Here is a 115,343-nt window from a genome sequence, read left to right on the forward strand (position 1 = left end):
TGGGGTAGCAAAACCTTTGTATCAACTTGGGTTATAGGAATGGAGATTGTATACGTTGGAATGAAAAATAAAAATTAGGTTAGCAGAAAAGTTAGCAACCCTGGATGGTGAATTTTATTAATTTCAGAAGGAGAGATTATCATGAAATAGAAAAAACACCTCCACATTGATTGGTTGATATTCAATACTACTTTTCAACGAAAGGGGTTTTTACTTTTCTCATTATTTAGGTCAGTGCAACTATAGAAAAAGGGGTTTTCTTTCTTTAGCTTTTGCATATTTAGTTAGTTTGCCGAAATAATATTATATACTGATGCTTGTTGAGATTATCATACTTTATTGTTCCAAGAGGTAATTACATAAATCAACTTGAAAATATTGATTTCTCAAGGATTTAATTAGATAAATAGGGTTCACATCAATATTTACATGTAACAATGCCTTTTCAAAGGTATCCATGGACACTGAAGGATTATCTCCTAATAATGATGCAATGACTGCTTCATATTTACCCTTTTGGTAAGTACCTTCCTTTTTATCTTCTAAAGCATGAAGTATATCGAAAATTACCTTTGAATCCTTTTCACTCAGATCATTATTCAAAATGAAATGAAAAAAAGTATATTGTTCAGGATTTTTATCCAAAGCAATTGTAAGTAATAACTTTTGATGATATTTCATCTTTTTAAATTCATCTATTAACTCATCCATTAAATTCAACTCCTACTATTATAATACCCAAAGTGCAATTGCAACTTCTCTGACTCTAATAATTTTCATTGTGGTCAAACTCCATGGGGTTAGGGTAAGTGTTTCCGCTCTTCTAACTTTATACTATTATATTTAGAAAATCCTCTCGTCCCAAAAGTGAAACGATATAATTTACATTTCTTAATTCCCTTATTTTTTAGCGATGCTGCCCTGGTAGAAATCGTGTATTCCCTATACCGGTTCAAGATTCGGTGATCATTTCCCTTAAAATGGGCAGATTTTAACCATGAACAAGCACTATTCGCGTGACAAAAACACTATATAACCATATTGGGAAATATCAACTTTTAACACCAAAAACAAAGGGTTCTGTACGTACGATTAAGATTGATGAAATGCTGTTAACATGTCATAGAAGCACCGAATAGTTGATACTAAGCTTAAACGGCTTCCGAAAAAAGCAGGAATGGAAAAGAACATTACTCCACGCTTATTTAGGCATACCAACACTTCACTATTGATTGAAGCTGTAGTAGGAATTAATAAAATCTAACAACGATTAGGTCATATAGAATTCAAATATAAAGAAAAGGCCTCCCACAGTAAACTGTGAGAGGCCTTCAACTTTAAAGATATTCACATGTTTGGTGAGCACTCATTAATGAATCCTCGTTAAACCCCTATATTAAGGGATTTAAGCGATGATTACATCATGCCGCCCATTCCGCCCATTCCGCCCATATCAGGCATGCCCATGCCGCCAGCGCCAGCAGGTTCTGGTTTGTCAGCAACAACAGCTTCTGTCGTTAAGAACATAGCTGCTACAGAACCAGCGTTTTGTAGAGCTGAACGAGTTACTTTAGTAGGATCGACGATACCGGATGCAATCATGTTGACCCATTCGCCAGTAGCTGCGTTAAAGCCAGTACCTACTGCTTCGCCTTTAAGGCGCTCTACGATTACAGAGCCTTCAAGTCCAGCGTTGTGTGCGATTTGACGTACAGGCTCTTCGATGGCACGAAGAACGATTTTCACGCCTGTTGCTACGTCGCCTTCCGCTTGAATTTCAGCGATTTTATTGTATACGTTAAGAAGTGCTGTACCACCACCGGCTACGATACCTTCTTCAACAGCGGCACGAGTGGAGTTCAATGCATCTTCAATACGAAGTTTACGTTCTTTTAATTCTGTTTCAGTAGCTGCACCGACTTTGATTACCGCTACACCACCAGCTAATTTAGCAAGGCGTTCTTGTAATTTTTCACGGTCGAATTCAGAAGTTGTTTCTTCTAATTGAACACGAATTTGGTTTACACGAGCTTGAATTTGAGCTGTATTTCCAGCACCTTCAACGATCGTTGTATTTTCTTTTGTAACAACCACTTTAGACGCACGGCCTAATGAATCGATTGTTGCAGATTTAAGGTCAAGACCGATTTCTTCAGTGATTACTTCGCCGCCTGTAAGAGCTGCGATGTCTTCAAGCATTGCTTTACGACGGTCACCGAATCCAGGAGCTTTAACCGCAACTGCGTTGAATGTTCCACGAAGTTTATTCACAACAAGAGTTGCAAGCGCTTCGCCTTCTACATCTTCAGCAATCAATAATAGCGGTTTCCCTTGTTGAACAACTTGCTCAAGTACAGGAAGGATTTCTTGGATATTCGTGATTTTTTTATCTGTGATCAAGATGTATGGATTTTCTAGGACAGCTTCCATTTTATCTGAATCAGTAACCATGTATGGAGATGCATATCCACGATCGAACTGCATACCTTCTACAACGTCCAATTCAGTAGTGAAACCTTTTGACTCTTCGATTGTGATGACGCCGTCGTTACCAACGCGCTCCATTGCTTCAGCAATCAGTTGGCCCACTTCTTCATCAGCTGAAGAGATGGCAGCAACTTGTGCAATCGATTCTTTGTTTTCAACAGGTTGGGAAATGGCTTTCAATTCTGCAATTGCAGTATTGACCGCTTTCTCGATTCCTTTACGGATACCCATTGGGTTAGCACCAGCTGTTACGTTTTTAAGACCTTCACGGATCATGGCTTGTGCAAGAACCGTTGCAGTAGTTGTACCGTCACCAGCTACGTCGTTTGTTTTGCTTGCTACTTCAGCAACCAATTTCGCACCCATGTTTTCGAATGCATCTTCGAGTTCGATTTCTTTAGCGATCGTCACACCGTCATTAGTGATAAGCGGTGAACCAAATTTTTTCTCAAGAACCACGTTACGACCTTTTGGTCCAAGCGTTACTTTAACTGCATCTGCAAGTGCGTCCACACCACGAAGCATGGAGCGGCGTGCTTCTTCACTAAATTTAATTTCTTTAGCCATTTATAAGTACCTCCCTAAAATTTAAGAAAATTTTCGTTCAGTTAAGTATGATGTATAATTAGCCGATTACAGCTAGAATGTCGCTTTCACGTAAAATTAAGTATTCAGTATCTTCGTATTTAACTTCAGTACCTGCATATTTTGAGAAGATAATTAGATCGCCTTGGGCAACCTCTAAAGCAACACGTTCGCCATTTTCAAGGACACGGCCAGTACCAACAGCTACTACCTTACCTTCTTGTGGCTTTTCTTTTGCAGTATCAGGAAGAACAATACCGCTTGCAGTTTTTTCTTCAGATTGAACTAGTTCAATAATAACGCGATCACCTAATGGTTTTAACAAGTGAAACAACCTCCTCATATTCTCTTGATAATTTGTTTCATGATTATTAGCACTCTTCATCATCGAGTGCTAACACATTTATAATATTAAATAAACCGAGCCTTTTTTGCAAGTATCTTATCGAAAATTTTTTATTAATTTCTGATAAATTACGGGTATACTACTTTAGCATAATGATTCTTTTAACAAAGTGACTGAAATGTTTGATTAGGGGTACCTTTAAGTGGTGTTATGCTTCAATATTTGATACCATTTTGAAGTATGCGTTTATTGATTGTCCCCATATTTGGAACGTTCTAAGCGAAATGGGTGACAAAATAAAAGGAGTTTTCATTTTTGAAAAAAGAATATTGGTTCGTCATCATCACTTACATTGCCATGCAATTATCCAGTATCGTTGGGGTACCCATTTTCATGTTGATCGGGTCTTCAATTGGAATGCCTGCTGATGAACTCCAAGTGAAGTCTGCAGCATACTGGATCGTATTCAGCTTTCTCGTTGCTCTATCCTTGATTCTTTTTTTAATAAGAAAAGATATGAGGGAAAAGGTGGGCACAAGGAATCAAGATTCTATTCCCATGTCCATATTATGGGCAATAGCAGGAGTGTTCATGGCTCTTTTTGCGCAAAGCATTGCCGGGAGCATTGAACAGATGCTTGGGGTGGAGCCTGAATCTGAAAATACGCAGCAGCTCATTTCACTCATTTACCAAGTCCCCATGGTCATTTTCGTCACTTCAGTAATTGGACCTATATTGGAAGAAATCATTTTCCGGAAAATCATTTTCGGATCACTTCATAAACGCTTTAACTTCTTTATTTCAGCTTTACTCAGTTCAGTTATTTTCGGCTTGGCGCATGGTGAATTGGAACATCTTCTTTTATATTCGGCAATGGGCTTCACCTTTGCTTTCCTTTATGCGAAAACGGGCCGCATCCTCGTGTCCATTAGCGCTCATGTTGCGATGAATACGCTTGTTATCATCCTTCAAGTGGTATATCGGAAAGATATTGAGAAGATGATAGATACTGCACAGGCATTCATCGGAGGTTTATTATGAAACGTCAATCACCATTATTCATGGGCATCATCTATGCAGGCTTAGGAGCTCTTTTTACCGCTATCGCGATTCAAACCGTCAGTTCTACAGGATGGGGAATCTTTGCCTACATACTTGTACTGATCGCGACCCTGGACTTTGGATCGGGATTACGCATGATCATGCTTCACTTTAAGATTAAAGCCGCCCAAAAAAATAAGAAAAAATAAAAAACGCTGCTATAATGCAGCGTTTTTTTCATTCCTCCAATGCAGCTTCTTCCATTACAGGATAATGTTTCAGAAAATAGATGAGCGACTGAAGCTCCACAGCCAGGTCAATGTGATGAACCCTTATGGATGGAGGTACTGTCAGCCGTGCAGGTGTGAAATTCAATATTCCTTTTATATCGGCTTTGACTAGACGATCGGTTATCGTCTGGGCTACCTGGGCAGGCACTGTCAAAATAGCCGCAGTAATATTATTTTCCTGCAATAGTGTATCGATCTGATCCATATGGTAGATTGGCACATCAGCTATTTGCTTGCCGACCTTATCTTCAGAGACTTCGAATGCCATTTCAATCTTCGTATTATTATTTTTCATGAAATTGTAATTTAAAAAAGCGGTCCCTAAATTTCCTACCCCGATTAAAGCGACTTTTGTCAATTCATCCTGATCTAGTGTTTTTCTAAAGAAGGATAATAAATAATTGACATTGTAGCCGTAGCCTTTTTTCCCAAGCGCGCCAAAGTAGGAAAAATCACGGCGAATGGTAGCAGAATCCACTTTTACGGCTTCGCTTAGCTCTGCCGAGGAAACTCTTTGTTTGCCTGAGGAATGTAAGTTTTTTAAAAATCGATAATACAATGGCAACCTTTTGGCTGTTGCCTGCGGTATCTTTGGGTCATGGTTCATCATTCTTCCCCGCCTTCACACATGCTTTTCAACTTAATCTCTATCTGTTTGTTTTACTTGTCTTTTATAATCGTTGCTAGAAACTCCGCCTGTTTTCTCCACTAAGAATGTAGGCCCGATTACCATTCCCTTATCAATGGCCTTACACATGTCATAAACAGTCAAGGCAGTCACGGATGCAGCTGTTAACGCTTCCATTTCCACACCTGTACTCCCTTTTGTCTTAGCTTCCGTTTCAATCCTAAGCCTATATCCTTGATCTTCCTTTTCCCAATCAAAGGCTATATTGACCCCTTGCAGAGCAATGGGGTGGCACATCGGAATTATATTGGATGTATTCTTGCTGGCCATTATTCCTGCAACTTGTGCAACAGCCAGTACATCACCCTTTTTCATTTTCTGGTTCGTGACCAATTCATATATTTCATCGTTCAATAAAATGCTCGATTGAGCTATAGCCGTCCGGGTTGTTTCAGGCTTAGCACTCACATCAACCATTTTGGCCCTGCCTTGCTCATTAAAATGCGTTAAGTCTCCCATTTAAGTAACCCCTCCTAAATCATACACTATTATTCCACTTTATGTAACAGCTTGTTTTAGCTTGGAACCAAGCTGTTGCCGATAATAACTAAAATAAGTTACACTAACAATAATCAATTGAGGTGAAATCTATGATTTTATTACAAATCAATCAACTATCGAAATATTATGGAGCTGAACTTATTTTATCAAATATGAAGCTCGAAGTTCAAAATAAAGATCGAATTGCACTTGTTGGCCGTAATGGCGCCGGGAAATCCACTCTGCTAAAAATCATAGCCGGGCAAATTTCCCATGATGGCGGTGAAATAATCAAACCAAAAGGCGTCACCATCGGCTATATGGCCCAGGATACGGGACTGGAATCCGAACTTACCATTTGGGATGAGATGCTGACAGTATTCAAGGACCTTATAGAGCAAGAAAAAGAACTGCGTCGCCTTGAGGCCGATATGGCCAGACCTGACATCTTTGAAAACGAAGTAATTTACCAAAAAGTGTTGAATGAATATGACACTTTGATGGTAGCATTCAAAGAGAAGGGCGGTTATCAATATGAAGCGGATATCCGTTCCGTATTGCATGGACTTCAGTTTGCTGACTTTGACTATTCTACCCCAATTTCCACTTTAAGCGGTGGGCAAAAAACTAGACTTGCTTTAGGGAAACTGCTTTTAAGGAAACCGGATATATTGATTCTGGATGAGCCAACGAACCATTTGGATATCGAAACCCTCTCTTGGCTTGAGCAATATTTACAAGGCTACCAAGGAGCTGTTCTTATTGTTTCCCATGACCGCTATTTTCTAGATAAAGTCGTAAACCAGGTATATGAAATTTCCCGGAACAACATGAAAAAATACTATGGTAATTATAGTTCTTACCTAGAGGGCAAAGCGGAAGATTATGAGCGGGACATGAAGCTTTTCGAGAAACAACAAGGGGAAATCGAAAAGCTTCGCGACTTTGTCCAACGCAATATCACAAGGGCTTCCACCACGAAAAGAGCACAAAGCAGACGCAAACAGCTCGAAAAGATGGATGTTTTGGACAAGCCGCAAGGTGATGAAAAATCCGCAAATTTTTCATTCCAGATTGAAAAGCAAAGCGGAAATGAAGTGCTTCACCTTCAGGACTTGGCTATCGGCTACGAAGGGGAAATGGTATCAAAAAATATAAATTCCCGGATGACAAAAGGAGAGAGCATAGCTCTTGTTGGCCCAAATGGCGTTGGAAAATCAACGTTATTGAAAACGATCATCTCTAGACTGCCTGCACTTTCCGGGGATTTCCGTTTCGGAACGAACGTCGAAGTCAGTTACTACGATCAGGAACAGGCTAACCTTGTTTCCAATAAACGCGTACTCAATGAATTATGGGATGACTATCCCCTTAAACCGGAAAAGGACATACGCACCGTACTCGGTAATTTCCTTTTTAGCGGGGACGATGTTTTAAAAACCGTTTCCACACTAAGCGGCGGCGAAAAGGCCCGGCTTGCTCTAGCCAAAATGATGATGGAAAAAGGGAACTTTTTAATTCTTGATGAACCAACGAACCATTTAGACCTCGATAGTAAATTGGTGCTTGAAAACGCATTGATCGATTATCCGGGAACTATTCTTTTCGTTTCACATGACCGTTATTTCATTAATCGGATAGCAACGAAAGTGATCGAGCTCTCCAAAGACGGCAACGAAGAATTCCTCGGTGATTATGATTACTATGTGGAGAAGAAACAGGAGCAAGCGGAAATCAAAGCACTTGAAGAGGAGAATCAAGCGAAAACCTTAGATGTATTCGTAGAAAAAACAAATTATAAAATCGATAAAGAAGCAAAAAAAGCTGAACGTCAGCGAAAACGGCGCATTGAGGATATCGAGGCTGCCATGGAGCTTCTTGAAACCGAAATAAACGAGTATAATGAACTACTTTGTGACCCAAATGTTTTCCAGGATCATGAGAAAGTAATGGAAGTCCAAACAAAGCTTGATAAAGCACAGGAAAAATTAGACCGGCTTCTCGAAGAATGGGCTGAGCTGGAAGAATGACAATTGACCGAGTCAAATGACTCGGTCTTTTCTTTTTCAGGTAAAATGTTTCGGAAAGTTATCCACAAACTTGTTAACAAATCACTTAGCGTTTACTAGGGATTAATTTGAGTTATACACATTATCCACAGAAACATATCCACTTATCCACAAAACCACCCGTTTATACACATCTAGTATGATTGTCAAAAAAACTTTATCCACAGAATATTCTATTTTTTTATTAAAGACGATAAAAAGGCAGGATGCCGAAGTTCGGGATCCTGCCTTCTCGTCAATCAAAATGATTCTATATCCAATCCAGGATTTCCGTTCAAATCCAATCCAGAGCGCTTTCCTTTTTCAAACATGACACTGCCAGCAGCACCGATCATGGCCGCATTGTCCGTACAAAGGTAGAGGGGCGGAATCGATATATCCATAGGTAAATCCTTAAAAGCTTCCGTTAACGCTTCCCTCAGGCCTTTATTTGCGGCAACTCCTCCCGCAAGCAGTACCTGCTTCACATTATATTCCTTTGCAGCCTTTACAGCTTTCATTACAAGCACTTCTATAACGCTTGCTTGGAAACTTGCCGCTAGATCTTTAGGTTCAATTTCTTCCCCGCGCTGTTCTGCATTATGCAAAGTGTTGATTACTGCTGATTTCAACCCACTGAAAGAAAAGTCATAGCTGCCATCCAACCATGCCCGGGGCAGTTTCAAAGTTGGTGAGCCTTCTTGCGCAAGCCTATCTATATGCGGTCCACCAGGATAAGGGAGCCCCAAAGTTCGAGCCACTTTATCATACGCCTCTCCTGCTGCATCATCCCGCGTCTCCCCTATCACCTTGAAAGAACCCGGTTCTTCTAAAAGCACCAATTCTGTATGACCACCCGAAACGACTAAAGAAAGGGCAGGATATTGGATTTCCTGAATAAGTCTATTTGCATAGATATGGCCCGCAATATGATGCGTACCAACAATCGGGATTCCATGTGCGAAAGCTACAGCCTTAGCTGCATTCACGCCTATTAATAGTGCCCCTACAAGTCCGGGGCCTTCTGTAACGGCAATGGCATCCAAATCTTCATATGTCACACCTGCCTGGAGCAGTGCCTCTTCAAGAACAATCGTAATTTGCTCTACATGGTGACGGGAAGCTATTTCGGGCACGACACCGCCAAAACGTTTATGGCTTTCTATTTGTGAAGCCACGACATTGCTCAGTATTTCTGTTCCATTTTTTATGACAGCTGCCGCAGTTTCGTCGCAGCTGGTTTCAATTCCTAATATAAGTTGATCTGTTTTCATGAAAAATTCACCCACATAACATAAGCATCTTCTTGATTATCTGTATAATAATTTTTCCGGATTCCACCCATTTGGAAACCTAGTTTTTCGTAAAGTGAGATGGCGACTGCATTACTGACACGGACCTCAAGCGTCATCCTCACGACACCCATCGCAATGGAGATTTCAATCATCTTCCTGAGCAAGGCTTCTCCAAGCTTTTGCCCTCGGTATTCAGGTAAAATAGCAATATTGGTAATGTGCGATTCATCAATGACGATCCACGCACCGCAATAACCGGCAATTTTCCCCTCATCCTCTATCACCATGTACACAGCATATTGATTATGATTCAATTCATTAAAAAAGGCTTCCCGGCTCCAAGGTAATGTAAAGGACTGCTTTTCCACGTTAAGCACTTGGTCGATATCTTCCGTTTTCATCTTTCGGAACGTCAATGTTTTACTCATAATAATCGGTCGCTTTCCTTTTTTATTTCCCCTGCTGTTCAAGCCACTTAGCTTCTGCTTCAGCCATACGAATATAATTCGGTACAAACTGGTGAACATCCACTTCGTCCTTCTCAAGACCAATGAAAGCAAGTTCGCTTGGTCTTGAGTTAAAGGACTGTACCGGGGCAAATACTGCTAAATTGCCCAATGCATCCGTAATAGCATCCCGATGGATATCCACATCTTGACCAACAAATAAAACGGGACGATTTAATTCCTTCAATCGAATCGCCCACTCAGAGGATAGAATATTACAATCTTCCATGACTGTTTTTAACAAATCGTTTTCCATTTCATATAATCCAGTATAAATCTGCCCTCTTCTTGCATCGAACAAGGGAGATATCAACCCGTTAAAATAACGTCCATTGGCTGCTAAAACTTCCAAACTGGATACACCTGATAACGGAATCTGAAGCGTCCATGCCAAGGTTTTCGCAATCGTCACACCAATCCTGACCCCTGTATAGGAGCCTGGACCTTGAGCGACCACTATCTTAGTCAATTCCTTAGGATTAGTATCACAATCACTTAGCAGCGTTTCAATTGCTGGCATTACCCGAACCGAATGATTTTTCTTTAGGTTCGTCGTATACTCACCAATTACTTGACTCCCGTTTACCAGTGCAATCCCTAATGTAAAATTCGATGTATCTATAGCTAAAACCTTCATCAAATACTCTCCTTACATAACGTTACATATCGTTCGCCTTTGGCCTCTAAGACAATACGCCTGCTTGTATCACTAAGACGATAAATATATATGGTCAAGATTTCATCCGGGAGATGATCCTTTATTAAATGGGCCCATTCAACGACAGTCACACCATCACCTTCAAAATATTCATCAAAGCCTAAATCTTCTTCTGATTCACTTACCCGATATACATCCATATGATATAAAGGCAGTCGCCCCATGTATTCCTTTATTATCGTAAAGGTAGGGCTATTTACTACTCTAGTTACACCTAATCCTTTAGCTAGCCCTTTTGTGAATGCCGTTTTTCCTGCACCCAGGTCACCTTCTAAAGCAAGTACATCACCACTCGAAAGTTTTTGTGCCAATTCATGCGCAAATTGCGCCGTTTCTTCTTCACCCTGAGAAATCCATTCAAAATGTTGCATGTATCAATCACCTTTATCGTTATTAGGAAAACGTCCTATATTTCATATCAAGAGAACCATAAACGCAGTATTATGGAACAATAACCATTCTATATGTAGTTTACCTTGTTTCAAAAGAAGAAACAAATAAGTTAGGGACATAATTATTCGAATTTCGGATAAAACAAAAAAACGAAACCTAAGTTTCGTTTTTTTCATGATTGCGGGGACAGGATTTGAACCTGCGACCTTCGGGTTATGAGCCCGACGAGCTACCGGACTGCTCCACCCCGCGACGGTATAAATGCTACTTTTATAAATTTAGTATTCCCATTTTCTCAAAAAGGATACGAAGATTATAGCTTGGCGGCGTCCTACTCTCACAGGGGGAAACCCCCAACTACCATTGGCGCTGAAGAGCTTAACTGCCGTGTTCGGAATGGGAACGGGTGTGACCTCTTCGCTATCGCCACCAAACATTTAATCTTTTTTCAGTACATTCATTATCATATCATGTATGAGATCAAAATGCAAGAAGAAATTTTCATTCCTTCAAAACTAGATAATAAGAAGGTATTTCATTTTTTAAAAAGCGTTGGTTAAGTCCTCGATCTATTAGTATCAGTCAGCTCCACATGTCGCCACGCTTCCACCTCTGACCTATCAACCTGATCATCTTTCAGGGATCTTACTAGCTTGCGCCATGGGAAATCTCATCTTGAGGGGGGCTTCATGCTTAGATGCTTTCAGCACTTATCCCGTCCGCACGTAGCTACCCAGCTATGCCTTTGGCAAGACAACTGGTACACCAGCGGTGCGTCCATCCCGGTCCTCTCGTACTAAGGACAGCTCCTCTCAAATTTCCTGCGCCCGCGACGGATAGGGACCGAACTGTCTCACGACGTTCTGAACCCAGCTCGCGTACCGCTTTAATGGGCGAACAGCCCAACCCTTGGGACCGACTACAGCCCCAGGATGCGATGAGCCGACATCGAGGTGCCAAACCTCCCCGTCGATGTGGACTCTTGGGGGAGATAAGCCTGTTATCCCCGGGGTAGCTTTTATCCGTTGAGCGATGGCCCTTCCATGCGGAACCACCGGATCACTAAGCCCGACTTTCGTCCCTGCTCGACTTGTAGGTCTCGCAGTCAAGCTCCCTTGTGCCTTTACACTCTACGAATGATTTCCAACCATTCTGAGGGAACCTTTGGGCGCCTCCGTTACTCTTTAGGAGGCGACCGCCCCAGTCAAACTGCCCACCTGACACTGTCTCCCACCCCGATAAGGGGCGCGGGTTAGAATTTCAATACAGCCAGGGTAGTATCCCACCAACGCCTCCACCGAAGCTAGCGCTCCGGCTTCTCAGGCTCCTACCTATCCTGTACAAGCTGTACCAAAATTCAATATCAGGCTGCAGTAAAGCTCCACGGGGTCTTTCCGTCCTGTCGCGGGTAACCTGCATCTTCACAGGTACTATAATTTCACCGAGTCTCTCGTTGAGACAGTGCCCAGATCGTTACACCTTTCGTGCGGGTCGGAACTTACCCGACAAGGAATTTCGCTACCTTAGGACCGTTATAGTTACGGCCGCCGTTTACTGGGGCTTCGGTTCAAAGCTTCGCTTGCGCTAACCTCTCCCCTTAACCTTCCAGCACCGGGCAGGTGTCAGCCCCTATACTTCGCCTTGCGGCTTCGCAGAGACCTGTGTTTTTGCTAAACAGTCGCCTGGGCCTATTCACTGCGGCTTTTCCGGGCTATTCACCCTAAAAAGCACCCCTTCTCCCGAAGTTACGGGGTCATTTTGCCGAGTTCCTTAACGAGAGTTCTCTCGCACACCTTAGGATTCTCTCCTCGCCTACCTGTGTCGGTTTGCGGTACGGGCACCTTACATCTCACTAGAGGCTTTTCTTGGCAGCGTGGAATCAGGAACTTCGGTACTATATTTCCCTCGCCATCACAGCTCCGCCTTAATGGAAACGGGATTTGCCTCGTTTCCGGCCTAACTGCTTGGACGCGCATATCCAACAGCGCGCTTACCCTATCCTTCTGCGTCCCCCCATCGTTCAAACGATGTATAGGTGGTACAGGAATATCAACCTGTTGTCCATCGCCTACGCCTTTCGGCCTCGGCTTAGGTCCCGACTAACCCTGAGCGGACGAGCCTTCCTCAGGAAACCTTAGGCATTCGGTGGAAGGGATTCTCACCCTTCTTTCGCTACTCATACCGGCATTCTCACTTCTAAGCGCTCCACCAGTCCTTCCGGTCTGACTTCAACGCCCTTAGAACGCTCTCCTACCATCGACACCTAATGGTGTCAATCCACAGCTTCGGTGATACGTTTAGCCCCGGTACATTTTCGGCGCGGAGTCACTCGACCAGTGAGCTATTACGCACTCTTTAAATGGTGGCTGCTTCTGAGCCAACATCCTGGTTGTCTAAGCAACTCCACATCCTTTTCCACTTAACGTATACTTTGGGACCTTAGCTGGTGGTCTGGGCTGTTTCCCTTTCGACTACGGATCTTATCACTCGCAGTCTGACTCCCAAGAATAAGTATTTGGCATTCGGAGTTTGACTGAATTCGGTAACCCGTTGGGGGCCCCTAGTCCAATCAGTGCTCTACCTCCAATACTCTCATCTTGAGGCTAGCCCTAAAGCTATTTCGGAGAGAACCAGCTATCTCCAGGTTCGATTGGAATTTCTCCGCTACCCACACCTCATCCCCGCACTTTTCAACGTGCGTGGGTTCGGGCCTCCATTCAGTGTTACCTGAACTTCACCCTGGACATGGGTAGATCACCTGGTTTCGGGTCTACGACCTCATACTCATTCGCCCTATTCAGACTCGCTTTCGCTGCGGCTCCGTCTTATCAACTTAACCTCGCATGAAATCGTAACTCGCCGGTTCATTCTACAAAAGGCACGCCATTACCCATTAACGGGCTTTGACTACTTGTAGGCACACGGTTTCAGGATCTATTTCACTCCCCTTCCGGGGTGCTTTTCACCTTTCCCTCACGGTACTGGTTCACTATCGGTCACTAGGGAGTATTTAGCCTTGGGAGATGGTCCTCCCTGCTTCCGACGGGATTTCTCGTGTCCCGCCGTACTCAGGATCCACTCAGGAGGGAACGAAGTTTCAACTACAGGGTTTTTACCTTCTTTGACGGACCTTTCCAGATCACTTCATTTACCCCGTTCCTTTGTAACTCCATGTTGAGTGTCCTACAACCCCAAGAGGCAAGCCTCTTGGTTTGGGCTAATTCCGTTTCGCTCGCCGCTACTCAGGAAATCGCATTTGCTTTCTCTTCCTCCGGGTACTTAGATGTTTCAGTTCCCCGGGTCTGCCTTCAGTACCCTATGTATTCAGGTAAAGATACTGTTCCATTACGAACAGTGGGTTTCCCCATTCGGAAATCTCCGGATCAAAGCTTACTTACAGCTCCCCGAAGCATATCGGTGTTAGTCCCGTCCTTCATCGGCTCCTAGTGCCAAGGCATCCACCGTGCGCCCTTTCTAACTTAACCGTTAAAAAGATCTTACAGATGCTTTGAAAAAAATTAATTGCCTTCTATCTATTATCTAGTTTTCAAGGAACAAAGCAGAAAGAATCCATCACATCGTGATGTTTTTCTTCCCTATCTGAATGAATTACTCATTCAAAACTGAACAAAACAAAAGCGCTCTCGTAATTATCCTTAGAAAGGAGGTGATCCAGCCGCACCTTCCGATACGGCTACCTTGTTACGACTTCACCCCAATCATCTGTCCCACCTTAGGCGGCTGGCTCCATAAAGGTTACCTCACCGACTTCGGGTGTTACAAACTCTCGTGGTGTGACGGGCGGTGTGTACAAGGCCCGGGAACGTATTCACCGCGGCATGCTGATCCGCGATTACTAGCGATTCCGGCTTCATGTAGGCGAGTTGCAGCCTACAATCCGAACTGAGAATGGCTTTATGGGATTCGCTTACCTTCGCAGGTTTGCAGCCCTTTGTACCATCCATTGTAGCACGTGTGTAGCCCAGGTCATAAGGGGCATGATGATTTGACGTCATCCCCACCTTCCTCCGGTTTGTCACCGGCAGTCACCTTAGAGTGCCCAACTGAATGCTGGCAACTAAGATCAAGGGTTGCGCTCGTTGCGGGACTTAACCCAACATCTCACGACACGAGCTGACGACAACCATGCACCACCTGTCACTCTGTCCCCCGAAGGGGAAAGCCCTATCTCTAGGGTTGTCAGAGGATGTCAAGACCTGGTAAGGTTCTTCGCGTTGCTTCGAATTAAACCACATGCTCCACCGCTTGTGCGGGCCCCCGTCAATTCCTTTGAGTTTCAGCCTTGCGGCCGTACTCCCCAGGCGGAGTGCTTAATGCGTTAGCTGCAGCACTAAAGGGCGGAAACCCTCTAACACTTAGCACTCATCGTTTACGGCGTGGACTACCAGGGTATCTAATCCTGTTTGCTCCCCACGCTTTCGCGCCTCAGTGTCAGTTACAGACCAGAAAGTCGCCTTCGCCACTGGTGTTCCTCCAAATCTCTACGCATTTCACCGCTACACTTGGAATTCCACTTTCCTCTTCTGCACTCAAGTTCCCCAGTTTCCAATGACCCTCCACGGTTGAGCCGTGGGCTTTCACATCAGACTTAAGGAACCACCTGCGCGCGCTTTACGCCCAATAATTCCGGACAACGCTTGCCACCTACGTATTACCGCGGCTGCTGGCACGTAGTTAGCCGTGGCTTTCTGGTTAGGTACCGTCAAGGTACCAGCAGTTACTCTGGTACTTGTTCTTCCCTAACAACAGAACTTTACGACCCGAAGGCCTTCTTCGTTCACGCGGCGTTGCTCCGTCAGACTTTCGTCCATTGCGGAAGATTCCCTACTGCTGCCTCCCGTAGGAGTCTGGGCCGTGTCTCAGTCCCAGTGTGGCCGATCACCCTCTCAGGTCGGCTACGCATCGTCGCCTTGGTGAGCCATTACCTCACCAACTAGCTAATGCGCCGCGGGCCCATCTATAAGTGACAGCCGAAACCGTCTTTCCATCTTCTCTCATGCGAGAAAAGAACGTATCCGGTATTAGCTCCGGTTTCCCGAAGTTATCCCAGTCTTATAGGCAGGTTGCCCACGTGTTACTCACCCGTCCGCCGCTAATCTCAGGGAGCAAGCTCCCATCGATTCGCTCGACTTGCATGTATTAGGCACGCCGCCAGCGTTCGTCCTGAGCCAGGATCAAACTCTCCGAAGAAATGTTTGACTTGCTCATTTTGCTTTTTTTGATAGTGTGTGCTCACTTAAAATTTAACGTTGGCGCTTTGTTTTGTTCAGTTTTCAAAGAGCAATAATAATATTGGAGCGGGTGAAGAGAATCGAACTCTCATCATCAGCTTGGAAGGCTGAGGTTTTACCACTAAACTACACCCGCATTTAATTTTTAAGATATTTTCAGAAAGAATGGTCGGGAAGACAGGATTCGAACCTGCGACCCCTTGGTCCCAAACCAAGTGCTCTACCAAGCTGAGCTACTTCCCGTAAAATATGGTGCGCCCGGCGGGAGTCGAACCTACAACCTTCTGATTCGTAGTCAGATGCTCTATCCAATTGAGCTACGGGCGCTAATTTCTATGATGTTATTGGTGCGGCCGAGAGGAGTCGAACCTCCACGGGGTTTCCCCCACTAGGCCCTCAACCTAGCGCGTCTGCCATTCCGCCACGACCGCGAAAGCGACTTTGTAAGTTTAACACCTTTTCAACTTGATGTCAAGAAGAAAATTATCAGTGCGGGTGAAGGGACTTGAACCCCCACGCCTTGCGGCGCCAGATCCTAAGTCTGGTGCGTCTGCCAATTCCGCCACACCCGCGAAAATAAATGGTGAGCCATGAAGGATTCGAACCTTCGACCCTCTGATTAAAAGTCAGATGCTCTACCAACTGAGCTAATGGCTCCAAATGAAAATGGCTGGGCTAGAAGGGATCGAACCTTCGCATGACGGAATCAAAATCCGTTGCCTTACCGCTTGGCTATAGCCCATTAATCAAATACTAATTAACAGCCAGGTTAATATTATATCACGATAATATTATTTTAGCAAGTATTTTTTAAAAAAATGGCGGTCCCGACGGGAATCGAACCCGCGATCTCCTGCGTGACAGGCAGGCATGTTAACCGCTACACCACGGGACCAGCATTATTAGAAAGTGACCCATACGGGATTCGAACCCGTGTTACCGCCGTGAAAGGGCGGTGTCTTAACCGCTTGACCAATGGGCCTTGATAAAATGTGTAACTGGCGGAGAAGGAGGGATTTGAACCCTCGCGCCGCTTACGCGACCTACACCCTTAGCAGGGGCGCCTCTTCAGCCTCTTGAGTACTTCCCCAAAAAAATGGCTCCGCAGGTAGGACTCGAACCTACGACCGTTCGGTTAACAGCCGAATGCTCTACCACTGAGCTACTGCGGAATAATGAAAATTGGGTTCCTTTTTCACGCTCAAGGACCTTAATGTTTGTCGTGAAGAACAAGTTGTTATCTTGTCGACTCTTATGATTATAAAGAGGTTGCAACCTAAAGTCAAGGGTTCTTTTGTGTTTTTTTATATTTTTGTTTTTTCTTCCTTGAACCCTTGGTAAATCAACGTTCCACGACATTTACCACAAACGAAACGGATAGTGTCGATTCGTTTTTTTCTTATATACACCTGCTGACAGTCTTCACATTTATATTGAATAGTATTCATCTTTCTCTTTACTTGGTTTGATGGGAGTGGCTCACAAAATCTCGGTGCCCCGACTTTTTTGAGTAATTGCTTAAAGTCCGCATCACGATGCTGATACCCTTTCTTCTCGATGTGCAGATGATAATGGCACAATTCATGTTTTATGATGCCAATCATTTCTTCCACACCGCGTTCATCAAGATACTTCTTATTGATTTCTATATTGTGTGAACGCAGCAAGTATCGTCCTCCTGTAGTTCGGAGACGCGGATTAAAAGTGGCTACGTGGTTAAAGGTCTTTTTAAAGTCTTTCAACGAAATTTCTTCGACTAGTTTTTGCAATTGCAGATTATCCATTTCCCCCTCCCTTTCCTTGGTAACATGACAACCCATTATAACATAGACTAATAATACAATAGGAAACTAAGGGAGGAAAAGCTATGCCTAATTGGTTCCAGAATCAAATACGTAAAGCCTTTTATGAAAAGGATTATTATCAAGTGAAGATGTTGAATCAATGTTGGTTTTTTTATCAAAAAAAAGAAAGTCTCCGGTTATAGATTCAACTGTGTTCGAAATATGACATACATTCGCTTCGCTAAAAAAACCCCTTCAAATTATAGAAGGAGCTTTCCATAGGCTAGATTTGATTCTTTGGCTCGAGCATAGTTAAAGATACCCTTTGCTTTTGAGAGTCGACCAGTTCTACCCAAACCGTCACAACATCCCCAACGGCAACTATATCCAATGGGTGTTTTACAAACCGGTTGCTTAGTTTGGAAATATGCACCAGTCCATCCTGTTTGACACCAATGTCCACAAACGCACCGAAATCCACAACATTCCTCACTGTGCCTTGTAATTCCATCCCAGTTTGTAGATCCTCCATTTTCAGTACATCTTGCTTAAGCAGTGGTTTTGATAATTCATCCCGAGGATCTCTTCCCGGTTTCATCAAATCATCAATGATATCTTGAATCGTAATTTCCCCAATTTCCAATTCATTGACTAACTCGGCCGGTTTTAGTTTACTTAACTCTTCATTAAGTGCATCACTGCCTAAATCCACAGATGTGAATCCCATTTTCTTCAACAATTTATTCACGGCACTGTAGTTCTCAGGATGTATCGCAGTTTGATCCAAAGGCTCATCTCCATTAATGATACGCAGGAACCCTATGCATTGTTCATATGTTTTGGCACCAAGGCGGGGAATCTTCTTTAATTCCTTCCTGCTTGAAAACTTCCCTTCCACTTCCCTTTTCTTCACAATATTTTGAGCAACCGATTTTGATAAACCAGCTACATATTGTAATAGTGACGATGAAGCGGTATTGACGTTCACGCCCACCTGGTTAACAGCTGTTTCTACTACAAAGGTGAGGGATTCCGTTAACTTTTTCTGGGACACGTCATGTTGATACTGTCCTACCCCCACGGATTGAGGATCGATTTTAACAAGTTCGGCAAGGGGATCTTGAAGCCTTCTGCCAATTGATACGGCGCTTCTCTGCTCCACTTGAAGATCCGGAAACTCTTCACGGGCAATATCCGAGGCTGAATACACACTGGCTCCCGCTTCATTAACAATAATATATGAAATATTCCCGTTCACTTCTTTTAGAATATCTGCGATGAATTGCTCTGATTCACGTGATGCGGTACCATTGCCGATTGCCACGATCTCAACCGAGAACCGCTGAAGTATTTCGATCGTTTTTTCACGGGCAGCATTAAGCTTCGCAACAGGAGGATGCGGATAGATTACACTGATATCGAGTACCTTTCCGGTTTCATCAATGACAGCCAACTTACAGCCAGTCCGATATGCCGGATCTAAGGCTAGGACCACTTTCCCTTTAAGCGGGGGCTGCAAGAGCAGGTTCCGGAGGTTTTCAGAGAAAATATGGATAGCTTGATCCTCAGCTTTTTCCGTCAGCTCTTTTCTGATTTCCCGTTCTACAGAAGGCATGATCAAACGCTTAAGTCCATCTTCAATTGCCGATTTAAGAACAACCTGGGCTTCAGATTTGTTATTTTTAATGATTTTCCGTTCCAGATGACCAATGATGATTTCCGTACGAGGCTGAATGGATATTCGTAAAACCTCTTCCTTTTCACCTCTATTTAGCGCCAACACCCGATGTGGTACGATTCTTTGAACCGGCTCCTCATATTCATAGTACATCTCAAAGATTTTTTTCTCGTCCTTCTCTTCGTTTTTCACAGTCGAAATTATTTTTCCAGCTTTGAAAATTTCAGCCCTTATCCACTTCCTTAATTCTGCATCATCGGAAATATGTTCTGCTATGATATCCTGCGCTCCTGCAATAGCCTCTTCAATAGAAGGAACTTCTTTTTCTGCCGATACGAATTCAGTGGCTTTTTCGCTTACTCGAGCATGGATTTGACATTCAAGAAGCCAAGTAGCCAGTGGTTCAAGACCCTTTTCTTTAGCGACCGTCGCTTTCGTTCTCCTTTTTTGCTTGAATGGCCTGTATAAATCTTCGACTTCCTGCAGTTTTGTCGCCTTCTCGATTTGCCTTGTTAATTCTTCTGTCAATTTCCCCTGTTCACCAATCGAACGCGTAACTTCCGCTTTCCTCTGGCCTAAGTTTTCCAGGTAGTTCCACCTCTCCATGATGGATCGAATCTGCACTTCATCAAGTGAACCTGTCATTTCTTTTCTATATCGGGCAATAAAGGGAACAGTATTCCCCTCTTGCAGCATCTGTATGACGTTTTGAACTTGATGATTTTTCAAAGTTAGCTCATTGGATATTTGTTTAATCAATTCTTTTAAGGTATCTTCTACAACGATCATTATGTTTACCCCCAACCTTTTGATCTTATATATATATAGTCTAGCAAATGAGAGATGAAGTTGCGAATTCAACACAAAAAAGCTCACTTCCGAATTACGAGGAAAGTAAGCTTCCTAAAATGAAAGTTGTATCATCTGCAGTTGTTGGACTGCTTTCTAAAATGCATTTGGCGTTCTTATCGATAGGGACCAGCCTTTTTAAAAAAGATTTAGCTCCCTTAAGTTCTAAACCATCGGAATGAAGAATGAATTTTGCATTTGGTTCAAATTTGTAGCTTTGCGTCCGGTATTTTTGTTTCCTGCCGGATAAATACCCTGTAACAGGTAAAGGGTAAACTAGTTTGTCGTCGCTTGGATTATACAGGAAAAAGCGGATGTTACCCACTGAACTGTATACAAATTCATTCTTGTCATAAAATATCTTCAAAATGGAAACGGCGGCCCCCCGCTTATCGATTAAAACTTGATTACACACTGCCATTAGTGATTCTACATCCAACTCATGATTACGTTTTACTTCCTCGATGACGGCATGGGAAGATTCGTAAGCGTTTTTCCCGCTACCTAGCCCATCAGCCAGTACACACACAAAGTATTCTTTCGTATGAAGAAAGAAGTAATCATCACCACAATAAACCATCCCGTTTTTAGAGGATTGAGAGACAACGACTTCAATTCTTTCTCCCCTCAGAATATCTTTGATCACTGAATTAACTCCGAGTTTTCAGCATTAATCGCTTCTTGAAGTTTCTTGATCGCGCGTCGCTGGAGTCTCGACACATGCATTTGAGAAATTCCAAGTTTATCGCCAGCTTCTTTTTGACTTAAATTTTCTAAATAAGTATGTTGAATGATCATCTTTTCACGGTCACTTAACACATGCAGCACCTTTTCGAGCACGAGGCGCTGATTGACCTTTTCAAAACCTTCATCTACATTACCGAATATATCAAGTAATGTGACAGTACCGCCATCAGAGTCCGCCTCAATAGAATGATCAACAGATAAAGCTTGATAGCTTTTTCCCATTTCCATCGCTTCTAAAACTTCTTCTTCAGTCACTCCTATACAATCGGCTATTTCATCTATTCTTGGTGAACGATGAAGTGTCGTTGTTAATTCCTCGACAGTCACCCTGATTTTTGGACCAAGTTCCTTTATTCTTCTTGGCACATGGACACTCCATGTTTTGTCACGCAAGAACCTTTTGATTTCCCCAATTATAGTAGGGACGGCAAATGCCTCAAAGCTCTTACCAAAGGATTCATCATATCGTCGGATGGCACCTAATAAACCAATCATGCCGACCTGGGAGATATCCTCCTGAAACGATTTTCCTTTCGCGTACTTACGGGAGATTGTTTCAACCAAACTTTTATAATGGATGACTAGATTGCTCTGTGCTTCATCATCTTGGTCTTGCTGATAAGCTCTAATCCATTCATTTACCTGTTCTCTTTGTGCCTGATTAGGTTGAGACTGTTTTTGCATCCATCTCCACCTGCTCTCCTTCTAAAAACTTAGTCATAAATACTGTAACCCCGTCATGCTGATGAATTTTCACATCATCCATCAGAGTTTCAATGAGGTAAAGACCCAAGCCTCCTTCTCTCAAGAGTTCAACTTTTTGTCCATTTTCGTATGGACCGAGCCCTTGGCGAACCTCTTCGAAATTACAGCTCTTACCGCTATCAGAAACCATGACCTCCAAACGGTCAGGATAAAGCCCGAAACTCACTTTCACTTCACCTTTTTCGGAATCCTTATATGCATGCTGTACTGCATTTGTACAAGCCTCACTGGTAGCTATTTTCAAATCCTCAATTTCATCATACGCAAACCCCATCCGGCTACCTATTCCAGAAAGCGTTAAACGAATGACACCGATGAATTCCGGTTTTGCAGGTATTTTCATTTCGATGTAATCATATACTTGACTCATTCTAACCCACCCTCTGTACCACTTTTTATATCAATGATATCTGCAAGACCAGTAATATCAAACAAACGTCGTAACCTTTCTGATAACCCAACTAAAGTGAATTCGCCATTATTTGCCCTTACGCTTTTAAAAGCACCGACAAATACCCCAAGTCCCGTACTATCCATATAGGAAACTTCGGTTAAATCAATAGTAATCGAAACATTGTCCTGCTCTGAAATCGGAAATAGTGATTCCCTTAGTTTTGGTGCAGTATAGGCATCGATTTCACCTTTTAGTTTTACAATAAATTCAGTATTTAATTCATTAACATCTACAGTTATATTCATCCTTGACCCACCTCTTTAAATGCTCATCATTCTTATATCTATACCCCGCGGAAATAATACTAAACATTTGATTTTAAAATTATTAATGTGAAATCATCCCGCAGTTGGAAGTTCTGCATTTTCTCCAATTGCTTATATATATTATTCACCATTTCCTGGGCTTGTAAGTGCATATTCTTTTTAATGAAACCAATAAGCGTTTCCCTTTCTATGAACCCATCATTCGTCCGGCACTCCGTTACTCCATCAGATAATAAAATGATCATGTCTCCGCCATTCACCGTTTTTTCATATTGGCGATACCTTGTTTTTTTATCAACTCCAAGCAACAAACCTTTTGCATCCAAATCGCTAAATGTACCTGTAGCGGCATCATAGTAAAATCCAGGTTCATGTCCAGCTGAAGCATAGGAAAATTGCCTGTCATGCGGATCATATAAACCATAGAACATGGTTATGAACATGCTTGGATCCACATTATGCTCCACAACACGGTTCAAACTCTCAAGCACGCTTTTCGGTTCATGTCGATGCTCCGGAAGACTATCCATCGCATATTTAATCATCGACATGCACAATGCAGCCGGAATGCCTTTTCCTATGACATCAGCTATCCCTACCCCGATTCGCTCATTTTCATCTTGGACAAAATGATAATAATCTCCATTCATCTGTCTGGCCGGAACACTGATCGCCCCAATTTCAAGAGCTTTGATATCAGGAATTTCCGTTTCCAAAAGAGTATGTTGAACGTTTGCCGCAATCTCAATTTCCGTTTTCAGTTCCTGCTGTTGATGTCTAAGGCTTTGATGTTCACGGTATGCTATGCCATAGCCCATCATGACTTCCAGCAGAAAATCGAAAGAATCCAATACTTTTCCCGGTAATTCCGGGTAAAGTTCCATTAAGTTATTTTTATGCATACTGATTATTTCTTCAGGAGATATATTGTATTTAATATGTAGGCGGCTAATCTTTTGCCCTTGGTAGAGTGCTTGCTCATTTTGGTCTTTAAGATAAGTAGAAAGCGCCTCATGATACTTTTTCTCCATGTTCTCCCTAATATCCATAGTCCCCCCCTAACGGAGCCATTTCGTAGCGACAATCTTAGTCCCTTCACCTGGTATCGATTCAATATCGAAGTCATCCATTAAACGTTTGACTCCCGGAAGGCCTGCCCCCAGTCCCCCTGAGGTGGTATATCCATCTTCCATGACTCTCCGGATATCCTCAATTCCCGGCCCTTTGTCCTCTGCAATGATTTTCAATCCTGACTTCCCATTTTTATTTGGCTTCTCTATGCTAACACTGCCTTGTCCAGCATATAGGTATATATTTCGGGCCAATTCGCTTATAGCCGTTGTGATCCTCGCCTGGTCTACAGTGCCGAACCCCAACTCTTTAGCGACATTTCTTCCGAGCTGCCTTGCAGCTACGATGTCCCATTCATTTATGATTTTTACGCAGGATTGGAACTCCATTCTTTAATCCCCCAATTCCTGTTGTAATTTCTCCAGGCCTTTCTCTAGATCTAATGCTGTCAGAACATCATCGAGACTAATTCCCAGTTCAATTAATGTTATTGCAACAGCAGGCTGGATCCCCGTAATTACAACCTTGGCCCCCATAAGCTTAGACATGCTAAAGACATCGCCTAATACCTTTGCGATAAAGGAATCTATAAAATCTATTGAGGTAATATCTATAACTACGCCATTCGCGCTTGTTTCATGAATCTTATGCAATAAATCCTCTTGAAATTGAAGGGCAGTCACATCATCCAACTCCCACTGTATAGAGACTAACAAGCAGTCATAAAGCTTTAATATCGGAATCCTCATACTTATCCCTCCACCTTTACGATCTTACGGCTCGTTAATTCCAACGCAACTTCTATCCCTTTTTTCAATGTATTTTTTGTAATCACTTCATTTAAATTAATGCCTAGGTTAACGATGGTTTGAGCTATTTCAGGGCGAATGCCGCAGAGTATACATTTTGCACCCACTAATCGGACTGCTTCCGCTGCCTGAATGATATGATGAGCAACCATGGTATCCACGACAGGCACACCCGTTATATCGATAAGGACAACTTCAGATCTATGCTTAACAACGCCAGTCAACAGGTTCTCCATTATCTGTTTGGCACGTTCTGTATCAATTGTACCAATCAGCGGCATAACCGTAATGCCTTCCAATACAGGAATGAGCGGAGCCGAAAGTTCTTGCAAGGCTATTTTTTGCATAGTAACAGTTCTTTCCCAAGTTTGGGTATAAATATTGACTATTTCATTATTTATTGGAGTTGCCCATTTATCCAAATGGTTAACAAGATTGACTTGATTATCAGGGGTCACCAGACCCTTGGCCACCATACCATTAATGACAATTAACGTGAATTTATGAAGACCTTCATTGACGAAAGTGAGAGGCCATCCCAATTGGACGACTTTCTCGGCAAAATCTGAAAGCTTCAATGTGAATTCCTTGTTTTTACTATCAACATTCGTGATGATCATATCTATAAATTCACTGCTCGTTTGCGTGAACATTCGATCGGAGACGACTTTAATTAATCTTTCGTCTGTACTTTCCTTCATGATGCCCATCCACTCAGTTAGGATGTAATCTTGATTTTGCTTAATAAAATCGTAAACCAATTGATTCATAATATCCTCCCATTCTAACACAATTGCTATGTTCCCCTGTCCTCGTCACAAGGATGTTAACTAACTGTAATGTTTTTCCCATCTAGTTTTCCATTGGGTTTTCCCTTACACTTTTGCTTTTATTTAAGTATTTACAACATAACTACATACCCAAAATTCAGGTAAGGAAAACATCATTTCAAAGAAAAGTTAGGAGGATTCTATCCAATTTCTAATTATATACTGATTTTATTCGTCAAATTTTTTATATATCCTGCTGTAAGATTAAGTACATTCATAATAATATGCAAGAAGAGTAATCCTCTGTATTACTTAATTTCGGGCATGTTATTTCGACAAAAAAAACACGATTCCCACCGTTGCAGGAATCGTGCCATCTAAAAACATCAAGAATGATTTGTATTATAATAACGCCCGGTTTAACGGGAAAATTTTTCTCTAAAACTCAATGAGGCCTAAACTAATTTGCAAAGCTTCATTGACCTTTTGCATCATTGGTTCGTCAAGATGCGTAATTTTATCAGTTAATCGCTGCTTATCAATTGTCCGGATCTGTTCTAATAAAATGACGGAATCCCGCTCGAATCCGTACTTTTTTGCATTAATCTCAACATGCGTAGGCAATTTCGCTTTTTGAATTTGAGCTGTAATGGCTGCCACGATCACAGTCGGACTAAAGCGATTACCAATATCGTTTTGTAAAATTAGTACCGGACGGGTTCCACCCTGCTCTGAACCGACTACCGGGGAAAGGTCTGCGAAGTATACGTCACCACGCTTAACAACAATCAATGGCTCAGCCTCCGCTAACTAATCGTTCAACGCAATGACCAGCCTCGAATTCAGCCTGGAAGGCTTCAGAAGCAATCGTTAAATTAATGGCCGCCATTTCAATATAACCGCGTTTCATCGATTCACGAAACTCTTTCTTTTTACGTTCGCGAAGATACATTTTTGTGGCACGATAAATAAATTCACTGCGATTTACATTTTCTTCACTCGCATACCCATCTAACTCTGTTAAAAAATTTTGAGGTAATCGAATTAATATCTCTCTTGTTGCGCTGGATTCAGACACAAACATACACCTCCACCATCACTACACACCTTTATTATATATCCTTTTCAATATTACCATTAAAATGCCTATCTGCAAAGAGTATATTCTATTCTCAATCCTATTATCAGCATAATAAAGGAAATCTTATTCACAATCTTAGGATTTATTTACAATCCTGTCATTCCAAGATGAAGTTACGTACATGTTTCAACTGATTATCTTTTATATATATGCGGGGCACTCTTGCACCTATCATACATGTTACCTCATAATTGATCGTTTCCAGCTTTGCCGCTATCTCATCAACAGTAATCGATTCATCACCATCATTCCCGATGAGTGTGACCTCTGTTCCTACAGGGAATGGTCCAGGTAGCTTGATCATGCATTGATCCATGCAAATCCTGCCGACAATCGGCACTCTGCTTCCATCCACAAGAACTTCCTGACCTTGAAGTTTACGGATCCAGCCGTCAGCATAACCGATTGGCAAAGTCCCAATCCATTCATCACCTTCAGCCGTATAAGTTGCCCCATAACTAACGCTTTCACCCTTAGCAAGCTGTTTAACCGCGACCATCTTCGTTCTTAAAGATATAGCCTGTCTTAAGGGAAATGGCAATATCGGCTGCATTTCCATGGAAGGGCTCAAACCATACATGGAAATCCCCATTCTTATTGCATTCCATTCCGGATCGGTAAACCTTAAAGAAGCTGCACTATTGGCTGCATGAATATATTCTGGCTTTCTAATCAATGCGGAAAGCATCCCTTTAAATGAAGCAAGCTGCTTTTCATAAAAGTCGGTCTTCAATTCATCTGCCGTCGCGAAATGTGTGAATATCCCTTGGAAGTTGAAACACGCCTCCTGCTTAAGCAAACTTTCCACTTTCAGGAGTTGACCTTCATCACGAATGCCAATTCTCCCCATGCCGCTATCCACTTTCACATGAACTTGCAGAACTTGTCCCGGTTTCAATAAATCCTTTGCCTTCTCTAACCACACTACATCGAAAACCGTCACGGAAATCCCATACTCGGCAGCAAGCGCTGCACTTTCAGGCCTCGATGCCCCAAGTACAAGAATTGGAGCCAATATTCCCTTTTTCCGTAAAGCAAGTGCCTCATCCAAAAAAGCGACACTTAAAAAATCAGCCCCCGCTTCAAGTGCCGTTTTAGCCACTTCATAGTCCCCGTGGCCATAAGCATTCGCTTTAACGACAGCGAAAAGACTAACGCCATTTCCCAGTCTTTTTTTCAATGAAGAGATATTTCCAAAAATATTATCCAAATTTACTTCTGCCCACGTATCTCGATGAAATATTTTCGTTTCCAAGCCCATTTCCTTCTTTCCTGCACTCACAGTAAGATTCTTCCCAGTAGCGAAGTTTTCGTTTCATTATAGGACCATTCTATAACCAACTGATAGAAAGATAAAGTGCTTTTTCACCTTGATCTAATTTTCCAGCTTGCCAACCCATACCAAATGGAAGGATCTAAAATGTCAACAAGCTGCTTCCCCGCCTATCCTTCCCAGAAGAAGCCTTCATGAGGAGACGGGAAAAATCAGCTTGTTATGTAATCCTATTTGACTGGATCTCCCCCAACGGAACGGGCGACTTCTATCATCTCTTCCTGTTCCAAGTCCTTTGATGCAAGCATATAATCCACACCTTCAAAAGTCCATGCAATCGTATTTCCTGTAATGGCGCCGACTGTATAACCCAAATCAACCGGCTCTCCATTTACATTCGTCGAAACGGAAGTTTGGACTACCTCAGCTTTTTCCTGAACCAATGTAAAACTTTTTGTACCCTCATAGGTCAAAACGACACGTTCTCCCTTTTCCGTTGCTATTTCTTTTTCTTCCGTTAAGTTCATATCACCGATATTTTCTGGGTATTTCACCGCAAACCCTTCATTTTGGACTTCTGCCATAACAGGTGCTTCAAGTTGTGCACTTGTCATATTTTTCTTCATATCGAATGAATCTTTATCAAAAGTCGTATCGAATTTCACTTTTGAAAATTCAACAAGGACTAATGCGGTCTTATCGGGGTCCATGACTTTTACACTGACTGGAGATAAATTCTTTTTGTTTATAGTAATCTCTTGAAATGGCAACATTTTATTGTTTTGGTAGCGCGTTTTCGTTTCAAAGACATAATGTTTATCCGTTTCTTTAAATGTCGCACTTTTATCTTCCGTAATGTCTTTCACCAACGACTCGAACAAATAAGCCTGACTGCTGTTCTCCGGCCACTCACTTTGAAATTTAAAGCTTTTATTCAAAGCAGGCGTCAAAACATATACACCATCATCATTTTTTAAAATCATCTGGCTTTGATCCTTCTCTTCATTTTTAAGATTTACGCGGTAAAAAGAAGGGTCCTTATGCCAAATCTCCACATTATACACTTGAGGTTCCGTCCCCATCTTTAATGTCATCTTCGCGTTAGCTTTATATCCTTTCATTTCGCCAAGCTTCTCATTCAATTCACTCACTACGTCACCCTGTGATTTTTGGCCGCAAGCAGAAAGAGCAAGCAAGAGCATGATCCCTGCAAAAAGCATTAACATCTTCTTCATCTTTTCAACCCCTTTTTGTCATTTGAACGTAAAAGGGAGAGGAAAAGGCAGGATCCGGACATTGGCTCGACTGATGTCTTAGTTTCCTCGGTATTTCAGCCACGGACCAGTTCGATCCGGGCTAAAAACTTTTCGAGAGCACCTACTCTGCCATGTACCTTTTACCGGGCCTTGTCTCCCTATAGCACTAAATGTATATGAGACAACCTTAAGGTTTATGACCCGATTGGACAAAACTCAATTCACCCTTTCAATTACGACCTGAGCCACAGCATAATCCCTGCTGTGGCTAATCGAAAGATGGACCCCTTCAGAAAACGGCTTTGAAATCACTGGCTTTCCTTTTTCATCCGATGTGATTTCGATATCCAAAAAGGACAGGTGCTTACCGATCCCTGTACCATACGCTTTGGAAAAAGCTTCCTTTGCTGCAAAACGTCCAGCAAAATACTCGACTTTCCTTCTTCCATTTAACTTTTCGAAAATCGAGATTTCCTTTTCTGTCAATATACGTTCCTTTAAACGGGGTTGCCGATTAATCAGTGTTTCCATTCTATCCAACTCAGTAATGTCCACGCCTATACCTTTAATCACCTTGACACCTCTTCTATTAAAGTAATAAGTTGCATATCATTAGGAGGACTCTTTTACCTGAAAATGATAATATTGTATCTAATTATAAAAATAATAAGGAGGAATTTATGTTTACAAGAACAGAAGGCTTCCGCGAATACGCAAATTCATATCGAGCTGTGACTGTGCTCATACTCATTATGATGATTGTTTTCGTTCTCATCCTTTTCCCCATATTTCCCGGCAATGTACTCTTTTATTACGGCACAGGTGTAAACTTATACATCGCCGATGGACAATGGTGGCGTTTGATCACCCCCATCTTTCTACATAGCACGTTTACACATTTACTGTTCAATGGGTTCTCACTTGCCATCTTTGGTCCATTCCTGGAGAAATTCCTTGGATCCATAAAATTTTCAATCTTCTTTTTATCAACCGGAATCCTTGCTAACATCGCAACCTTCCTGATTAAACCACTGACATATAACCACGTAGGTGCCAGCGGTGCAATTTTTGGTTTACTCGGTTTCTTCCTTTACCTTGTACTGTTTAATAAAACAAATTTTACAAATAACGAAAGAAATACAGTATATACACTGACCGGAATTGCCATTATCATGACATTCATCCAACCACAGATTAACGTTGTCGGTCATTTGGCCGGTCTTGCAACCGGCGTTTTAACAGCTCCATTATACTTGAGAAAAAAATGGTAGGACAAACAGCCGACTCTTTACTTTCAATCATTGGAGTCGACTGCTTTTTTTGGCAAATACCATGATTTAATTATTAGGCAATCCTTTTCTTCTACATCCACAACCATGCCGACCCTGGAAGTAACTCCAGATTTAATCGATGCTGAAATCGTAGCTAATTCCTTTCGATTCTGAAACCAACTTTTTTTATACGTGATTGATTGAATTCTGCTTCTCTGCATGATCAATGTTTGCTTTGAGAAAAAGCGGCTGCTCAATAGCAACAAATTCCCTTCGATACTCCATCCTGCATCTCTATATTGCATGTAACCCCAAAAGATCGCCAACGGTACAATCAAAAAGGAAAGTAAACCCCAAGGTCTGACAAACCATACCATAGCTCCGATTATCGGGATGATGTATAGAACCTTGCGAAACACATACCGGGAAAGCGCATACTTAGGGAGTGGCTTCATCTCAGTGGTTGTTTGATAAACAGGTAAAATTTCCAGGATTTTTTCAGGTAAATACCCCTTCTTGATCAAAGGGAACAACATGATGGATAGACTTTCTTTATCTTCCATGCTGCCTCCTGCATATTCAAGATAAACCGTCGCCAATCCCAATGGCTTTCGAACGAAATTCTCCATGATCCGGATACCTTGTATTTTATGGATAGGGATTGTCAGCTGTCTTTTCTCGAGAAGTCCTCTGGAAATAACGATTTCATCATCCGTTTTTATCACAGTAAAAGAAGCATATTTAATTACCATACTTAATGTAGCCAGTACATAAACCACCAACAAGGCCACAAGGGCAAGCACGGACAGAATAATGGTTCCCATTCCAATTAAATCTTCATAATCCTTAAATATCCGTTCAAAAGGGATCATTTCATCAAACTGTGAAATAAAAGCGATTCCTCCAGATAAAAAGACACCAACCGCCCCCGAAGTGGCAGCCATGACGAATAATTGCGGCAGTGTCTGTTTAAAGACAGAAGCCGTTTTTGCTGCATCTTCATAACCAGCCACTTCATCTTCATCCTCATCAAGAGGGTTATTCGTATTTTTGTTTTTTTCCTCGCTTATAAAAGAATTGATTCGCTGGGCATCACTTTTTCTTATGGCTGATAATACAGCATCAGCCTGAGATCCGCCTGCAGTTTCAATATTCACCTTCACTAGCCTGAATATCCTCTGGATGATACCCTCTGATATATCAATGCTATGGATTCGATCAAACTTTATATACCGTTTCTTCCTTACGAATACTCCGGACTCAATTCTGAATTCGCCCTCTTCTATGCGATATGTAAAACGAAACCATTGTAGGAATGCAATAACTATCAGAAAAAGTATAATAACGGAAATGACTAGCGGCTGAATCCAGCCAGGAATCCCTTCATTCTTCCCAGGAATAACGATTACTAATAAAAAAGGGATAACTAACTCCTTGATTGATTTAATAATGTTAAGCAATACAGCTATGGGGTGAAGCCTTTTAGGTTCAGACATCTTCTTCCTCCACACTCGCCATTCTGGAAATATAGTGCCGCAGTTCATCTGCCTCTTCAAGGTTCAGGGCAGGTATGACGTGAAGGGTCGCGGCAGTGGAAATTTCAATGGAGGCTAAATCATATTTTCTTAATAATGGTCCTTGCTTCGTTTCAACATGCTGAACCCTAATCATCGGTATGAGTGTTCTTTTAATGACAAAAATACCACTTTGGATATCAATTTCCGTATCCTTTACTTCGTAACGCCATCTCTTCCATTTCACCGAAGGAATGAGAAAAATGGACAGATAGGATTGGATTATCGAAATTATGATCAATGCTCCAAATATCCAATATGTCCAATCAAAAATGATTGTAAGCACGAGTACGGCGATGCTTATAATCCAAGTTATTGAACAGCTTATAAGACCACTGATTTTCCATACGGTCAAGGCCCTATTCGATATGCGATTTTCGGGTTCCATGGTTTCTCCTCTTCCGTCAAGGTATTTTTGAATGAATCTTCATCATCCATCCTTCACTTTCATCCATTATACTATAATTAAATGCTGGGATTTAACCACTTTTCAAACAAGTCTTTGAACAGTTCATCCAAAAACCACAACTCATTTGGATACCACGGAATATGGAGATGCACATAAAAAAATGCCGCTCAATTGAGCGGCATTTCCAATTCAATTAAATCTTATTTGATTTTTCTCTTTTTTGGCTCGTGCTACGGTTTCCGTAACCATTCGATTTACGGTTCGTGCTTGGGCGTTTACTTGCCCCGCTACCGTAATCTTTTCTGCCTGAAGAACTGCGGCCATTGCGCTGTCTGTTACTAGAAGAACTGCTTCCTCCGCGATTACGACGCATTGGAGATGGAGATTCTTCCGTTAACTTGATTGGCGTTTGATCCGGTTCTTTTGTCATTGATTTAAGCATAGCTGCCACTAAATCCGCCGCGCTATGTTTTTGTAGTAATTCTTCCGCTTGACCAAGGTATAATGATAAATCATCATTCTCGATTGTATTAAGGATTTTTTCCGTTACTGCTTTTTGTTGACCTTCCAACGCTTCAGTCAACGTTGGAGTCTTAAGTTTCTCCATACGTTTTTTCGTTGTATGTTCAACCGCATGCAGTTGGCCTCTTTCCCTTGGTGTTACAAACGTAATGGCAATACCGTGTTTACCCGCACGTCCTGTACGTCCAATACGGTGAACGTAGCTTTCCGGATCTTGAGGGATATCAAAGTTGTATACGTGAGTTACGCCGGAAATATCAAGTCCACGTGCAGCCACATCAGTAGCGACAAGTACATCGATGCTTCCTTCTTTGAATTTTTTCAAAACGGATAGACGTTTTGCCTGGCTAAGGTCACCATGAATGCCTTCAGCCATATAACCGCGGATATTCAATGCAGAAGCCAATTCATCCACACGGCGTTTCGTACGTCCGAAGACGATGGCAAGATCCGGTGTTTGAATATCGAAAAGACGTGCCAGTGTATCGAACTTTTCACTTTCTTTTAACTCCAAGTAATATTGTTCGATGCGATCCACAGTCATTTCTTTCGCTTTTACACGCACAAGAACGGGTTCACGCATGAATCTTTCAGCAATTTTACGGATTGGATCAGGCATTGTAGCTGAGAAAAGCAATGTTTGCCTTTCGTCAGGAACCGTTGAAAGGATCAATTCGATATCCTCAATGAATCCCATGTTAAGCATTTCATCTGCTTCATCAAGAACTACAGTGTGAACTCCGCCTAATTTAATATTTTTACGTTTGATATGATCTAAAAGACGACCAGGTGTACCAACGATAATGTGTGGTTTTTTCTTTAAAGCACGGATTTGACGGTCAATATCTTGTCCACCATAAACCGCTAATACACGAGCGCGTTTTCCGTAACCAAGTTTGAAAAGTTCTTCAGAAACTTGAATGGCAAGCTCACGTGTAGGTGCAATAACAATCCCTTGCACGTTTTCGTTATTAATATCGATGTTTTCCATCAATGGGATACCGAATGCTGCCGTTTTACCTGTTCCTGTTTGCGCTTGACCAATGATATCTTTACCTTCAAGTGCTAGTGGTATCGTTTGGGATTGAATCGGGCTCGCTTCTTCAAAACCCATTTTTTCTATTGATTTCATAGACGTTCTATCTAATCCTAATTCGCTAAACAATGTCAATGTTTTCGTACTCCTTTTTATTTCGTAAATTTACACGTGCATTTATGAATCATGCACAGATGTTTTTGTTCAAATCCTCATCATCATGACGGATGTTCTACTTTATCTCTTATGAAAAAGTTTATCATTATCACCTAAAAGTATGTCTGCCTTTTAGTTCAAATGAACTCAATATGATTTTTTAAAAAGGAAATATACCAGTACGAACATTCACTGGCATTTTTAACTTCGCGCACGTGTAAACTTATCATTAACATACGCTCATCTTTTTAAAAGTACATGTAACCAAAATTAAATTCAATATGGAAAATTAAAAGTAGCATAAACGGGTGTTTCACCGTTTTATTCAGGTGAGGGCTGCTGCACCTATTATTCATCAGACTTAAAAAGACTGTATGAACAAAACTTGACGAGAGCCAAGATTCTTATACAAAACAGGCCCGGTGCGTTGAGGATTTGCAGAAGTGGAAAAGCGCTAATATGCGGCTTGATTCCCTAATAGCTACTAAAGCCGCCAAGAGATGCAGCTTTTATATATGACCAGACGCGCGGCCTATTTAATCTAAAATAATCTCAAGAATGAACTCATGAAACATGTAAGAACATACAATTTTGTTGCCTCAACCTGATTAATTTAAATAATCATCAATGATAAGACATTTAAACTCATACATCATATTACCATTTTCAAACTGTTATTGCAATAAAGGATATCGCCCCATTCATGGTTACTAAAAACTTTAGATCGTTTTAAAAATAGGAAAATTGGTATATTCCTACATGGAAATGGCTGGCCTTGATACGTTTGAGAAAGAATATAGCATGTTCATTCAATGTGCCATTTAATAAAGGGTTAAAATGTTCCGATTGATTTTTATTTTTCCTTTAGAGATGCTACATCGTCTGATTCTAGGATTACCGTAGTTACTATATCCATTTATAAGTAAATGGATTCTTAAAATTGGAGCGGAAATATTAAATGATTTTACAAAACGAACATCTATTTATATACATGATATGTGTTTTAATGAAATAGTTTCAACAATCCTATTGTAGGAGGTTTTATTCAAAAAAATTGGGTACCTTCCACGTTTACTCCCATTGAAAAAGATAGGGCTTACTACCAATCCCCTTTACATTTCCAGGTATATAAGATCATCTAAAGTTCGAAATTTCCATTAATTCACCCGAAAATTATAGTAAATTAGTCTAAATGCAGTATGATTGACCTATCAACAAATTAATGGGGGTTATATGAATATATACACAATAGATGTTCCTTTATGTAAAGATTTTGGTCTGATGTTAGAGTCACTGAACAAGAAAGTCACCTTTTTGGAGGATCCACTCAATCAAAGTCATCTGTTCCAGGATTCAACGGACTTAATGCAATCATTATTTATTTTACCTTTACACATATCAAAAGATTCTTGGCAGCAAACCTCGTTGTTCGCCTTAGCTGAATCTCATGATATCCCTATCTTATTTATTTACAAACGTACTATAGGAATGAGGCCCCCTCCGGCGTTGCCAAAATGGACCTTTTATGAAACCATGGCAGTCCCTGCCGATTCAGTAGAAGTCAGGATTAAATTAAAATCACTCCAAAACATCAGCATGCAACTGTTTTCAGCGAAAATGAAGGGGCATGAGCTTGAAAAGATTAACCAGAAATCAGCAAGGAGCCTGCGAATTGCAAAGGACTTTCAACTTTCAGGTTTACCTTTGTCGATCAATAAAGAAGATATAGAGGTCAAAGGTCTTTCCCAGCCTTCCAGTGAGCTGTCGGGGGATTTATTTTACTGGACGGAAGTTGATGACAGGACATACGGCTTCATAATGATCGATGTATGGGGAAAGGGCATTCATACAGCACTTATTAACATGTACATACGCACTTTGATGCCTGAGCTTATCAAACGTGTAAAAGACCCCATTTTTATAACGGAGGAACTGAACAAACATATGCAGGATCTATTTCAAGGAGTTAAAAGGGAAAATAAAAACCATGTTTGTTATACAGCCTTCATTGCATACGTGAATACAAAGGATAGACTCATCGAATATGTGAACTGCGGGCTTCCTTCAGCCTTTTTGTATTCCCCATGCACCAATCAACTCCTCAATTTAAATGAAGGGTCTAACCCAATAGGACTAATTCCTGAAATGCCCATTAAAAAAATAGTATTTCATTATGAACCAGGAAGCCGTTTCATCATCTATACAGATGGACTCTCTAAAACACCGGTACCTTCTGCCATTGACAGATCTGACAATATTGAGAGGGACTTCATCGAAAATGTCCATCTCGATACACATGACCTTCTTAAGGAACTTTTGGTTTCAAGGATGAGGCATTCAGTTATTAACGATGATATCTGCATTATTGCCGGGACACTTTTTTAAATACGATAAAAAAGGCCGCTTCAAAGAAACGGCCTCAGACTATAGACTGACTCGATAATAATTGAGTTTGTCTGCATTCCATTTTAGGTTTTAAATTTTGACCGTTCTCCAGGCACTCGCATTCCGCGGGCGGTCCAGGGGGCACCCTCGCCTTTACTCCTGCAGGGGCTCCCTTGGGCACGCTTATCCCGTAGGAGTCTCGGATAATTCCATTCAGCGAGATTAGCTTGAAATGATTACTTTAAACCAACTGGTGCAAGAAGATGGCCAATTGGACATGACAAGGTCCAAAAATGCATAGTAGTTGTAGAGCCCAAATTCCTTAACCTCGGGCCAGAATTTCAAAGGGAATTCCAAAAGGGGTTCTGAATTTAATTCCGAACCCCTTTTCTACTGAAGCCGTTTAAAAAAGAAACGGCTTTTCTACTCTTTTTTATTTTTGCAAGGCTTGAACGACTTCCTCCAGCTTCATGCCCCTAGAAGCTTTAACGAGAATGATATCATTTACCTGTGTTGACGATTTAAGTTCCTCAATAAGCTTCTGCTTATCTTGAAAAGGACGAACTTTCTCTGATGAAAAAGCCTTGCTCGCTCCCTTGGCAATAAACTCGGCCAAAGGACCATACGTGAAGATCTTATCAATCCGCTCACTTGAAATCAATTCACCTATTTTCAAATGAAAGTCTTTTTCCTGTGGTCCTAACTCCAACATATCTCCCAGTACAAGTATCTTTTTCTCAAAACCAGATAATCCCTCAATCAGCTCTATAGCGGCCTTAACTGAAGTTGGACTGGCATTATACGCATCATTGATGATTTTCTGCCCTTTTGCACCCTCGACCAATTCCATCCTCATATTAGTTAACTGAATGGTTGACAGACCTTTACGGATCGCCGAATCATCTACATGGAATTCTTTAGCCACCAAGATGGCCGCCAATGCATTAAGAACATTATGTTGGCCTAAAACAGGTATCTCATAGTCGATTTCCTTTTCATCAGATGCGATTGTAAACGTCGTACTGTCTGATCCTTGGTTAATGGTCTGCGGAAATAAATCATTTTGTTCTGTACGTCCAAAAGATATTACGTTTAAATCAGGAAAATCCTTTTTGATTCGACTGCGAAGCAATGGTTCATCACCATGATATATGAGCGTCCCATCTTCCGCCAAACCTTCGACAATTTCCAGCTTCGCATTCGCTATTTCCTCGCGTGATCCTAAATCCAATAAATGTGATTCACCGATATTGGTAATGATCGCTACATCTGGCTTTGCCATTTTGGATAAGAACTCAATTTCACCGCGGCTGCTCATTCCCATTTCCAAAACAGCGGCTTCAGTATCCTCTTCCATAGAAAGCACCGTTAGTGGTAAACCTAGATGGTTATTGAAGTTACCATTGGTTTTATGAACTTTATAGGTAGTCGCCAGCAATGCAGCCGTCATATCTTTCGTAGTCGTCTTACCGTTACTGCCTGTTATCCCAATGACTTTTATATTCAATTGCTCACGGTAAGCACGCGCTAATTGTTGAAGTGCTTTTTCGGTATTTTCAACAATGACTATCGGTAAATCATTAGGAGGATTCGGAACATCCCTTTGCCAAAAAGAAGCCGACGCTCCTTGCGCTAAAGCTTGCTTGACATACTGATGGCCGTCAACCTGCCCACCCTTAAGAGGAATGAACAAACAACCTTCCTTAACCGTTCTTGAATCGATGGTAACCCCATTGATCCCTATGGTCTGGAATGGAGTGATATCATTCAATCCATTTGCCATTTCATGTACTTGTTTTAACGTTCTCTTTATCATTTTGCTCCTCCTACATTCATCGAACCGGTAACCGCTCTCTTCTTCCATTAACCAAACGAAGCAGAAACCAGTGTAAATCGCACCGGCTCCTGCTGATTGGATCCATCAAATCAATTTTTGAAGGATTGTGAAGTTTACTGATACATTACCTGCATGGTCAAACTGTATATTTAATTTGTTGTTTTTCTTGATGACGTTCCAAGGCAAGTTTCACGAGTTTTTCAATTAATGTTGGATAGTCGACACCTGTGTGTTTCCACAATAACGGAAACATGCTGAATGGAGTGAACCCAGGCATTGTATTCACTTCATTAATATAGATTTGGCCCTCTTCCGTCAAGAAGAAATCAGCTCGAACCAATCCAGAGCAATCCAATGACTTAAAGGCTGTAATGGCCATTTCGGATAAAGCTGCATACTCGCTTTCCTTTATCTCCGCTGGGATGACCATCGCGGAATTACCGTCAACGTATTTTGCTGAATAATCATAGAAGGCAAAATCTTTCTTAGGGATGATTTCCCCTGCCACTGAACAAGACGGGTCATCATTACCAAGGATGCCAAACTCGAGTTCACGAGCTATTACCCCTTCTTCAATGATGATCTTCCTATCGAATTGAAAAGCTTCCACTACCGCTTTTTCCAATTCATCAGCATCATTACATTTGCTGATACCGACACTCGAGCCTAAGTTAGCGGGTTTGACAAAGCATGGGTACCCCAATTCATCCGCTACCTTTTTAATGGCGCTTTCAGTATTTTTCTCCCATTCAGAACGAATGAACCAAGTATATTTAACTTGAGGTAGTCCCGCCTGGGCAAAAATATTTTTCATGATAACCTTATCCATTCCAGCTGATGAGGCTAAAACGCCATTACCCACATAAGGAAGATTCAATAGTTCCAGCATCCCTTGCACGGTTCCATCTTCTCCATTTGGTCCGTGAAGCAATGGGAAAATTACGTCATACCCTGTTGATTCACTATTTTCATCAGTTGAATGCGCTTGTAAGGCAAGAGGCGAGCTCGATTTTTCCGGTGAAAAAGTCAAAGCCTCCACACTCTCAGCAGGTCCTGTCAACTTCGGTCCATTAATCCATGAACCCTCTTTTGTTATGTAAATCGGATATATATCAAACTTTGCTAAATCGAGAGCTTTAATGACTGCTAAAGCCGTCTGCATAGAAACTTCATGCTCCGCAGATTTTCCACCATAAAGCAAACCTAGTTTAGTTTTCATGAGTATTACCCTCCAATATTCTTTTAACCATGTTCATTGTATCATTTTACACTAAAACGGATAAAGCGAAACTTCCATCATTGATGCTTTTCCAATGATGGTTAGTTGAGCCAATCGGGCATTTACAGGCTGTTGGCCCACCACATTTCTTTTTCATTACATTTGCCATCCGTTCCCTTACAGCCTGTTAATGCGGGGTAAAGCGAAACTTCCATCATTGATGCTTTTCCAATGATTACCATAAGCGGAACACAGGTTAAATTCGCCACGTCCTGTGGCAACACCTATGCTAGCACATCCTGTGCGTCGCAATCGGGCATTTACAGGCTGTTGGCCCACCACATTTCTTTTTCATTACATTTGCCATCCGTTCCCTTACAGCCTGTTAATGCGGGGTAAAGCGAAACTTCCATCATTGATGCTTTTCCAATGATTATAGGCCAACCACTTCAGTGCGTCGTCCTCTCTAATCTTTTATGCATGAGATAGTAAGTCTTAAACCTAAAATATTCCAGGATTTTGATAATCCAATCCAAGAATCCGGAAGTTAGGATAATCAGGATAATTATTTATTTTTTATAATGCTTTCCCATACTTTTTCTTTTCGATTGAACGTAATAAAGACATCCGGCTCCTTAATATTTCTATCCGAAAAGTCATCATGCATCTCATCCATATTTAAATAATCCCCTACGACCCATGCCGGTATCTCAATCTTCGTTCTTGAGTACTTAACATGCCGAAAGGAAAAAATGAGCCCCTCTGCCAGAATATGAGCCAAAGAAGAAATCATTTCTGGAGGGATGGCCGTAAGTTCTCTTTTCTTTCTGATTCCAAGCCACGACCTCTCCACTTTTAATGGCTCCAGCTTTAACGGAATCAGGCTTCCTAACATCATATAATATGTCGAAAGAGAACGAAAATAAATTTTATTGAACCAGCCATCATCCTGGGCAAGGTACACAAATTGATTATTCAATTTACGGAAAAATGGAGGTTCTAGATGAGTTTTTGCATGCCCTAAATATAAAAGTTCCGCTATTTCCCTGCCATCCAATTCATCCAGCCCTTCGGCTTCTTCAAAATCAATCCAACAGAAATCTCCATATGCCCGGACATTTTCTTTAACGAGCTTCGCAATATCCTCAGATGAAGCGCTCTCAAGCAGGACATTCAAATTGTATTCCCCTCCATCGAATTGATGTTTCAACAATAAGATGGAATCCATGGTATATGGCAGCGAATAAACAAATTCGCGGAAATTGAGTCCATTAAAAAGGACAAACCGTTCAGAAGCCTGCATATGCATATATAAGATATCATTGTTATCACTCTTCATAACCTGATCCCCTCCGAGCTCTCAATCAATAATGTTATTTTATCAAACTTTTGGGGTTTCACGTAAGTTATATAACCCAGAATATTAATCATCATCAGCATCGTCTAAATAATGTGAAACCCGTCTCTATATTCACCTATAAGGTCAAGGAACGAGTTCGACAATATCAAATATCTATATTATAGGAAAAAATTAAAATTTGGAGGAATTGACGATGGATAAAATTGAAAAAAGTTTTATCATTAATTCTTTACTTGAGGCCGCTTCACTTTATGCTGATGCAACAAAAAATTTTGATCTTTGGCAATCAGAAAAATATGCATTCGAAAAATATTTATATCAGGATGATACAATCCTTGATATTGGCTACGGAACTGGAAGAACCACATTTGCACTGTATAAAAAAGGATTTCAAAGTATAACGGGAATCGATAAAACACCTGCCATGCTTCATGAAGCCGAAAAAATATCGTACGAATATAACCTGGATATACCCTTTATCCTTGGCGATGCAACGAAACTCCCTTTCAACAATTCATCATTCGATAAAGTAATCTTCGCTTTTAATGGTTTAATGAAAATTCCCCAGCGAAAAAACCGTACATTAGCTTTAAATGAAATAAATCGTATTTTAAAACCAGAAGGCATTTTCATTTTCACAACACACGACCGTGATAAAAACGAATATTATATGAATTTCTGGGAACAAGAGGAAATTATTTGGTGTGAAGGTAAACAAGATGAGAGGCTTTATGAGTTTGGGGATATTTTCACATTCGGAAAGACACCTCAAAAAGATACTTACCTCCATATTCCAACACAACTTGAAGTACTTGATGGTCTTGAAGAAGCAGGGTTTACAGTCATCGAGACCTTTTACAGAAGTGAATTATTCCATGAAAGTGATGATGTAAACGTTTTCTCTTCTGATTGCCGCTTCTGGATCGTTCAAAAATAAGGTACATTTTTTAAAATTCAAAAAAAACCCAGAGTGACATATCACTCTGGATTTTTTGTATTAAGAAACTTGCTCTAGTTCTTTATCGGAAGGCGGGTTGAATTGACCTTCCCATTTAGAGATGACGATTGCTGCAAGTGAATTACCAATAACGTTTACTACTGTACGTCCCATATCAAGAATACGGTCGATACCAGCAATAAATGCTAGACCTTCAATAGGAATACCAACTGTTCCTAAAGTCGCTAAAAGAACTACGAAAGATACACCTGGTACGCCCGCAATCCCCTTAGAGGTGATCATTAACACTAGCATCAGCGTAATTTGCTCATACATACTTAAATCAATTCCGTACATTTGAGCGATGAAGATAGCTGCTAACGCTTGGTATAATGTAGAGCCATCAAGGTTAAAAGAGTATCCAGTCGGAATAACAAATGTAGCAATATGTTTCGGACATCCCGCTTTCTCCATTTTTTCCATGATTTTCGGAAGAACAGCTTCTGAACTTGCTGTAGAGAACGCAAGAATCAATTCTTCTTTTAGAAGTTTAATCAATTTAAAGATATTGAATCCTACAAATTTCGCAATAAGACCCAGAATGACAACTACAAAGAAAATCATTGTTCCATATACAGAAAGCGCTAACTTTCCTAACGGAATTAAAGATTCCAGACCGAACTTGGAGATGGTCACACCGATTAGTGCAAATACCCCGATTGGAGCGAATTTCATGACCATATTCGTTAGGTAAAACATTCCTTCAGCTGTACCTTGGAAGAAACGGAATACTGGTTTACCTTTTTCACCGATAGCCGCAATACTAAGTCCAAACAACACGGAGAAGAAAATGATCGCTAGCATATCGCCTTCTACCATAGCTTTAACCGGATTGGATGGCACAATGTGAACGATTGTATCTACGAACGATTCATGTTGCTTAGTTTCGGCTGTATCGACATAGGTAGAAATATCAGTTTGTTCTAGCTTGTCCATATTTACACCAACACCAGGCTGGATGATATTCGCTGAAATTAAACCAACAGCAATCGCAATCATAGTTACCACAACAAAGTATGATATTGATTTAGCGCCAAGTTTACCTACTGATTTTAAATCGCCTACACCTGCAACAGCAACGATAAGGCTTGAAACGATGATCGGCACTACAATCATTTTAATCATTCGTAGGAAAATGTCTCCGAATGGCTGTAAAAAGTTTTGGGCCGTCTCATTACCATAAAAAATGGCACCAACGATAATCCCTAAAATTAAACCAATGAAAATTTGGCTAGCTAAACTTAATTTGAATTTCTTCATTTACTTTCCTCACCTTCCATAAAGTCTTTGATGCAAAAACATTTTTGTCTCGGTAAGGGAAACAAGATACTAATAAAAGAAAGTAATTTTTCTTTTTTTGAAAAACTCTGTCTTTACGCCGAAAAAAAAGACACTTCATGTGTCGATTTCTTATTGGCGTGAATATTCACACATGTTCCCTTAAAGACGCTGACGAGGTTAGCTGTCGGGTTAGGAATTGGAAACACAAAGCCCTTTCATTTCTGAATTCACCCCTAGCGGATAAAATCCACAAAAATGGGTCCCCCGTTCTTGGAATAAGATTAAGCGAGTTAACTTATAATAAAATATTATACTAAAAACGTTAATCTGTAAATATTTATTCGCAATCATTCTTGAAATAAACCTCAAAATATGTCTGAATATTCTGCATTAATGAATATTGTACCTATAATTCCATTGCCTAATTTTTATACATATAAGTTATATGGATATAGAAATAGCAACTAATTTGACATCCTCTCTCCTGATGAAAGAAGCGGTTATTTTTCCAAAATGCCAAGTAACAGATATCTTACTTTTTCCCTAGAGCTGAATTTCTTATAAGTATTAGTTTTCACTTTTTCAAATTGAATTGGAGTAATAAAATAAGAATGGTTCTTCACTACCCTATTCGGTTCTAATAGGATGACGTCACCTACGGATGGTCCCTTTATGAGTTCTTGCTTTCCTTCTGCTTTAAGTCCTTTTGTGATGTAGTGTTTATCCACAAAGCCTTTTTTAGTCAACTTGTAGACATGCGGCTGTTCTTTGTAATGGACTGCCTCTATAGGAATGGAGGGTACACCCGCTTTCTCATTGGTTATTACAGTAAGATTGACTTTGGATCCCACCAACAAAGGTTCGGTTTCTTCACCTTCAGGTTCGATTAAAGCCTGAAATGGAAATCTGTTATCTTTTTTTATGGACGGCTCTTCTGCTGGATAGGAATGGATACGGCCAATCTTCCCTTTCAAAGTCTTTTTTGAGTCAGAAGAACTTGCTTTTATAGTCATGCCCACTTCAGCCTTTTTCATCTCCTCTTCGGAGAAATCACCTTCAATTGCCATATTTGTCGAAACAATGGATATAATGGGATTATTCAGGTTTTTATTGATATTCTTAACTACACCATCAGCTTCACTGGTCGTTACAATCGCGCTGGACTGCTCCTCAATAGACCTTAATTTAGCATCAAGCATTTTAACTTTTTCATTCAAACTGTTTTTTTCGAGTTCCTGCTTGTACATTTCTTGCTCAATGTTACTTTTAATAAGGTCTGAAGAGCTTGTTGTTATATCGATATTCAAGTTTCTTTCCACCGATTCATCAATGACCGCTTTATCGGGATCACGGGTCAATGTCCCTTGATAAGACCTCAACTTCCCTAAGTATTGGTCAATCCCTACAATTTCTCCCTCAGCGGCAGCTTTCTCCGATTCTACATTCGCTTTAAGCGCATCAAGTTCGGTTGCCGTATACTCAAACAACGAGGAGCCAGCCGTTACCGCATCGCCTTCTTTTACAAGGAATTTCTTAAAATCATTCTTCTTGGTATCGAAATAGATATCATACTCTTCCAAAGGTTTAATTACACCATTCGTTTGAATGGTATCGGTAATTGTATCTTTTTTGACCATTGTCCAGTTTTCCACGAAAACAGTTCGTTCCACTTTGCTTTCCTTTTTTTCAATAAGGTATAAGTTAACGGTTATCAAAACAGTCGACGCAATAGAGACCGCTGCTATTTTCCATTTCCCGCTCATTCTTTTCACCCCGCCTTATACAAATACGCCCACTTGGATATATGCTAAAAAGGCTTTAACAAACCAAGTGGCCAGATAGAATAGAACAATCATTAAAAAGATCAAATAATTATTTCTTTCTGAAAATTCCTTTAAATAAAAATATTGCAGGGCAATAATAAGAAATTGAAAAATGGTGATTTCGCTGAAAAAGTGAATAAAGTAATCACTTCTGAGAAAATACTGACTGATGATTCCTAAAGAAAAAGGATTGGCATCGTTGCCTATATCCATTAATACGAATAGAGGAATCAATAATATTTTTTCCACCAATTGCAAACCAAAAATGATCATTTGAACGATAACTATTTTTATGTACGGAATATCCGTAACGATCCAAAAGAATAGAGCTGATAAAAATATGTATATGGAAGGGTGGATTATGCCTGCTATTATATTGCCGCTCAATATCAGCAACTTTCCTGCTTCAAATTCATTAACACCCATCTTCGTGATTTCTTTGGAAAATGATTCAGATCCAATGCCAAAATACCCCTCAATAGCAAATACTAAAAGACTAAGAAGATATAAAAATAGTAATTTCCAACCAAGTCGTGTGACTGCCTCTGCATTTTGCAGCTGATAACGACTCCGATTAGGCTCTAAAATGCCCTTTAACAATCTGACCTGGTACACCATATGTGTTCCTCCTGCAAAAAATGATATATCATTCTATATTTTATCTTATTTTGGAAACAAATGCAGAAATAAGGAGTGATTGAAACAAAAAAAACACATAATCCTTACCCTTTATAATTAATCTCCCTCTAATTGGGAATTAATACCGATAAATGATGGTCAAGGACTTTAATTCGAGTAGGTGTTTGGCTATAGTTCTCTCCATCCATATCCACATCAAGTGGCCTCTTGGATTCAATAGTCAGGGTACTGGCCTGCACATATGTCACCCCAGCTTCCGAGCTCAGATTTTCTGTCCATGAACGTTTCATCGCTATTATTTCCAACAATGCACCAAGGTTTGCGTTTTCCAAGATGGCAACGCCAAAGAGCCCATCGTCTGGACTAACCATGGGAAACGGCAATAAATTAGTACCGATAAAACATCCATTCAAGACCAAAATCATGATTGCTTTCCCTTCAATTAAATGCCCATCATATTCAAGTTTATAGGGAAAGGGGGCACTATCACCAATCGTCCTTACCGCACTTAATAAATACCCTATCTTTCCGAATCTGTTTTTTTCCTGCTCATCAATATTGCTTGAAGCTTCAGAAATAAGTCCAACTCCCCAAAAATTAGAAAAATAATCGTTATTGGCCTGCCCGATATCAATTGAACGAACCTTGCCATTTACTATTGCTTCTGCGGCTTGACGAACATTTTGAGGAATATTCAATGTTCTGGAGAAGTCATTGCAAGTCCCTCCAGGTAAAATCCCAAATAATGGCCGCTTCTCCAGCGGTGAAAGGCCGTTTACACACTCATGTACAGTTCCATCTCCTCCTAATACGAAAACTACATCCATGTCTTCACCATATTCCGAGCAAAATCGAGATGCATCGCCTTTTTCCTTCGTTTGTAGAATGAGGAACTCATCAATATGAGGAGCTATAACTGGAAGACATGCCTCAAGATTCCTTTCGAGTTTACCATTTCCAGCATTTATGTTATAAATCAGCATTCCCTTTTTCCATCTCATGATCTAGCCCCCATATTAATGAAAGAATTATCTTCTTCCTGCTACTTATACTTTTTCCTATACCCCCGCTTTTGAAACTCAATCATTATCAAATGGAAAAATTCATATGGCTTGAAATCTAAGTCATATCAAAAGTAAAAAGAGGCTATACGCCCCTTTTCAGTAAAGCCTTCATATATTCGTCAAATATTCCTTCATCGTCAAGATAAGCTTTGTACACAAGTGACTTCTCTTTTCATTTTTTTCCAAAAATAACACAAGACTTTCCAAGATAATGGGACTTGGCCTAACTTTCGAAAACTCTTCTTGGATTGCCTTTAGAGCTTCCGTATTTTTATTTGTTTCCATTCCCTCTTCTTTACGTGTTTCCACTTCAAGCATCCTGCTTATGATTGAATGGATTTCCTCTTTTGGGCTCAAATCCGTCAGTGAGCATCCGTGTAAGGGAAATTGTTTCAATAATGGATCATCCATGATTTGCATGCTTGCGATAATCGAATCCATCCGGTTCAAAATGAATTTAGGTAACAATTCCACTTCGAAAGCATTTTTTTTCCTGATTAATATTCCGATATATCCTTTGAAAAGTGAATCTAACATTATTGTGCAATCCGGTAGAAGGTCAGCCGAAAGTCCCGGGTATAACTCAATGATTTTACGCTTGAACCAAATCATGCCCTCTTCATGGATATAATGTAAAAATCTATCTAGTTCTTTGCTGATATGAATCATTTGTTCCTGCATCATCATTTTGATTAAGTTGGTATTTCCCGTCACATGCTCAATGTGAACAGTGATTTGCCTTAAAAACTTATCTTTACTTGATAATGAAGCATCCAGCTCAAGGTCAAGTAAAGAGTCCGTCAACGCTTCATAATAATATTTAAAAATGGAGACTAATAATTCTTCCTTCGATTTAAAATAATTATAAAAAGACCCCTTTGCTATCCCACATTTTTCAGCAATTTCCTGAACGGATGTAGCATGATAGCCTTTCTCCGCGAAAAGCTCTACAGACTTATCTATGATCATCTTATGTTTTTCATTCATCAAATTCATCCTATCTCTTAAAGATTGTTCACTTATGACCGCTCAGTCATTTCTTCCAAATTGTATCCCAAAACCCTTGGAATCACAACGATAAAACTCACGAATATTATCTGTTGCATTCATAATCCATATACTATATATTTGAGTTCATGACCGGCTAGTCACAATTTTAAGTATGGAGGGTACAAGTTTGAATTCAATAATTAAATTTTCCTTAAAGAATAAATTGGCAATCTGGTTACTTACGATCATCATCGTTGCAGCGGGTTTATACTCCGGTTTAAACATGAAACAAGAAACCATTCCAAACATCTCGACTCCTTTAATAAGCATCTCCACTGTATACCCCGGAGCTGCACCTGAAGAAGTAGCAGATAAACTCACAGACCAGATAGAGCAGAAAGTCACGAATTTATCAGGAGTCGAATTAGTCAGTTCGTCTTCCATGGCTAATGTGTCTTCCGTCCAATTACAATACGATTATGATACTAATATGGATGACGCTGTAAAAGAAGTTAAAGAAGCATTAGAGAAATTAGAACTGCCTGAAGGAGTGGATGACCCAAGCGTATCCAAATTGGAATTAAACGCTTTTCCTGTTGTTGCACTTAGTGTAACAGATAAGGAGTCGGATTTACCTGCCCTTACTAAAAATGTCGAAGAAGTGTTAGTACCTAAACTTGAAGGAGTTGACGGCGTAACATCCGTATCAATTTCCGGACAACAAGTAAATGAAGGCAGTCTTATATTCGATCAAGAAAAGATGGCTCAATACGGGCTCGATGAAGAGACCGTAAAGAAGGTTATCCAGGCCGCAAACGTCAACATGCCACTTGGTATATATAACTTTGATGATAAAGAAAAAACGATCGTTGTGGATGGAAACATCTCCACATTAAAAGACTTGAAAAATATAAAGATACCTTTAACGGGTGGCTCTAAAACAGGAACGCCAACACAAACGGTACCTGAAACCAATCAATTATCTCCTGAAATGGCACCGGCTACTGCCCAACTGCAAAATGTCAAATTATCAGACATTGCCGATGTTAAAATCACAGGTAAGGCTGAGTCGATATCAAGAACAAATGGTAGCGAATCGATTGGAATCCAGGTTACAAGATCGCCTGATGCCGATACAGTTGCGATCGTTGACGAAGTAAATAAAGAAGTTTCGAATTTCAAAGAAGAATTTAAAGGCGTAAGTGTACATACTACGCTTGATCAAGCCAAACCGATCAAAGATTCTGTTGAAACCATGATCAGCAAGGCACTCTTCGGCTGTCTGTTTGCCGTCATTGTTATCATGTTGTTCCTTAGGAACTTTAAAACGACTCTCATTTCCGTCATTTCGATTCCACTATCCCTGTTAGCAGCCCTTTTGGTGCTCAAACAAATGGATATTTCATTGAATGTCATGACACTGGGGGCCATGACCGTTGCCATTGGCCGAGTCGTCGATGACTCCATTGTCGTCATTGAAAATATTTACAGGAGAATGGCTTTAAAAGGCGAACAATTAACAGGCGGCGAATTAATACGATCAGCCACTAAGGAAATGTTCATCCCTATCCTTTCATCGACAATCGTTACTGTAGCCGTATACCTGCCTTTAGCAAGCGTTACAGGACCTGTCGGGGAACTATTCATGCCATTCGCCTTAACAATGGTGTTTGCATTAGTCGCTTCATTAATAATCGCCATCACCCTTGTTCCGGCCATGGCAGACTCATTATTTAAAAAGGGACTATCTAAAAAGGAATTAAAATCACATGAAGAAAAACCTAGTAAATTATCGGCATTCTACCGAAAAGCACTGGATTGGTCATTAAGCCATAAGTTAATCACTTTCGGTACTGCCATTGTATTATTGGTCGGGAGCTTATTCCTAATTCCAAGCATCGGTGTCAGCTTCATGCCTGCAGATGAAGAAAAAACGATTATCGTTACTTACACCCCAGCACCTGGCGAATTAAAAGAGGATATTGAAAAGCAAACAGAAAAAGTAGAAAAATATTTCATGGATAAAGATGATGTGAAGACCGTTCAATACACACTAGGGGAAAACATGATGGGCGGCATGATGGGTGGATCGAGTAACTCAGCTCTCTTCTATGTACTCTACGATGAAGACACCGAAAATTTCGGGGACAAAAAAGAAAAGGTCATAAAAGATTTAACTGACCTTGATTCACCTGGAACATGGAAACAACAAGAATTCACGTCAACAGCAAGCAACGAAACCACTCTATTTGTTTACGGAAATACACAAAAAGACATTGAACCGGTAATCGATGATATTCAAAATATCATGAAGAAAAATAAAGATTTAAAAGATGTTGATACAAGTCTTTCCGATGCTTATGAGCAATATACTCTAGTTGCAGATCAGGAAAAGCTAAGTGATCTCGGACTGACAGCTGCACAAATTGGTATGTCCATTGCTAATACGAATAAAGATGATGCTTTAACTACAATTAAGAAAGATGGAGAAGAAGTCAAAGTATATGTTGAAACGGAAAAAACGACATTCGAAGATAAAAAAGATCTAGAAAATACGAAAATTTCTTCTCCAATGGGAATGGAAATCCCATTGAAAGAGCTTGTGAAAATCGAAGAGGGCAAAGCGTCCGATACAATTAGCCGTCGCGATGGAAAAATTTATGCCGACGTGTCTGCAACAATCAAATCGGATGATGTAGCAGCAGTAACAGCTGAAGTACAAAAGGAAGTTGACAAATTAGACCTACCTGCAAGCGTCTCTGTAGACTACGGCGGAGTAACGGAAGATATCCAAGAGTCATTCACTCAACTTGGAATCGCTATGTTAGCAGCCATTGCTATCGTTTACTTTGTCCTAGTCGTTACTTTCCATGGTGGTTTAGCGCCAATAGCCATTCTTTTCTCATTACCATTCACGGTAATTGGGGCATTGGCAGGCCTATTCGTTGCAGGTGAGACCATCAGCGTTTCCGCAATGATGGGTGTCCTGATGCTTATTGGTATCGTCGTAACCAATGCCATCGTATTGGTCGACCGCGTTATCAAAAATGAAGAATCAGGCTTATCTACCCGGGAAGCTTTACTCGAAGCAGGAACCACCCGCCTACGTCCAATCCTGATGACTGCCCTAGCCACAATCGGCGCTTTAATACCATTGGCCATCGGTGCAGAAGGCAGTGGATTAATATCACAGGGTCTTGGAATTACCGTTATCGGCGGACTGGTGAGTTCTACATTGCTAACACTTGTAATAGTACCTGTTGTATATGAAGTTATCATGAAAAAAGGTAAAAAGAAGAAAAAAACAAGTAAATAAAGAAGAAACAGAAAGAGGGCATCCCTTTATGGGGATGCCCTTTCTGCTCGCAATCCAACAAGAATACCTTGAACCTTTCTTTCCACATTCATTTTCATTATCTTATTAAATACAACTTCCTTAAGCTCATAATGCTTCTGGGACTCTTTAGACGGGCTTCAATTCCTTCTTTAACCCTACCCCCGCCTGATAAGGCAAAACTGTCCCATTCGTCATTTCCAAGGAAATTCATTTGTTTTTAACACCATATTTTTATATAAACAAAAAAAGGAAAGAACTAGCCTTCCTTTTTAATTTCTATAGTTTAGTGTTTGGTGAAGGTCTGGTCGATTGCATTTTCCAGATCCAGCGATTTTTCTTTTAAATAACGCTTTGTTACGTTTAAATCTTTATGACCGGCAAGCTTGGATATCGTTTGTATATCTATTCCATTATCCACTAACCTTTGGCAAAAGGTATGGCGAAGTTTATGAGGATGCACATTGTATTTTTTTAATATATATTGAACTGACCTCGGAGTGATCCTTTGGTTATAACTTGAGATGAATAACGGATCTGCCTTTTCTTTTAAAGAATAAAGATAATTTTTCACATGTTGTATAGACGATAGTGTAAGGGGAACGGATCTATCGATTTCACCTTTTGCGTTCCTGACAAGTATATAATTTCGCTCTGTTTCCATGATGACGTCCCGACCATTTAAGTCACATAATTCAGATACACGGATACCAGTATGTAACAAAAGGTAGACGATGGCAATGTTCCTTAGATTTCCTTCTGCTTCTATATCTCTTAACAGGATTTGCTGCTCTTTCATGCTTAAAGTTTCAGGTACCTCAAGCTTGTGCTCTTTAACCTTACGTTCCACAGAAAGCATTACTTGTGGTTTACCTAAAAATTTAAAGAAAACATTTAGAGCGATATAGTGTTTTTCGATTGTCCCTGGACTTTTCTTGCAATTTTCTAAATAATCAAGATAATCCTGAACATCTTCAGAATGAATCTCCATCAATATCTTTTGTGTCTGGTCACAAAACTGTGAAAGGACACCAGTATACGTTTTGATCGTATTAGCTGATTTACCTTGGTCTCTCAACCATTCAGCAAACGAAAAAATCATTTCATCTTTAGCAGAGGTATCCATCGGCTATTCCCCCAATGACAGTTTCAGAACTACGTTAAGTTTAACATATATCCCTACAGAAACGAAGAATTCTGTCCCTTTGTCTTAAACAGATATGGATTATACAGATAGAAAGTAGAAATTATTTGGTTATAAATACTAGGGATGCATTTATAGTATGTTCTACCATATTTACTATCCATATACTATATTACTTTCTTTATGCTCTTTACGGGTCTCTACCTATTAACAGTTTAAATAATATGATACTGAAGGAATAGCAACCGTAAAAAAGACCAGCCGGATGGCTGATCTTTAAAATGGCTTGGCGGCGTCCTACTCTCACAGGGGGAAACCCCCAACTACCATCGGCGCTGAAGAGCTTAACTGCCGTGTTCGGAATGGGAACGGGTGTGACCTCTTCGCTATCGCCACCAAACAATAAAGGAACGTTGTTCCTTCAAAACTAGATAATAAGAAGGTATTTCATTTTTTAAAAAGCGTTGGTTAAGTCCTCGATCTATTAGTATCAGTCAGCTCCACATGTCGCCACGCTTCCACCTCTGACCTATCAACCTGATCATCTTTCAGGGATCTTACTAGCTTGCGCCATGGGAAATCTCATCTTGAGGGGGGCTTCATGCTTAGATGCTTTCAGCACTTATCCCGTCCGCACGTAGCTACCCAGCTATGCCTTTGGCAAGACAACTGGTACACCAGCGGTGCGTCCATCCCGGTCCTCTCGTACTAAGGACAGCTCCTCTCAAATTTCCTGCGCCCGCGACGGATAGGGACCGAACTGTCTCACGACGTTCTGAACCCAGCTCGCGTACCGCTTTAATGGGCGAACAGCCCAACCCTTGGGACCGACTACAGCCCCAGGATGCGATGAGCCGACATCGAGGTGCCAAACCTCCCCGTCGATGTGGACTCTTGGGGGAGATAAGCCTGTTATCCCCGGGGTAGCTTTTATCCGTTGAGCGATGGCCCTTCCATGCGGAACCACCGGATCACTAAGCCCGACTTTCGTCCCTGCTCGACTTGTAGGTCTCGCAGTCAAGCTCCCTTGTGCCTTTACACTCTACGAATGATTTCCAACCATTCTGAGGGAACCTTTGGGCGCCTCCGTTACTCTTTAGGAGGCGACCGCCCCAGTCAAACTGCCCACCTGACACTGTCTCCCACCCCGATAAGGGGCGCGGGTTAGAATTTCAATACAGCCAGGGTAGTATCCCACCAACGCCTCCACCGAAGCTAGCGCTCCGGCTTCTCAGGCTCCTACCTATCCTGTACAAGCTGTACCAAAATTCAATATCAGGCTGCAGTAAAGCTCCACGGGGTCTTTCCGTCCTGTCGCGGGTAACCTGCATCTTCACAGGTACTATAATTTCACCGAGTCTCTCGTTGAGACAGTGCCCAGATCGTTACACCTTTCGTGCGGGTCGGAACTTACCCGACAAGGAATTTCGCTACCTTAGGACCGTTATAGTTACGGCCGCCGTTTACTGGGGCTTCGGTTCAAAGCTTCGCTTGCGCTAACCTCTCCCCTTAACCTTCCAGCACCGGGCAGGTGTCAGCCCCTATACTTCGCCTTGCGGCTTCGCAGAGACCTGTGTTTTTGCTAAACAGTCGCCTGGGCCTATTCACTGCGGCTTTTCCGGGCTATTCACCCTAAAAAGCACCCCTTCTCCCGAAGTTACGGGGTCATTTTGCCGAGTTCCTTAACGAGAGTTCTCTCGCACACCTTAGGATTCTCTCCTCGCCTACCTGTGTCGGTTTGCGGTACGGGCACCTTACATCTCACTAGAGGCTTTTCTTGGCAGCGTGGAATCAGGAACTTCGGTACTATATTTCCCTCGCCATCACAGCTCCGCCTTAATGGAAACGGGATTTGCCTCGTTTCCGGCCTAACTGCTTGGACGCGCATATCCAACAGCGCGCTTACCCTATCCTTCTGCGTCCCCCCATCGTTCAAACGATGTATAGGTGGTACAGGAATATCAACCTGTTGTCCATCGCCTACGCCTTTCGGCCTCGGCTTAGGTCCCGACTAACCCTGAGCGGACGAGCCTTCCTCAGGAAACCTTAGGCATTCGGTGGAAGGGATTCTCACCCTTCTTTCGCTACTCATACCGGCATTCTCACTTCTAAGCGCTCCACCAGTCCTTCCGGTCTGACTTCAACGCCCTTAGAACGCTCTCCTACCATCGACACCTAATGGTGTCAATCCACAGCTTCGGTGATACGTTTAGCCCCGGTACATTTTCGGCGCGGAGTCACTCGACCAGTGAGCTATTACGCACTCTTTAAATGGTGGCTGCTTCTGAGCCAACATCCTGGTTGTCTAAGCAACTCCACATCCTTTTCCACTTAACGTATACTTTGGGACCTTAGCTGGTGGTCTGGGCTGTTTCCCTTTCGACTACGGATCTTATCACTCGCAGTCTGACTCCCAAGAATAAGTATTTGGCATTCGGAGTTTGACTGAATTCGGTAACCCGTTGGGGGCCCCTAGTCCAATCAGTGCTCTACCTCCAATACTCTCATCTTGAGGCTAGCCCTAAAGCTATTTCGGAGAGAACCAGCTATCTCCAGGTTCGATTGGAATTTCTCCGCTACCCACACCTCATCCCCGCACTTTTCAACGTGCGTGGGTTCGGGCCTCCATTCAGTGTTACCTGAACTTCACCCTGGACATGGGTAGATCACCTGGTTTCGGGTCTACGACCTCATACTCATTCGCCCTATTCAGACTCGCTTTCGCTGCGGCTCCGTCTTATCAACTTAACCTCGCATGAAATCGTAACTCGCCGGTTCATTCTACAAAAGGCACGCCATTACCCATTAACGGGCTTTGACTACTTGTAGGCACACGGTTTCAGGATCTATTTCACTCCCCTTCCGGGGTGCTTTTCACCTTTCCCTCACGGTACTGGTTCACTATCGGTCACTAGGGAGTATTTAGCCTTGGGAGATGGTCCTCCCTGCTTCCGACGGGATTTCTCGTGTCCCGCCGTACTCAGGATCCACTCAGGAGGGAACGAAGTTTCAACTACAGGGTTTTTACCTTCTTTGACGGACCTTTCCAGATCACTTCATTTACCCCGTTCCTTTGTAACTCCATGTTGAGTGTCCTACAACCCCAAGAGGCAAGCCTCTTGGTTTGGGCTAATTCCGTTTCGCTCGCCGCTACTCAGGAAATCGCATTTGCTTTCTCTTCCTCCGGGTACTTAGATGTTTCAGTTCCCCGGGTCTGCCTTCAGTACCCTATGTATTCAGGTAAAGATACTGTTCCATTACGAACAGTGGGTTTCCCCATTCGGAAATCTCCGGATCAAAGCTTACTTACAGCTCCCCGAAGCATATCGGTGTTAGTCCCGTCCTTCATCGGCTCCTAGTGCCAAGGCATCCACCGTGCGCCCTTTCTAACTTAACCGTTAAAAAGATCTTACAGATGCTTTGAAAAAAATTAATTGCCTTCTATCTATTATCTAGTTTTCAAGGAACAAAGCAGAAAGAATCCATCACATCGTGATGTTTTTCTTCCCTATCTGAATGAATTACTCATTCAAAACTGAACAAAACAAAAGCGCTCTCGTAATTATCCTTAGAAAGGAGGTGATCCAGCCGCACCTTCCGATACGGCTACCTTGTTACGACTTCACCCCAATCATCTGTCCCACCTTAGGCGGCTGGCTCCATAAAGGTTACCTCACCGACTTCGGGTGTTACAAACTCTCGTGGTGTGACGGGCGGTGTGTACAAGGCCCGGGAACGTATTCACCGCGGCATGCTGATCCGCGATTACTAGCGATTCCGGCTTCATGTAGGCGAGTTGCAGCCTACAATCCGAACTGAGAATGGCTTTATGGGATTCGCTTACCTTCGCAGGTTTGCAGCCCTTTGTACCATCCATTGTAGCACGTGTGTAGCCCAGGTCATAAGGGGCATGATGATTTGACGTCATCCCCACCTTCCTCCGGTTTGTCACCGGCAGTCACCTTAGAGTGCCCAACTGAATGCTGGCAACTAAGATCAAGGGTTGCGCTCGTTGCGGGACTTAACCCAACATCTCACGACACGAGCTGACGACAACCATGCACCACCTGTCACTCTGTCCCCCGAAGGGGAAAGCCCTATCTCTAGGGTTGTCAGAGGATGTCAAGACCTGGTAAGGTTCTTCGCGTTGCTTCGAATTAAACCACATGCTCCACCGCTTGTGCGGGCCCCCGTCAATTCCTTTGAGTTTCAGCCTTGCGGCCGTACTCCCCAGGCGGAGTGCTTAATGCGTTAGCTGCAGCACTAAAGGGCGGAAACCCTCTAACACTTAGCACTCATCGTTTACGGCGTGGACTACCAGGGTATCTAATCCTGTTTGCTCCCCACGCTTTCGCGCCTCAGTGTCAGTTACAGACCAGAAAGTCGCCTTCGCCACTGGTGTTCCTCCAAATCTCTACGCATTTCACCGCTACACTTGGAATTCCACTTTCCTCTTCTGTACTCAAGTTCCCCAGTTTCCAATGACCCTCCACGGTTGAGCCGTGGGCTTTCACATCAGACTTAAGGAACCACCTGCGCGCGCTTTACGCCCAATAATTCCGGACAACGCTTGCCACCTACGTATTACCGCGGCTGCTGGCACGTAGTTAGCCGTGGCTTTCTGGTTAGGTACCGTCAAGGTACCAGCAGTTACTCTGGTACTTGTTCTTCCCTAACAACAGAACTTTACGACCCGAAGGCCTTCTTCGTTCACGCGGCGTTGCTCCGTCAGACTTTCGTCCATTGCGGAAGATTCCCTACTGCTGCCTCCCGTAGGAGTCTGGGCCGTGTCTCAGTCCCAGTGTGGCCGATCACCCTCTCAGGTCGGCTACGCATCGTCGCCTTGGTGAGCCATTACCTCACCAACTAGCTAATGCGCCGCGGGCCCATCTATAAGTGACAGCCGAAACCGTCTTTCCATCTTCTCTCATGCGAGAAAAGAACGTATCCGGTATTAGCTCCGGTTTCCCGAAGTTATCCCAGTCTTATAGGCAGGTTGCCCACGTGTTACTCACCCGTCCGCCGCTAATCTCAGGGAGCAAGCTCCCGTCGATTCGCTCGACTTGCATGTATTAGGCACGCCGCCAGCGTTCGTCCTGAGCCAGGATCAAACTCTCCGAAGAAATGTTTGACTTGCTCATTTTGCTTTTTTGATAGTGTGTGCTCACTTAAAAAATTTAACGTTGGCGCTTTGTTTTGTTCAGTTTTCAAAGAGCAATTTCACAATCGTTCTTTCGAACGGCTTGTTTATTCATCATAACATCTTATTGATTAGTTGTCAACTTCTGCGAAGTTTTAAACTTATTTTAAATCGCTGTGTTTTTCAGCGACCATTTCATCTTATCATTTTCATAGTAAGAAGTCAATAGTTATTATTTTTCTTTTGGAATCTACCAAAAGCGGATGAAGTTGTTCGTTTGTCTTAGTTGGTGCTTATTTATATTAATCCAATTTCACTTTAAAGTCAACACATTTCAAAATAAATAATTCCTTTTCTGAATGAAGGGTCTATATCCATCTGATCCCCGTTGGCTTAAGGATAAAAAACACGACTTTAATAAATATAATTCAGACAGAACTCCAAGGTATCCTAAAAAAACCTTATAAGTCTTCATATATTGTACACGTCCTTATAAATGCAAAAAAGACCAGCCGGATGGCTGATCTTTAAAATGGCTTGGCGGCGTCCTACTCTCACAGGGGGAAACCCCCAACTACCATCGGCGCTGAAGAGCTTAACTGCCGTGTTCGGAATGGGAACGGGTGTGACCTCTTCGCTATCGCCACCAAACAATAAAGGAACGTTGTTCCTTCAAAACTAGATAATAAGAAGGTATTTCATTTTTTAAAAAGCGTTGGTTAAGTCCTCGATCTATTAGTATCAGTCAGCTCCACATGTCGCCACGCTTCCACCTCTGACCTATCAACCTGATCATCTTTCAGGGATCTTACTAGCTTGCGCCATGGGAAATCTCATCTTGAGGGGGGCTTCATGCTTAGATGCTTTCAGCACTTATCCCGTCCGCACGTAGCTACCCAGCTATGCCTTTGGCAAGACAACTGGTACACCAGCGGTGCGTCCATCCCGGTCCTCTCGTACTAAGGACAGCTCCTCTCAAATTTCCTGCGCCCGCGACGGATAGGGACCGAACTGTCTCACGACGTTCTGAACCCAGCTCGCGTACCGCTTTAATGGGCGAACAGCCCAACCCTTGGGACCGACTACAGCCCCAGGATGCGATGAGCCGACATCGAGGTGCCAAACCTCCCCGTCGATGTGGACTCTTGGGGGAGATAAGCCTGTTATCCCCGGGGTAGCTTTTATCCGTTGAGCGATGGCCCTTCCATGCGGAACCACCGGATCACTAAGCCCGACTTTCGTCCCTGCTCGACTTGTAGGTCTCGCAGTCAAGCTCCCTTGTGCCTTTACACTCTACGAATGATTTCCAACCATTCTGAGGGAACCTTTGGGCGCCTCCGTTACTCTTTAGGAGGCGACCGCCCCAGTCAAACTGCCCACCTGACACTGTCTCCCACCCCGATAAGGGGCGCGGGTTAGAATTTCAATACAGCCAGGGTAGTATCCCACCAACGCCTCCACCGAAGCTAGCGCTCCGGCTTCTCAGGCTCCTACCTATCCTGTACAAGCTGTACCAAAATTCAATATCAGGCTGCAGTAAAGCTCCACGGGGTCTTTCCGTCCTGTCGCGGGTAACCTGCATCTTCACAGGTACTATAATTTCACCGAGTCTCTCGTTGAGACAGTGCCCAGATCGTTACACCTTTCGTGCGGGTCGGAACTTACCCGACAAGGAATTTCGCTACCTTAGGACCGTTATAGTTACGGCCGCCGTTTACTGGGGCTTCGGTTCAAAGCTTCGCTTGCGCTAACCTCTCCCCTTAACCTTCCAGCACCGGGCAGGTGTCAGCCCCTATACTTCGCCTTGCGGCTTCGCAGAGACCTGTGTTTTTGCTAAACAGTCGCCTGGGCCTATTCACTGCGGCTTTTCCGGGCTATTCACCCTAAAAAGCACCCCTTCTCCCGAAGTTACGGGGTCATTTTGCCGAGTTCCTTAACGAGAGTTCTCTCGCACACCTTAGGATTCTCTCCTCGCCTACCTGTGTCGGTTTGCGGTACGGGCACCTTACATCTCACTAGAGGCTTTTCTTGGCAGCGTGGAATCAGGAACTTCGGTACTATATTTCCCTCGCCATCACAGCTCCGCCTTAATGGAAACGGGATTTGCCTCGTTTCCGGCCTAACTGCTTGGACGCGCATATCCAACAGCGCGCTTACCCTATCCTTCTGCGTCCCCCCATCGTTCAAACGATGTATAGGTGGTACAGGAATATCAACCTGTTGTCCATCGCCTACGCCTTTCGGCCTCGGCTTAGGTCCCGACTAACCCTGAGCGGACGAGCCTTCCTCAGGAAACCTTAGGCATTCGGTGGAAGGGATTCTCACCCTTCTTTCGCTACTCATACCGGCATTCTCACTTCTAAGCGCTCCACCAGTCCTTCCGGTCTGACTTCAACGCCCTTAGAACGCTCTCCTACCATCGACACCTAATGGTGTCAATCCACAGCTTCGGTGATACGTTTAGCCCCGGTACATTTTCGGCGCGGAGTCACTCGACCAGTGAGCTATTACGCACTCTTTAAATGGTGGCTGCTTCTGAGCCAACATCCTGGTTGTCTAAGCAACTCCACATCCTTTTCCACTTAACGTATACTTTGGGACCTTAGCTGGTGGTCTGGGCTGTTTCCCTTTCGACTACGGATCTTATCACTCGCAGTCTGACTCCCAAGAATAAGTATTTGGCATTCGGAGTTTGACTGAATTCGGTAACCCGTTGGGGGCCCCTAGTCCAATCAGTGCTCTACCTCCAATACTCTCATCTTGAGGCTAGCCCTAAAGCTATTTCGGAGAGAACCAGCTATCTCCAGGTTCGATTGGAATTTCTCCGCTACCCACACCTCATCCCCGCACTTTTCAACGTGCGTGGGTTCGGGCCTCCATTCAGTGTTACCTGAACTTCACCCTGGACATGGGTAGATCACCTGGTTTCGGGTCTACGACCTCATACTCATTCGCCCTATTCAGACTCGCTTTCGCTGCGGCTCCGTCTTATCAACTTAACCTCGCATGAAATCGTAACTCGCCGGTTCATTCTACAAAAGGCACGCCATTACCCATTAACGGGCTTTGACTACTTGTAGGCACACGGTTTCAGGATCTATTTCACTCCCCTTCCGGGGTGCTTTTCACCTTTCCCTCACGGTACTGGTTCACTATCGGTCACTAGGGAGTATTTAGCCTTGGGAGATGGTCCTCCCTGCTTCCGACGGGATTTCTCGTGTCCCGCCGTACTCAGGATCCACTCAGGAGGGAACGAAGTTTCAACTACAGGGTTTTTACCTTCTTTGACGGACCTTTCCAGATCACTTCATTTACCCCGTTCCTTTGTAACTCCATGTTGAGTGTCCTACAACCCCAAGAGGCAAGCCTCTTGGTTTGGGCTAATTCCGTTTCGCTCGCCGCTACTCAGGAAATCGCATTTGCTTTCTCTTCCTCCGGGTACTTAGATGTTTCAGTTCCCCGGGTCTGCCTTCAGTACCCTATGTATTCAGGTAAAGATACTGTTCCATTACGAACAGTGGGTTTCCCCATTCGGAAATCTCCGGATCAAAGCTTACTTACAGCTCCCCGAAGCATATCGGTGTTAGTCCCGTCCTTCATCGGCTCCTAGTGCCAAGGCATCCACCGTGCGCCCTTTCTAACTTAACCGTTAAAAAGATCTTACAGATGCTTTGAAAAAAATTAATTGCCTTCTATCTATTATCTAGTTTTCAAGGAACAAAGCAGAAAGAATCCATCACATCGTGATGTTTTTCTTCCCTATCTGAATGAATTACTCATTCAAAACTGAACAAAACAAAAGCGCTCTCGTAATTATCCTTAGAAAGGAGGTGATCCAGCCGCACCTTCCGATACGGCTACCTTGTTACGACTTCACCCCAATCATCTGTCCCACCTTAGGCGGCTGGCTCCATAAAGGTTACCTCACCGACTTCGGGTGTTACAAACTCTCGTGGTGTGACGGGCGGTGTGTACAAGGCCCGGGAACGTATTCACCGCGGCATGCTGATCCGCGATTACTAGCGATTCCGGCTTCATGTAGGCGAGTTGCAGCCTACAATCCGAACTGAGAATGGCTTTATGGGATTCGCTTACCTTCGCAGGTTTGCAGCCCTTTGTACCATCCATTGTAGCACGTGTGTAGCCCAGGTCATAAGGGGCATGATGATTTGACGTCATCCCCACCTTCCTCCGGTTTGTCACCGGCAGTCACCTTAGAGTGCCCAACTGAATGCTGGCAACTAAGATCAAGGGTTGCGCTCGTTGCGGGACTTAACCCAACATCTCACGACACGAGCTGACGACAACCATGCACCACCTGTCACTCTGTCCCCCGAAGGGGAAAGCCCTATCTCTAGGGTTGTCAGAGGATGTCAAGACCTGGTAAGGTTCTTCGCGTTGCTTCGAATTAAACCACATGCTCCACCGCTTGTGCGGGCCCCCGTCAATTCCTTTGAGTTTCAGCCTTGCGGCCGTACTCCCCAGGCGGAGTGCTTAATGCGTTAGCTGCAGCACTAAAGGGCGGAAACCCTCTAACACTTAGCACTCATCGTTTACGGCGTGGACTACCAGGGTATCTAATCCTGTTTGCTCCCCACGCTTTCGCGCCTCAGTGTCAGTTACAGACCAGAAAGTCGCCTTCGCCACTGGTGTTCCTCCAAATCTCTACGCATTTCACCGCTACACTTGGAATTCCACTTTCCTCTTCTGTACTCAAGTTCCCCAGTTTCCAATGACCCTCCACGGTTGAGCCGTGGGCTTTCACATCAGACTTAAGGAACCACCTGCGCGCGCTTTACGCCCAATAATTCCGGACAACGCTTGCCACCTACGTATTACCGCGGCTGCTGGCACGTAGTTAGCCGTGGCTTTCTGGTTAGGTACCGTCAAGGTACCAGCAGTTACTCTGGTACTTGTTCTTCCCTAACAACAGAACTTTACGACCCGAAGGCCTTCTTCGTTCACGCGGCGTTGCTCCGTCAGACTTTCGTCCATTGCGGAAGATTCCCTACTGCTGCCTCCCGTAGGAGTCTGGGCCGTGTCTCAGTCCCAGTGTGGCCGATCACCCTCTCAGGTCGGCTACGCATCGTCGCCTTGGTGAGCCATTACCTCACCAACTAGCTAATGCGCCGCGGGCCCATCTATAAGTGACAGCCGAAACCGTCTTTCCATCTTCTCTCATGCGAGAAAAGAACGTATCCGGTATTAGCTCCGGTTTCCCGAAGTTATCCCAGTCTTATAGGCAGGTTGCCCACGTGTTACTCACCCGTCCGCCGCTAATCTCAGGGAGCAAGCTCCCATCGATTCGCTCGACTTGCATGTATTAGGCACGCCGCCAGCGTTCGTCCTGAGCCAGGATCAAACTCTCCGAAGAAATGTTTGACTTGCTCATTTTGCTTTTTTGATAGTGTGTGCTCACTTAAAATTTAACGTTGGCGCTTTGTTTTGTTCAGTTTTCAAAGAGCAATTTCACAATCGTTCTTTCGAACGGCTTGTTTATTCATCATAACATCTTATTGATTAGTTGTCAACTTCTGCGAAGTTTTAAACTTATTTTAAATCGCTGTGTTTTTCAGCGACCATTTCATCTTATCATTTTCATAGTAAGAAGTCAATAGTTATTATTTTTCTTTTGGAATCTACCAAAAGCGGATGAAGTTGTTCGTTTGTCTTAGTTGGTGCTTATTTATATTAATCCAATTTCACTTTAAAGTCAACGCTTTTTCTTTATTTCTTATTTTAATATCCTGCACAGTTTATTAGCATCTTCAGTTTATCAACAATTCCAAGACATTACTTATATAATAGGAAGAGTTGTAACCATACATCATTGACTGTTGTTGATTGAGTAATGCCAATCTGCTGGGACGCAAAGTATGAAATAGGGCCCTTGCTAGCTCCTTCATCTAAAACCTTTAAGCAGTTTATTTCTCTGCAACCATCTATACTGTGACCTTACATACCAATAGGTCGAATACATATCTTTTGTATCTTTATATCCTTTTTTATAAACTGCATCTTAATGGAATGTAGAATGGAATATAACCAAGTTGACTTCGCAATTTCCATTATGCTATTATATAACCAAGTAATATAATCGGAATAGTTAATTTTATGCTTTTACATGCTAACTTTAAATAAAACTTAGCTATTGAATAAAGGAGATGGGAATATGACAGCAACAATGGTAATACCAGGTGCGGAATCTTTTTTCATACCCGGCAATTCCATTGGCATTCTTATTTGCCATGGTTTTAATGGAACACCACAAAGCGTAAGGTATTTAGGTGAAAAATTCGCTGCAAAAGGCTTTACTGTCTTCGCTCCTAGACTGGCAGGCCACGGAACGGATGAATATGAGATGGAAACGATACATTATCAGGAATGGATAAAAGATGTAGAAATGGCCTATGCAAAATTAAAGCGTACATGCACCCATGTATTCGCTATTGGACAATCAATGGGAGGCGCCCTTGTCCTGGATTTGGCGACAAAAATGGCTTGTGATGGAATTCTCACCATAAATGCCGCTCTCGAAGTTCCTGAATATGAAATATATCGGAACCAATCGGTTCCACGCTTCATTCCTGAAGGTAAGCCTGACATAAAAGACGATACAACTAAAGAAATCACATATAATCAAGTTCCGTCAAAAGCGATTAATCAATTGCTTGATATAATGGAACATACCAGTCAAAAACTTATAGAGGTTTCGTGCCCCATACTTCTCTTCCATTCTCCAGAAGATCACGTTGTACCAGACTCTTGCTCCTATCAGATTTACGAAACTGTCATGTCCGTTGATAAGGAGATGGCGCCCCTTGAAAATTCATATCATGTGGCCTCGTTGGATCATGACAAAGATCATATCATTGAACGGTCATACCAGTTCATTCAAAAGTTAAGTAAAAGGGCAATAATCGCTTCTTAAACTCCTTTTCCTCCATATAAATTATGTTTACCCCTACACTCCATGGGTATATATAGTATATAAAGAAAAAGGAGGTAACATAATGAGCGGTTTATCAGACAAACTAAAAAGCACTGTAAATAAAGTTAAAGGTGAAACGAAAGACCAGGTCGGAAACGCGAAAAATGATCCTCACTTACAAGCAGAAGGTAAAGTCGATAAATTAAAAGGCAATCTCCAAGATGGCATTGGTAAACTGAAAAATAACCGTTAATTGCAATGCTGGATACTTCATTCACTCAATACTCTTAATTTGAACATTTCAATTCAATAAAATTGACCCCCTTTAAATAGAGAAGAGGCGGCAGATAATCTGCCGCCCCTTCTCTATTTAATTTGCTTGAATAACCACGACACACATATCATCAGGTTGATCTTGCTGCATTTCCGGGGACATCAATAAATCAATAGGGGGAGTTTCTTTGCAATCAAACCATCTCGTTGAGACCGCTTCTTGTATTTGGTCGAGCCCTTCCGTCCCTTCTCGATCTATAGCTTCCATGACTCCATCCGTAAATAGCATAAGCTGAATCTTCTCTTCATAATGAATGATGGATTTCTCTATTTTCATCTCGGTGAAAAAACCGACAGGACATGTCCCTTTTGAAAGTGAGACCACTTTTCCATCATCTAATGAAGCGAAGCCTGGAGGATGTCCGGCATTCACATATTCCACTGTCTTTTGCTCTGTATCAATGATCATATAAATCGCGGTAAAATAATAATGCACTTGGTTTTCTTCTTTATTAAGGGTACTCATCCAGCGATTCATTTCGTTTATTACTGCCACTGGATCCGTATGTGTCCTGATCGCATCTCTCAAAACGGAGGAAATGAACATACAAACAAGTGAGGCGGATATGCCATGCCCCATCATATCCAATAGGATGATCCCATACCGATTTTCATCAATGCGGTGCCAATAGTACATATCCCCTGCTAATTTATTCGCAGGTAAGTATGATGCTCTAATAGTTAAGTGGTCATTTATAATGGGCTCACTTAATAAACTGCTTTGGACCTGCATGGAGAGATCCAATTCGTTGCGAATTTTTTCATCCTGCATTTTATGCCAATCTTTTTCATATTTAAGTCTTAACCCCACACGAATTCGCGCAAGTAAATCTATTTTATTGATAGGCTTCATTATATAATCAATCCCGCCCACATCAAGTGCCTCGGCCACCTTGTTTGAATCTTCAAGAGCGGTCACAAAAATAACGGGTATATCTTTAAGGTGAGGAATGCTTTGAAGTCTCCTGCACGCCTCTATCCCATCGATCTCCGGCATCATGATATCAAGCAGAATGATATCAACTGAAGTCTCTTTAGGTTGCGGACTATCCACCTGTAAATATTCAAACATCTCAACAGCTGAAGTTAATGATAGAAAATCCGTATAGCCAGCTCGCTTTAGAATTTTCTCTATAACGAAAAGGTTAACCTGGTTATCATCTACGATTAAAATCGTCATTCTTTCATTCCCCTTTTGGCTTATATCGAGCGGCAACATTTATCTTTATTATATGGATCAGTACTTGATTAAAGCTCCCATAACAGGGATTTTTCCATTATATTATAACGAAGTTCGGTCTCTTTTAATAATAATAAACCACTATAGCTGTCCTGCATGGAGACCAACTCATTATTTATACCCCTTCCTCAGACACCTTAAACATAGAAATGCAAAAAAAAGAAAAATAAATTATATGCTCTAAATTAAAAAGAAAGAGTCCGCAAATATGCGAACTCTTTCTTTTTACAACTTCCGGTAAATTCGTTCCTTTGAGTCAAATTCCTCATAATCTTCCGAAAAGGATGATGTATGAAGGGTTTCCTTACTACCAACTGCAAGGAAACCGTCTTTGCTAAGACTGTCATAAAACAACTGATTGACATAGGTCTGTAATTCACCAGTAAAGTAAATCATCACGTTCCTGCACATGATGATATGAAACTCATTGAACGAACCATCAGTAACTAAATTATGCTGGAAAAACACAATGTTTTTAAGGAGACTCGAATCAAGATAGGCATTTTGGTAATCGGTCGTGTAATACTCCGAAAATTCTTGGTTACCGCCTGCATGCAGATAGTTTTTCGTATAAGACTGCATTCTATTTAAAGGTAATATCCCTTTTTCCGCATGACGGAGGACTTCATCATTCATATCAGTGGCATAAATCCTCGCCTTATCATAAAGTCCTTCTTCCTTGAGGATGATTGCCATGGAAAAGGCTTCTTCACCGGTCGAACAGCCCGCATGCCAAATTCTGATTTCGGGAAGGTTTTTCAGGAGCGGAACGATATTTAAACGAAAAGCTTTAAAGAAATCCGGATCGCGAAACATTTCAGTGACATTTATTGAAAAATCTTTCAAAAGCTTCTCGACATACCCTTTTTCATATAAAACCATTTCTATCATTCCACTAATCCTGCGAATATGGTCCAGCCTCATTCTATTTTCAACTCTTCTTTTTATAGAAGAACGCATATACTTGCGAAAGTCAAACCCAGAAACGGAATAAATGGCCTCTAACAATAATTCGATTTCTATATCTTCTCTTTCTTCAATCGTTAAAGTATCCTTCATGCAAAACCTTCCTTATCCGTACTATCAATCATTCAATTAATTAGTCAACCATACTCTTAGGACGGATAACAGCTGATCTAATTTTAATGGCTTGCTGACATAATCGGAAGCGCCAGCCTTCAGGCATTTTTCCCTATCACCTTTCATCGCTTTGGCCGTAAGCGCGATGATTGGAAGATTCTCGAATTTACTTTGCTCACGAATTCTGGTCATCGTTTCGTAACCGTCCATGCCTGGCATCATGATATCCATCAATATTACATCTATATCGTTTCCTTTTTCAAGGAGTTCCAAACATTCGTACCCGTTTTCAGCTGTAAGGATTTCCATCCCCTCATGCTTCAGGGCATTTTTCAGTGCAAATATATTACGGTGGTCATCATCGACGACCAGTACTCTTTTATTGCAGAATGGTTTTGCCTTATTCTGATTTTCTTCATCCATTATTACTACATCCGGTTCTTCCTGACCGTCAAATGGTGCGGCAGAATCATCGTGGCTGGCTGCTGCCACTTCTGGAGAAGCAGCTAATGCTTCGCCTGCATTTTTGAAGCCCTCCGGCATGCTCGGAATAAAGAAAGTAAAGGTGCTGCCTTGCCCTTCTTCACTATCTACGATGACCCATCCTCCTAGAAGTTTGGCAAACTCCCGGCAAATCGATAGCCCAAGTCCTGTACCGCCATATTTTCTCATTGTAGCTCCATCACCTTGCTGGAACGCTTCGAAGATAAGTTTTTGCTTATCTTTTGAAATTCCGATGCCCGTATCCGTCACCTTAATTTCAACCCAATTGCTAGCTCCTTTTGTCTGTATCCATTGTGCTACATTTTCTTCATCAGCTTTTTTGATTTGGACAGACACAGAACCCTTTTCTGTGAATTTAAATGCATTGGATAGTAGGTTTTTCAAAATTTGCTGGAAGCGCTGTTCATCCGTAAAGAAAATATCCGGTACATTTTTATCTTTTTCTATTTTAAAGTCAATGTTCTTTTTCTTCGCTACATGATCGAAGTTACGGTGTAATAACTCTGGAAGTTCACTCATATTCATTTCGTCAAAGACCACTTCGAGCTTTCCGACTTCAACTTTCGATAAATCCAAAATGTCATTGATCAACGTTAATAAATCTTGGCCTGATGAGTTAATGACACGAGCGAATTCCTGTTGCTCTTCATTTAATTTACTATCATTTGGATCGGAAAGCATTTCTGATAAAATCAAAATACTATTGAGCGGTGTCCGCAATTCATGGGACATATTTGCCATGAACTCCGATTTATATTTAGAACTTAATTTCAATTCTTCCGCATGTTTTTCAAGATTTAATTTTGCGACTTGAAGCTCTTTCGATTTTTCTTCAGTTTCACGATTTCTCTCTTCTAATTGTTCATTGATCATTCTCAACTCTTCAGCCTGTGTTTGCAGTTCCTCTGATTGGGCTTGCATTTCCTCTGACTGTGATTGCAATTCTTCCGATTGAGCCTGTAACTCTTCGGTCTGTGCCTGTGAATCTTTCAATAAACGCTCTATTTCCATCCGACCCTCAACATTATTAATCGTGATGCCCAGAGTATCAAGAACCTGGTTCAGGAAATGTTTTTGCAACTTCGTAAAGGTCTCCAAGCTTGCCAGTTCAACCATCGCCACAACTTCATCCTCAAAAACGACTGGCGCGATGGCAATGCTTTTCGGGCTTACTTCCCCTAATCCTGTTGTAACCAATTGGAAATCTTCAGGGATATCTTCAATGACCTTCAATTTCTTTTCAAGGGCGCATTGTCCGATCAAACCTTCGCCCAAACGGAATTCACGTCTGCCTGAGTCTTCGCCATCTCCCGCAAAGCTGGCAAGTTTAACAAAACGCATATCCTCGCCCTCACCCCGTTTGACGTAAAAAACTCCAAGTGAAGCTCCCATCATCGGTGCAAGCCTGGTAATGAACCGGTCAGCAAGAACTTCCACATCAACAATGCGCTGGTACATGGTAGCTATATCTGCAACCCGGGTCTGGATCCAGTTCTGTTCACTGATCTTTTCAGTGAAGTCTTTCTCTTTTTGATTATAGGCTTCAAGCGATTCCGCCATATCATTGAACGATCTCGCGATATCACCAATTTCATCATTAGTCCGAACCGGAATTCTTGGTACGACCGATAAATTTTTAAAATCAATATTTTTAATGACCTTGGTAATGGATTGCAAATCTTTCGATGTACTGCGAATCATCCAAACAACCGTTACGGAAATAACCAAAATGCTGAGAATAACCGCGAAAATCACAAAACCGATCATATCCTCATAGATTTGTTTTGAATTATTTAAGGTATCTTTCATGACACCTTCTTGGTAATCCTTAAAGTCATCCATCGTACTGATGACTTTCGTACGTTTTTCCCTCTGGTCGTCCATCAGGCTTGAAAGATCATCCGAAGAGTTTCCCGATTTTATCTTTTGGATGATCTCAGCCTCCGTTATGGAGTAAGAAGCATATTGAGTCTCGAACTCTTTCAATAATTGCTTTGCTTTCACCTTATTTAGCGCACCTGATAAACCAGCAATTTTTGATTCAATCAAACTATGATTCTCATTGATGATTTCTAGGCTCTCTGCTCTTTCTTCTTTGTTTGCGTCATTAGCTGCAAACAGAATCTCACGGTCCGACCTTGAAAAAAGCTGACGGATTTCCATCGAATCTTGAACTTTTTCATAACGATTTTCAACTATTTCAGTCATGCTGCTCTTTAAATTGTTAAGCGTGACCATCATGAAAGAAAGTAAAATAGCCAAGAAAAGCAAGATTAAACCAAACCCCAACATTTGCTTCTTCTTAAAACCCATTTTTCCGCCCACCTTCAATACTTATTTATAACAGCCCGAAATAAACGGCATTGCAAAATAAATCTTAATACTATCATTAGCTTTTTAAGAATTTTCCTTATGTCCTAAAATGATATATGGATAGATTCATTACTCAAAATCAATTTTAACATTTCCCAATCTAAAATGCTTACCTACAGTGTTAATTTAAATGAATACATTTTCCAATTAAGTAGCAGTCTGCCTTTTCCATTGTTTTGAAAACCAAAGGCCATTATTCGAACCGCGAAGCTTTTTTTATCAGTATTAATACATAATAAAAGCCGAAAGTTTCCACCTTCGGCTCTTATGGTAATCCTTATTATTTTATTTTCTTCACTTCCACATATAAAACATGGTGGCCGTCCATTTCCTTTACAGTAAATTCATATCCGGCGTAATCAATTTTATCCCCGACGGCAATCTCAAACCTGCCTGTCAGGAACCACCCTCCCAATGTATCGATATCTTCCTCTGGCAAATCGATTGCAAGGGTATCATTGACATCTTCAACCAATGTTTTTGCGTCGAATACATAATGTCCCTCATCAATTTTTTGAATAAGCGGACGTTCATCCTGATCAAACTCATCCCGGATTTCCCCGACGATTTCTTCAAGGATGTCTTCCACCGTAACAAGACCTGCAGTTCCACCATATTCATCAGTCAAAACGGCCATATGAATCCGTTCTTTCTGCATTTTCAGCAGCAGATCATGAATGGCAATCGTTTCAAGAACGCGGATGACTGGTGTTACAAAGGAATCCACCGTCAAAGCTGTTACATTTTCTTCTGTAATCGTAGCTGTATAAAGTCGCTTGATATTGACCATTCCCACGACATTATCTTTATCACCGTCTATGACCGGGTACCTTGTGTATTGTTCTTCTTGAATCAGTTCAACAACTTCCAATAATGGCATGCCCTTTTCGATAACTGTCATTTCCGTACGCGGAACCATGATTTCATTGGCAATACGCTCATCAAATTCAAAAATCTGGTTCACATATTTATATTCCGATTGGTTAATCTCACCGCTTTTATAGCTTTCCGATAAAATGATGCGCAGTTCTTCTTCAGAATGGGCCATTTCAGACTCAGAAGCAGGCTTTAATCCAAATATGCCTGTTAGGAGACGGGCAGAACCATTCAGTAACCAAATAAATGGGTACAAAATACGGTAAAAAAGAATTAACGGCTTTGAAAAAAGCAAGGTAACCTCTTCTGCCTTTTGAATCGCAACTGTTTTTGGTGCCAATTCCCCGACTACAACATGAAGGAATGTTACAGAACCGAATGCAATTACGAAAGAGATAATGTGACCTACAGATTCCTCTAATCCCCATTTATGGAACAATGGTTTTAAGATCGCTTCTACTGTCGGTTCACCCAACACCCCTAAACCTAAGGCGGTTACTGTAATTCCCAATTGACAGGCCGATAAGTACTCATCGATATGGGATGTCACTTTCTTGGCTGCCAGTGCATTTCTATGCCCTTCTTCAATCAACTGATTGATTCGGGAACCTCTGACTTTCACGATTGCAAATTCCGATGCAACGAAAAATGCGGTTAATGCTATTAATACAGCTACTGCTAATAATTTTATAAAAATCTCCAATATGTGCGGGTTCACCATGTATAGTGCCTATCCTTTTGATTAGACATACACGGTTTAATCCCAAGCACCTCCTGTATAAATGGTTATTTTCGTTTCAAAAAGCGATTTCTGACATGAACCAAAAACCATTTAGCCTATATCGTTAATATGCACCTTTGTGAATAAAACTATAGGGAATAAATTTCAATCATACCAGCAACACTAGTAATGATTGGATCAAGGCCATGCTTTCACGGGATATCTGTTTTTTTAGAAGGAGCTCATTTTTTTTATCCTTTTTGATCAAGTTGATGACTTCCTGAAGGTCCTCATTCAGGCCATCCATTTTGTGCTTCAGTTGAAGACCCGTTTCCTCAATTGCTGATGAGGCCTCCATGTCCTGTTTAAATATTTCTTTTATGTCTTCCAATGAAAGGTTCTCTCTTTTATATCCCTCGATACGGCGGAGCCTTTCAAGTTCACCGACTGTATAATAACGGTAATTAGAGGCGGAACGTTCTGCTTTAAGCAGGCCTAAGTTCGTATAATAATCAACGGTCCGTTTCGTAACATTCGCCATTTCCGCCAACTCGCCAATTTTTAAAGTCTCGTTCCCAATATAACCCCTCCAAACCGTCACGTGATGGTTTAGGCAAACTAAAAGTATGCCTGTTCCACCATGACCTTTTATTCTATTCTCTAATCGTACATCATTTTTATAGAAATGAAAAATATATATTATTGGATAAAAGGATATTCTCATCATTACCCTTCATTGGAAAAACAAAAACCGATTAATTGAATAATCGGTTTAATTTATGATTTAATCATCGATTCTATTTTTTTGTTTTATCTGAGAATTGATTGCTCAATATCTTAGGACCGCATTGGCATAGGGAAGAATGCTTCAGCTTTTTTATTGGTGTTCCGCATGTTTCACAGACTTTTGCTACCATATATACTGTCCACCTCACTTTAACTTCTTGTTATACATATTATATTACTTTGATATTATAATCAATACTAAATTAAAATAATTATAAATAAGAAGATTCTTTGGATCTTCACTTGGTTTAATTAGCATCCCTCTTCACAACTAATTAAAATAAAGATAAACTGTAATAAAACATATCAGGAAGGTTGGTATTAGATGACGAGTGAAATTCGATCTATTCCCCGTCCCTTAGTACGTACGAATCAATGGGTCATTTTGTTAAGCGTAGCCACTGCCTTATTAACGGGACAAATATGGATCTTAGCAATTCCTTTAGCAGCGGGACTTTTAGGTCTTTTCTTTAATTTCAATCCAGTCATGCGTCTCGCAAAGCTCTTTCTGAAAAAGAAGCCCTCCGATTATATTCCTGAAGATCATTCACAGCAACAATTCAACCAGGCCATCGCGGTCGTTTGCTTAGGACTTGGATTGACTTCTTTTTTACTGGGTTGGAAAGTTATCGGTTATATATTCACTTTGATGGTCGGAATGGCATCTCTCATAGCCATTCTAGGATTCTGCATCGGCTGCTTTATCCTTTATCAATGGAAGCAATATTCCTATCGCCGATCTCTTCGCTAAAAAGTGAACATAATGGGACTGACTTGCGTCAGTCCCATTTTATTATTCGGTTGCACGTAAGGAATTACTCTTTTTAACCCAAATAGTGGCCAATGCGATCAATAAAATTAAAACAGCTTGCGGCACCAGCGTTTCCATTGTTGGATAAAGACCTATCGTTTCTACAAACGGGAAGGTGCTGATCGTATTTGTCTGTATCACTTGAGAAACCTGAAGTGAATGGATAGAGACTCCAAGAATCTTGAAAGCCAAGGCATATATGAGTATCGTTGCCACTTTAAAGAATAGGGTCATCGGTAATTTCACACTGTAGCGCAGCATGATGAAACCAATTACCACTAAAATGAGAAAGGCAAGGAAAATTCCGCTCAACAGCTGCTTTAATTCCATATAAGGAGCCATTCCAGCATAAAAGATAATGGTCTCCGCACCTTCACGGAATATCGACAGAAAACTGATTAAAGCGAAAGAGATGATGCTTCCCGTCGCAATGGCTTGGTTCATTTGCTTGCCGATATACCGGTTCCATGCATGGACATTCGATTTACTATGAAGCCAAAGGCCAATTGTCAACATCATAGATACTGCTATTATTCCAGTGATTCCCTCAATATATTCCCGGCTTGAAGCAGCTGTGATCTGGGAGAAAACGATATTGATTATGACCGCCAATATGGAACTGGCAACTAAACCCGCACCAACCCCTGTCCAAATCCATTTTTGTTTGTCCACTTGCCCGATTTTCTTTAGGAAAGACAGCAATGTAGCTACAATCAAGAGTGCTTCCAACCCTTCCCGTAAAAGGATCAGAGCTGCATCCCATGTTGTATAACCCGTATCCTCAATTAAAGGGAGTAACCTTGTGTTTAAATCGGATACGATTCCCTTTGCTTCATCCGCCTTTACATTTTTCGATTGCAATAGGCTGATTGCGGTCGGGACTTTCGTTTCCATATCGCTGTAAAGCTTGCTGTCCCTTGTGGAAACCTCCCCTTCTACATTAGGCCAAATTGTTAAGATTTCATTTAACTTATCAACGGCAGAATCGATTTCATCCTTTTCAATATCCGTTGCACTTCCTTGTAAAAGTTCTGTTACATCCCCAAGTGAATATGTGTTCTTCTGGCTTCCTACTTCAACTTTACCAGCAAGGAAATCCTCGATTAGACCCTTCAATTCAGTTAGATTTTTTTGGGCTTTTTCCGGATCAGGTGGGTCTTGGGTAATCGCTATCCGTACAAAGGCCATTTTCGTTTCAAACTCACCATATGTAGCAACACTTTTCTCCCTGACAATGACCTCTGCATCGGTCCATTGATTCAGGAGATTGGTATATTGAACTTTAGCTTGATCAAAGTCACCTTCAGTTATCAAAGCCTCCAACTTATCTATTAATGGAAGTATCGCTTGTAACCGTTTTTCAAAGTCCGTATTATCAACAGGGTTTTCGTTTGTATCATAAATAACAAGAGTACTTGATAATGCCGATAATCGCTTTTTGATTTCATCTGTGGAGGCTTGGTCGCTCACAGCACTTTTTACAGCGGATAGCTTCTCGTCGACTTTCCTCGCACTCTCGCTGTCCGTTTTTATCGTTTTCCAATCTTGCTCGAATAGATCAATATTTTTCGATACTTCCTCAAGGTCGCCTGATTTTACCTTCATTAAACTATCGCCGATATAAACAAAGAGCTGATCATGGTTTTCACCCGCCGAAACGATCTTTATATCAGTCGAAAGAAATAAAAGACTGACGACTAAAACCAATATCCCACTCTTCCATCCACTCTTCCATCTAGAAACGGTCATACTGGTCCCTCCTTATTCATGAACTAAAATCGCCAACCGGATAATATCCATGCTGGCGATTTTCATGTCCTCATTTGTAATTCAATTTAGCCAAAAAGGGAATCCCCAATATAGCCACCCTTTTTCACGCCTGGTAAACAAGCGAACATGGCACTGCCCCTGTGAACGATATATTCGTTGAGCTTATCATTTTTCGCCAGTCGCTCCTGTATGGGAATGAATTGTTTACTTGGGTTTCGCTGATAACAAATGAATAGCAGGCCGGCATTGAAGCTTCCTGTTTTGGGATCCATTCCATCTGCATATGAATAGGGACGCCGCAGTATCTTTGCTTTTCCGTCCCCCCTAGATAGACTCATATGCGAATCTTCTGGAATCATCCGATTTCCATTTGGGTCTTTAGCTTCCAAATCAACGCTATCAAACTCATTCTTCATTCCTAGTGGAGCTCCACTGTCTCGATGGCGGCCAAACGTATTTTCTTGTTCTTTCAATATTGTGCGGTCCCAAACTTCAATGTACATCTGGATTCGGCGCACCACCATGTAACTGCCTCCAACAAGCCAGTCAGGTCCGTCCTCAGCCTTCACCCAGACATGCTCATTCATTTCACTGTCATTATTCGTATCCGGATTGACAGTCCCATCCTTAAACCCGAATAAGTTCCGCGGTGTCGTTTTTTGTGTATCGGCTTGCTTAGTACGTTGAAACCCTGTCTGTGCCCAATGAATGATCGTTTTGCCTCTTCCGATTCTCACTAAGTTCCTAACGGCATGAAAAGCCACTTGAAGATCATCTGCACATGCTTGAATACAAATATCCCCGCCGCTCCATTCATCTTCTAACGCATCTAAAGGGAATTTGGGCAGGTCCTTTAATTCAGCAGGTCTTTTCGATTTCAAGCCAAATCGATCTTTGCCATCCTTCGAAAATAGGGTCGGACCCACTCCAAAAGTGATCGTTAAATTGGAAGGTGATAATTCTTTCGCTTCCCCCGTATCTTTTGGGGGCATATTCGTATTAAGAGATGCTTCACCTATCAAATTTCCCGCTGTCATCTGAGCCGCAGCCTCTGTCCAATCTTTAAACAACTGGATTAAGTCGGACCTTTTTTCTGTGGTTACTTCCAATGATGCGAAATAAAGGTTATCCTGCGCTTCAGTGGTGATACCAGCTTGATGCGCTCCATAAAAAGGAACAATATCCTTAGTTTGTCCCTTTGCCTTTTGTTCAGAAAGAGAAAGCAGCCCTCCAAATCCAGATGCTCCTATCACGACTCCGATTCCACCGACCCCTGCCGTTTTCAACACATTTCGACGACTCACCTTTTTTGTAAAAAGCCCGGTTTCATCTTTCGGCGTATGTTCTTTCAATTATGATTCCTCCGTTACAATCCCTATTTGTGAAAGTGGTTCAGCTAATGCATCAATTGCTTGGCTTAACTCTTTGACTTCAGATTCTTTTAAATCCGTATATGAGATGTAGCCATTCCCATCTTTATGCTTTTCAAGCAAACCGTATACATCGTCAAAACGTTGTTGGATTTCTGCAGCAAGCTTCGCATCCTTTTCTTTTAGCGCTGGAGTAAGCAGTTCATAGATCTTTTCTGCACCTTCAACATTTGCAACGAAATCATATAAATCGGTATGGGAGTATCGGTCCTCTTCTCCTGTAACCTTACTGGTAGAAACTTCATTCAATAAATCCACCGCACCCGTGATCAACAAATCAGGTGTTACCTTAACCGTTTCAACTTTGGCTCGAAGCAAATTGACATCACTCATTAATTGATCTGCATACTTTTCGTATCCCTTTGTTGTATTTTCTTGCCATAGCCCCATTTCAATCCGATGATAACCGCCCCATTCTGCATCTTTGACATCCCCTTCACGCGCATCGATTTTGGGATCAAGATCCCCAAATACTTCAGCAATGGGTTCCGCTCTCTCATAATGCATGCGGGCTGGTGCGTATATCTCCTTCGCTTTTTCAATATCACCGGAAGATACGGCCGTAGTGAATTCTTCCGTTGCGTTCACGAACTCTTCTATTTCACCAATCGCATATTCCCGGTACTCGCTAGATACATCATCAAGCTTACTCGCACTAGCTTCTTTGGCGTTATCGTCGGCCGGCTTGGCTTCTTCCTTTTCCTGCGCACAGCCAAATAATAGGCTGGTTGATAGTAAGACTGCTAATGACGCCTTTGCTTTCTTCATTTTGTATTCTCCCTTTGAAATGATTTGTAGATTCATATTAGCAGATACTGATAATCATTATCAATATATATTTTAATGGAAACGTGACATATTCATTCTCTTTATAAAAATTCAACTATATCCCTTTTGCTTTCGTAGGATAAGTAGCTCCCAGCTGGCTAAAAATAAAAAGGCAGCCTACATATCAGCTACCTTTCACGCTCACTCATTAACTTGTCATTTTCTTTGTCCATGATTTTTGTGATATCCTCCACAAATTGATTGATCAATATTAGCTCTTGCTCATTATAAGCGGAGCATAACTCCTTGGTGGCCATAGAGAGCGATTGATAGTGGGATTTAATCTGTTCCTGCCTTTTGGGTATCGGTGCAATCATTACCCGTCTTCCGTCCAATTGATCTCGTTCTCTTTTAACATAACCGGATTTCTCAAGGCGATTGATCAGTGCTGTAACCGATCCCGTGCTCAATCCTGTAATTTTGGATAATTCACCAGCGGTAATCGGTCCTGTTTCATTCAATATTTCAGCACTCTTTAAGTCCGTATGGGACACCCCTATTTTATGGGCCATATTTTGTTGAAATAAAACGGATCTCATTCCATACCGCTGCAATCTGTGTGTTAAACTCTCTAACAGTGCTGCATTCACCCTATTATCGCTTGACATAAAATGCCACCCCTTTTACACTTAAATTTATCTTGATTTTCAAGATAAATGTTTTGTTTCATCTTAACGTTTACCCTTCAACCATGTAAAGGGAATTCATGAGCTGGTTGATACGAAGGAGGAAAATAAATTAAATGAACGTTCAAAAAAAACAAAAATTCATTGTTGCCGGTTTACTATTGGGTATCTTGATGTCAGCAATGGACAATACGATTGTTGCGACTGCAATGGGAACGATCGTTTCTGATTTAGGCGGATTCGATAAGTTTGTATGGGTGACATCTGCCTATATGGTCGCCACGATGGCAAGTATGCCGATATTCGGAAAGCTTTCCGACATGTATGGAAGAAAGAGGTTTTTCATTTTTGGACTTATAGTCTTTTTAATCGGTTCCGCTTTATGTGGCATGGCTCAGAGCATCGTGCAGTTAAGTATCTTCCGTGCAATCCAAGGGATAGGCGGAGGCGCTTTGATGCCTATAGCCTTTACGATCATTTTTGATATTTTCCCACCTGAAAAACGCGGAAAATTAACGGGCCTATTCGGCGCTGTATTTGGGGCATCAAGCGTATTGGGACCACTTTTAGGTGCATATATTACTGAATACTCCAGCTGGCACTGGATTTTCTACGTCAATGTTCCGATTGGGATCATTTCTTTATTTTTCATCTGGAATTATTACAAGGAGTCACCCAACACCCAAGAGCAAAAAATTGATTGGGGTGGCGCAGCAACTCTCGTCATTGCGGTTATCAGCTTAATGTTCGCTCTCGAACTGGGCGGGGAGTATGGCTGGAGTTCCTCTCCTATCATAGGTCTGTTTGCCAGTTTTGTGGTTTTCTTCGTTTCATTTTTCTTTTTCGAAAAAAGAGCTAAAGATCCAATTATTTCATTATGGCTATTTAAAAGGCGATTATTTGCCACTTCTCAGATTTTAGCCATTCTTTATGGCGGTACATTCATTATTTTAACCGTCTATATTCCGATTTTCGTGCAGGCAGTTTACGGTGGTTCCGCAACAAATGCCGGATTGATCCTAACTCCCATGATGCTTGGTTCTGTATTCGGCAGTGCAGTTGGCGGGATATTCAATACAAAGACAAGCTTTCGCAACTTAATGACGATTTCCGTCATCTGTTATTTTGCAGGAATGCTTTTATTAGGGACCATCACCCCTGATACCAGCAGGACTTTATTAACTTTGTACATGATTTTGACTGGATTCGGCATGGGCTTTTCCTTCTCCCTTTTGCCTATTGCGTCCATTCACAACTTGGAACCTAGATTCCGGGGGTCGGCTAACTCAACAAACTCATTCCTCCGTTCTTTTGGGATGACACTCGGTGTAACGATTTATGGAGCGATTCAGAACAATGTATTCACAAGTAAAATGACGGATGCGTTTAAAGGAATGCAAAGGGGTCCGGATACAGCCGGGTTGATGGAGGACCCACGACAGCTCTTCCAATCGGACGCACGTGCCGAGATTCCGGACTTTATATTGGATAAAATCGTTCATGCGATGTCCGATTCGATATCATTGATATTCACCTTGGCTCTCATTCCGATCGGTCTTGCAGCGATCACTGTGTTCTTTATGGGAAAAACAAGAGTGGAAACACCATCGAAAGAGGAATCATTACAATAAATAAAAGCGCTGGAATTCCAGTGCTTTTTGTTTTTCTATATAGGAAGTAAAGTTTGCCGAAAAATCATTCCACTACTAAAATATAAGTAACACATTCACATACCGAGGTGAGAAGTTTGAAGATCGTATGTTTTGGAGACAGTTTAACCAGAGGCATTTCTTATGTTAAGGGCCGGCTTCGCATTATTAAAGAAAATTATCCGAACTCTTTAGCTAAGCTAACAGAATCTTTGCCATTCGTGGAAGTATTGAATAAAGGGGTTTTCAATGACAACTCCGACCTGTTGGTTAGCCGGATCGAGAAAGACGTCATGTCGGAAAATCCCGATATCGTATTAATAGAGGTCGGTGGAAACGACTGTAACTTCCATTGGGACGAAGTAGCCAAGAATCCAGAAGGTGACCATGAGCCTATCGTTCCAATCGAACGCTATCTGGAAAATATCACACAACTTGTCAAGCAGGTTCAGGACAAGCATGTAACACCTTTCCTTTTAACTCTCCCACCGCTGGATCCTGCCAGGTATTACAGAGCTATCGCTGATAAGTTCGGTCATTCGATCGGGCATTTCGTTTCACATGTCGGTGGTATTGAACATTGGCATGGGATGTATAATCGCCAATTGAAAAACCTTGCAGAGGAACTAAAGGTGCCTTTGATCGATGTCCGTTCCTATATTAAATCCTCCGGCGACTTGGATCGCTTGATTAGCGATGATGGCATCCACCTCACTTCCGAAGGGTACCAGCAAATGAGCATGGCCATATTCAGTGATTTACAGAAGCATATGGCAGAGGAAATACTTCCTCAGCCTTAAAACAGTAAAAAGGCAAAGCATGGCGCTTTGCCTTTTTGGGTTTTACAGACTTTTCACTTCCACGTTTTCCGGGAGCTTGAAAGGGTTCTCGGTATTGATCCGGTCATAAAACATCATCCCGTTTAAATGATCTAACTCATGTTGAAACACGATTGCAGCAAAGCCCTTCAGCCGCATCTCTATTTCCTCACCATTACCATCCACCGCTTTAATTTTAACCCGTTCATAACGCGGTACATATCCTTTAATATCACGGTCGACAGAAAGGCAGCCTTCACTTTGAGGCAAATAGATCATTGTGGCAGAATGACTGATAATTTTCGGATTCACAAGGGCATATTCAAACAGCTTCCCCTTTTCGTCCGGAAAATACATGACGAACATGCGTTTATTCAAGCCTATCTGATTGGCAGACAACCCAACGCCTTCACGCAAATTGTACTTCTTTTGGAGTTTTGGGTCCTGGCTATTTTTCAGGTATTGCATCATGCATTCCAACGTTTCACGATCTTCATCCGAAATCGGCAGGCTGACTTCATCAGTTACCTGACGCAGAATTGGATCTCCTTCTCTAACGATATCCTTCATCGTAATCATATAGTCTTTTATAAATTTACTCATAGAACTTCACACTCTTCTACCATTTTATTTTTTCATGACTTAGACCATTTCACTTTAGCATTTCGCATTTAAAAAGTCTAATATGCAGGTTAGATAAACATCGGACTTTATCTTTTGAATTTTCATAATAAATGGTATTTTTAGATTTTAACATTATTTACCTAAATTTTAGGGTATAAAGACCTATAGATTACACGTTTAAAAATTTTATACTAGATATATACTCTTAAAGGAGATGAAATATTGAACTCTAACTCTAAATTAGTTTCGAAGTTACTGCCGTTCTTGACGGCTTTCATTGTGATAATTGCTGGAATCAGTTGGTATGTTGTTACTCAGTCAAAGGATATGGTCATTCCTTTTTCTTCCGTAGAAAAGACGATTAAAGCTCAAAATGGAGCCCTTGTCACCATTGAAGAAAATAAGAATGGCACTCTTCACATCTCCACACCAGATGGAGAATACGTTTCTAATATCCCTCCCAACAGTCAAATGATCAATAAACTTGTCGAAACTTATAATGTTCAATATTCTTTTTCATCAACTAATAAATCAGCATTATGGATTTTAGGCGGATTAATGGCGGCTCTCGTCGCAACCGCTGTAATTATACAGAAAAGATCAAAAGGCGGATTACGGGTCGGCAGCAAGAAACAAAGCCTTTCCAGCCCTAAGCCTCTACCAGAGATAACCATGGATGATGTAGGCGGTTTGCAAACCGAAATCAAACAGGAAATCCTACAGACACTAACTACACTAAAGGAACCTGAACGTTCAGCTAAAATTGGAATTAAGCCGCCTCAAGGCATTTTATTATACGGCCCCCCTGGAACGGGGAAAACGTTGCTTGCACAGGCAATCGCAAAAGAGCTTGGTGCAAATTTCTTCTCGACGAGCGGTTCAGCCTTCAACGAAATGTTTGTTGGAGTCGGTGCAGCCCGTGTCCGCAGCCTTTTCCAAAATGCACGTAAGCAATCGCCGGCTGTCATTTTCATCGATGAAGTGGACGCGTTGGCTGGTAAAAGGAAAGCTCATGGAGGCGAAGAAGGCGAAAAAACGTTAACTGAACTGCTTGTGCAATTGGATGGAGGCCATCCAAACGAAGGCATTTTATTCATTGCAGCGACCAACCGGAAAGATATGCTCGATGAGGCATTTCTACGTCCGGGCAGGATAGATTTCTCTTTCCAAGTTCCACTTCCAGATACCCAAGGAAGAAAGGAAATCATCAATATCCATACGAAGGGAAAGCGTCTAGCAACAGATGTACTTTCATCATTGGATGAATTGGCTGAAAGTACTTCCGGCTTCTCCGGTGCTGACTTAAGTTCTCTATTCGATACAGCCTCACGTCATGCCCTGAGGAATGAACAGGAAATGATTCGTAAACAGGATATTGACTATGCCATTGACCGGACGATTCTTGGAGCCACATCACGTTCCTTGAATGATGTGGATACGAAGCGGCGTGTGGCCATCCATGAAAGTGGACATGCCCTGATTGCAGCTCTGACAAAGCCAGGTTCCGTTCGAAAGGCGACCATCATTCCTCGTGGGGAAGCCCTTGGATATGTAGCGCCTATACCAAAAGAACTCCATCTGGCAACCGCCAGTGAATTGCTTGATCAAGTCAAAATGATCTTAGCAGGTGGTGTAGCTGAAAGAATGTATTTAGGGGAACACAGCATCGGTGTAGGCGGAGATGTCCAACAGGCAAAACATCTACTTGAACAAATGGTCGATACCGGAATGCTTCAAGACGGATTTACCCTCACCTTTAATAAAGGCGAGAGAGAGCAAAGGATGCAGGAATTATTCACTAAAGCGATTCAGGAAACGGAAATGTTGATTGATTCGAATCGCCAACAGTATGAAGAGCTTGTTGAAGAGTTATTGAAAAAAGAGACACTCGAGGGATCAGAAGTTCAGCGTATCGTTGATGCTTCAGAAATAAACACCATATGCTCGAATGCATAACGTGTTTAAAAGACTAATATTATGTTTAGAGCCTGTTCGAATCGAACAGGCTCTTTTTTATATATGGTAGTGAGCCGCAAAGCCAATCTTTAATTAATATTATGTAGGCAGTCCCTTTCCCGCTAGAAAAATGAAAGGGAGGTCACTGGCAAAATCACCGTTATCCGCTTCTCACCTGTTTTACATCTAAGGATTTAGCCATATGCTGTTTCGGTATCTTGGCCTTAAAATCATCCTTTTTCAAACGCATCGCAAATAATAGGGCTATGACGAGCAAAGCCACAGAACCGAGGAGAGCAAATTGATAGGAAGTTAAATTAACATGCTGCTCCCCATTTGTCCCTATCGAGCTAGTTCCCACTGCCCCCAGAATGCTGGCTAGGATGGCTACACCAATGGCAGAGCCAATCCGGTTTTGGACATTGAACAATGTAGCCGCCATTCCCATCGAAGCCGAGTTGATATTGGTGAAAGTGGAAAACTGTACGGCCACAACAGTATGTCCCAAACATATACCGACGCTAAATAATAAGGCACGAAGAAACCAGGGGTTGGCTGTCGGCCCGACAATGCTAATCAATGTATAAATGATGATTGTACCAAGCAGCCCTATCCGGATCACCTGATGTATGCCCAGTTTCTTCGTAGTCCAAGGCATCATCCGGGAGGCCACCATCAAACCTATAGCTTCCGGGAAAGTCGTCAGCCCGCTTTCTAAAGCCGAAGCATGAAGCGAACTTTGATACATTAACGGGAACACGAAGAGCATCCCCAATAAGCCCGCCATTGAAAATAATGAAATGATGCCCAATGTCCGAAACAATCGATCGGATAATAAACGCAAATCAAGCATCGGTTCGTTAACACGCAGCTCCAATAGAATAAATGAGCAAACAAGAATTACACCGATACAACCTGTATACATAATCACTGGGGAGTCCCATCCTTTAGATGGTCCTAAGCTCATTGCATACATCAACATGGAAAAGCCTGCAGCTGACATTAAAAATCCTGGAAGGTCCAACCTGCCAGCAGTCGGCTCTTTATGTTCTTTTAAAAACCATACACCGAATAACAGGACCATAATTCCGAAAGGGACATTTATATAAAATGCCCAACGCCAAGACAGCTGCTCCGCAAGGAATCCGCCAACAATCGGACCAACAGCTGGTGCGAATGCAATGGGGAGCACCAGGGAACGGGAAACCTTTGGGCGTTCTTCAACAGAGAACGTTCTAAATAATATGGCCATTCCAACTGGTGTCAGGATCCCGCCTCCTGCCCCCTGCAAAACCCTGAACAAGTTCAAGGTTTGCAGATTGTTAGCGAATCCGCATAAAAAGGAGGCTGCCGTAAAGACACCCAATGCCATCAAGAAGATTTTCTTGGTTCCAAAACGATCCCCAAGCCAACCAGCTACCGGAAGGAATACAGCCAGGCTTACTAAATATCCAACATTAATGCCACTGGCTGAAGAGGGATCAAGGTTAAATTCATTACTGATCGTTGGCAGGATCACATTGACAATCGTCCCGTCCATCGAAACCATGAACATCGCTATGACATAAACGATGCTCACTACTATTTTAGGGTCTAACTGTATCTTGGATTTCACTGTGTTCCATCACTGCTGGCAACTAGTTTTAAACTATTGGGTAGCAAATCCATCCATTTTTTGTTGATGTATTTCCAGCAATCCTCTCTATATATCACGGACCAGCCTTCTGGAATAACCAAAAAGGCGGGCCAAAGGGAATGCCGACCTTCTTCATTTATAAATTCATTGTAGATGCCATTTTCATTCACGAAACGGTTGGTCATCAGTTATTGTCCTCCTTCATAATTTTTTCAAATTCTTGATAGTGAATGTTTGTTAGCAATCTCCTAGCCAATTTCAGCACGCTGCATCTTCAAATAATAATGATAATCATTATCAACTATAATCTACAGGTAATGATATATATTTATAACTTAATGGTCAAGTGCCTTCCATGGATTTACTGAGAAAGACCTATTCCTTACCAGGCACATTTCTCTTCAAAGCAAAACGTAAGGCCCTGTTAATCAAAGGTGGCAAGACTGAAAGATGCCCTTCCCCTTCAAACTCCTTGAATTGAACATTCACTCCGCTATCCTTCAGGTGATGGTACTGCATGATATCAATCATGCGTCTCGGTTTTCACAAGAAATCATAACGATGAAGGAAGGAGAAATCGTTAAAATCGGAACCCCGGGAGAAATCATTACACCAGCCGTTTTAGAAGAAGTCTTTCGTATTAATGCAAGGGTTATGATAGATCCTGCCAATGGGGCTCCCGTTTGTTTTGGTTATGACAATTTATCACAGCGAGAAGTTTATCAAGAAGCCGTTTCATCCAATTAAAAGTTGTGCTTCTAAAAGTGGTTCGGAAAACGTATATTTCATCAAATGATATTCCCGAATCAACTGACCCAAACCAACACCTCCAACTTCTCAGGTATGGTTTCCATCTAAATTTTATAACATAGTTGATTGGAGAGGAAGGTGCGAGACTCCTGCGGGGAAAGCGCGTCTAGGGGAGACCCCGCAGGCGCAAGCCGAGGAGGCTCCACGACCGCCCGAGGAAAGCGAGTTTCTTGAGCGGAAATCAACATCCAAATTGTACAAGCCATAAAAAAAGCTGCAGGCAAACTCGCTTTTCGTCGAGTTTGTCTACAGTCTGAAGGGATGTCGACAAGTCGACACCCCTTTTTTTTACACTTTTTTATAGTTTTTCCAACTGGATGATATCTGCTGTATTTTGTTTCTGCATCCCTGACTTTTGCAATTTCACTGCCGTTCCCTCAGGTAAGTTAGTGAATATAATAGGAGTGACCGTTGATGGGGCATTCCGTTTTATGAACTCTAAATCAATTTCCAAAAGAGGTGTTCCTTTTGTTATCCTTTGACCTTCTTGCACAAGAGATGTAAACCCTTCTCCATTTAATTTAACTGTATCTAAGCCAACATGGATCAGAATTTCCAGACCATTATCCATTTTCAATCCCAGTGCATGAGTTGTCGGGAAGATACTTAGCACTTCCCCATCGATTGGGGATACTAGTTTCCCATTGACTGGCTCGATAGCAAAGCCATCCCCCATCATTTTCATCGCAAACACTTGATCGGGAACTTCTTCTATCGGTAAAACGGTTCCTTCAATCGGAAGGACAAAGTCATTCGCACCCAAAGCTTGGTTTTCTTCCACTCTTTCCTCTGCCACTTGTGCAGATGGACCTGTTTTCACTTGGTTTGGGTCGACGCCATTCTTGACAAGTTGTTTCATTGCATTTGCAACGAATTCAACATTCGTTCCAACAATGACTTGCACACTTGATTTATTCAACTTCATGACACCACGCGCACCATGCCTTTTTAAGGCGGCTTCATTCACATTACCTGAATCGGCAACTTGTAAACGTAAGCGTGTTGCACAGTTATCAATTAGCTTTATATTCTCCTTACCGCCAAGATCTTGAATGAAAAGCGATCCCATATCGGTATATTTATCCCCTGTTTTCACAATAGTTTCTTCTTCCACATCTTCTTCATCGTCTTCACGGCCAGGTGTTTTTAAATCCATGATCTTGATGACAAAATAGAAAATCACGAAGTAAACTGCCGCGTAAACCAATCCAATTGGTATTAACCAAAGTGGTTTTTGCGCAATACCAAAGTTCAAGAAATAATCAATGGCTCCTGCGGAGAATCCAAAACCATGATGGATATCCAATATAACGGCGAGTGCCAGAGAGACACCGGTTAAAAGGGCATGTATTACATATAATACTGGTGCGATGAACATGAACAGAAATTCAATCGGTTCAGTGATTCCTGTTAAGAAAGAAGTGAAAGCTAACCCAACAAGCATCCCCGTCACCAATTTACGTTTCTCTTTCTTAGCAGCTGCGATCATTGCTAATGCTGCTGCTGGAAGACCGAACATCATGATCGGGAAAAAGCCGGTCATGAAGGGACCAGCTGTCGGGTCCCCTGCGAAGAAACGATTTATATCACCTGTCGCTCCATTGTATTCACCAAAAACGAACCAAACCATACTATTCAAGACATGATGCAATCCTACTGGAAGCAATAAGCGATTCAATACGCCGAATACTCCGGCACCCAATGCCCCTGCACCTGTAATCCAGTCTCCAACACTATTGATTACGTCTTGAATCGGCGGCCAAACAAAACCGAATATTCCCGCAAGTATAATCATCGCAAGCGAAGTGATGATCGGGACGAATCGTTTCCCTGAAAAGAATCCAAGCCATTCTGGGAGTCTTATGTCAGAGTATCTATTATATAGAAGAGCGGCAACTATACCCGATATAATACCGCCTAAAACAGCCATGTTAATATCTTCATTAATCGCTTTTGTACCATTCGTTAAAACAAAGTAACCAACAAGACCTGCCAATGCCGCAGCACCGCTTCCATCTTTGGATAATCCAATCGCTATACCTAAAGCGAACAATAAGGCAAGGTTATCAAAAATAGCTTGTCCCGAGGCAGCCATAAATGGAATATCAAGTAAATCAGGTTGCCCTAAACGGAGCAATAAAGCCGCTGCTGGCAAAACAGCAATCGGTAACATTAAAGCCTTCCCAATCTTTTGTAAAAAATTTAACATCGAACTCATCTCCCTTGTTCCTAACTTCTTTTAATTCAGCAGAACGAAAAGACGTATAAAGCGTTTTCATTTTATCAATATAATAACTTTTCTTTGGCTTATACTAGCACATAAAATATATAGATGTCTATACCAATTTACTTGGAAACATACTATTTTCTTCGAAAATAAAGCGAAAATATCTTTTTTATTCATGATAAACCCTAACTGGTCTAGACAACCTTTAATAAAAACGATAAAATGAGGGCAAAATATATGAGACATGACTCATTCATTAAGTTTTACTTTCATAAAGGAGTTTATGTATGAAAACATTCATTATTAATAATCTAACAGTTCATAGCGAAAAGGAAACATACCAAAATGGGTATATTAAAGTCGTGGATGGAAAAATTGCCGAAGTTGGTCCAGTCAGCCAATACAAACAGGACGATGATGCCAAGGTAATTACTCTTTCGCCGGATTATCAGGTAATTCCCGGTGCGATTGACATTCATATTCACGGAGCATCCAATTCCGATGCAATGGATGCCACACATGAAGCATTATCCACAATGGCAGAGACTCTTCCCAAAGAAGGGACCACCAGTTTTCTGGCCACTACAATGACTCAATCTACCCAAGCCATTGAATCAGCACTTCTTAATGCTGGTGAATATATCGAAAGTCAAACACAAGAACACGCTGAAATAGTTGGGATTCATTTAGAAGGTCCTTTCATTTCACCGGTCCGTAAAGGAGCACAGCCTGAAGAGCATATCATTGACCCTGATGTCACTCTATTTAAAAGATGGCAGGAAATGGCCGGAAATCAAATCAAGCTTGTAACGCTTGCTCCTGAACAACCAAACGGATTAGATCTTGCCGCTCACTTAAGGAAAACTGGCGTCGTCGCTTCCATTGGACATTCAGATGCAACATATGACCAAATTGATGAAGCAATCCAAGCAGGGACTACCCACGTTACACATCTTTATAATGGGATGCGGGGACTCCATCACCGCGAACCTGGTGTTTTGGGAGCTGCTTATCTTCGAGACGAGCTATATGTTGAACTTATTGCTGACGGCATTCACTGCAGGCCGGAAATGGTGAAGCTGGCATATAACCAAATTACCAGTGAACGCATGATTTTGATAACGGACTCGCTTCGTGCCAAATGGCTCGAAAAAGGTACCTATGATTTAGGTGGTCAGCCTGTGTATGTTAACGAAACGAAAGCAACGCTTTCAAACGGTACACTAGCCGGCAGTATATTGAAAATGAACGATGCCATTAAAAACACCTTAAAATATACCGATTGTTCCATGACTGACATTATAAAAATGACGGCAGAAAACCCTGCCAAGCAGCTTCGGATTTTTGACAGAAAAGGAAGCATCCAAGTCGGCAAAGACGCCGATTTTGTAATATTGAATGACCGATTGGACGTTGAAATGACGTTCTGTCGAGGTAATTTAGCTTTTAAAAAGGAGAATGTATAATGAATATCATTAAAGTGCAGGACTATGCAGAAATGAGCCGGACAGCAGCTGAAATAGTAATCGGAAAAGTCAAAGGAAATCCGGATATCAAATTGGGCCTTGCAACAGGCGGTACCCCTAAAGGGATGTACGATAATATGATTGAAGATCACGTGTGCAATGATACTTCTTATGAAAATGTAACGTCTTTCAATCTTGATGAGTATATCGGCTTAAGTCCAAATGATCCAAACAGTTATCATTATTATATGGATGACTCCTTATTCACTCACATCAATATAAATAAAGAGCGCACTCACCTTCCGAATGGCACAGCCGATGACAACTCTGGAGAATGTAAACGGTATGACGAAATGATTGATTCCGTGGGAGGGATCGACCTTCAGATACTTGGTATTGGGCAAAATGGCCATATTGGTTTTAATGAACCTGGAACTTCTTTCACATCCGGTACACATGTAGTGACACTTGAAGATTCAACGCGCCAGGCGAATGCACGTTATTTCGACTCCATAGACGAAGTTCCCACACATGCCGTTACGATGGGCATTTCAACAATCATGAAGAGTAAAGAAATTCTGCTGCTGATATCCGGTGAAGAAAAAGCCGAAACCTTAAAGAAATTGATACACGGTGACATTTCAGAGGAATTCCCTGCATCTATCCTAAAAAAACATAATAGTGTTACAATTATCGCAGACCAAAAAGCGTTATCCGGAGTGATAATTCCCTAAAAGGAGCGAAAGTCGATGATTGATAAAAACTCACCTCTTCCGATTTATTTTCAAATCGAAGAACAAATAAAAAGACAAATAGAAAACGGTGAGTTCCAAGCGCACAATGCCCTTCCATCTGAACGTGAATATGCGGAGCAGTTCGAAATTAGCCGAATGACCGTCCGGCAAGCCATAAATAACTTGGTTAATGACGGATACTTATACCGTCAAAAAGGCAGGGGAACCTTTGTTGCCGATAAAAAGTTGGAGCAGCAGCTCAATGGATTGACCAGTTTTACAGAGGATATGAAGGCCAGGGGATTAAATCCAAGCAGTAAGCTGCTGAGTTTTGAAATCATTCCGGCTGATAAGAAAATTGCCAGTGAATTGCTCATTTCCCTTCATGCACCCGTTTATGAAATAAAACGCATTCGGTTGGCTGATGATGTTCCAATGGCACTCGAGACCGTGTACATGTCTGCTAATTTAATTAAAGGGTTAACGGAAGAAATCATTAACCATTCCATTTACCAATATGTGGAGAATTACGTAAAACTTAAAATAGACTATGCTACACAAACATTGGAATCCTCGATTGCATCTGAATTAGAAGTCACCCATTTAGCGATTCCAAAGCACTCACCCATATTATTCATTCAAAGGAATACGTTCCTAATAGATGGAACTCCCCTTGAATATGTTAAATCGGCTTATCGTGCGGACAGGTATAAGTTCACTATCACCATAACCAGATAACTTGAATGTTTTGGATATACAAAAAGGGCAAATTTCATCACTAAAGTCTTTAATGCCAAAGGTAAATCGGAGGTTGCACATATATGAACTCATACTTTGAAGAAGTGCAGGCGTTACTCACAATTGTGGGAGAAGAGGAAAAGCATTCAATTAAGAAATCCGTGGAACATATCTCAAAAGCAGTGATGTCGGATGGAGTCATCCATTTATTCGGAAGCGGACACTCTCATATTTTGACGGAAGAGGTATTCTACCGGGCAGGTGGGTTAGCCGCGATTCGTCCTATTTTCGTTGAAGATTTGATGCTTTTTAAAGGTGCATCAAGGTCCTCCCAACTTGAACGGCAAAATGACCTAGCAGAGAAATTCATGCATGATGAGGATATCCGTCCTGGTGATGTCTGTATCGTCATTTCATCATCTGGCGTGAATCCCGTTCCCATTGATGTCGCGACAATCGCAAAAGAAAAAGGGGCCTTTGTCATTGGACTAACATCACCGGAATATGCAAAAAGTTGTCTTTCACGGCATACACAGAAGCATTATCTTCACGATGTCGTTGATTTGGTCATAGATAATCATATTTCCAAAGGTGACACATTACTGAAATCAAATAATATATCTTTTGGTTCTGGATCGACCGTAATCGGGGCCGTTCTCCTCAATATGATTTTTACGCAAGTCATCCAAACGATTATTGAATCGGGGGAGACCCCTCCCGTATTCCTAAGCAGTAATATCGAAGGGGCAGATGAACACAATCAAAAGATAATCGCGAAATATAAAACAAGAATCCCCCAATTGTGAATCGGCTTAGCCAAAAAGGAATACATAAGCTTTTATGTTCCTCATAAAGCAGTCATGATGAAATATTAAAGAAGGCATCCATGCGGATGCCTTCTTTAGTTTAAGGGTACTTCCCTTTATTCCTTATTTTTTAAAAACGGCCACCAATTCGCATTTCCAAACGTCGCAACCATCACTGGAATAAACAGTGGCAATATGACAAACGCATATAAAGCAAGCCCCACCAATATTAAAGTGGCAATCTCCAATAGCGATAATACCCCTGCTGGCATCATGGCAGCAAAAGTTCCGCCAAGAATTACGGCTGCCGAGATGATCACCGTTCCCATTTTCCTCATGGATAGTAACATCGCTTCCTTGACCGGCTTATCTTTCCATTCGTTAAAGCGATCCATCAAGAAAATGCTATAGTCAATGCCAAGAGCAATCAAGATGACGAATGCAAAGAAAGGAACGGCCCAGCCGATGCCTGCATAACCGAGAATATTAACAAAAATCAACTCTGTAATGGCTGCCGCTGTATAATAAGTCAAAACGAGCGACACAATCAAATAGATCGGCATGACCAGGGATCGGAGCATGAAAAAGAGAATGATTGCGATACCCGACAGCATCAAAACGACCGTCCGTGAGAAATCCTCCTCTGACATCATTCCCAAGTCATGATGCGTACTTGTGATACCGCCTATCGCCACTTGCGCATTTTCTAGCTTTGTATCTTTCGTTACTCTTTCAATGGTTGCTTCAATCGAATCGATTTGCTCGATTGCTTCATTGGAATATGGATTCGCCTTGAATACCACATCCATGGTCATGATCTTACCATCTTCAGATAAATACGCGTTCAATGCTTCCTTGAATTCTTCGCTTTCCACTACTTCTTTTGGAATGTACATACCTGTTACCGTTTTATCCGTTTTTGCCAGCCCTGATAAATAACCCTGTGCAGATGATAGTCCATCATGGACTTCATTCAGTCCATCCGCACTTTCATTCAATCCATCTGTCAAATCAGTAAGTTGCCCGCCGAGGCTTGAAAAACCATTTAGGAGTTCTTGCTGCCCATTACTTAAGCTGGTAAGTCCTCCTTTAAATCCTGACAGATTATTTATGACTTCCCCCTGACCATTGGCCATGGTGCTTAGACCTCTTTGTAAAGTGTCAACACCTGAAATCAATTGGTTCAGGCCCTCCCCAAGAGAGGTTTGACCCTTTACGATATTTTCCATACTTTGGTTCGCCGTATTCAAACCGCCGGACACTGTACCAAGACTCCTATTGAGTTCGGAAAGGCCTGCTGCCATGGGCTCCAAGCCACCCTGTGCCCCTTGTACGGTTTGCTTGATCGTTTGATAGGACTGATCAGCCTGTAATTCTGGATGAGTGGCTTCCATTTGCTCAAAGGAAGTATTTAAACCAGCAAGGCTTTGTGATACGCCCGTAAGGTTAGTTTGAATCTCTTTGTATCCCCCTGTCAGCTCACTTAACCCATTAGCTGATTGTTTATAGCCTTCAAGGAGTTGTCCGCTTCCGGTGGCGAGCTTCTCCAGGTTTGCCTTGACCTCATTCAGTCCGTTTTTTATCTCCCCAGTCCCTGAAGTCCCATCGCGTATGCCTGCTTCAATGCTTGTTAACGCCTTCTCGACCTGACCTACGCCACTTTTTAATTCATTGGTCCCGGATATGAGACCCCCTATACCGTCCGTCGCTTGCTTTAAGCGCGGCCCTGAATCGGAAAGCTCACTGCCTGCCGTTTTTAACCCATCACTTATTTGTTTAATGCCTTCATTTCCTTCCCCGATACCCTTTTCCAAAGTTTCGGCTTGATTCGCGACAAATAGGTCCTTAATCGGTTCACCTGCCGGACGGGTCATGGAACGAACTACATCGACTTCATCCACCTTGACGACTTCCTGGCTGATTTTTTCAGCAAGTGCGACGTATTCTTCCGAGTCCATCCGTTCGTCATTTTTTATGACAATCTGTGTTGGCATCGATTGTCCGGGACCGAATTCATCGGAAATGATATTAAATGCCATGATGGAAGGAACATCATCACCCGCTTCTTCAAGGGAGTTATAAGAGATTTCCCCATCATACATAACCAAAAAAGGAACACAGACGATTGCAACGATCATTAGCGCCAACAATGGGCGGTTCAAGGAGAAATTACCGAGCATTCCCCATAGTTTACTTTCACTATGCGCAAGCTTCCCTTTTGCCGGCCAGAATAGCTTTTTGCCAAGAACCGCCATGAAAAATGGAACGATCGTATAAAGGGCGATCATTAAAATGAAAACCCCTATGGCAACGGCCGCCGCAGATTGATAGAGCTTAAAAGTAGAAAAACCTATTGCCGCAAAGCCAATCATTACGGTCAGCCCACTGAAGAATACAGTCTTACCGGCAGTTCGGTATGTTTCCATAATCGCTTCAGGTAAGGACTCCTGTGACGATAGCTCCTCCTTGAAGCGACTAAGCAGCAGGATGCAATAATCAGTCCCGATTCCAAATAAAATACCAACCAGGAATATTTGGGTGTAAGACGAAATCGGAAAGTCCCATTTATCCACCAGGAATGAGACGATGGATTGTGAACATAAATATGTGAAGCCGACTGTTACCAACGGAATGATCGGTGTCACCACTGAACGGAAGACTATCAGCAATACCGCCAGAATGAAGACAACCGTGATGCCTTCAGTTTTCTTCAGCCCTTCTTGGGAATTGGCATTAAGGTCTTCATCGATCATCCAGCTGCTTGTGTAATAATGCTCGACATCCACTTCCTTCAACTCTTTATAAAGGGAATCGATCACTTCCTTAGCTTCTCGGTCACCCTTGACCATCGTGATGGATGTCAAAACCGTGGTTTCATTTTCCGAGACCAACTGACCTTTTAGCGAGGGCTCATTAAAATGGGTCATGACCTCTTTGATGCCAAGCTCCGCTTTATTCTTTTCAAGCTTTTGGATCGCTATTTCAATCTCTTTCAATTCCGAGGAAGACAACTTCTTATCACCATGAAATACGAGAGCCACTTGTGACTCATCCTTATCCTGGATCTCTTTCATTAGCTCATTGGCCATCCCAGAGGAATACTCTGCCGGTACATCCAGCTGTCCCTTAATCCGGACAAGGTCCGCCATATTCGGTGCCGCAAACAATAAACCTGCCGTAATTGCAACCCAAGCGATAATGATCAGCCATCTTCCCTTTATGATTCCCCTCATTTATATTTCCTCCCATTCCTCATTCTTCATTTGAATGAAAATTTGTGCCAGCTTCTCATATGTATCAAGGAATCTAACGATCTCTTCATAATCGAATTTCGTCATGATGTTCTCTACCAATTTATGAATCTTATTTTCCGTTGCCTGTAACAATGCTTTCCCCTCTTTGGAAAGCTTCAAGTGAAAGACCCTCCTGTCAACCAGGTCCTGTTCCCGTTCTATCAATCCTTTGCCTTCCAGCCTGTTGATATTGGAAGTGACGGCACTCTTATTAATATAAAAGGCATCACTGATTTCCGTCGAAGTACATAACCGTTGTTGTTCAATGAACCGTAAAGTATAGTATTGTTCGTTCGTCAGCACATCACAAATCTGATCTTTTATTAAAAGTTCCCCCATCTTATTTACATAGAAGGAGACTTTCATATATCGATCAATCAATTCGGAAACTTTTTCATTAGTCATCGTTACACCTCACAAAAGTAGTTCAGTCATTTAACTATATGTAGCTTACTATTGTTTTATTTATTTCGTCAATCCCATGAAAGTTTATTATTTCCAGTTTAACTTATGGTAAATAAGGGAAAAACAAAGTAAGCAAACAATCTACTATTCTTAAGGAGGAAATATAAATGACTCAAACAACTATCGAAACCCAAACGAATAGCAAACTATTAAAAGGGATTCTAATCGGGGGACTTGTTGGTGGTGCGTTAACCTTGCTTGACTCCAACACAAGAAATAAAGTGAAGCGTTCAGCCGTCCTTTTAAAAGACAACTCCATGAATATGATTGAACAGGTCAAGGAAAATCCCGGCGAAATGAAGGAACAGATGGTATCAGGAGTCAAAGGGGCAACAGAGACGATTAAAGAAGCCATCAACGACGTTGAAACCTTATATGAATCTGTCAATGAAGACGTGGTGGGTAAAGTTTCCGAAGTAAAGGATATCTCCACTAATGCCCTTGGTACAGCTAAGGATGCAACAAGTGAATTAAAAGACATCAGTTCAAAAGTGGTCGTTGCCGGTAAACAACTGAAAGAAACGCCAACACAATCATTGAAATCCGATAATAAAAAAGGTGAAAAAGAGAGTGATGAAGTCGTTACCAAATCAGGTTTATCCAATAAAAAATCCATTTCATCCAACTTTTAATATAAAAAAAAAGCTGAGGCAATATGCCCCAGCTTTTTTTTTATCATTTAATAACCTTACTCAGAACCCTCTAGTTTATTCGTTATCTCATGGTCCTTTTTCACTTCAGCTAACCAAACGGGATATTCCTCTTGTAATCTTTCAGAAATCAGTGTTTCCTTGATCACTTCTTTACTGTCTTCTAAATTAGCTTTTTTTGCTTCCTTCTTACCGGTTACCTTTATGATGTGGTAACCGTAATCGGATTTGACTGGATCACTGACTTTATCGATATCAAGATCAAAGGCAACATCTTCAAACTCATCCACCATATCACCTTTCCCAAAATACCCCAAGCTTCCACCCTTATCTGCCGTTTCTGTATCAGTGGAATATTTAGCTGCCAATTTAGCGAAATCACCGCCGTCTGCAATTTCCTTCGCAACTTTTTTAGCCGTTTTTTCGTCTTCGACTAAAATATGACTAGCCTCCACTTGTTCCGCTTGTGCAAATGTATCTTTATTATCCTCAAAATACGTACTGATTTCATCGTCTGTCACGGTAATTCTCGGTTCAATCAGTTTTTTCGTTTGCAGATAAACCACGATGTCCTTTTTCAAGGCTTCCATGGACGAACCGCTTGCTTCCAATTGCTCTTTTAATGCCTTTTCATCACCGTAGGACTCAACCATCGTATCGATTTCTTTCTGGATTTCTTCATCCTTAATTTTAATTCCTTCTTTTTCCGCTTCCAATTCAACCAATTTATTCGTAATTAACAGGTCTAAAGTATCTGCTCCGTACCCTGCAACAAGCGCGTCATACAGCTCATCCTTATTGATTTTCTCACCATCGATACTTGCCATTGTCTTATCCGTGGACGAAATCATCGCAAAAACCATGATCCCGGCAATGATTAAAATGCTCCCTGCCCAAACATATGCCTTCGTGCTTCTTAATAGTTTCATGAATAGTCTCCCTTATTTTTTCTATTATCATAGCTTGGGAATATTAATTAATCCTTAAGATTTTAATTCCACCTGCAGTATGCATCAATTCAATCATTATACTAACATATTTATATCCCTACTGAAATTTTAGAGTATTATTAACAAAACTGACCTGCTACCAACTTACATTGCTATACAGTATCAATCTAAATTATACCGTTATATTGACTTTGACCATATAGGTTACAGAGGTGAAGCTGTGGGAGAAAATCTCGTCAAAACCAGAAAAAAGCATGGTGTAAGGGGAATTCCTTTACACCATGCTTTTTCGTTTTATTTACGATGCATCTTAAATTCAAGGAAGAGTTCATTGTAATGGGCCAAGTTTTTCTTGCCAAGGTTTTCGTATACTTCCAGTTTCTTTGTCATTTCCGGTGATGGATAGAAACGTTCATCCTTCACCACTTCTTCAGGCATATATTTCAACGCTTCCTTATTAGGTGTCGAGTAGCTTACATATTCAGCATTCTGTGCTGCAACTTTCGGGTCCAGCATGAAGTTGATGAACTGGTGAGCCGCATCGACATTTTTGGTTGTTTTCGGGATGACCATATTATCAAACCATAAATTGGACCCCTCTTTTGGAACTACGTATTCGAGATCTTCATTTTCAGCCATTATTTCAGAGGCCACTCCAGACCAAACAAGACCAATCGCCGCTTCCTGGGCTTCCAATAGCATGCGGCTTTCATCTCCAACGATCGCTTTAATATTCGGGGTGAGTGCATCAAGCTTGGACTTTGCCTCTTGAAGGTGTTCTTCATCTATATCATTCAATGAATAGTTCAAAGAGTTCAGTCCCATGCCTATCACTTCTCTAGCCCCATCCGTCAAAAGGATTTCATTTTTTAAATCTTTATCCCATAAATCCGCCCAAGCCGTTATCTCTTTGCCACCGAGCATCTTGGAGTTGTAAACAATTCCAACCGTTCCCCAAAAATACGGCACGGAATATTTATTCTCCGGATCGAATGGCAGATTGATGAATCGGTCATCGATATTTTTCAAATTTGGTAGCTTGGAATGATCCAAGGGAACCAGTAAGTCCTCTTGCCTCATCTTATCGATCATATACTCAGACGGAATGGCAATATCATAAGTCGTACCGCCCTGTTCGATTTTCGTCATCATTGCCTCATTGGAATCGAACGTCTCATAAATGACCTTTATACCTGTTTCTTCTTCAAAACGGTCGATTAGATCCGTATCGATGTAATCGCCCCAATTATAGATGGTAAGCGTATTGCTGCTAGTAAACCCCTGCGATGAATTCAATCTGGAAATCGCATATAGCAGCAAAGCGGATACGAGGGAAATGATCAAAAACATTTGGACCAGCCTTTTCATCGTTTCCCCCCCATTCCCGTTTGCCTTACACGTTGAGTTATATAGTAATAAACGACAACCAACAGTAGTGTCACGACGAATAGCAGTGTCGATAGGGCATTGATATTCAATGAAATTCCACGGCGGGCCAATGAATAGATTTCCACAGATAGAGTGGAAAAGCCATTACCGGTCACAAAGAACGTAACCGCAAAATCATCAAGGGAATAAGTCAATGCCATAAAAAAACCAGCAAAGATACCTGGTAAGATGTATGGCAGGATGACCTTCGTCAATACATCCCACCGGCTTGCCCCTAAATCTCGGGCCGCATCAATTAAGGTAGGGCTCATTTCCTGAAGTTTCGGAAGGACCAGCAGCACAACGATCGGGATGCTGAAAGCGATATGCGACAACAGTACCGAGTAGAATCCAAGCTTGATCCCGGCCATTGTGAATAAAATCAGGAAGGAGGCACCGATGATGACATCGGGACTGACAATCAATACATTATTCAATGACAATACCGTATTCCTAGCTTTACTGCTCGTAAAGGACCGAATTCCAATGGCCCCTATCACCCCTATGATAGTGGCGATCAGTGCAGATAATAAAGCGATCACAAGTGTATTCAATACAATGATCAACAGCCTTGTATCTTGGAATAGCTCTTTGTACCACTCCATCGTGAACCCTTTAAAATCATACATCGTTCCACCGCTGTTAAAAGAGTAAAAGACTAAAAAGAAAATCGGTGCATAGAGTATGAGAAAAATCAACACGAGAAACGCTTTTGATATTGGTGATAATTTATTGCCCAATTTACACACCCTGCTTTCGGTTACCCGTTACAAACATAATCAGGAACATTATAATAATCAAAAATACCGCGATAGTGGAACCCATGCCCCAATCCTGTGTCACAAGGAAGTGCTGCTCGATAGCCGTACCAAGCGTAATGACGCGGTTACCGGCAATCAGCCTTGTAAGCATGAACAATGAAAGTGCCGGGATGAAGACTACCTGGCATCCCGTCTTCACACCATCTAACGTCAATGGAAAAATGACGCGGCGGAATGTCATCCATCGGGACGCTCCCAAGTCGTTGGCCGCATCCAAAAGGGTTGGATTCATTTTATCAAGCGCATTGAATATCGGTAAAATCATAAACGGGATGAAAATATAAACCGAAACGAAGATGAAGCTGAAATCCGTAAAGAGAATCTGCTGCTTTCCAATCCCTACAGCCTCCAGAAAACCATTCGCCACACCATACGTGCCAAAAATACCAATGAAGGCATAAGCTTTCAAAAGTAAATTGATCCAGGAAGGTACGATAATCAGCAAAAGCCACAACTGCTTATGCTTGGTTTTCGTTAATAGATATGCTGTCGGGTAAGCCACTAAAAGGGATATTCCCGTAATCAGGAAAGCATACCAAAATGAACTTAAAGTCATTTTTAAATATACTGGCGTAAAGAACTTTTGATAGTTAATCAAAGAGAGATTACCTTCAATGTCAAAGAAGGAATAGTAAAGGATTAACAAAATGGGTGCAATCACGAATAAAGCAATCCATAAGACATAGGGTATGAAGTAAATATTCCGGGATATTTTATTCTGCATGACTTTCCCCATCATGATACGCTTCCAAACGCTTATCGAATTCTTCTTCAGTTTCACCCAATCGCATGACATGAATCGATTCTGGATCGAAATAAAGACCTATTTCATCTCCCACCGCCACTTTTTTTGTTGATTGGACAAGCCATTCATTTCCATCATGGTCATAACAGCTGATTTCATAATGAACACCACGAAATAGCTGGGAGTCCACCCGAACTTGCAGTTTTCCGCGATCGACGGAGGTTATCTCTAAATCTTCCGGGCGGATGACAATATCGACAGCTTCATTACTGTTCAATCCTTGGTCGACACATTCGAACTGTCTGCCGACGAATTCCACGAGGTAATCTTCAATCATTTTTCCTTTTACAATATTAGACTCACCGATGAAATCGGCAACGAATCGATTCAGCGGTTCATCATAAATATCCGTAGGGGTCCCACTTTGCTGAATTTTCCCTTTGTTAAGGACAAAAATCTCATCTGACATCGCTAATGCTTCCTCTTGGTCATGAGTGACGAAGATAAACGTGATTCCAAGTCTTTGTTGCAGCTCCCGCAATTCATATTGCATTTCTGTACGCAATTTCAAATCGAGGGCAGATAGCGGTTCATCCAGAAGGATGACTGCCGGTTCATTAACAATCGCCCTGGCAATCGCTACCCTTTGCCGTTGACCACCGGACATTTCCCTGATCTCCCGTTTATCATAACCCTCCAAATTAACAAAGCTAAGGGCTTCCTTCACCTTTTTTTCCACTTCCGTATTTTTCATTTTCTTGATCCGAAGGCCGAATGCTACATTTTCAAACACATTTAAATGCGGAAAAAGTGCGTAATCTTGAAATACCGTATTTACTTGCCTTTTATTGGCTGGTACATCATTGATCCTTTTTCCTTCAAAGTAAATATCACCTTTGGATGCCTCCGTAAATCCAGCAATCAAGCGAAGGATCGTGGTCTTCCCACAGCCGGAAGGACCCAAGAGCGTATAGAACTTCCCTCTCTCGATTTCAAAACTAACATTATCGAGAACTATCGTATCATCATCGAATTGCTTCGTAACCTGATCGAAGCGTATTATATTCCCGTTTGCCATAGCTACTTCCCTCTTTCCATTCCCTTACTTCATCCATCTTTACCTTAAATGAACCAATGCATTTGTCTTGAATTCTACAAGTAGGATTCCGTCACCACTAGCAATAACTCGGATGGACCCTTAAAATCATTGATGATTTGATGTTCATCTGAAGCATGAAAATAAATCGATTCCCCTGCCTTGACGAAATACGCATGAGTACCAAGCTTTACAATGACTCTTCCGCTTAATACATAACCGAATGTTTCCGACAAGGATGGTTCAAATTGTTTGAACTCCCCTTTTTCCTGAAGAGTCAAGCGAATCGGTTCCATTTCCTTCTCATTCGATTCAGGCACGAGCCACTGAATTTGATACCCTCGTTCCTCATCAATGAAAAATGTTTGCTCTTCTTCTTCATACACCACTTTTTGGACGTGATCCTCTTCATCGAAGAACTGCTTCGGTTTGCAGCCGAGTACTTCTAAAATGTTGAAAAGAGTTTCAATTGAAGGGGAACTAAGATCCCTTTCTAACTGTGAAATATACCCTTTGCTTAAATCCGTTCTTTCCCCCAATTCTTCCTGGGTCAATCCTTTTTTCAAGCGAAGATTCTTAATTTTTTTTCCAATTTGCATCCTATTTACCCTCAATTGGTTTACTTATAGTAAACCCATAGTAGATAAAGTTTTATATAAGTAAACTTCCAGTTTAATTTAACGAATATTATTATACAGGAAATACTGGAAACTTCAATTGAAAGTTCCAGGAATGCATGAAAAAAGGACCGCCTACTGGCAGTCCTTCTTTTACAACTTACGACAAATCTCTTGCGCTTTCTTTTCGCCATCTGCAATACAGTCCGGGATTCCAACACCATTGTATGAACAGCCCGCAAGTAAAACATTCGGATAATTCTCGGAGATTTTCGCCTCCAGGGATTGAACGATTTGAGGATGTTTTATATGGTAGTTTGGCATATTTTCATGCCATTTCGTCACTTCACTTGTAATTGGAGTTCCAGAAATACTTAAACTATTTTTAATGTCGCGTAAAGCCACCTGAATTAATTCCTGGTTTGTAAGGGACCGTAATCGTTCATATTCCGGACTTGAGCTTTTATAAAAAAGCCTTACTAAAAGCTGACTGTTTTCAGAAGTATGCTCCCATTTCCGGCTTGTCCAGGTACATGCATTACAGATCAAATCACTATTATCACCTGCAATGAAACCAGTCCCGTCTTTAGGAAGCTTACTGTCCGGGATATCGAATCCAAGATAAACGCTAATCATTGAACTATCGATCAAGCCAGCGAAGTCTAGATCCAACTCCCGATCACCCAATAGTTTCTGGGCAGCTGTATGCGGTGTACTCAAAACAATGAAGTCCGTTTCCAGCGTTTCACCGTTTGCCAATGAAATGATATACCCCTGATCATTCTTTCTAATTTTTTCTGCCTTGATCCCTTTTAAGATTTCCACCATATCGAGGCTCTCCTCAATACGTTCAATCAATGCCGATAAGCCATTTTTAAACGAAAGGAACTTCCTATTTCCCTTGCTTTGGTATTTCTGCTTATTTTCCGATAAACCGCGTATTATACTGCCATATTCATTTTTATAATCCAGCATCTCAGGCAGTGTTTTGGCAATGGTCAATTCATTTAATTTCCCTGAATAAACACCCGATAGGACAGGTGATATCTGTTTTTGCACCAATTCCTTACCTAAGAAACTTTCAAGGAATAAACCGATTGAGTCATTTTTCGTAAACGTCTCATTTTTTGTATAGAAATCCTTTAAGGCGTCGACCTTCCCTTGTGCGGAAACCAGATCACTTTTCGCCAGGGACTCCAGGCTCATTGGAATTCCGAATAAGGCATCTTCCGGGATTCCCTTCAGCATGCCATCCGTATGGATAAATGATTTTCCCGTCGCATTATAGACAACTTGGTCCTCTAGGTTCAACTCTTCAAGAAATGGTACTATATTTTGCTTCCTTGCGACAATCGAATCGGCACCCGCTTCGATTTTAAAAGGACCATCATGCACTGTCCTGATTTTACCGCCTAATTTCTCATTTCCTTCTATTAATATCAATCGTACGGAGAGACTATTAGCTTTAGCCGTTTTTTGTAAATAATACATGGTTGATAAACCGGTAATGCCTCCACCTACGACTACGATTGTTTTCATTAGGACTACACCTCGATTAACGAAATTTTCATTAATTAAAGTGTACCATAAGGCAGCAGCAATATTAAAAACGGCCCTTCTAAATCATTAGTTTCGTAACGAAACCTGTAACAAATTGGACAAAAAAAGACCTCTCCTCTTTGGAAAAGTCTACATGCCAATTTGTCGTTTCTTATTCCATATCCTTGTTCATCGTATCTAATCTATACTCCATTATTTCCATCAACCCGCTTCTGCCTTCTTTTTGAATCCCTGTATCCTGATACCCCGCTTTCGCATAAAGCGTTTTTGCAATCACGTTCATGACGTCCACTGCCAGAATGATCGAATCCTTGTTTGGAAAAATCCCTTTTGCGAATTCCGGAAGGATTTGCAAAGCTTTCATTGCAACCCCTTTACCTTGATGCTTTTGATCAACAAGAAATCCACGGAGTAATATCGCTTTTTTATCGTTGGTGAAAGGTGTGATGGTCTCGCCAATATGTAAAACGAAAAAGCCAACCGGGATACCCTCAACCAATATTACGATAGGATGCCTGTCACAATCTTCCCGGCAATATTTCAGTGACTCTTCGGGCAGAGCTGAAAAAGGGGTTTGTGTATCCGGTAAATAAAACTGGGAAAGCTCGTGAAGATGTTCCGGTAAATAAGGCGTTAAGGTGATGGTCTCGATTTCCTTGTCCTGTTCCATTGGGCATACCACTTTCATCAATTATTGGATACCTTAAAGATTCGATGCCTCGTCTTAAAATCCCTCCCCTAACAGGAAGAAGCACTGCCGAATATTTCGACAGCGCTCCTTAAGTCAATCAATGGGTGTTTTCATTGATTGTCAGTGCTTCTCGTAAATTGATTTGCTGGCGGAGTATATTGGCAACATCACGGGAAATTTGTCGTCTTTCAAACATATCCTGCACTTCGTCCCGCTCCGCCTGAATCGCTTTATAAAATAGCTCCCTTTCATAATCGACCATTTTACTAGGGATCCGGCCTCTATTTTCCCGTTTACATTTTAAAATCAACACTTTATACTCTTCTATGATCATCGAAGATGTCTCATGATTTTCAGAAGTGATACCCGCTTGCATCTCTTGGATGGCGGCTTTGTACATCCTGATTTTAAGGTCTCTCACCTTTTCCAATCTCTCTATATTGATCCTTCTTATTTCACTTTTATTAGGGAAAAATAATTTAAAAACCCTCAGCATACTTCTTCTGAAAAGCGTTACTGACCTGAAAAAACGGAATTTCATTCGGTTTGTGACCGCGCCTTCCATACGCTGGATGTATTCCTTGCATATATACGCCGTCTCCCGGTCCACTTTTTCATCCTTAATAAGTTTATCAAGGAATCTTTCCTCTGCTTCAAGGGCCTTGAAGCGAAGGACCTTCTCTTCTTCCCTTAATGCAGCTGGCTCTTTCTCCTGTTCTACATAGGACAATTCATTGATCTTTGAACAGTACCTCGAAATGATCGATAAAGCCGCTTCACGGTTTTCATCTGTCATTTGGGACTCAACCACCCGGATGGCCGCTTGATGTGTGTGAATGGCAGCAGCTTTCGTTTTGTCAGCCTGCTTGTCCACTACATCCTCCTCTTCGGATCGTGCTACGATTGGCAGAAATACACTCGCAACAATCAAGGTCAGCAATATGACACCTGCTGCAATGAAGATGATTAACGAACGCTCAGGAAAAGGACTTCCATCTGCCAATACATATGGAATCGAGAACGAACCCGCTAACGTTACAGCTCCGCGAACACCGGAAATGGTAATGATTCCGGCCGCTTTGAAGTCTGGTTTTTGGGCTCCTGCTTTTTTCGTCATCCAACCAATCGACCAGGCAGCCGTAAGCCAAATGAATCGTAAAGCGAAGAGGAAAAGTGTAATGATCACGATATAAAGGATCACTTGTCCATTATTGAAGGCTGGATCTTGAAAGATAGTCTTCGCAACGCTTGGGATTTGCAAGCCAAGCAAAACGAATACAAGTCCATTCAATACATATAAAATGACGGACCATGTACTTTTTGAAACGACCTGAAGTTCTACAGTTGGTGATATTTCCCGATCTCGTTCAATGGCATGGACAATTCCCCCAGCCACGACCGCTAAAATCCCAGAAAGGTGGAAATGTTCCACAGCGAGGAAAATAATAAAAGGAGTTAGGATTTGGATCAGCATATGCATCGTGACGTCTTCCATCCCTAAGCGGCGAAGAAATACACGAAGCCTAATTACGACGAAAGCAAGTATTGCTCCACCTACAAAGCCACCAATTGCAATCCATATGAAACTGAAGGTTGCGTCGACTAAGGAGAAAACGCCAGTGACTGTAGCTGCTACGGCAAACTTGAAGGCAACCAGACCAGAGGCATCATTCATTAGCCCCTCTCCTTCGAGAAGGTGCATAATGCTCTTAGGCAGCTTAACCCGACTCGCCAAAGCGCTTACTGCCACTACATCTGTAGGTGACAAAATGGCAGCTAAAGCGAATGCTGCCGGCAATGGAATCGATGGAATCATCCAATTAATTAAATACCCCCCTGCCCAAACCGTTATGAATACTAGGCCCAGTGCAAGCATTAGAATGGGTGCTCTCAACTTCCATAGCGCTGTGCGGGGTACATTTTTGCCATCATTGAATAAAAGGGGCGCGATGAATAACAGCAAAAACAATTCCGTCTCCATCTCAACATGCATACCCAGGGGTAAAAGTGCCAGTATGACACCTAGTGCTATTTGTATTAATGGTACAGGTATAAAAGGTATAAAATGGTTAATTACATTAGACACTCCAATCAATATAAGAAGGGCTAATATAACAAGGAAAAACTCCATACAAACATCAAACTTCCTCTCTCATCTATTATCATAACTATAAGCGTAACATATTTATACCCAACCATTCATGCATTAACTATTCTAACCTAGAACCCTCCTGAATAATGATACCTTTTATATAAGCAAAGGATCTTATAAATACAAAATCAACCCAATACCTCAACGGATTTACATCGGAAAATTTTGTGACCGTCTATTGAATGGAAAAAAGCTGATTGGCTACCCTAATCAGCTTTTCCCACATGATAATGACAATGGTCATTGTGAAAAATATGACCCACATAACAGGTTGGCACTAACACGCTCATTTTGTTCCCGGGACAAACAGACGAAGATGTTTGTGCAGTACATTCGCCTTAAAAGGAAGAAGAAAGCCTTCATCACCATCTATATTGACTGCAAGTTCCTCTGGTGTGGATAAATGGAGCTTGGATGTTTGAATATATTCAACCTCATCATGTCCTTTAATCTCTCCCCTCATTAAACTGGGAATGATCTTGACGATAAGAGGAAGAGATAAATCCTTAATGATGAATGTGTGCAGCTTTCCATCATTCACTTCCGACTCCGGTGCAAGTTGTTCGAAACCGCCGACAGAGTTAGTCATTGTCGCAATCAGTAAATGAGCCTCGCCCATCCACCTGCCCTGATCATGTTCAACCGTTAAAGGAAACGGATTCTTTTTAATGATTGCTTTTGCTCCTTCAATGAAATATGCAAAAGACCCCAGACGGGTTTTTTGTTCAACGGATACATTATAGGTAGCCTCGGCGATTGCCCCTACTGCCAACACATTCATGAAGTAACGATCATTGATCTTCCCTATGTCCGATTCCTTAATATGCATATCCTTTAGTATCTCAATAGCTGCATCGGGATTCATGGGTATACCCAATGATCTAGCAAAATCATTAATGGTTCCTAGTGGAATGATTCCGAAAATTGGCCGATGTTGCTGCTCGCCCAAGCCATTCACTATCTCGTTCACCGTTCCATCCCCCCCCATGGAAATGACAGCATCGAACCTTTCTTCACATGCTTCCTTAGCAAAACCCGTAGCATCCCCCTCTCCTTCGGTTTTTCGAACGGACACCTTATCATAAATATCACCAAGCGCCTTTTCCGCTTTCGGCAAAATCTTTCCTGCCTTTTCCTTACCTGAAGATGGATTTATGATAATCATCACTTTCGACATATGCTACCTCCCATTATTTGTACTTCTATTAGCAAGTTACCTCTTTACTGAAGTACTAAAACCAAACAGACAATTTTTCTGATTGTTGAATAAAGAAGTTTACCAGTAACTTTCATTTAATCGCTCCAGTTTTGACGGTTTGCAGTCATTTTAGAACAAGCTCTTATTGTTACATGACCTGTGAAACAGGCATTCATTGATCACTGATCTTCCTGTTCTACATCTGTTACATTTATACCTATTCATATCAATTGAAAATTGCCTGTCCCTTTCGCTCCTTCGTATTATTTTTCATCTGCAAAATGAATTTTCTCTTCAAATCCCTCCTTACCATGAAGAAAAACACAAAGAATAATAGATGATAAACCCCTTACCTATAGGGTTTTCAGACTCTTTATGAAATAAATTTCAAATTTTCTGTAAAATACCTATACATTTTCCAAATTCGGGTATATACTGTATTATAACAACAAACAAACAACAATAACTGTACTATAAAGAGGAGGAGCGAGACATGCAAGATTATCAATCAGATTCATTCATAAGCGATTCATTTAAATATTGCCCTGAATGTGGTGAAACACATGTGGACCACTCAGATTCCTATCTGTTGGAATGCGATCGCTGCCTTTCCAAACGTGAAGAATAATTCAGTCGAAAAAAATAAAGAACATTATAAAGGAGGAAATCATCATGCAACTGAAAAAATCCATTGAATTTTTCAACAATATCCCTGCTAAAAATTGCCCTGAGTGCGGTGACCATATTATTGAACACTCCGAATCCTACTTAATGGAATGTGACCGCTGCCTTTCCAAACGTGAAGACTAATTAAACCAATTCAAAAAGGAGGAACCATCATGCAAACTAAAAACCCATTGGAATTCTTCAGGTCACTGCCACCTAAACAATGTACGGAATGCGGCACCCATATCATCGAACAAGCTGAATCTTACCTCTTGGAATGTGACCGCTGCCTTTCCAAACGCGAAGACTAATTAACCAAATCATAAGGAGGAACCATCATGCAAACTAAAAACCCATTGGAATTCTTCAGGTCACTGCCACCTAAACAATGTACGGAATGCGGCACCCATATCATCGAACAAGCTGAATCCTACCTCTTGGAATGTGACCACTGCCTTTCCAAACGCGAAGACTAACTAAACCAAATCATAAGGAGGAACCAACATGCAAACTAAAAACCCATTGGAATTCTTCAGGTCACTGCCACCTAAACAATGTACGGAATGCGGCACTCATATCACTGAACAAGCAGAGTCCTACCTCTTGGAATGTGACCACTGCCTTTCCAAAAAAGATGAATATTAAAAAAAGATGCTGACATCAAAAAGCTATAAAGGCCATTTTGATGTCAGCATTAACCTTGTATTAGTTTCCCTTTCCTTACATTCAAAAAAGGATGTCCTTAGGACACCCTACAGTCGCAACTATTCTTTACTTACCAATATATTTATCTACATATTTTCCACTGACCTTCCTGCTGCTGTACTGTAAGAAGTCCAATGCAAAAATCATGAATTCAAGGCCAAGACGCTTATCTGAACGCATAAAATCCGCACCTAAAAGTTTCTCCAATTTTTCAAGCCTATGATATAGCGTTTGCCGGACAATGAATAGTTGTTTTGATGTTTCCTGTTTAGAACCATTACAAGCAAGATAGGCCTTCAGGGTAGGCATTAACTCACCATTGTTTTGCTTGTCATATTCAATGACGGGACCTAAATATTCATGCACCGTTTCCTCCAGATTACCATGTTTATTTATGAGCGAAATCATACGATGCATATGTAAATCCTGATAAAAGAAGCTCCTGTTATCCTCTGGTAAGGTATCCTGAAGCAGCAGAGTCTCGCGGGCCGTTTCATAACTTTTATAAATCTCACTTAACCTTTGAACATGCTTTCCAAAACCAATGGAAAGCAGACTCATACGATTACGCCCGCTTACATCCATTTTCATGATTCGGTCCACTGCGCTTGTCACCCTTGATTTCCAATCTTCAGATGAACGATTATCACCTAAAATAAAAACTAGATGCTGATGTATTTCCATAGAAAATATCTGAAAGCCGTACTGTTCAAAAACTGTCTTAAACATTATCTTAAAATAGGTTCCATCTAATTTTGCAGAACTTTTATTATACCTTGGGTGTTGTTTGCAAATGCAAACAATTCCGCCATCCAACTGCATTTTCGGATCAATATAGGAAAGCCTCTCCCGGATTGCTTCGTCACTATACTCACCTTCAATCCAATTTGTAAGCCATTTACTCTCCTCCGACATTTTCTTTTCTTCTATATATAATTCCCTTAATAGATGTTGTGCCAATGCGGTAGCCGTTCGATCCAAAATCAGTGAATCAAAGTCCGTCAGTTCTCTGTCGTTGCTGCAAATAAGCAGTTCCGCATAATTTTCACCAAGTACTTGAATTGGCTGTCTAAAAACGGTTTTATCCATTTTTCGCTTTTCTTCGTATATGTCCGCTACCATTTGATAGGTTATTTTTTTCTTTGTTTTTGGAATGCTGGCTATATCGTTCTCATTGAAGATAAGAATAACCTGTACATTTAAATAGCTGTGGAGAAATTTTAGAATTGGTTCATAATGGTCAATTTCGAGGAGATTTTTATTTAACTGCTGGGAGTAGTTTTCTAAGTTGGAGATCATTTGATATTGTTTATTGATGATAAGGGAATGAATATCCTGAGTGATTTCCACGAAAGGGACTTCTTCATGAAAAAGGATGATAGGGAATTGCTGTTCATTTGCAAGATCAATTGCACATTGCGGCACTGCCATGGTGTTGGCGCCAATCTCTATACAGAGTCCAGCTGCATTACATTCAATTAACTGTTTTAAGTAAGATAGAAATGTGTCATCGCAATCTTTCCACCCTAAACCGGTAGTCAGAATCAGTTCATTTCCATTTAACAAATGGCTGATTTGGGTGACTTCCATGCAGTGGACCCACTTCACTTGACGCTTTATCCCACTGCTACCTGCAATTATATCCGTCAGATTAAAATGCTTGCGTGTTAGAATTTCCTCGATTGTAATCGATGTATTCATCCATCCACATCCTTTTATAAAACTGCTTTAAAATCTATTATAAACGGACAACCCTTAAATCTCCAGACACTTGTCAGAAAATCTAACGTCAAAATTCTACAAAAAATTCGCCACTTTTCCACACACACCCTGGCTCCTGGAAAACTAAAATCCACATTACCTGTTCATTCACTTTCAACATCTATCATTACCCTCTTTTAATGAAAGTCTAAACAGGTACAAGAAAAAGGACCCATTCATGTGGAATAGGCCCGGTTCATAACTATTTCAATTCAATTTCCTGAAAAGCAGGGTAGAGAAGTATTTTCTTCCTTCAGGGGTTTTGATGTTCAATTGCTTCCATTCCTGCTTCGTTCCTTCAATCAGTTCAAAATCGAGAAAAGCTCCGCTTAAATTTTCTGAAACCCGGGTGATTCGATATCCTCTTTCAAGTAAAAAATCGATTTGTTCCCTTTCTAAGCGATACTCTTGATATTCGGACATTTCCATTCCCCCTTTTTTTACACGTTCCCCTTACCAGCTGAAGCCGTATTAACCATCTCTTCTTCAAGTTCTGGACCTGTTTCGATTTTCCAATCCCTGCCGACGGAAATACCCAAATATTTCTCATCGCTTGGATCAGTGATTTCAGCTTGTTCATATTTCTTGAACCACCAATACTTAGCCAAGATATAATAACTTGCACTGCCAAGAACAAAGCCAATAATAAACGAATAATTTGAAAAAATCGTTGCACCGATTCCTCCAATCACCCAAGAAATGATTCCTGCCCAATTCACTCCATTCAAGTATTTATACTGACCTTCACTCTCATAGAGCTCCTGGACATTAACCCGCCGTTTACGGAGAAAATAATAATCCGCTACCAGGATGCCGACAATGGATGCCAAGATTCCACCTATTATTAATAAAACTTCTATTATGATGCCGAACAGGCTCCATGGCTGAACTACTATCCCAATAACCCCTGCTACAACGACGCCTGCCCAAAATGGCATTTTAGGACCCATGATATTGGAGAAAATGGTAGCTGCGGGAATGACATTGGCCGTAGTATTCGTCGACCATTGAGCAAATACGATCATGATTAAAAGGACGCCGAGAGCTATTCCACTTGCTGATCCCTGAATAGCAACTACGGGATCATAATTGGAAACAGCCATATAAGAAACCGCTCCGATTATGACCATGAAAGTCTGAGTGATGGGATAGGTGATAATATTCCCAATTATCTGCCCCTTATTGCGCTTGAACCAATTTTTTTCATTTTTTGGTGCCTTTATATAGCGGGAGAGTGTTGGCATATCTGCAGTTAATGTGCCCCAAAATCCCATATTGGCCATAATGACGACCATGAATGCCGTAACGGCAGCCCCGCCAGTGACCGGACTTTCAATCCAGGACCATACATCCCTTCCTTGGGCCACAGCTTGATCGGAAAGAGTGAAATACATCCAGCCAGAAATTAAAATGATAACGGGCGCTGCCAAGTCGGCAAACCGTTCTATCGACTTTATTCCCATTGCTGTGTTGACCAATTGTAAAACGGCAAAAATGAGGAAGCAGATAAACCAATTATCAAAATCAAAAAGGGTTGTAAAGATAGCATTCATTGCGGTAGCTCCAAAGTATGTGTTAAGGCCAAACCAGCATGAAGCTACAAACCCCCGTACAACCGAAGGGATATGGGTGCCAATCGTACCGAACGGCGCCCTCATATAGACTGGGAAGGATATTCCGTGCTCAACACCAATATCCCCTGTCATTGTCATCAGGAAGCCGAGAACCACACAGGCAATGATCGTTGCAAGAACGACCCAGCCTAAAGATAAACTTTGAACACCGTTCCCACCGATCGCGAAGGCAGCCAATACTACAGCCATGCCCACCCAAATAAAACCAAATCCGGCTGCACTTATGTTTTTCTCACTATGAGGTATAGGCAGCAAATCGGGAGACTTTAAATAATCTTTCTTCTCACTCATATAAAATCCCCCTATGTTAATTTGCATGATTCCTTACCGAAGTCAGACTGGAAGCTTTTTCCCTGAATGCGGCTTCAGCGCCGTATTATATTTTGCCCGTTTCAGGAATTGCCCTTTTCCAGCCTCACCTACAAATTGTTTGTCTTTAATGACGAATTGACCTCTGGATAATACGGAAACCGGTTCACCTGTAATTTCCATACCTTCAAACGCATTATAATCCACAGCCATGTGATGAGTTTCTGCAGAAAGGGTCCTTTCCACTTCTGGGTCAAAAATGACAATATCAGCATCAGACCCTACTGCAATCGTCCCTTTCTTAGGGAATAACCCGAATAGTTTCGCAGCACGCGTGGAAGTCAGGTCGACGAATTGATTCAAGGTAATACGCTCTTTCATGACGCCTTCTGAAAAAAGGATACTCATGCGGTCCTCAATCGTTGGACCGCCGTTCGGTATTTTCGTGAAATCATCACGTCCAAGGTCCTTCTGTCCCTTAAAGTCAAAAGAGCATTGATCTGAGCCGATCGTTTGCAGCTGTCCCATTTTTAAAGCATTCCAAAGCACTTCCTGGTTTTTCTTCTCCCTTAATGGCGGGGACCATACATACTTAGATCCTTCGAAATGGGGCTTTTCGAGATAAGATTGGTCAAGGACCAAATATTGCGGACAAGTCTCCCCCCAAATATCCACCCCTTTATTTCGCGCCTCGATAATCTTTTCAACTGCATCTGCACAGGTGACATGAACGACATAGAGCTGACCGTTTGCCATTTCCGTCAGTTTAGCTGCCCGTCCAGTTGCTTCCCCTTCAAGCTCCGGCGGTCTTGTTAACGCATGATAAATTGGATCTGTGTTACCTTCAGCAAGCGCCTGCTTTGTAAGATAATCGATGACATCACCATTTTCAGCGTGAACCATGACAAGTGCACCAAGTTCCTTCGCTTGCAACAAAGTGCGGTATAGCGTGGCATCATCGGCTTGAAAAACATTCTTGTAAGCCATGAACACTTTAAAGGAAGAAATCCCTTCATTATCGATGATACTTGGCAACTCAGACAATACCTCATCATTAATCTCACTGATCATTAAATGAAAACCATAATCTATGGCCGCTTTTTCATTGGCCTTTTCATGCCATGTTTTTATCGCTTTCTTTAACGGCACCCCTTTTTCGGTCAAACAAAAGTCAATGATCGTTGTCGTGCCTCCATAGGCAGCAGCAATCGTCCCCGTTTCATAATCATCCTTTGTCGTTGTCCCCCCAAACGGCATATCGAGATGGGTATGTGGGTCAATGCCTCCCGGAAAAATATAAGCACCTTTTGCATCAATGATTTCAGCCCCCTCAGCAGTCAGGTCCATGCCAATCATTGCAATCTTCTCATTTTCAATTAATATATCGGCTTGATACGTATCTGCAGCCGTAGCGATCGTTCCATTTTTAATGATTTTCTTCAAATTCGTCCCCTCCATCATTTTACGAAATCAACACTTTCACTGCCGATGCCCCCAAGGAACGATTGGCGTTCATTCCACGTCATTGGCGGTAATTCATTTGTCAATTCGATCATATCGATAGCCCCATCCACCGGACAAACGATCGAGCAAAGATTACAGCCTACGCAATCTTCCTCGCGCACTCGCAAGAAGGAGCTGCCTGACGTGTCCTTTAACATATCTATACATTGATGAGAAGTATCTTCACAGGCAATATGGCATTTGTTGCAGTTAATGCACACATCATTATTAATGCGTGCAACGACTTTATAATTAAGGTCTAAATTCCCCCAATCGGAATAGCGCGGTACTGACTTACCGACAATATCCATCACAGACGAGATCCCTTTTTCATCAAGATAATTGGACAGGCCATCAATCATGTCCTCCACTATCCTAAAACCGTGATGCATGGCAGCCGTACAAATTTGCACTCCCGTTGAACCCATCAATAAAAATTCCACTGTATCCTGCCAATTTGAAATGCCGCCTATTCCGGAAATGGGAACATTAATCATTGGATTCCTTGCACACTCTGCCACCATGTTCAATGCGATTGGCTTCACAGCAGGACCACAATACCCTCCGTGAGCTCCCTTTCCGCCTACATGGGGAATCGTATTCCATGAATGGATATCCACTCCTGCCAAGCTGTTAATTGTATTGATCATGCTTATTGCATCCGCACCGCCGCGCACCGCCGCTTCAGCCGTAACCGTAATGTCGGTTATATTCGGTGTAAGCTTGACGATGACCGGTTTGGATGCAGCTTCCTTCGCCCAATATGTTTGCTTTTCCACAAGTTCGGGAACCTGTCCCGAAGCAGCTCCCATCCCCCGCTCTGCCATACCGTGCGGGCAGCCAAAGTTCAATTCGTAACCATCAACCCCTACATCTTCTATTCGCTTGATGATCTCATGCCACTTTTCCTGTTGTGGCTCTACCATCACTGATGCAATGATTGCATGATCAGGGAATCTCTTCTTCGTTTCATATATTTCTTTCAAATTCACTTCAAGCGGACGATCCGTAATCAATTCTATATTGTTGAACCCGGCAACTCTCTGTCCATTAAAACTGACAGCTGCAAAACGTGATGAGACATTCAGGATGGGGTCACCCAATGTCTTCCAAACAGCTCCTCCCCAGCCAGCTTCAAATGCCCGCTGTACTTGATAACCCGAATTAGTAGGTGGTGCTGAAGCAAGCCAAAAAGGATTGGGAGATTTAATACCTGCAAGATCAATTGATAAATCAGCCATGTTAAGCCTCCTAATTTTCATAGTTATTAAGCAATATCCACCGCTTCGCTCATTAAAATCGAGTCAATTTCATAGGCAGTCTTCTTCCCTTGCTGGGCAGCTGAAACAACCATTGCTTCACCTTGGCCTTTTCCAAAGATCACGTCCCCGCACGCAAAAACTTTTTCATTAGATGTTCTGTAGGAATCTCCCTCCAATGTAACGACACCATCTTCATGTTGTATGCCAAACTGTTCAATCAATCCTATATACCTGGATTGGCCTATAGCACGAATGACTCCATCGACCGGTATGACGAACTCTGATCCCGAAATCGGGACTGGACGGCGGCGGCCATCATCCCCTGCCTCGCTAAGAACCATTTTCACACACTCGATGCCCGTTACCTGACCGCTTTCATCCGATAGGATCCTGGAGGGGTTAGTCAGCCAGTGAAACCCGACACCCTCTTGTTTGGCAAACTCATATTCAAAATCATAAGCTGTCATTTCCTTTTGGGTACGACGATAAATAATGCTCACTTGTTCGGCACCCAGTCGGACAGAGCAGGTCGCTGCATCGATCGCCGTGTTTCCAGCCCCTATTACCGCCATCTTCTTCCCAATGAATTTATCAGTAATGGCCTCCGTTTTCGTTGCCTTGACGAAATCGATTGCATCATAAACTCCATCCAAATCTTCTCCTTCAATTCCAAGCTTCGGAACATCGGACATGCCAATCGCTAAAATGACCGCATCATAATCGGCAGTCAGCTGATTTACGGAAACATCAACCCCGACCCGTGTACTCGTTTTAATTTCAACATCCAAACTCTTCACTTGTTCGACTTCCCAATAAGAAATGCTCTGGGGCAAACGGAAAGACACAATTCCGTAAGTATTTAAACCGCCTGGATTTTTTTCAGCTTCGAAA

At 41.8% G+C, this 115,343-nt stretch carries 91 protein-coding genes, 12 tRNA genes, 9 rRNA genes, 2 pseudogenes and 1 riboswitch (1 of these 115 cut by a window edge); of the genes and pseudogenes, 25 read left to right on the top strand and 89 right to left on the bottom strand.

The window, feature by feature from the left end; translation table 11 throughout:
* Positions 1-336: 336 nt before the first annotated feature.
* The 3 genes from QUF86_RS03850 to groES all read right to left on the bottom strand — a co-directional run bounded on the left by QUF86_RS03850 (position 337) and on the right by groES (position 3,397).
* Positions 337-711 (bottom strand): DUF1878 family protein, encoded by a 375-nt coding sequence (locus QUF86_RS03850; protein WP_289333668.1) that lies wholly within the window; start codon positions 709-711, stop codon positions 337-339.
* Positions 712-1,416: 705 nt separating this feature from the next.
* A complete protein-coding gene (gene groL / locus QUF86_RS03855; RefSeq protein ID WP_063235581.1) occupies positions 1,417-3,054 on the bottom strand; it encodes a chaperonin GroEL in 1,638 nt (545 codons plus the stop codon).
* A gap of 58 nt (positions 3,055-3,112) precedes the next feature.
* Positions 3,113-3,397 carry a co-chaperone GroES gene (gene groES, locus QUF86_RS03860; RefSeq protein WP_053348954.1) on the bottom strand — a complete coding sequence of 95 codons (285 nt, stop codon included), beginning with the start codon at positions 3,395-3,397 and terminating at the stop codon, positions 3,113-3,115.
* A 336-nt stretch (positions 3,398-3,733) separates the two neighbouring features.
* Between groES and QUF86_RS03865 the strand changes: the two genes are divergently transcribed.
* Together QUF86_RS03865 and QUF86_RS03870 are read left to right on the top strand one after the other, a co-directional pair.
* Positions 3,734-4,459: a CPBP family intramembrane glutamic endopeptidase gene (locus QUF86_RS03865; RefSeq protein WP_289333669.1), complete on the top strand. Its 726-nt coding sequence runs from the start codon at positions 3,734-3,736 to the stop codon at positions 4,457-4,459.
* A complete protein-coding gene (locus QUF86_RS03870) occupies positions 4,456-4,668 on the top strand; it encodes a YdiK family protein (protein ID WP_289318772.1) in 213 nt (70 codons plus the stop codon). The genes QUF86_RS03865 and QUF86_RS03870 overlap by 4 nt, the downstream gene beginning before the upstream one ends.
* A 28-nt stretch (positions 4,669-4,696) precedes the next feature.
* Here QUF86_RS03870 and QUF86_RS03875 read toward each other — a convergent pair whose 3' ends face one another.
* Both QUF86_RS03875 and moaC read right to left on the bottom strand, forming a co-directional pair.
* Positions 4,697-5,359, bottom strand: coding sequence for a redox-sensing transcriptional repressor Rex (locus tag QUF86_RS03875; RefSeq protein ID WP_289318771.1), 663 nt, complete (start codon positions 5,357-5,359; stop codon positions 4,697-4,699).
* Positions 5,360-5,389: 30 nt separating this feature from the next.
* Positions 5,390-5,896: a cyclic pyranopterin monophosphate synthase MoaC gene (gene moaC / locus QUF86_RS03880; protein WP_289333670.1), complete on the bottom strand. Its 507-nt coding sequence runs from the start codon at positions 5,894-5,896 to the stop codon at positions 5,390-5,392.
* 131 nt (positions 5,897-6,027) lie between these two features.
* On the opposite strand from moaC, the gene QUF86_RS03885 reads away from it, so the two are divergent.
* Positions 6,028-7,947 (top strand): ABC transporter ATP-binding protein, encoded by a 1,920-nt coding sequence (locus QUF86_RS03885; RefSeq protein ID WP_289333671.1) that lies wholly within the window; start codon positions 6,028-6,030, stop codon positions 7,945-7,947.
* Positions 7,948-8,225: 278 nt separating this feature from the next.
* Here the strand turns inward: QUF86_RS03885 and tsaD are convergent, their stop codons facing one another.
* The 20 genes from tsaD to QUF86_RS03985 form a co-directional block, all read right to left on the bottom strand.
* Positions 8,226-9,239, bottom strand: a complete 1,014-nt coding sequence (tsaD, locus tag QUF86_RS03890) for a tRNA (adenosine(37)-N6)-threonylcarbamoyltransferase complex transferase subunit TsaD (protein ID WP_289333672.1) — start codon at positions 9,237-9,239, stop codon at positions 8,226-8,228.
* Entirely contained in the window at positions 9,236-9,688 is a 453-nt protein-coding gene (gene rimI / locus QUF86_RS03895) for a ribosomal protein S18-alanine N-acetyltransferase (RefSeq protein ID WP_289318767.1), read from the bottom strand. The genes tsaD and rimI overlap by 4 nt, the downstream gene beginning before the upstream one ends.
* 22 nt (positions 9,689-9,710) lie before the next feature.
* Positions 9,711-10,403: a tRNA (adenosine(37)-N6)-threonylcarbamoyltransferase complex dimerization subunit type 1 TsaB gene (tsaB, locus tag QUF86_RS03900; RefSeq protein WP_289318766.1), complete on the bottom strand. Its 693-nt coding sequence runs from the start codon at positions 10,401-10,403 to the stop codon at positions 9,711-9,713.
* On the bottom strand, positions 10,403-10,855 hold the full coding sequence (gene tsaE / locus QUF86_RS03905) for a tRNA (adenosine(37)-N6)-threonylcarbamoyltransferase complex ATPase subunit type 1 TsaE (protein ID WP_289333673.1): 453 nt from the start codon (positions 10,853-10,855) through the stop codon (positions 10,403-10,405). Before tsaE ends, tsaB begins: the two co-directional genes overlap by 1 nt.
* Before the next feature lie 200 nt (positions 10,856-11,055).
* Positions 11,056-11,129, bottom strand: a tRNA-Met gene (locus tag QUF86_RS03910).
* Positions 11,130-11,195: 66 nt separating this feature from the next.
* A 5S ribosomal RNA gene (rrf, locus tag QUF86_RS03915) occupies positions 11,196-11,311 on the bottom strand.
* Between the two features lie 118 nt (positions 11,312-11,429).
* Positions 11,430-14,362, bottom strand: a 23S ribosomal RNA gene (locus QUF86_RS03920).
* Positions 14,363-14,537: 175 nt separating this feature from the next.
* Positions 14,538-16,088 (bottom strand): 16S ribosomal RNA (locus QUF86_RS03925).
* The 16S, 23S and 5S rRNA genes sit together here with 12 tRNA genes alongside, the layout of an rRNA operon.
* A gap of 103 nt (positions 16,089-16,191) precedes the next feature.
* Positions 16,192-16,265: transfer RNA gene (locus QUF86_RS03930), tRNA-Gly, on the bottom strand.
* A gap of 30 nt (positions 16,266-16,295) precedes the next feature.
* Positions 16,296-16,372 (bottom strand) — tRNA-Pro (locus tag QUF86_RS03935).
* A 7-nt stretch (positions 16,373-16,379) separates the two neighbouring features.
* Positions 16,380-16,456 (bottom strand) — tRNA-Arg (locus QUF86_RS03940).
* Between the two features lie 18 nt (positions 16,457-16,474).
* Positions 16,475-16,560 (bottom strand) — tRNA-Leu (locus tag QUF86_RS03945).
* Between the two features lie 59 nt (positions 16,561-16,619).
* Positions 16,620-16,701 (bottom strand) — tRNA-Leu (locus QUF86_RS03950).
* Positions 16,702-16,710: 9 nt separating this feature from the next.
* Positions 16,711-16,786: transfer RNA gene (locus QUF86_RS03955), tRNA-Lys, on the bottom strand.
* Between the two features lie 10 nt (positions 16,787-16,796).
* Positions 16,797-16,871: transfer RNA gene (locus tag QUF86_RS03960), tRNA-Gln, on the bottom strand.
* Between the two features lie 77 nt (positions 16,872-16,948).
* Positions 16,949-17,024: transfer RNA gene (locus tag QUF86_RS03965), tRNA-Asp, on the bottom strand.
* A gap of 15 nt (positions 17,025-17,039) precedes the next feature.
* A tRNA-Glu gene (locus QUF86_RS03970) sits at positions 17,040-17,111 on the bottom strand.
* Between the two features lie 17 nt (positions 17,112-17,128).
* Positions 17,129-17,219: transfer RNA gene (locus tag QUF86_RS03975), tRNA-Ser, on the bottom strand.
* Between the two features lie 7 nt (positions 17,220-17,226).
* A tRNA-Asn gene (locus QUF86_RS03980) sits at positions 17,227-17,301 on the bottom strand.
* A gap of 132 nt (positions 17,302-17,433) precedes the next feature.
* On the bottom strand, positions 17,434-17,913 hold the full coding sequence (locus tag QUF86_RS03985; protein WP_289318764.1) for a SprT family protein: 480 nt from the start codon (positions 17,911-17,913) through the stop codon (positions 17,434-17,436).
* An 83-nt stretch (positions 17,914-17,996) separates the two neighbouring features.
* Between QUF86_RS03985 and cmpA the strand changes: the two genes are divergently transcribed.
* Positions 17,997-18,116: a cortex morphogenetic protein CmpA gene (gene cmpA, locus QUF86_RS03990; protein WP_089364909.1), complete on the top strand. Its 120-nt coding sequence runs from the start codon at positions 17,997-17,999 to the stop codon at positions 18,114-18,116.
* A gap of 80 nt (positions 18,117-18,196) precedes the next feature.
* On the opposite strand, the gene QUF86_RS03995 is transcribed toward cmpA, so the two are convergent.
* The 14 genes from QUF86_RS03995 to acpS form a co-directional block, all read right to left on the bottom strand.
* Entirely contained in the window at positions 18,197-20,380 is a 2,184-nt protein-coding gene (locus QUF86_RS03995; protein WP_289333674.1) for a Tex family protein, read from the bottom strand.
* 94 nt (positions 20,381-20,474) lie between these two features.
* Positions 20,475-21,086, bottom strand: a complete 612-nt coding sequence (locus QUF86_RS04000; RefSeq protein ID WP_289318762.1) for a PP2C family serine/threonine-protein phosphatase — start codon at positions 21,084-21,086, stop codon at positions 20,475-20,477.
* A complete protein-coding gene (gene sigB, locus QUF86_RS04005; RefSeq protein ID WP_289318761.1) occupies positions 21,083-21,871 on the bottom strand; it encodes an RNA polymerase sigma factor SigB in 789 nt (262 codons plus the stop codon). The genes QUF86_RS04000 and sigB overlap by 4 nt, the downstream gene beginning before the upstream one ends.
* Entirely contained in the window at positions 21,849-22,322 is a 474-nt protein-coding gene (gene rsbW / locus QUF86_RS04010) for an anti-sigma B factor RsbW (RefSeq protein ID WP_034306366.1), read from the bottom strand. Before rsbW ends, sigB begins: the two co-directional genes overlap by 23 nt.
* Positions 22,319-22,651, bottom strand: coding sequence for an anti-sigma factor antagonist (locus QUF86_RS04015; RefSeq protein WP_289318759.1), 333 nt, complete (start codon positions 22,649-22,651; stop codon positions 22,319-22,321). The genes rsbW and QUF86_RS04015 overlap by 4 nt, the downstream gene beginning before the upstream one ends.
* A 59-nt stretch (positions 22,652-22,710) precedes the next feature.
* A complete protein-coding gene (locus QUF86_RS04020; RefSeq protein WP_289318758.1) occupies positions 22,711-23,721 on the bottom strand; it encodes a PP2C family protein-serine/threonine phosphatase in 1,011 nt (336 codons plus the stop codon).
* Positions 23,722-23,730: 9 nt separating this feature from the next.
* On the bottom strand, positions 23,731-24,132 hold the full coding sequence (locus tag QUF86_RS04025; protein WP_289318757.1) for an anti-sigma regulatory factor: 402 nt from the start codon (positions 24,130-24,132) through the stop codon (positions 23,731-23,733).
* A gap of 3 nt (positions 24,133-24,135) precedes the next feature.
* Positions 24,136-24,492, bottom strand: a complete 357-nt coding sequence (locus QUF86_RS04030) for an STAS domain-containing protein (protein WP_048682053.1) — start codon at positions 24,490-24,492, stop codon at positions 24,136-24,138.
* 2 nt (positions 24,493-24,494) lie between these two features.
* Positions 24,495-25,322: an RsbT co-antagonist protein RsbRA gene (locus tag QUF86_RS04035; protein WP_289318756.1), complete on the bottom strand. Its 828-nt coding sequence runs from the start codon at positions 25,320-25,322 to the stop codon at positions 24,495-24,497.
* 438 nt (positions 25,323-25,760) lie between these two features.
* A complete protein-coding gene (locus QUF86_RS04040) occupies positions 25,761-26,111 on the bottom strand; it encodes a type II toxin-antitoxin system PemK/MazF family toxin (protein ID WP_034306610.1) in 351 nt (116 codons plus the stop codon).
* 7 nt (positions 26,112-26,118) lie between these two features.
* Positions 26,119-26,400 carry a CopG family ribbon-helix-helix protein gene (locus QUF86_RS04045; RefSeq protein WP_034306380.1) on the bottom strand — a complete coding sequence of 94 codons (282 nt, stop codon included), beginning with the start codon at positions 26,398-26,400 and terminating at the stop codon, positions 26,119-26,121.
* A 160-nt stretch (positions 26,401-26,560) separates the two neighbouring features.
* Entirely contained in the window at positions 26,561-27,724 is a 1,164-nt protein-coding gene (alr, locus tag QUF86_RS04050; RefSeq protein ID WP_289336187.1) for an alanine racemase, read from the bottom strand.
* 242 nt (positions 27,725-27,966) lie between these two features.
* Positions 27,967-28,971, bottom strand: coding sequence for a LolA family protein (locus QUF86_RS04055; RefSeq protein WP_289333675.1), 1,005 nt, complete (start codon positions 28,969-28,971; stop codon positions 27,967-27,969).
* Positions 28,972-29,208: 237 nt separating this feature from the next.
* Positions 29,209-29,565 (bottom strand): holo-ACP synthase, encoded by a 357-nt coding sequence (gene acpS, locus QUF86_RS04060; RefSeq protein ID WP_289333676.1) that lies wholly within the window; start codon positions 29,563-29,565, stop codon positions 29,209-29,211.
* A gap of 107 nt (positions 29,566-29,672) precedes the next feature.
* On the opposite strand from acpS, the gene QUF86_RS04065 reads away from it, so the two are divergent.
* On the top strand, positions 29,673-30,263 hold the full coding sequence (locus QUF86_RS04065) for a rhomboid family intramembrane serine protease (protein WP_289318753.1): 591 nt from the start codon (positions 29,673-29,675) through the stop codon (positions 30,261-30,263).
* Between the two features lie 23 nt (positions 30,264-30,286).
* Here QUF86_RS04065 and QUF86_RS04070 read toward each other — a convergent pair whose 3' ends face one another.
* The 3 genes from QUF86_RS04070 to cshA all read right to left on the bottom strand — a co-directional run bounded on the left by QUF86_RS04070 (position 30,287) and on the right by cshA (position 33,939).
* Entirely contained in the window at positions 30,287-31,759 is a 1,473-nt protein-coding gene (locus QUF86_RS04070; RefSeq protein ID WP_289333677.1) for a PH domain-containing protein, read from the bottom strand.
* Complete coding sequence (locus QUF86_RS04075) at positions 31,752-32,225, bottom strand: PH domain-containing protein (protein ID WP_289333678.1); 474 nt, start codon at positions 32,223-32,225, stop codon at positions 31,752-31,754. The genes QUF86_RS04070 and QUF86_RS04075 overlap by 8 nt, the downstream gene beginning before the upstream one ends.
* Before the next feature lie 214 nt (positions 32,226-32,439).
* Positions 32,440-33,939 carry a degradosome RNA helicase CshA gene (gene cshA, locus QUF86_RS04080; RefSeq protein ID WP_289318750.1) on the bottom strand — a complete coding sequence of 500 codons (1,500 nt, stop codon included), beginning with the start codon at positions 33,937-33,939 and terminating at the stop codon, positions 32,440-32,442.
* A 1,254-nt stretch (positions 33,940-35,193) separates the two neighbouring features.
* Between cshA and QUF86_RS04085 the strand changes: the two genes are divergently transcribed.
* A complete protein-coding gene (locus QUF86_RS04085) occupies positions 35,194-36,345 on the top strand; it encodes a PP2C family protein-serine/threonine phosphatase (protein ID WP_289333679.1) in 1,152 nt (383 codons plus the stop codon).
* A gap of 433 nt (positions 36,346-36,778) precedes the next feature.
* On the opposite strand, the gene QUF86_RS04090 is transcribed toward QUF86_RS04085, so the two are convergent.
* From QUF86_RS04090 to QUF86_RS04100, 3 genes are all read right to left on the bottom strand, one after another.
* Positions 36,779-38,161: a UDP-N-acetylmuramoyl-tripeptide--D-alanyl-D-alanine ligase gene (locus QUF86_RS04090; protein WP_289318748.1), complete on the bottom strand. Its 1,383-nt coding sequence runs from the start codon at positions 38,159-38,161 to the stop codon at positions 36,779-36,781.
* 157 nt (positions 38,162-38,318) lie between these two features.
* Positions 38,319-39,401 (bottom strand): D-alanine--D-alanine ligase, encoded by a 1,083-nt coding sequence (locus tag QUF86_RS04095; protein ID WP_289318747.1) that lies wholly within the window; start codon positions 39,399-39,401, stop codon positions 38,319-38,321.
* 565 nt (positions 39,402-39,966) lie between these two features.
* Positions 39,967-40,740: a hypothetical protein gene (locus QUF86_RS04100; protein ID WP_289333680.1), complete on the bottom strand. Its 774-nt coding sequence runs from the start codon at positions 40,738-40,740 to the stop codon at positions 39,967-39,969.
* 214 nt (positions 40,741-40,954) lie between these two features.
* Between QUF86_RS04100 and QUF86_RS04105 the strand changes: the two genes are divergently transcribed.
* Positions 40,955-41,698: a class I SAM-dependent methyltransferase gene (locus QUF86_RS04105; RefSeq protein WP_289333681.1), complete on the top strand. Its 744-nt coding sequence runs from the start codon at positions 40,955-40,957 to the stop codon at positions 41,696-41,698.
* Between the two features lie 60 nt (positions 41,699-41,758).
* Here QUF86_RS04105 and QUF86_RS04110 read toward each other — a convergent pair whose 3' ends face one another.
* From QUF86_RS04110 to QUF86_RS04130, 5 genes are all read right to left on the bottom strand, one after another.
* Positions 41,759-43,018, bottom strand: coding sequence for a cation:dicarboxylate symporter family transporter (locus tag QUF86_RS04110; protein WP_289318744.1), 1,260 nt, complete (start codon positions 43,016-43,018; stop codon positions 41,759-41,761).
* Between the two features lie 172 nt (positions 43,019-43,190).
* Positions 43,191-43,337: riboswitch (cyclic di-AMP (ydaO/yuaA leader) on the bottom strand.
* A 202-nt stretch (positions 43,338-43,539) separates the two neighbouring features.
* Complete coding sequence (locus QUF86_RS04115; RefSeq protein WP_289333682.1) at positions 43,540-44,802, bottom strand: efflux RND transporter periplasmic adaptor subunit; 1,263 nt, start codon at positions 44,800-44,802, stop codon at positions 43,540-43,542.
* Between the two features lie 15 nt (positions 44,803-44,817).
* Positions 44,818-45,480 carry a hypothetical protein gene (locus QUF86_RS04120; protein ID WP_289318742.1) on the bottom strand — a complete coding sequence of 221 codons (663 nt, stop codon included), beginning with the start codon at positions 45,478-45,480 and terminating at the stop codon, positions 44,818-44,820.
* A 128-nt stretch (positions 45,481-45,608) separates the two neighbouring features.
* Positions 45,609-46,502: a YegS/Rv2252/BmrU family lipid kinase gene (locus tag QUF86_RS04125; protein ID WP_289333683.1), complete on the bottom strand. Its 894-nt coding sequence runs from the start codon at positions 46,500-46,502 to the stop codon at positions 45,609-45,611.
* Positions 46,503-46,673: 171 nt separating this feature from the next.
* A complete protein-coding gene (locus QUF86_RS04130; RefSeq protein WP_289333684.1) occupies positions 46,674-47,552 on the bottom strand; it encodes a TetR/AcrR family transcriptional regulator in 879 nt (292 codons plus the stop codon).
* 190 nt (positions 47,553-47,742) lie between these two features.
* On the opposite strand from QUF86_RS04130, the gene QUF86_RS04135 reads away from it, so the two are divergent.
* Positions 47,743-50,871 carry an efflux RND transporter permease subunit gene (locus QUF86_RS04135; protein WP_289333685.1) on the top strand — a complete coding sequence of 1,043 codons (3,129 nt, stop codon included), beginning with the start codon at positions 47,743-47,745 and terminating at the stop codon, positions 50,869-50,871.
* Between the two features lie 304 nt (positions 50,872-51,175).
* On the opposite strand, the gene QUF86_RS04140 is transcribed toward QUF86_RS04135, so the two are convergent.
* The 7 genes from QUF86_RS04140 to QUF86_RS04170 form a co-directional block, all read right to left on the bottom strand.
* On the bottom strand, positions 51,176-52,015 hold the full coding sequence (locus QUF86_RS04140) for a tyrosine-type recombinase/integrase (RefSeq protein WP_289318738.1): 840 nt from the start codon (positions 52,013-52,015) through the stop codon (positions 51,176-51,178).
* Positions 52,016-52,317: 302 nt separating this feature from the next.
* A 5S ribosomal RNA gene (rrf, locus tag QUF86_RS04145) occupies positions 52,318-52,433 on the bottom strand.
* 64 nt (positions 52,434-52,497) lie between these two features.
* Positions 52,498-55,430 (bottom strand): 23S ribosomal RNA (locus QUF86_RS04150).
* Between the two features lie 175 nt (positions 55,431-55,605).
* A 16S ribosomal RNA gene (locus QUF86_RS04155) occupies positions 55,606-57,156 on the bottom strand.
* A 552-nt stretch (positions 57,157-57,708) separates the two neighbouring features.
* Positions 57,709-57,824: ribosomal RNA gene (gene rrf / locus QUF86_RS04160) — 5S ribosomal RNA — on the bottom strand.
* A 64-nt stretch (positions 57,825-57,888) separates the two neighbouring features.
* A 23S ribosomal RNA gene (locus tag QUF86_RS04165) occupies positions 57,889-60,821 on the bottom strand.
* A 175-nt stretch (positions 60,822-60,996) separates the two neighbouring features.
* Positions 60,997-62,547 (bottom strand): 16S ribosomal RNA (locus QUF86_RS04170).
* Positions 62,548-63,345: 798 nt separating this feature from the next.
* Here QUF86_RS04170 and QUF86_RS04175 point away from each other — a divergent pair.
* Positions 63,346-64,104, top strand: a complete 759-nt coding sequence (locus tag QUF86_RS04175) for an alpha/beta hydrolase (RefSeq protein WP_289333687.1) — start codon at positions 63,346-63,348, stop codon at positions 64,102-64,104.
* Positions 64,105-64,186: 82 nt separating this feature from the next.
* Positions 64,187-64,357 carry a CsbD family protein gene (locus tag QUF86_RS04180; RefSeq protein ID WP_289318736.1) on the top strand — a complete coding sequence of 57 codons (171 nt, stop codon included), beginning with the start codon at positions 64,187-64,189 and terminating at the stop codon, positions 64,355-64,357.
* 117 nt (positions 64,358-64,474) lie between these two features.
* Here QUF86_RS04180 and QUF86_RS04185 read toward each other — a convergent pair whose 3' ends face one another.
* The 5 genes from QUF86_RS04185 to QUF86_RS04205 all read right to left on the bottom strand — a co-directional run bounded on the left by QUF86_RS04185 (position 64,475) and on the right by QUF86_RS04205 (position 71,955).
* Positions 64,475-65,617 (bottom strand): PP2C family protein-serine/threonine phosphatase, encoded by a 1,143-nt coding sequence (locus QUF86_RS04185; protein ID WP_289318735.1) that lies wholly within the window; start codon positions 65,615-65,617, stop codon positions 64,475-64,477.
* A gap of 285 nt (positions 65,618-65,902) precedes the next feature.
* The gene (locus tag QUF86_RS04190; protein ID WP_289318734.1) at positions 65,903-66,736 is read right to left on the bottom strand and encodes a CheR family methyltransferase; all 834 of its coding nucleotides are present in this window, start codon (positions 66,734-66,736) and stop codon (positions 65,903-65,905) included.
* Positions 66,737-66,772: 36 nt separating this feature from the next.
* Complete coding sequence (locus QUF86_RS04195) at positions 66,773-69,574, bottom strand: response regulator (protein WP_289333688.1); 2,802 nt, start codon at positions 69,572-69,574, stop codon at positions 66,773-66,775.
* A gap of 340 nt (positions 69,575-69,914) precedes the next feature.
* Complete coding sequence (locus QUF86_RS04200; RefSeq protein ID WP_289318732.1) at positions 69,915-71,213, bottom strand: hemolysin family protein; 1,299 nt, start codon at positions 71,211-71,213, stop codon at positions 69,915-69,917.
* Between the two features lie 187 nt (positions 71,214-71,400).
* Positions 71,401-71,955, bottom strand: coding sequence for a MerR family transcriptional regulator (locus QUF86_RS04205; protein WP_289333689.1), 555 nt, complete (start codon positions 71,953-71,955; stop codon positions 71,401-71,403).
* A 387-nt stretch (positions 71,956-72,342) separates the two neighbouring features.
* On the opposite strand from QUF86_RS04205, the gene QUF86_RS04210 reads away from it, so the two are divergent.
* On the top strand, positions 72,343-72,768 hold the full coding sequence (locus QUF86_RS04210; RefSeq protein ID WP_289333690.1) for a DUF4395 domain-containing protein: 426 nt from the start codon (positions 72,343-72,345) through the stop codon (positions 72,766-72,768).
* Positions 72,769-72,810: 42 nt separating this feature from the next.
* On the opposite strand, the gene QUF86_RS04215 is transcribed toward QUF86_RS04210, so the two are convergent.
* The 4 genes from QUF86_RS04215 to QUF86_RS04230 all read right to left on the bottom strand — a co-directional run bounded on the left by QUF86_RS04215 (position 72,811) and on the right by QUF86_RS04230 (position 77,464).
* On the bottom strand, positions 72,811-74,577 hold the full coding sequence (locus QUF86_RS04215) for an FTR1 family protein (RefSeq protein WP_289333691.1): 1,767 nt from the start codon (positions 74,575-74,577) through the stop codon (positions 72,811-72,813).
* Positions 74,578-74,663: 86 nt separating this feature from the next.
* The gene (gene efeB / locus QUF86_RS04220) at positions 74,664-75,950 is read right to left on the bottom strand and encodes an iron uptake transporter deferrochelatase/peroxidase subunit (protein ID WP_289333692.1); all 1,287 of its coding nucleotides are present in this window, start codon (positions 75,948-75,950) and stop codon (positions 74,664-74,666) included.
* Positions 75,951-76,796 (bottom strand): iron uptake system protein EfeO, encoded by an 846-nt coding sequence (gene efeO, locus QUF86_RS04225; protein ID WP_289333693.1) that lies wholly within the window; start codon positions 76,794-76,796, stop codon positions 75,951-75,953.
* A gap of 188 nt (positions 76,797-76,984) precedes the next feature.
* Positions 76,985-77,464: a MarR family winged helix-turn-helix transcriptional regulator gene (locus QUF86_RS04230; RefSeq protein ID WP_289333694.1), complete on the bottom strand. Its 480-nt coding sequence runs from the start codon at positions 77,462-77,464 to the stop codon at positions 76,985-76,987.
* Positions 77,465-77,598: 134 nt separating this feature from the next.
* On the opposite strand from QUF86_RS04230, the gene QUF86_RS04235 reads away from it, so the two are divergent.
* On the top strand, positions 77,599-79,113 hold the full coding sequence (locus QUF86_RS04235) for an MDR family MFS transporter (protein WP_289333695.1): 1,515 nt from the start codon (positions 77,599-77,601) through the stop codon (positions 79,111-79,113).
* Between the two features lie 116 nt (positions 79,114-79,229).
* Complete coding sequence (locus QUF86_RS04240; protein ID WP_289318724.1) at positions 79,230-79,931, top strand: SGNH/GDSL hydrolase family protein; 702 nt, start codon at positions 79,230-79,232, stop codon at positions 79,929-79,931.
* Between the two features lie 42 nt (positions 79,932-79,973).
* Here the strand turns inward: QUF86_RS04240 and def are convergent, their stop codons facing one another.
* Positions 79,974-80,552: a peptide deformylase gene (gene def, locus QUF86_RS04245; protein WP_061461156.1), complete on the bottom strand. Its 579-nt coding sequence runs from the start codon at positions 80,550-80,552 to the stop codon at positions 79,974-79,976.
* 243 nt (positions 80,553-80,795) lie between these two features.
* Between def and QUF86_RS04250 the strand changes: the two genes are divergently transcribed.
* A complete protein-coding gene (locus QUF86_RS04250) occupies positions 80,796-82,529 on the top strand; it encodes an AAA family ATPase (protein ID WP_289333696.1) in 1,734 nt (577 codons plus the stop codon).
* A gap of 160 nt (positions 82,530-82,689) precedes the next feature.
* Here the strand turns inward: QUF86_RS04250 and QUF86_RS04255 are convergent, their stop codons facing one another.
* The 3 genes and pseudogenes from QUF86_RS04255 to QUF86_RS04265 form a co-directional block, all read right to left on the bottom strand.
* Positions 82,690-84,144, bottom strand: a complete 1,455-nt coding sequence (locus QUF86_RS04255) for a DHA2 family efflux MFS transporter permease subunit (RefSeq protein WP_353957644.1) — start codon at positions 84,142-84,144, stop codon at positions 82,690-82,692.
* Positions 84,141-84,350: an MbtH family NRPS accessory protein gene (locus QUF86_RS04260; RefSeq protein WP_289318722.1), complete on the bottom strand. Its 210-nt coding sequence runs from the start codon at positions 84,348-84,350 to the stop codon at positions 84,141-84,143. Before QUF86_RS04260 ends, QUF86_RS04255 begins: the two co-directional genes overlap by 4 nt.
* A 190-nt stretch (positions 84,351-84,540) precedes the next feature.
* Positions 84,541-84,666: pseudogene (locus tag QUF86_RS04265) on the bottom strand (alpha/beta hydrolase); the annotation flags it as partial.
* 3 nt (positions 84,667-84,669) lie between these two features.
* Here QUF86_RS04265 and QUF86_RS04270 point away from each other — a divergent pair.
* Positions 84,670-84,912, top strand: a pseudogene (locus QUF86_RS04270) (ABC transporter ATP-binding protein); the annotation flags it as partial.
* Between the two features lie 361 nt (positions 84,913-85,273).
* Here QUF86_RS04270 and nagE read toward each other — a convergent pair.
* The gene (gene nagE / locus QUF86_RS04275) at positions 85,274-87,184 is read right to left on the bottom strand and encodes an N-acetylglucosamine-specific PTS transporter subunit IIBC (protein WP_289333697.1); all 1,911 of its coding nucleotides are present in this window, start codon (positions 87,182-87,184) and stop codon (positions 85,274-85,276) included.
* A 305-nt stretch (positions 87,185-87,489) separates the two neighbouring features.
* On the opposite strand from nagE, the gene nagA reads away from it, so the two are divergent.
* The 4 genes from nagA (at position 87,490) to QUF86_RS04295 (ending at position 90,946) form a co-directional block, all read left to right on the top strand.
* Positions 87,490-88,668 carry an N-acetylglucosamine-6-phosphate deacetylase gene (gene nagA / locus QUF86_RS04280; protein ID WP_289333698.1) on the top strand — a complete coding sequence of 393 codons (1,179 nt, stop codon included), beginning with the start codon at positions 87,490-87,492 and terminating at the stop codon, positions 88,666-88,668.
* Complete coding sequence (gene nagB, locus QUF86_RS04285) at positions 88,668-89,402, top strand: glucosamine-6-phosphate deaminase (RefSeq protein ID WP_289333699.1); 735 nt, start codon at positions 88,668-88,670, stop codon at positions 89,400-89,402. The genes nagA and nagB overlap by 1 nt, the downstream gene beginning before the upstream one ends.
* Positions 89,403-89,417: 15 nt before the next feature.
* Positions 89,418-90,140 (top strand): GntR family transcriptional regulator, encoded by a 723-nt coding sequence (locus tag QUF86_RS04290; protein WP_289333700.1) that lies wholly within the window; start codon positions 89,418-89,420, stop codon positions 90,138-90,140.
* An 83-nt stretch (positions 90,141-90,223) separates the two neighbouring features.
* The gene (locus QUF86_RS04295) at positions 90,224-90,946 is read left to right on the top strand and encodes an SIS domain-containing protein (RefSeq protein WP_289318712.1); all 723 of its coding nucleotides are present in this window, start codon (positions 90,224-90,226) and stop codon (positions 90,944-90,946) included.
* Between the two features lie 116 nt (positions 90,947-91,062).
* Here QUF86_RS04295 and QUF86_RS04300 read toward each other — a convergent pair whose 3' ends face one another.
* Positions 91,063-94,179: an MMPL family transporter gene (locus QUF86_RS04300; protein ID WP_289333701.1), complete on the bottom strand. Its 3,117-nt coding sequence runs from the start codon at positions 94,177-94,179 to the stop codon at positions 91,063-91,065.
* The gene (locus QUF86_RS04305; protein WP_289333702.1) at positions 94,180-94,644 is read right to left on the bottom strand and encodes a MarR family winged helix-turn-helix transcriptional regulator; all 465 of its coding nucleotides are present in this window, start codon (positions 94,642-94,644) and stop codon (positions 94,180-94,182) included.
* Between the two features lie 167 nt (positions 94,645-94,811).
* Here QUF86_RS04305 and QUF86_RS04310 point away from each other — a divergent pair, with 167 nt between their 5' ends.
* The gene (locus QUF86_RS04310) at positions 94,812-95,336 is read left to right on the top strand and encodes a YtxH domain-containing protein (RefSeq protein ID WP_289333703.1); all 525 of its coding nucleotides are present in this window, start codon (positions 94,812-94,814) and stop codon (positions 95,334-95,336) included.
* 56 nt (positions 95,337-95,392) lie between these two features.
* On the opposite strand, the gene QUF86_RS04315 is transcribed toward QUF86_RS04310, so the two are convergent.
* The 10 genes from QUF86_RS04315 to QUF86_RS04360 form a co-directional block, all read right to left on the bottom strand.
* A complete protein-coding gene (locus tag QUF86_RS04315) occupies positions 95,393-96,283 on the bottom strand; it encodes a peptidylprolyl isomerase (RefSeq protein WP_289318708.1) in 891 nt (296 codons plus the stop codon).
* Between the two features lie 315 nt (positions 96,284-96,598).
* Positions 96,599-97,672 carry an ABC transporter substrate-binding protein gene (locus tag QUF86_RS04320; RefSeq protein ID WP_289333704.1) on the bottom strand — a complete coding sequence of 358 codons (1,074 nt, stop codon included), beginning with the start codon at positions 97,670-97,672 and terminating at the stop codon, positions 96,599-96,601.
* Positions 97,669-98,472 carry an ABC transporter permease gene (locus QUF86_RS04325; RefSeq protein ID WP_289318706.1) on the bottom strand — a complete coding sequence of 268 codons (804 nt, stop codon included), beginning with the start codon at positions 98,470-98,472 and terminating at the stop codon, positions 97,669-97,671. The genes QUF86_RS04320 and QUF86_RS04325 overlap by 4 nt, the downstream gene beginning before the upstream one ends.
* 1 nt (position 98,473) lies before the next feature.
* Positions 98,474-99,277, bottom strand: coding sequence for an ABC transporter permease (locus QUF86_RS04330; RefSeq protein ID WP_289323380.1), 804 nt, complete (start codon positions 99,275-99,277; stop codon positions 98,474-98,476).
* Positions 99,267-100,376: an ABC transporter ATP-binding protein gene (locus QUF86_RS04335; RefSeq protein WP_289318704.1), complete on the bottom strand. Its 1,110-nt coding sequence runs from the start codon at positions 100,374-100,376 to the stop codon at positions 99,267-99,269. Before QUF86_RS04335 ends, QUF86_RS04330 begins: the two co-directional genes overlap by 11 nt.
* A gap of 74 nt (positions 100,377-100,450) precedes the next feature.
* The gene (locus tag QUF86_RS04340; protein ID WP_289333705.1) at positions 100,451-100,993 is read right to left on the bottom strand and encodes a helix-turn-helix domain-containing protein; all 543 of its coding nucleotides are present in this window, start codon (positions 100,991-100,993) and stop codon (positions 100,451-100,453) included.
* Between the two features lie 171 nt (positions 100,994-101,164).
* A complete protein-coding gene (locus QUF86_RS04345; RefSeq protein WP_289333706.1) occupies positions 101,165-102,550 on the bottom strand; it encodes a protoporphyrinogen oxidase in 1,386 nt (461 codons plus the stop codon).
* Positions 102,551-102,722: 172 nt separating this feature from the next.
* Entirely contained in the window at positions 102,723-103,241 is a 519-nt protein-coding gene (locus tag QUF86_RS04350) for a GNAT family N-acetyltransferase (protein ID WP_289318701.1), read from the bottom strand.
* A gap of 118 nt (positions 103,242-103,359) precedes the next feature.
* Complete coding sequence (locus tag QUF86_RS04355) at positions 103,360-105,393, bottom strand: Na+/H+ antiporter (protein ID WP_289333707.1); 2,034 nt, start codon at positions 105,391-105,393, stop codon at positions 103,360-103,362.
* A gap of 307 nt (positions 105,394-105,700) precedes the next feature.
* The gene (locus tag QUF86_RS04360) at positions 105,701-106,591 is read right to left on the bottom strand and encodes a diacylglycerol/lipid kinase family protein (protein ID WP_289333708.1); all 891 of its coding nucleotides are present in this window, start codon (positions 106,589-106,591) and stop codon (positions 105,701-105,703) included.
* 514 nt (positions 106,592-107,105) lie between these two features.
* On the opposite strand from QUF86_RS04360, the gene yhfH (QUF86_RS04365) reads away from it, so the two are divergent.
* The 5 genes from yhfH (QUF86_RS04365) to yhfH (QUF86_RS04385) are packed head-to-tail and all read left to right on the top strand — an operon-like array spanning position 107,106 to position 107,923.
* The gene (gene yhfH / locus QUF86_RS04365; protein WP_289333709.1) at positions 107,106-107,240 is read left to right on the top strand and encodes a protein YhfH; all 135 of its coding nucleotides are present in this window, start codon (positions 107,106-107,108) and stop codon (positions 107,238-107,240) included.
* Between the two features lie 44 nt (positions 107,241-107,284).
* The gene (yhfH, locus tag QUF86_RS04370) at positions 107,285-107,422 is read left to right on the top strand and encodes a protein YhfH (protein WP_289323374.1); all 138 of its coding nucleotides are present in this window, start codon (positions 107,285-107,287) and stop codon (positions 107,420-107,422) included.
* A gap of 29 nt (positions 107,423-107,451) precedes the next feature.
* Positions 107,452-107,589: a protein YhfH gene (gene yhfH / locus QUF86_RS04375; protein WP_289318696.1), complete on the top strand. Its 138-nt coding sequence runs from the start codon at positions 107,452-107,454 to the stop codon at positions 107,587-107,589.
* 27 nt (positions 107,590-107,616) lie between these two features.
* Positions 107,617-107,754, top strand: coding sequence for a protein YhfH (gene yhfH, locus QUF86_RS04380; RefSeq protein ID WP_289318695.1), 138 nt, complete (start codon positions 107,617-107,619; stop codon positions 107,752-107,754).
* A gap of 28 nt (positions 107,755-107,782) precedes the next feature.
* Positions 107,783-107,923: a protein YhfH gene (yhfH, locus tag QUF86_RS04385; RefSeq protein ID WP_289318694.1), complete on the top strand. Its 141-nt coding sequence runs from the start codon at positions 107,783-107,785 to the stop codon at positions 107,921-107,923.
* A 126-nt stretch (positions 107,924-108,049) separates the two neighbouring features.
* Here yhfH (QUF86_RS04385) and QUF86_RS04390 read toward each other — a convergent pair whose 3' ends face one another.
* The 6 genes from QUF86_RS04390 to QUF86_RS04415 all read right to left on the bottom strand — a co-directional run.
* Positions 108,050-109,684 (bottom strand): PucR family transcriptional regulator, encoded by a 1,635-nt coding sequence (locus QUF86_RS04390; RefSeq protein WP_289333711.1) that lies wholly within the window; start codon positions 109,682-109,684, stop codon positions 108,050-108,052.
* A gap of 267 nt (positions 109,685-109,951) precedes the next feature.
* Entirely contained in the window at positions 109,952-110,167 is a 216-nt protein-coding gene (locus QUF86_RS04395) for a hypothetical protein (protein ID WP_057915016.1), read from the bottom strand.
* Between the two features lie 17 nt (positions 110,168-110,184).
* Positions 110,185-111,669, bottom strand: coding sequence for an NCS1 family transporter (locus QUF86_RS04400; protein WP_289333712.1), 1,485 nt, complete (start codon positions 111,667-111,669; stop codon positions 110,185-110,187).
* Positions 111,670-111,711: 42 nt separating this feature from the next.
* The gene (gene hydA / locus QUF86_RS04405; protein ID WP_289333713.1) at positions 111,712-113,130 is read right to left on the bottom strand and encodes a dihydropyrimidinase; all 1,419 of its coding nucleotides are present in this window, start codon (positions 113,128-113,130) and stop codon (positions 111,712-111,714) included.
* 14 nt (positions 113,131-113,144) lie between these two features.
* The gene (preA, locus tag QUF86_RS04410) at positions 113,145-114,431 is read right to left on the bottom strand and encodes an NAD-dependent dihydropyrimidine dehydrogenase subunit PreA (RefSeq protein WP_289318690.1); all 1,287 of its coding nucleotides are present in this window, start codon (positions 114,429-114,431) and stop codon (positions 113,145-113,147) included.
* Between the two features lie 26 nt (positions 114,432-114,457).
* Positions 114,458-115,343, bottom strand: partial view of an NAD(P)-dependent oxidoreductase gene (locus QUF86_RS04415; RefSeq protein WP_421156999.1) — the 3' portion only. The gene runs 473 nt beyond the window's last position; 886 of the gene's 1,359 nt are visible here — the last part of the coding sequence; its start codon lies beyond the right edge, outside the window; its stop codon occupies positions 114,458-114,460.

The sequence above is a fragment of the Peribacillus sp. NJ11 genome (assembly GCF_030348405.1).
Lineage (GTDB): Bacteria > Bacillota > Bacilli > Bacillales > DSM-1321 > Peribacillus.

Coding starts and splice junctions, on each gene's coding strand:
- QUF86_RS03850 (WP_289333668.1), bottom strand. CDS start 711: ATGGATGAGTTAATAGATGAATTTAAAAAGATGAAATATCATCAAAAG.
- groL (WP_063235581.1), bottom strand. CDS start 3,054: ATGGCTAAAGAAATTAAATTTAGTGAAGAAGCACGCCGCTCCATGCTT.
- QUF86_RS03870 (WP_289318772.1), top strand. CDS start 4,456: ATGAAACGTCAATCACCATTATTCATGGGCATCATCTATGCAGGCTTA.
- QUF86_RS03875 (WP_289318771.1), bottom strand. CDS start 5,359: ATGATGAACCATGACCCAAAGATACCGCAGGCAACAGCCAAAAGGTTG.
- moaC (WP_289333670.1), bottom strand. CDS start 5,896: ATGGGAGACTTAACGCATTTTAATGAGCAAGGCAGGGCCAAAATGGTT.
- QUF86_RS03885 (WP_289333671.1), top strand. CDS start 6,028: ATGATTTTATTACAAATCAATCAACTATCGAAATATTATGGAGCTGAA.
- tsaD (WP_289333672.1), bottom strand. CDS start 9,239: ATGAAAACAGATCAACTTATATTAGGAATTGAAACCAGCTGCGACGAA.
- rimI (WP_289318767.1), bottom strand. CDS start 9,688: ATGAGTAAAACATTGACGTTCCGAAAGATGAAAACGGAAGATATCGAC.
- tsaB (WP_289318766.1), bottom strand. CDS start 10,403: ATGAAGGTTTTAGCTATAGATACATCGAATTTTACATTAGGGATTGCA.
- tsaE (WP_289333673.1), bottom strand. CDS start 10,855: ATGCAACATTTTGAATGGATTTCTCAGGGTGAAGAAGAAACGGCGCAA.
- QUF86_RS03985 (WP_289318764.1), bottom strand. CDS start 17,913: ATGGATAATCTGCAATTGCAAAAACTAGTCGAAGAAATTTCGTTGAAA.
- cmpA (WP_089364909.1), top strand. CDS start 17,997: ATGCCTAATTGGTTCCAGAATCAAATACGTAAAGCCTTTTATGAAAAG.
- QUF86_RS03995 (WP_289333674.1), bottom strand. CDS start 20,380: ATGATCGTTGTAGAAGATACCTTAAAAGAATTGATTAAACAAATATCC.
- sigB (WP_289318761.1), bottom strand. CDS start 21,871: ATGCAAAAACAGTCTCAACCTAATCAGGCACAAAGAGAACAGGTAAAT.
- rsbW (WP_034306366.1), bottom strand. CDS start 22,322: ATGAGTCAAGTATATGATTACATCGAAATGAAAATACCTGCAAAACCG.
- QUF86_RS04015 (WP_289318759.1), bottom strand. CDS start 22,651: ATGAATATAACTGTAGATGTTAATGAATTAAATACTGAATTTATTGTA.
- QUF86_RS04020 (WP_289318758.1), bottom strand. CDS start 23,721: ATGGATATTAGGGAGAACATGGAGAAAAAGTATCATGAGGCGCTTTCT.
- QUF86_RS04025 (WP_289318757.1), bottom strand. CDS start 24,132: ATGGAGTTCCAATCCTGCGTAAAAATCATAAATGAATGGGACATCGTA.
- QUF86_RS04030 (WP_048682053.1), bottom strand. CDS start 24,492: ATGAGGATTCCGATATTAAAGCTTTATGACTGCTTGTTAGTCTCTATA.
- QUF86_RS04035 (WP_289318756.1), bottom strand. CDS start 25,322: ATGAATCAATTGGTTTACGATTTTATTAAGCAAAATCAAGATTACATC.
- alr (WP_289336187.1), bottom strand. CDS start 27,724: ATGGGCTTGGAAACGAAAATATTTCATCGAGATACGTGGGCAGAAGTA.
- QUF86_RS04055 (WP_289333675.1), bottom strand. CDS start 28,971: ATGAAGAAGATGTTAATGCTTTTTGCAGGGATCATGCTCTTGCTTGCT.
- QUF86_RS04065 (WP_289318753.1), top strand. CDS start 29,673: ATGTTTACAAGAACAGAAGGCTTCCGCGAATACGCAAATTCATATCGA.
- QUF86_RS04070 (WP_289333677.1), bottom strand. CDS start 31,759: ATGTCTGAACCTAAAAGGCTTCACCCCATAGCTGTATTGCTTAACATT.
- QUF86_RS04075 (WP_289333678.1), bottom strand. CDS start 32,225: ATGGAACCCGAAAATCGCATATCGAATAGGGCCTTGACCGTATGGAAA.
- QUF86_RS04085 (WP_289333679.1), top strand. CDS start 35,194: ATGAATATATACACAATAGATGTTCCTTTATGTAAAGATTTTGGTCTG.
- QUF86_RS04090 (WP_289318748.1), bottom strand. CDS start 38,161: ATGATAAAGAGAACGTTAAAACAAGTACATGAAATGGCAAATGGATTG.
- QUF86_RS04095 (WP_289318747.1), bottom strand. CDS start 39,401: ATGAAAACTAAACTAGGTTTGCTTTATGGTGGAAAATCTGCGGAGCAT.
- QUF86_RS04100 (WP_289333680.1), bottom strand. CDS start 40,740: ATGAAGAGTGATAACAATGATATCTTATATATGCATATGCAGGCTTCT.
- QUF86_RS04105 (WP_289333681.1), top strand. CDS start 40,955: ATGGATAAAATTGAAAAAAGTTTTATCATTAATTCTTTACTTGAGGCC.
- QUF86_RS04110 (WP_289318744.1), bottom strand. CDS start 43,018: ATGAAGAAATTCAAATTAAGTTTAGCTAGCCAAATTTTCATTGGTTTA.
- QUF86_RS04115 (WP_289333682.1), bottom strand. CDS start 44,802: ATGAGCGGGAAATGGAAAATAGCAGCGGTCTCTATTGCGTCGACTGTT.
- QUF86_RS04120 (WP_289318742.1), bottom strand. CDS start 45,480: ATGGTGTACCAGGTCAGATTGTTAAAGGGCATTTTAGAGCCTAATCGG.
- QUF86_RS04125 (WP_289333683.1), bottom strand. CDS start 46,502: ATGAGATGGAAAAAGGGAATGCTGATTTATAACATAAATGCTGGAAAT.
- QUF86_RS04130 (WP_289333684.1), bottom strand. CDS start 47,552: ATGAATGAAAAACATAAGATGATCATAGATAAGTCTGTAGAGCTTTTC.
- QUF86_RS04140 (WP_289318738.1), bottom strand. CDS start 52,015: ATGGATACCTCTGCTAAAGATGAAATGATTTTTTCGTTTGCTGAATGG.
- QUF86_RS04175 (WP_289333687.1), top strand. CDS start 63,346: ATGACAGCAACAATGGTAATACCAGGTGCGGAATCTTTTTTCATACCC.
- QUF86_RS04180 (WP_289318736.1), top strand. CDS start 64,187: ATGAGCGGTTTATCAGACAAACTAAAAAGCACTGTAAATAAAGTTAAA.
- QUF86_RS04185 (WP_289318735.1), bottom strand. CDS start 65,617: ATGACGATTTTAATCGTAGATGATAACCAGGTTAACCTTTTCGTTATA.
- QUF86_RS04190 (WP_289318734.1), bottom strand. CDS start 66,736: ATGAAGGATACTTTAACGATTGAAGAAAGAGAAGATATAGAAATCGAA.
- QUF86_RS04195 (WP_289333688.1), bottom strand. CDS start 69,574: ATGGGTTTTAAGAAGAAGCAAATGTTGGGGTTTGGTTTAATCTTGCTT.
- QUF86_RS04205 (WP_289333689.1), bottom strand. CDS start 71,955: ATGAGAATATCCTTTTATCCAATAATATATATTTTTCATTTCTATAAA.
- QUF86_RS04210 (WP_289333690.1), top strand. CDS start 72,343: ATGACGAGTGAAATTCGATCTATTCCCCGTCCCTTAGTACGTACGAAT.
- QUF86_RS04215 (WP_289333691.1), bottom strand. CDS start 74,577: ATGACCGTTTCTAGATGGAAGAGTGGATGGAAGAGTGGGATATTGGTT.
- efeO (WP_289333693.1), bottom strand. CDS start 76,796: ATGAAGAAAGCAAAGGCGTCATTAGCAGTCTTACTATCAACCAGCCTA.
- QUF86_RS04230 (WP_289333694.1), bottom strand. CDS start 77,464: ATGTCAAGCGATAATAGGGTGAATGCAGCACTGTTAGAGAGTTTAACA.
- QUF86_RS04235 (WP_289333695.1), top strand. CDS start 77,599: ATGAACGTTCAAAAAAAACAAAAATTCATTGTTGCCGGTTTACTATTG.
- def (WP_061461156.1), bottom strand. CDS start 80,552: ATGAGTAAATTTATAAAAGACTATATGATTACGATGAAGGATATCGTT.
- QUF86_RS04260 (WP_289318722.1), bottom strand. CDS start 84,350: ATGACCAACCGTTTCGTGAATGAAAATGGCATCTACAATGAATTTATA.
- nagE (WP_289333697.1), bottom strand. CDS start 87,184: ATGTTAAATTTTTTACAAAAGATTGGGAAGGCTTTAATGTTACCGATT.
- nagA (WP_289333698.1), top strand. CDS start 87,490: ATGAAAACATTCATTATTAATAATCTAACAGTTCATAGCGAAAAGGAA.
- nagB (WP_289333699.1), top strand. CDS start 88,668: ATGAATATCATTAAAGTGCAGGACTATGCAGAAATGAGCCGGACAGCA.
- QUF86_RS04290 (WP_289333700.1), top strand. CDS start 89,418: ATGATTGATAAAAACTCACCTCTTCCGATTTATTTTCAAATCGAAGAA.
- QUF86_RS04295 (WP_289318712.1), top strand. CDS start 90,224: ATGAACTCATACTTTGAAGAAGTGCAGGCGTTACTCACAATTGTGGGA.
- QUF86_RS04300 (WP_289333701.1), bottom strand. CDS start 94,179: ATGAGGGGAATCATAAAGGGAAGATGGCTGATCATTATCGCTTGGGTT.
- QUF86_RS04305 (WP_289333702.1), bottom strand. CDS start 94,644: ATGACTAATGAAAAAGTTTCCGAATTGATTGATCGATATATGAAAGTC.
- QUF86_RS04310 (WP_289333703.1), top strand. CDS start 94,812: ATGACTCAAACAACTATCGAAACCCAAACGAATAGCAAACTATTAAAA.
- QUF86_RS04315 (WP_289318708.1), bottom strand. CDS start 96,283: ATGAAACTATTAAGAAGCACGAAGGCATATGTTTGGGCAGGGAGCATT.
- QUF86_RS04320 (WP_289333704.1), bottom strand. CDS start 97,672: ATGAAAAGGCTGGTCCAAATGTTTTTGATCATTTCCCTCGTATCCGCT.
- QUF86_RS04330 (WP_289323380.1), bottom strand. CDS start 99,277: ATGCAGAATAAAATATCCCGGAATATTTACTTCATACCCTATGTCTTA.
- QUF86_RS04335 (WP_289318704.1), bottom strand. CDS start 100,376: ATGGCAAACGGGAATATAATACGCTTCGATCAGGTTACGAAGCAATTC.
- QUF86_RS04340 (WP_289333705.1), bottom strand. CDS start 100,993: ATGCAAATTGGAAAAAAAATTAAGAATCTTCGCTTGAAAAAAGGATTG.
- QUF86_RS04345 (WP_289333706.1), bottom strand. CDS start 102,550: ATGAAAACAATCGTAGTCGTAGGTGGAGGCATTACCGGTTTATCAACC.
- QUF86_RS04350 (WP_289318701.1), bottom strand. CDS start 103,241: ATGGAACAGGACAAGGAAATCGAGACCATCACCTTAACGCCTTATTTA.
- QUF86_RS04355 (WP_289333707.1), bottom strand. CDS start 105,393: ATGGAGTTTTTCCTTGTTATATTAGCCCTTCTTATATTGATTGGAGTG.
- QUF86_RS04360 (WP_289333708.1), bottom strand. CDS start 106,591: ATGTCGAAAGTGATGATTATCATAAATCCATCTTCAGGTAAGGAAAAG.
- yhfH (WP_289333709.1), top strand. CDS start 107,106: ATGCAAGATTATCAATCAGATTCATTCATAAGCGATTCATTTAAATAT.
- yhfH (WP_289323374.1), top strand. CDS start 107,285: ATGCAACTGAAAAAATCCATTGAATTTTTCAACAATATCCCTGCTAAA.
- yhfH (WP_289318696.1), top strand. CDS start 107,452: ATGCAAACTAAAAACCCATTGGAATTCTTCAGGTCACTGCCACCTAAA.
- yhfH (WP_289318695.1), top strand. CDS start 107,617: ATGCAAACTAAAAACCCATTGGAATTCTTCAGGTCACTGCCACCTAAA.
- yhfH (WP_289318694.1), top strand. CDS start 107,783: ATGCAAACTAAAAACCCATTGGAATTCTTCAGGTCACTGCCACCTAAA.
- QUF86_RS04390 (WP_289333711.1), bottom strand. CDS start 109,684: ATGAATACATCGATTACAATCGAGGAAATTCTAACACGCAAGCATTTT.
- QUF86_RS04395 (WP_057915016.1), bottom strand. CDS start 110,167: ATGTCCGAATATCAAGAGTATCGCTTAGAAAGGGAACAAATCGATTTT.
- QUF86_RS04400 (WP_289333712.1), bottom strand. CDS start 111,669: ATGAGTGAGAAGAAAGATTATTTAAAGTCTCCCGATTTGCTGCCTATA.
- preA (WP_289318690.1), bottom strand. CDS start 114,431: ATGGCTGATTTATCAATTGATCTTGCAGGTATTAAATCTCCCAATCCT.